Source organism: Pseudomonas sp. X10, assembly GCF_054889225.1.
In genome coordinates this window covers 4823130-4937637 of the sequence record NZ_CM142677.1, presented here as the reverse complement: position 1 = coordinate 4937637, position 114508 = coordinate 4823130, and the positions used below count along the sequence as shown (strand labels likewise).

Annotated in this window: 96 protein-coding genes, 1 tRNA gene and 1 pseudogene (1 of these 98 running past the window's edge); 62 read left to right on the top strand and 36 right to left on the bottom strand. The window is 63.5% G+C overall.

Annotated elements, in window-relative coordinates; translation table 11 throughout:
* On the bottom strand, nt 1-2262 hold the 5' portion of the coding sequence (locus ACYU03_RS22510; protein WP_461886818.1) for a sensor domain-containing protein. Its footprint begins 1569 nt before the window's first position; 2262 of the gene's 3831 nt are visible here — the first part of the coding sequence; its start codon is at nt 2260-2262; its stop codon lies off the left edge, out of view.
* 245 nt (nt 2263-2507) lie between these two features.
* Here ACYU03_RS22510 and ACYU03_RS22505 point away from each other — a divergent pair, with 245 nt between their 5' ends.
* The 3 genes from ACYU03_RS22505 to gdhA all read left to right on the top strand — a co-directional run bounded on the left by ACYU03_RS22505 (nt 2508) and on the right by gdhA (nt 6437).
* Nucleotides 2508-2897 (top strand): hypothetical protein, encoded by a 390-nt coding sequence (locus ACYU03_RS22505; RefSeq protein ID WP_461886817.1) that lies wholly within the window; start codon nt 2508-2510, stop codon nt 2895-2897.
* Between the two features lie 241 nt (nt 2898-3138).
* Nucleotides 3139-4806 carry an energy-dependent translational throttle protein EttA gene (gene ettA, locus ACYU03_RS22500; RefSeq protein WP_461886816.1) on the top strand — a complete coding sequence of 556 codons (1668 nt, stop codon included), beginning with the start codon at nt 3139-3141 and terminating at the stop codon, nt 4804-4806.
* A 290-nt stretch (nt 4807-5096) separates the two neighbouring features.
* The gene (gene gdhA / locus ACYU03_RS22495) at nt 5097-6437 is read left to right on the top strand and encodes an NADP-specific glutamate dehydrogenase (protein WP_461886815.1); all 1341 of its coding nucleotides are present in this window, start codon (nt 5097-5099) and stop codon (nt 6435-6437) included.
* On the opposite strand, the gene ACYU03_RS22490 is transcribed toward gdhA, so the two are convergent.
* The 3 genes from ACYU03_RS22490 to ACYU03_RS22480 form a co-directional block, all read right to left on the bottom strand.
* On the bottom strand, nt 6434-6931 hold the full coding sequence (locus ACYU03_RS22490; RefSeq protein ID WP_461886814.1) for a GreA/GreB family elongation factor: 498 nt from the start codon (nt 6929-6931) through the stop codon (nt 6434-6436). The two genes, gdhA and ACYU03_RS22490, sit on opposite strands and share 4 nt — an antisense overlap.
* Before the next feature lie 227 nt (nt 6932-7158).
* Nucleotides 7159-9012: an Lnb N-terminal periplasmic domain-containing protein gene (locus ACYU03_RS22485; protein ID WP_461886813.1), complete on the bottom strand. Its 1854-nt coding sequence runs from the start codon at nt 9010-9012 to the stop codon at nt 7159-7161.
* An 80-nt stretch (nt 9013-9092) separates the two neighbouring features.
* A complete protein-coding gene (locus tag ACYU03_RS22480; RefSeq protein WP_461886812.1) occupies nt 9093-9581 on the bottom strand; it encodes a DUF3015 domain-containing protein in 489 nt (162 codons plus the stop codon).
* A 258-nt stretch (nt 9582-9839) separates the two neighbouring features.
* Here ACYU03_RS22480 and ACYU03_RS22475 point away from each other — a divergent pair, with 258 nt between their 5' ends.
* The 5 genes from ACYU03_RS22475 (at nt 9840) to ACYU03_RS22455 (ending at nt 14521) form a co-directional block, all read left to right on the top strand.
* Nucleotides 9840-12278, top strand: a complete 2439-nt coding sequence (locus tag ACYU03_RS22475; protein WP_461886811.1) for a Lon protease family protein — start codon at nt 9840-9842, stop codon at nt 12276-12278.
* A 162-nt stretch (nt 12279-12440) separates the two neighbouring features.
* A complete protein-coding gene (locus ACYU03_RS22470) occupies nt 12441-12782 on the top strand; it encodes a PA4575 family protein (protein ID WP_461886810.1) in 342 nt (113 codons plus the stop codon).
* 103 nt (nt 12783-12885) lie between these two features.
* Nucleotides 12886-13374, top strand: coding sequence for a TIGR00645 family protein (locus ACYU03_RS22465; RefSeq protein ID WP_461886809.1), 489 nt, complete (start codon nt 12886-12888; stop codon nt 13372-13374).
* 137 nt (nt 13375-13511) lie between these two features.
* Entirely contained in the window at nt 13512-13817 is a 306-nt protein-coding gene (locus ACYU03_RS22460) for a DUF6482 family protein (protein WP_461886808.1), read from the top strand.
* A gap of 86 nt (nt 13818-13903) precedes the next feature.
* On the top strand, nt 13904-14521 hold the full coding sequence (locus ACYU03_RS22455; protein WP_461886807.1) for an FKBP-type peptidyl-prolyl cis-trans isomerase: 618 nt from the start codon (nt 13904-13906) through the stop codon (nt 14519-14521).
* Nucleotides 14522-14616: 95 nt separating this feature from the next.
* Here ACYU03_RS22455 and ACYU03_RS22450 read toward each other — a convergent pair whose 3' ends face one another.
* The 3 genes from ACYU03_RS22450 to ACYU03_RS22440 all read right to left on the bottom strand — a co-directional run bounded on the left by ACYU03_RS22450 (nt 14617) and on the right by ACYU03_RS22440 (nt 16418).
* Nucleotides 14617-14862, bottom strand: a complete 246-nt coding sequence (locus ACYU03_RS22450; RefSeq protein WP_461886806.1) for a PA4570 family protein — start codon at nt 14860-14862, stop codon at nt 14617-14619.
* Between the two features lie 147 nt (nt 14863-15009).
* Entirely contained in the window at nt 15010-15351 is a 342-nt protein-coding gene (locus ACYU03_RS22445; RefSeq protein WP_461886805.1) for a zinc ribbon domain-containing protein YjdM, read from the bottom strand.
* A 98-nt stretch (nt 15352-15449) separates the two neighbouring features.
* Nucleotides 15450-16418, bottom strand: a complete 969-nt coding sequence (locus tag ACYU03_RS22440) for a polyprenyl synthetase family protein (RefSeq protein WP_461886804.1) — start codon at nt 16416-16418, stop codon at nt 15450-15452.
* A 247-nt stretch (nt 16419-16665) separates the two neighbouring features.
* On the opposite strand from ACYU03_RS22440, the gene rplU reads away from it, so the two are divergent.
* The 5 genes from rplU (at nt 16666) to ACYU03_RS22415 (ending at nt 20351) form a co-directional block, all read left to right on the top strand.
* Nucleotides 16666-16977, top strand: coding sequence for a 50S ribosomal protein L21 (rplU, locus tag ACYU03_RS22435; RefSeq protein WP_461886803.1), 312 nt, complete (start codon nt 16666-16668; stop codon nt 16975-16977).
* Nucleotides 16978-17010: 33 nt separating this feature from the next.
* Nucleotides 17011-17268 (top strand): 50S ribosomal protein L27, encoded by a 258-nt coding sequence (gene rpmA, locus ACYU03_RS22430; protein WP_225790574.1) that lies wholly within the window; start codon nt 17011-17013, stop codon nt 17266-17268.
* Between the two features lie 193 nt (nt 17269-17461).
* Nucleotides 17462-18682, top strand: a complete 1221-nt coding sequence (gene cgtA, locus ACYU03_RS22425; protein ID WP_461886802.1) for an Obg family GTPase CgtA — start codon at nt 17462-17464, stop codon at nt 18680-18682.
* A gap of 84 nt (nt 18683-18766) precedes the next feature.
* Entirely contained in the window at nt 18767-19885 is a 1119-nt protein-coding gene (gene proB, locus ACYU03_RS22420; protein WP_461886801.1) for a glutamate 5-kinase, read from the top strand.
* A gap of 22 nt (nt 19886-19907) precedes the next feature.
* Entirely contained in the window at nt 19908-20351 is a 444-nt protein-coding gene (locus ACYU03_RS22415) for a CreA family protein (RefSeq protein ID WP_461891528.1), read from the top strand.
* A gap of 102 nt (nt 20352-20453) precedes the next feature.
* Here the strand turns inward: ACYU03_RS22415 and mksF are convergent, their stop codons facing one another.
* Genes mksF through mksB form a run of 3 tightly spaced genes read right to left on the bottom strand, consistent with a single transcriptional unit; the run spans nt 20454 to nt 25250 of the window.
* Nucleotides 20454-23285: an Mks condensin complex protein MksF gene (gene mksF, locus ACYU03_RS22410; RefSeq protein WP_461886800.1), complete on the bottom strand. Its 2832-nt coding sequence runs from the start codon at nt 23283-23285 to the stop codon at nt 20454-20456.
* Nucleotides 23282-23983: an Mks condensin complex protein MksE gene (gene mksE, locus ACYU03_RS22405; protein ID WP_461886799.1), complete on the bottom strand. Its 702-nt coding sequence runs from the start codon at nt 23981-23983 to the stop codon at nt 23282-23284. The genes mksF and mksE overlap by 4 nt, the downstream gene beginning before the upstream one ends.
* Nucleotides 23973-25250 (bottom strand): Mks condensin complex protein MksB, encoded by a 1278-nt coding sequence (mksB, locus tag ACYU03_RS22400; RefSeq protein WP_461886798.1) that lies wholly within the window; start codon nt 25248-25250, stop codon nt 23973-23975. The genes mksE and mksB overlap by 11 nt, the downstream gene beginning before the upstream one ends.
* Nucleotides 25251-25479: 229 nt before the next feature.
* Between mksB and ACYU03_RS22395 the strand changes: the two genes are divergently transcribed.
* From ACYU03_RS22395 to can, 3 genes are read left to right on the top strand one after another with little or no spacing between them, the layout of a single operon-like run.
* On the top strand, nt 25480-26268 hold the full coding sequence (locus ACYU03_RS22395) for an energy transducer TonB (protein ID WP_461886797.1): 789 nt from the start codon (nt 25480-25482) through the stop codon (nt 26266-26268).
* Entirely contained in the window at nt 26265-26717 is a 453-nt protein-coding gene (gene rimI / locus ACYU03_RS22390) for a ribosomal protein S18-alanine N-acetyltransferase (protein ID WP_461886796.1), read from the top strand. Before ACYU03_RS22395 ends, rimI begins: the two co-directional genes overlap by 4 nt.
* 60 nt (nt 26718-26777) lie before the next feature.
* Nucleotides 26778-27413 carry a carbonate dehydratase gene (can, locus tag ACYU03_RS22385; RefSeq protein ID WP_461886795.1) on the top strand — a complete coding sequence of 212 codons (636 nt, stop codon included), beginning with the start codon at nt 26778-26780 and terminating at the stop codon, nt 27411-27413.
* A 128-nt stretch (nt 27414-27541) separates the two neighbouring features.
* Here can and ACYU03_RS22380 read toward each other — a convergent pair whose 3' ends face one another.
* Nucleotides 27542-28687: a hypothetical protein gene (locus ACYU03_RS22380; RefSeq protein WP_461886794.1), complete on the bottom strand. Its 1146-nt coding sequence runs from the start codon at nt 28685-28687 to the stop codon at nt 27542-27544.
* A 90-nt stretch (nt 28688-28777) separates the two neighbouring features.
* Between ACYU03_RS22380 and ACYU03_RS22375 the strand changes: the two genes are divergently transcribed.
* On the top strand, nt 28778-29374 hold the full coding sequence (locus ACYU03_RS22375; protein ID WP_461886793.1) for a D-Ala-D-Ala carboxypeptidase family metallohydrolase: 597 nt from the start codon (nt 28778-28780) through the stop codon (nt 29372-29374).
* A 394-nt stretch (nt 29375-29768) separates the two neighbouring features.
* Here the strand turns inward: ACYU03_RS22375 and ACYU03_RS22370 are convergent.
* Both ACYU03_RS22370 and ACYU03_RS22365 read right to left on the bottom strand, forming a co-directional pair.
* A tRNA-Met gene (locus ACYU03_RS22370) sits at nt 29769-29845 on the bottom strand.
* A gap of 94 nt (nt 29846-29939) precedes the next feature.
* On the bottom strand, nt 29940-30872 hold the full coding sequence (locus ACYU03_RS22365) for a FecR family protein (protein WP_461886792.1): 933 nt from the start codon (nt 30870-30872) through the stop codon (nt 29940-29942).
* 187 nt (nt 30873-31059) lie between these two features.
* On the opposite strand from ACYU03_RS22365, the gene ACYU03_RS22360 reads away from it, so the two are divergent.
* Both ACYU03_RS22360 and ACYU03_RS22355 read left to right on the top strand, forming a co-directional pair.
* Nucleotides 31060-32280: an MFS transporter gene (locus ACYU03_RS22360; RefSeq protein WP_461886791.1), complete on the top strand. Its 1221-nt coding sequence runs from the start codon at nt 31060-31062 to the stop codon at nt 32278-32280.
* 333 nt (nt 32281-32613) lie between these two features.
* Nucleotides 32614-33774, top strand: coding sequence for an MFS transporter (locus ACYU03_RS22355; RefSeq protein WP_461886790.1), 1161 nt, complete (start codon nt 32614-32616; stop codon nt 33772-33774).
* A gap of 92 nt (nt 33775-33866) precedes the next feature.
* Here ACYU03_RS22355 and ACYU03_RS22350 read toward each other — a convergent pair whose 3' ends face one another.
* The 3 genes from ACYU03_RS22350 to ACYU03_RS22340 form a co-directional block, all read right to left on the bottom strand.
* Complete coding sequence (locus ACYU03_RS22350; RefSeq protein WP_461886789.1) at nt 33867-36341, bottom strand: TonB-dependent siderophore receptor; 2475 nt, start codon at nt 36339-36341, stop codon at nt 33867-33869.
* A gap of 96 nt (nt 36342-36437) precedes the next feature.
* Nucleotides 36438-37397, bottom strand: coding sequence for a DUF4880 domain-containing protein (locus tag ACYU03_RS22345; protein ID WP_461886788.1), 960 nt, complete (start codon nt 37395-37397; stop codon nt 36438-36440).
* Complete coding sequence (locus ACYU03_RS22340; RefSeq protein WP_461886787.1) at nt 37384-37899, bottom strand: sigma-70 family RNA polymerase sigma factor; 516 nt, start codon at nt 37897-37899, stop codon at nt 37384-37386. The genes ACYU03_RS22345 and ACYU03_RS22340 overlap by 14 nt, the downstream gene beginning before the upstream one ends.
* 168 nt (nt 37900-38067) lie before the next feature.
* Between ACYU03_RS22340 and ACYU03_RS22335 the strand changes: the two genes are divergently transcribed.
* The 3 genes from ACYU03_RS22335 (at nt 38068) to ACYU03_RS22325 (ending at nt 42328) form a co-directional block, all read left to right on the top strand.
* On the top strand, nt 38068-38694 hold the full coding sequence (locus ACYU03_RS22335) for a DNA-3-methyladenine glycosylase family protein (protein WP_461886786.1): 627 nt from the start codon (nt 38068-38070) through the stop codon (nt 38692-38694).
* 80 nt (nt 38695-38774) lie between these two features.
* A complete protein-coding gene (ada, locus tag ACYU03_RS22330; RefSeq protein WP_461886785.1) occupies nt 38775-39845 on the top strand; it encodes a bifunctional DNA-binding transcriptional regulator/O6-methylguanine-DNA methyltransferase Ada in 1071 nt (356 codons plus the stop codon).
* 80 nt (nt 39846-39925) lie between these two features.
* The gene (locus ACYU03_RS22325) at nt 39926-42328 is read left to right on the top strand and encodes a DUF3772 domain-containing protein (protein ID WP_461886784.1); all 2403 of its coding nucleotides are present in this window, start codon (nt 39926-39928) and stop codon (nt 42326-42328) included.
* An 8-nt stretch (nt 42329-42336) separates the two neighbouring features.
* On the opposite strand, the gene ACYU03_RS22320 is transcribed toward ACYU03_RS22325, so the two are convergent.
* From ACYU03_RS22320 to fepB, 7 genes are all read right to left on the bottom strand, one after another.
* Entirely contained in the window at nt 42337-42951 is a 615-nt protein-coding gene (locus tag ACYU03_RS22320) for an LbetaH domain-containing protein (RefSeq protein WP_461886783.1), read from the bottom strand.
* Between the two features lie 127 nt (nt 42952-43078).
* The gene (locus tag ACYU03_RS22315; protein WP_461886782.1) at nt 43079-44509 is read right to left on the bottom strand and encodes an aldehyde dehydrogenase family protein; all 1431 of its coding nucleotides are present in this window, start codon (nt 44507-44509) and stop codon (nt 43079-43081) included.
* A 20-nt stretch (nt 44510-44529) separates the two neighbouring features.
* A complete protein-coding gene (locus ACYU03_RS22310; protein ID WP_461886781.1) occupies nt 44530-46029 on the bottom strand; it encodes a purine-cytosine permease family protein in 1500 nt (499 codons plus the stop codon).
* Between the two features lie 154 nt (nt 46030-46183).
* Nucleotides 46184-46579 carry a YybH family protein gene (locus ACYU03_RS22305; protein ID WP_461886780.1) on the bottom strand — a complete coding sequence of 132 codons (396 nt, stop codon included), beginning with the start codon at nt 46577-46579 and terminating at the stop codon, nt 46184-46186.
* 222 nt (nt 46580-46801) lie between these two features.
* Entirely contained in the window at nt 46802-47833 is a 1032-nt protein-coding gene (locus tag ACYU03_RS22300) for a FecCD family ABC transporter permease (RefSeq protein WP_461886779.1), read from the bottom strand.
* Nucleotides 47830-48879, bottom strand: a complete 1050-nt coding sequence (locus ACYU03_RS22295) for a FecCD family ABC transporter permease (RefSeq protein ID WP_461886778.1) — start codon at nt 48877-48879, stop codon at nt 47830-47832. Before ACYU03_RS22295 ends, ACYU03_RS22300 begins: the two co-directional genes overlap by 4 nt.
* A 3-nt stretch (nt 48880-48882) precedes the next feature.
* Entirely contained in the window at nt 48883-49791 is a 909-nt protein-coding gene (gene fepB, locus ACYU03_RS22290; protein WP_461886777.1) for a Fe2+-enterobactin ABC transporter substrate-binding protein, read from the bottom strand.
* 169 nt (nt 49792-49960) lie between these two features.
* Here fepB and ACYU03_RS22285 point away from each other — a divergent pair, with 169 nt between their 5' ends.
* Nucleotides 49961-50761, top strand: a complete 801-nt coding sequence (locus tag ACYU03_RS22285; protein WP_461886776.1) for an ABC transporter ATP-binding protein — start codon at nt 49961-49963, stop codon at nt 50759-50761.
* 12 nt (nt 50762-50773) lie between these two features.
* Here ACYU03_RS22285 and ACYU03_RS22280 read toward each other — a convergent pair whose 3' ends face one another.
* Nucleotides 50774-51598, bottom strand: a complete 825-nt coding sequence (locus ACYU03_RS22280) for an IclR family transcriptional regulator (protein ID WP_461886775.1) — start codon at nt 51596-51598, stop codon at nt 50774-50776.
* A 228-nt stretch (nt 51599-51826) separates the two neighbouring features.
* On the opposite strand from ACYU03_RS22280, the gene ACYU03_RS22275 reads away from it, so the two are divergent.
* The 13 genes from ACYU03_RS22275 to ACYU03_RS22215 all read left to right on the top strand — a co-directional run bounded on the left by ACYU03_RS22275 (nt 51827) and on the right by ACYU03_RS22215 (nt 69623).
* The gene (locus tag ACYU03_RS22275) at nt 51827-53911 is read left to right on the top strand and encodes a TonB-dependent receptor (RefSeq protein WP_461886774.1); all 2085 of its coding nucleotides are present in this window, start codon (nt 51827-51829) and stop codon (nt 53909-53911) included.
* A 79-nt stretch (nt 53912-53990) separates the two neighbouring features.
* A complete protein-coding gene (locus ACYU03_RS22270) occupies nt 53991-55298 on the top strand; it encodes an NtaA/DmoA family FMN-dependent monooxygenase (protein ID WP_461886773.1) in 1308 nt (435 codons plus the stop codon).
* 174 nt (nt 55299-55472) lie between these two features.
* Nucleotides 55473-56237: an enoyl-CoA hydratase gene (locus ACYU03_RS22265; protein WP_461886772.1), complete on the top strand. Its 765-nt coding sequence runs from the start codon at nt 55473-55475 to the stop codon at nt 56235-56237.
* 76 nt (nt 56238-56313) lie between these two features.
* Nucleotides 56314-56958 (top strand): TetR family transcriptional regulator C-terminal domain-containing protein, encoded by a 645-nt coding sequence (locus ACYU03_RS22260; RefSeq protein ID WP_461886771.1) that lies wholly within the window; start codon nt 56314-56316, stop codon nt 56956-56958.
* Nucleotides 56959-57024: 66 nt separating this feature from the next.
* Nucleotides 57025-57738: a response regulator gene (locus ACYU03_RS22255; RefSeq protein WP_461886770.1), complete on the top strand. Its 714-nt coding sequence runs from the start codon at nt 57025-57027 to the stop codon at nt 57736-57738.
* 4 nt (nt 57739-57742) lie between these two features.
* Nucleotides 57743-58519, top strand: coding sequence for a substrate-binding periplasmic protein (locus ACYU03_RS22250; RefSeq protein ID WP_461886769.1), 777 nt, complete (start codon nt 57743-57745; stop codon nt 58517-58519).
* A complete protein-coding gene (locus tag ACYU03_RS22245) occupies nt 58516-60774 on the top strand; it encodes an ATP-binding protein (protein ID WP_461886768.1) in 2259 nt (752 codons plus the stop codon). The genes ACYU03_RS22250 and ACYU03_RS22245 overlap by 4 nt, the downstream gene beginning before the upstream one ends.
* A 202-nt stretch (nt 60775-60976) precedes the next feature.
* Nucleotides 60977-62398 (top strand): amino acid permease, encoded by a 1422-nt coding sequence (locus ACYU03_RS22240; protein ID WP_461886767.1) that lies wholly within the window; start codon nt 60977-60979, stop codon nt 62396-62398.
* Nucleotides 62399-62697: 299 nt separating this feature from the next.
* Entirely contained in the window at nt 62698-63489 is a 792-nt protein-coding gene (locus ACYU03_RS22235) for an enoyl-CoA hydratase/isomerase family protein (protein WP_461886766.1), read from the top strand.
* Between the two features lie 25 nt (nt 63490-63514).
* Nucleotides 63515-64675 (top strand): acyl-CoA dehydrogenase family protein, encoded by a 1161-nt coding sequence (locus ACYU03_RS22230; protein WP_461886765.1) that lies wholly within the window; start codon nt 63515-63517, stop codon nt 64673-64675.
* A 23-nt stretch (nt 64676-64698) separates the two neighbouring features.
* The gene (locus ACYU03_RS22225) at nt 64699-66810 is read left to right on the top strand and encodes an acetate--CoA ligase family protein (protein WP_461891527.1); all 2112 of its coding nucleotides are present in this window, start codon (nt 64699-64701) and stop codon (nt 66808-66810) included.
* Nucleotides 66794-68404, top strand: coding sequence for a 5-guanidino-2-oxopentanoate decarboxylase (locus ACYU03_RS22220; RefSeq protein WP_461886764.1), 1611 nt, complete (start codon nt 66794-66796; stop codon nt 68402-68404). Before ACYU03_RS22225 ends, ACYU03_RS22220 begins: the two co-directional genes overlap by 17 nt.
* Nucleotides 68405-68432: 28 nt before the next feature.
* Nucleotides 68433-69623 carry a pyridoxal phosphate-dependent aminotransferase gene (locus ACYU03_RS22215; RefSeq protein ID WP_461886763.1) on the top strand — a complete coding sequence of 397 codons (1191 nt, stop codon included), beginning with the start codon at nt 68433-68435 and terminating at the stop codon, nt 69621-69623.
* Between the two features lie 28 nt (nt 69624-69651).
* On the opposite strand, the gene ACYU03_RS22210 is transcribed toward ACYU03_RS22215, so the two are convergent.
* Nucleotides 69652-70092, bottom strand: coding sequence for an RrF2 family transcriptional regulator (locus ACYU03_RS22210; RefSeq protein ID WP_461886762.1), 441 nt, complete (start codon nt 70090-70092; stop codon nt 69652-69654).
* A 158-nt stretch (nt 70093-70250) separates the two neighbouring features.
* On the opposite strand from ACYU03_RS22210, the gene ACYU03_RS22205 reads away from it, so the two are divergent.
* From ACYU03_RS22205 to ACYU03_RS22145, 13 genes are all read left to right on the top strand, one after another.
* The gene (locus ACYU03_RS22205; RefSeq protein ID WP_461886761.1) at nt 70251-71852 is read left to right on the top strand and encodes an ABC transporter substrate-binding protein; all 1602 of its coding nucleotides are present in this window, start codon (nt 70251-70253) and stop codon (nt 71850-71852) included.
* A gap of 14 nt (nt 71853-71866) precedes the next feature.
* Nucleotides 71867-72826, top strand: coding sequence for an ABC transporter permease (locus ACYU03_RS22200; protein WP_461886760.1), 960 nt, complete (start codon nt 71867-71869; stop codon nt 72824-72826).
* A gap of 3 nt (nt 72827-72829) precedes the next feature.
* The gene (locus ACYU03_RS22195; protein WP_461886759.1) at nt 72830-73663 is read left to right on the top strand and encodes an ABC transporter permease; all 834 of its coding nucleotides are present in this window, start codon (nt 72830-72832) and stop codon (nt 73661-73663) included.
* Nucleotides 73660-75303 (top strand): ABC transporter ATP-binding protein, encoded by a 1644-nt coding sequence (locus tag ACYU03_RS22190; protein WP_461886758.1) that lies wholly within the window; start codon nt 73660-73662, stop codon nt 75301-75303. The genes ACYU03_RS22195 and ACYU03_RS22190 overlap by 4 nt, the downstream gene beginning before the upstream one ends.
* Nucleotides 75304-75313: 10 nt before the next feature.
* A complete protein-coding gene (locus ACYU03_RS22185; protein ID WP_461886757.1) occupies nt 75314-76012 on the top strand; it encodes an NAD(P)H-dependent oxidoreductase in 699 nt (232 codons plus the stop codon).
* Nucleotides 76013-76108: 96 nt separating this feature from the next.
* Nucleotides 76109-77212 carry a polyamine ABC transporter substrate-binding protein gene (locus ACYU03_RS22180; RefSeq protein ID WP_461886756.1) on the top strand — a complete coding sequence of 368 codons (1104 nt, stop codon included), beginning with the start codon at nt 76109-76111 and terminating at the stop codon, nt 77210-77212.
* Nucleotides 77213-77260: 48 nt separating this feature from the next.
* The gene (locus ACYU03_RS22175; RefSeq protein ID WP_461886755.1) at nt 77261-78679 is read left to right on the top strand and encodes an aminotransferase; all 1419 of its coding nucleotides are present in this window, start codon (nt 77261-77263) and stop codon (nt 78677-78679) included.
* 53 nt (nt 78680-78732) lie between these two features.
* On the top strand, nt 78733-79560 hold the full coding sequence (locus tag ACYU03_RS22170; protein ID WP_461886754.1) for a LuxR C-terminal-related transcriptional regulator: 828 nt from the start codon (nt 78733-78735) through the stop codon (nt 79558-79560).
* A gap of 134 nt (nt 79561-79694) precedes the next feature.
* The gene (locus tag ACYU03_RS22165; protein WP_461886753.1) at nt 79695-80717 is read left to right on the top strand and encodes a LacI family DNA-binding transcriptional regulator; all 1023 of its coding nucleotides are present in this window, start codon (nt 79695-79697) and stop codon (nt 80715-80717) included.
* Between the two features lie 66 nt (nt 80718-80783).
* Complete coding sequence (locus ACYU03_RS22160; protein WP_461886752.1) at nt 80784-81560, top strand: sugar phosphate isomerase/epimerase family protein; 777 nt, start codon at nt 80784-80786, stop codon at nt 81558-81560.
* Nucleotides 81553-82503, top strand: coding sequence for a sugar kinase (locus ACYU03_RS22155; RefSeq protein WP_461886751.1), 951 nt, complete (start codon nt 81553-81555; stop codon nt 82501-82503). The genes ACYU03_RS22160 and ACYU03_RS22155 overlap by 8 nt, the downstream gene beginning before the upstream one ends.
* Nucleotides 82504-82568: 65 nt before the next feature.
* Nucleotides 82569-83861, top strand: a complete 1293-nt coding sequence (locus ACYU03_RS22150; RefSeq protein ID WP_461886750.1) for an MFS transporter — start codon at nt 82569-82571, stop codon at nt 83859-83861.
* An 11-nt stretch (nt 83862-83872) separates the two neighbouring features.
* Nucleotides 83873-84856: a 2-hydroxyacid dehydrogenase gene (locus ACYU03_RS22145; RefSeq protein WP_461886749.1), complete on the top strand. Its 984-nt coding sequence runs from the start codon at nt 83873-83875 to the stop codon at nt 84854-84856.
* Nucleotides 84857-84902: 46 nt separating this feature from the next.
* On the opposite strand, the gene ACYU03_RS22140 is transcribed toward ACYU03_RS22145, so the two are convergent.
* The 3 genes from ACYU03_RS22140 to ACYU03_RS22130 form a co-directional block, all read right to left on the bottom strand.
* Nucleotides 84903-86882: an amidohydrolase gene (locus ACYU03_RS22140; RefSeq protein WP_461886748.1), complete on the bottom strand. Its 1980-nt coding sequence runs from the start codon at nt 86880-86882 to the stop codon at nt 84903-84905.
* Between the two features lie 140 nt (nt 86883-87022).
* Nucleotides 87023-87676 carry a hydrolase gene (locus ACYU03_RS22135; protein ID WP_461886747.1) on the bottom strand — a complete coding sequence of 218 codons (654 nt, stop codon included), beginning with the start codon at nt 87674-87676 and terminating at the stop codon, nt 87023-87025.
* Nucleotides 87677-87786: 110 nt separating this feature from the next.
* A complete protein-coding gene (locus tag ACYU03_RS22130) occupies nt 87787-88713 on the bottom strand; it encodes a LysR family transcriptional regulator (RefSeq protein WP_461886746.1) in 927 nt (308 codons plus the stop codon).
* A 191-nt stretch (nt 88714-88904) separates the two neighbouring features.
* On the opposite strand from ACYU03_RS22130, the gene ACYU03_RS22125 reads away from it, so the two are divergent.
* Entirely contained in the window at nt 88905-89789 is an 885-nt protein-coding gene (locus ACYU03_RS22125; RefSeq protein ID WP_461886745.1) for a helix-turn-helix domain-containing protein, read from the top strand.
* Between the two features lie 99 nt (nt 89790-89888).
* Nucleotides 89889-90452, top strand: coding sequence for an antibiotic biosynthesis monooxygenase (locus tag ACYU03_RS22120; RefSeq protein WP_461886744.1), 564 nt, complete (start codon nt 89889-89891; stop codon nt 90450-90452).
* A gap of 36 nt (nt 90453-90488) precedes the next feature.
* Here ACYU03_RS22120 and ACYU03_RS22115 read toward each other — a convergent pair whose 3' ends face one another.
* A complete protein-coding gene (locus tag ACYU03_RS22115) occupies nt 90489-91985 on the bottom strand; it encodes a methylenetetrahydrofolate reductase C-terminal domain-containing protein (protein WP_461886743.1) in 1497 nt (498 codons plus the stop codon).
* A gap of 352 nt (nt 91986-92337) precedes the next feature.
* Between ACYU03_RS22115 and metE the strand changes: the two genes are divergently transcribed.
* From metE to ACYU03_RS22090, 5 genes are all read left to right on the top strand, one after another.
* A complete protein-coding gene (metE, locus tag ACYU03_RS22110) occupies nt 92338-94641 on the top strand; it encodes a 5-methyltetrahydropteroyltriglutamate--homocysteine S-methyltransferase (protein ID WP_461886742.1) in 2304 nt (767 codons plus the stop codon).
* A gap of 452 nt (nt 94642-95093) precedes the next feature.
* Nucleotides 95094-96416, top strand: a complete 1323-nt coding sequence (locus ACYU03_RS22105; RefSeq protein WP_461886741.1) for an MFS transporter — start codon at nt 95094-95096, stop codon at nt 96414-96416.
* Nucleotides 96417-96447: 31 nt separating this feature from the next.
* Nucleotides 96448-97623: an L-rhamnonate dehydratase gene (locus ACYU03_RS22100; protein WP_461886740.1), complete on the top strand. Its 1176-nt coding sequence runs from the start codon at nt 96448-96450 to the stop codon at nt 97621-97623.
* A 54-nt stretch (nt 97624-97677) separates the two neighbouring features.
* Nucleotides 97678-98673 carry an AraD1 family protein gene (araD1, locus tag ACYU03_RS22095; protein WP_461886739.1) on the top strand — a complete coding sequence of 332 codons (996 nt, stop codon included), beginning with the start codon at nt 97678-97680 and terminating at the stop codon, nt 98671-98673.
* Nucleotides 98674-98812: 139 nt separating this feature from the next.
* On the top strand, nt 98813-100393 hold the full coding sequence (locus ACYU03_RS22090) for an aldehyde dehydrogenase (NADP(+)) (protein ID WP_461886738.1): 1581 nt from the start codon (nt 98813-98815) through the stop codon (nt 100391-100393).
* 118 nt (nt 100394-100511) lie between these two features.
* Here ACYU03_RS22090 and ACYU03_RS22085 read toward each other — a convergent pair whose 3' ends face one another.
* The 4 genes from ACYU03_RS22085 to ACYU03_RS22070 form a co-directional block, all read right to left on the bottom strand.
* Nucleotides 100512-101492, bottom strand: coding sequence for a LysR family transcriptional regulator (locus ACYU03_RS22085; RefSeq protein ID WP_461886737.1), 981 nt, complete (start codon nt 101490-101492; stop codon nt 100512-100514).
* Between the two features lie 97 nt (nt 101493-101589).
* Nucleotides 101590-103107, bottom strand: coding sequence for a tripartite tricarboxylate transporter permease (locus ACYU03_RS22080; RefSeq protein ID WP_461886736.1), 1518 nt, complete (start codon nt 103105-103107; stop codon nt 101590-101592).
* Complete coding sequence (locus tag ACYU03_RS22075) at nt 103104-103634, bottom strand: tripartite tricarboxylate transporter TctB family protein (RefSeq protein WP_461886735.1); 531 nt, start codon at nt 103632-103634, stop codon at nt 103104-103106. Before ACYU03_RS22075 ends, ACYU03_RS22080 begins: the two co-directional genes overlap by 4 nt.
* Nucleotides 103635-103697: 63 nt before the next feature.
* The gene (locus tag ACYU03_RS22070; RefSeq protein ID WP_461886734.1) at nt 103698-104711 is read right to left on the bottom strand and encodes a Bug family tripartite tricarboxylate transporter substrate binding protein; all 1014 of its coding nucleotides are present in this window, start codon (nt 104709-104711) and stop codon (nt 103698-103700) included.
* A gap of 246 nt (nt 104712-104957) precedes the next feature.
* On the opposite strand from ACYU03_RS22070, the gene ACYU03_RS22065 reads away from it, so the two are divergent.
* The 4 genes from ACYU03_RS22065 to ACYU03_RS22050 all read left to right on the top strand — a co-directional run bounded on the left by ACYU03_RS22065 (nt 104958) and on the right by ACYU03_RS22050 (nt 109769).
* Nucleotides 104958-106283: an MFS transporter gene (locus ACYU03_RS22065; protein WP_461886733.1), complete on the top strand. Its 1326-nt coding sequence runs from the start codon at nt 104958-104960 to the stop codon at nt 106281-106283.
* The gene (locus ACYU03_RS22060) at nt 106276-107235 is read left to right on the top strand and encodes an amidohydrolase family protein (RefSeq protein WP_461886732.1); all 960 of its coding nucleotides are present in this window, start codon (nt 106276-106278) and stop codon (nt 107233-107235) included. The genes ACYU03_RS22065 and ACYU03_RS22060 overlap by 8 nt, the downstream gene beginning before the upstream one ends.
* Nucleotides 107232-108245 (top strand): 4-hydroxythreonine-4-phosphate dehydrogenase PdxA, encoded by a 1014-nt coding sequence (locus ACYU03_RS22055; protein ID WP_461886731.1) that lies wholly within the window; start codon nt 107232-107234, stop codon nt 108243-108245. Before ACYU03_RS22060 ends, ACYU03_RS22055 begins: the two co-directional genes overlap by 4 nt.
* A gap of 261 nt (nt 108246-108506) precedes the next feature.
* Nucleotides 108507-109769 carry an OprD family porin gene (locus ACYU03_RS22050; RefSeq protein WP_461886730.1) on the top strand — a complete coding sequence of 421 codons (1263 nt, stop codon included), beginning with the start codon at nt 108507-108509 and terminating at the stop codon, nt 109767-109769.
* A 376-nt stretch (nt 109770-110145) separates the two neighbouring features.
* Here ACYU03_RS22050 and ACYU03_RS22045 read toward each other — a convergent pair whose 3' ends face one another.
* The 3 genes from ACYU03_RS22045 to ACYU03_RS22035 form a co-directional block, all read right to left on the bottom strand.
* Nucleotides 110146-111114: a DUF932 domain-containing protein gene (locus tag ACYU03_RS22045; protein WP_461886729.1), complete on the bottom strand. Its 969-nt coding sequence runs from the start codon at nt 111112-111114 to the stop codon at nt 110146-110148.
* A gap of 95 nt (nt 111115-111209) precedes the next feature.
* A complete protein-coding gene (locus tag ACYU03_RS22040) occupies nt 111210-111539 on the bottom strand; it encodes a hypothetical protein (RefSeq protein ID WP_461886728.1) in 330 nt (109 codons plus the stop codon).
* A gap of 75 nt (nt 111540-111614) precedes the next feature.
* Complete coding sequence (locus ACYU03_RS22035) at nt 111615-112286, bottom strand: hypothetical protein (protein ID WP_461886727.1); 672 nt, start codon at nt 112284-112286, stop codon at nt 111615-111617.
* Nucleotides 112287-112455: 169 nt separating this feature from the next.
* Between ACYU03_RS22035 and ACYU03_RS22030 the strand changes: the two genes are divergently transcribed.
* Together ACYU03_RS22030 and ACYU03_RS22025 are read left to right on the top strand one after the other, a co-directional pair.
* On the top strand, nt 112456-113925 hold the full coding sequence (locus tag ACYU03_RS22030; RefSeq protein ID WP_461886726.1) for a hypothetical protein: 1470 nt from the start codon (nt 112456-112458) through the stop codon (nt 113923-113925).
* Nucleotides 113926-113973: 48 nt separating this feature from the next.
* Nucleotides 113974-114205, top strand: a pseudogene (locus ACYU03_RS22025) (helix-turn-helix transcriptional regulator).
* The last annotated feature ends 303 nt before the right edge of the window (nt 114206-114508 follow it).

Sequence of the window (114508 nt, the reverse complement as noted above, 5' to 3'; positions counted from 1 at the left end):
GCTGACGGCATAGCCGCTGACCCGGCTGAAGGCCTCGTTGGCCTGGACGATATAGCCGGCCGGGTCGGTGATCAGGATCGCCGAGGTGGAGTGTTCGAACACTGTGGCGGCCATGCGCAGGTCTTTTTCCGCACGGCGTTGCTGGCTGATGTCGCGGCCGACGCCGAGAATGCCCTCGAAGCGCTCGTGCTCGTCCCAGACCAGCACCAGGCGCAGTTCGATGGGGATCTTGCGGCCGTCGGCGCGCAGGCAGTCGAACAGGAACAGTTGGGTCGGCAACTGAGTACGCAGTTGCGCGAGCTGCTCATTGTCGCCCAAGGCGTTGTTGACCCGCGCCATCAGCCTATAGATGTCGGTGAGTTGGGCGGGGTTGGCGATGGTCGACTGCCAGCCGTTCTCGAAGATCCACTCGGCCTGATAGCCCAGCACCGCCTGCACCGACGGGCTGACGTAGTTGAGCTGCAGTTGGTTGTCGGTAGAGAAGATCACGTCGCTGATACTTTCAGCCAGCATCCGGTAGCGCTGTTCGCTGTCGCGCAGCGACTCACTGGCCTCGATCTGCACTGTCACATCCTTGCCCACGCCGATGATACGGGTGACCGTGCCGTGGTTATCGCGCGTCAGGACTTGCTCGCGGATGTCGTAGCAACGCCAACTGCCGTCGCGATGGCGGAAGCGCAGTTGGCAATGCAGGGGCTGGCTGTGGCCGGTATTGCATTGTTGCTGGCGGAGCCGGTGGTAGCGTTCGGCATCCTCGGGGTGTAGCAGGAACTCCCAGAAACGGTCGCCCATCCGTGCCAGTTCGGTGCGGTCGTAGCCCAGGGTCTGGCCGAGGTGGCGGTTGCTGAAGATCATCCGCTGGCTTTGCACGTCCTGCACGTAGAGCTGATCGGGCACGGTGCGGACCACGTCCGACCAGAAGCTCTCGCGTTCGAGCAGCGACAGTTCGACTTGCTTGCGGCTGGTGATGTCGCTGATGCTGAGGATCACCGCCTGGTAGTCACGGCGCTGTTGCGGCAGGCGCACCATCAGCCACAGGTGCAGCTCGCCAGCCTGGGGCGCGGGCAGACGCACTTCCAACTCCAGTTGCGGGCGCTTTTCGATCAGTGCGTCGATCAGCTGCATGCCCACGCTGTCCCGGCCATGGCCGCTGCCTTCGATCAGGCGCTGCCAGGCGCTTTCGTTGCATTTGACATCCAGCAGTTGCCGGGCGACCTGGTTGATTTCGGTGATCTTCAGCTCATGCAGCAGCGAGCGGCGCAGGTTGGGATCCAGCGCCAGGCTCTGCTTGAGCGCGGCACGGTTGCGTATGTGGTAACGGTCGAGTTGGCCGGGCAGGCTGGACAGGTCGAGCACGCACAGGGCCACGCCGGTTCCTTCGAAGATTTCCTGGTAACGCCGGTGGTCCTCTTGCAGCGTGCGCTGGCGGCGGCGCATGTTGATCAGCGCCAGCATTGGCAGTAGGGCGCAGAACAGCACCAACATACATTTGCCGATCAGCGCCGGTAACAGCTTCTGCCGCACCAGGCCAGCATCGAACAGTCCGCGCAATTGCCAACTGCTGTTGTCCAGAGGGGCCAGCATCACGTTCTGCAGTGGCTCTGCACTGACGGCTACCGGCGCATGCTGGCTGATCACCTCGCCATTGCGGCTGCTCTCCAGACGCCACAGTGGCTGGCCGGGGCCGTCTAGCTGGTGGGTCAGGTCCCCGTAGTAGTCCGGGGAAAGGCGCAGCAGCCAATAGCCTCGACCCTGTCCGGCCGGTTGACGCAGTAGCAGGTAGATCCGGCGGTTGTCCATCGAATTGCCGTAATAGTAGTCACGGGTATGGTTCGACTGCAGGTAATCGTCGATCAACTGGCGATCCGTGCTGCCGGCCAGGCTATCGGCCAACACCTGGCCGCTGGCATCCAACCAGGCCAAGTGCTGCAGGGTGGGCATGCGCGTGCGTAAGGCTTCCAGCAGGGCTGGCAATGCGGCCTGCGTCGGCGGCTTGACGTAGGGTTGGACCAGGTTCAGCGCCAGTTGGGCGTTGAGCGCCATGTTCAGACTCAGGTGGTCGGCCAGTTGGATGCTGGCGGTCACATTGTGCTGGCGCTGCTCGGCCTGGGTATGGTGGAACTGGGCGAGCAGTTGCCACGACAACAAGCCCAGCAGCACCAGAGCCAGCAGGGCCAGCGCACTCTTGAGCGACCCGCGCAGGGGCGACGCAGGTACTGGAGGGGCGTAGCGCAGGGGTGGCGGTTGAGTGAGATTGGTCAAGCGTTGGTCCTGCGATAGGGCTGGCGATGGCAGGGTTGAAACAGAAAAGCATGGGTGTGCCGGCATCAGGGCAGGGCTGTGGCACGCCATAAGCCGGACGCACGAGTGCGGTTAGCATGCCTTCAATTATGGCAAAGTGCCAGTTCTCTTCGTCGCATCCTCCTCATCACGGCCGTTCGGCATGACCCGGCAACCTGTGCGAAAATGCCGCCGCTTCATTTACAACGCTTTGGAGATGTACGGTTTTGGTTACCCACTATTCCACCAATGGCAACGATTCCGCCTGCGGACGCAGCAGTCAGACCCTGGTCAGCACACAGGTGGCTGACGAGGTATCGTGCAAGTCCTGCCAGCGCTCCCTGGCCAAGCCGGATACCGCTGCCGCTGGCGTGCGCAAGAGCCCGTCCCTGGCCGAACTGCGCAAATCGGCCAAGGCGGCCGTAGCCGTAGAGGCGGTCGCCGCGCCAGTCGTCAAGCCTGCCGCAAACCCCACGGTCAAGCCGGCGTCCCAACCGGCTGCCAGGCCGGCCCGGCCCGGTGGTTTCAGCGTCAAGTCCGCCTGGGCTGCCCGGCTGGCCGAGCAATCCGACCGTTGCCGCCTGCCGCGTGGCAAGGCAAAACAGCAGCACGTCTGAGCAACGCCCTGGCGAGGATCCCGTCCTCGATCGCGACACAAGGCTGCCCCACAGGCTCCGCGCAGTATCATGCGCGGTACTTGCGGGAGCGGCAGTCGCTCCCTCCATCTGGCCATCTGCGTAACGCCGCGTCTTGGCGTAGAATGGTCGACTTTGTTCAATTTCACCCCGTAAACACATCCCCCTGGCGCCTGCCAGGGCGAACGTCGATGTCTTTACCTATCTGATAGAGGGCTTGGTTTTGGCTCAATACGTCTACACCATGCATCGGCTGAGCAAGGTCGTGCCGCCGAAGCGGGAAATCCTGAAGAACATCTCCCTGTCGTTCTTCCCCGGCGCGAAGATCGGCGTGCTCGGCCTCAACGGTGCCGGTAAGTCGACCCTGCTGCGGATCATGGCCGGGGTCGACAAGGAGTTCGACGGCGAAGCCCGTCCGATGCCGGAGCTGAATGTCGGCTACCTGCCACAGGAGCCGCAGTTGGACCCGAGCAAGACCGTGCGTGAAGTGGTCGAGGAAGCGGTGAGCGTGATCAAGGACGCCCAGGCGCGCCTGGATGAGGTCTATGCCGCCTACGCCGAGCCGGACGCCGACTTCGACAAGCTGGCCGCCGAGCAGGCCAAGCTCGAGGCCATCCTGCAAGCCGCCGACGGCCATAACCTGGAGCGCCAGCTGGAAGTCGCCGCCGACGCCCTGCGCCTGCCGCCTTGGGAGGCCAAGGTCGAACACCTGTCCGGCGGCGAGAAGCGCCGCGTGGCCTTGTGCCGCCTGCTGCTGTCGGCCCCGGACATGCTGCTGCTCGACGAACCGACCAACCACCTGGACGCCGATTCGGTAGCCTGGCTGGAGCACTTCCTGCACGATTTCCCGGGCACCGTGGTAGCGATTACCCACGACCGCTACTTCCTCGACAACGTCGCCGGCTGGATTCTTGAACTGGACCGTGGCGCTGGTATCCCGTACGAAGGCAACTACTCGGGCTGGCTGGAAGCCAAGTCGGCGCGTCTGGCGCAGGAATCCAAGCAGCAGAGCGCCCATGAGAAGGCCATGAAGGAAGAACTGGAGTGGGTGCGCAAAGGCGCCAAGGCCCGCCAGTCCAAGTCCAAGGCCCGTCTGGCACGCTTCGAGGAAATGCAGTCGCAGGAATTCCAGAAGCGCAGCGAGACCAACGAGATCTACATTCCGGCCGGTCCGCGCCTGGGTGACAAGGTCATCGAGTTCAAGAACGTCAGCAAGGGCTATGGCGATCGCGTGCTGATCGACAACCTGTCGTTCTCCATGCCCAAAGGCGCCATCGTCGGTGTGATCGGCGGTAACGGTGCCGGTAAATCGACCCTGTTCCGCATGTTGATGGGCAAGGAGCAACCGGACTCGGGCAGCATCGAGATCGGCGAGACCGTGCAACTGGCTTGCGTCGACCAGAGCCGTGAGGACCTGGACGGCAGCAAGACTGTGTTCCAGCAGATCTCCGACGGCTCCGACATGATCCGCATCGGTAACTACGAGATCCCGTCGCGCACCTACGTCGGCCGTTTCAACTTCAAGGGCGGCGATCAGCAGAAGTTCGTCAAGGACCTCTCCGGGGGTGAGCGTGGTCGCCTGCACCTGGCCTTGACCCTGAAGGAGGGCGGCAACGTCCTGCTGCTCGACGAACCGTCCAACGACCTCGACGTCGAGACCCTGCGTTCCCTGGAGGAAGCGCTGCTGGACTTCCCTGGCGCCGCCATCGTGATTTCCCACGACCGTTGGTTCCTGGACCGCGTAGCGACCCACATCCTGGCCTATGAGGATGACTCGAACGTAGTGTTCTTCGAGGGCAACTACACCGAGTACGAAGCCGACCGCAAGAAGCGCCTGGGCGATGCCGCCGCGCAACCGCACCGGGTACGGCACAAGAAGCTGGCGCAGTAATCCGTCAGTCGTTGCACAAGAATGGGGCCAATCGCGGCCCCATTTTTGTGCCTGCGAATTGAGCGCCTGTAGGAGCGGGCTTGCTTGCGATAACGTCCGCAGGAGCGCCGGTTGCGTTTGTTCAGGCGCTATCGAGGGCAAGCCGGTTCCTACAGGGAATGTGTATACACTTACAGAATTTGCACCAAATATTTTCATAAAAACGACATGGCGCACTGTCCTAGTGCGACTTCTTCTTGGTACAGTCCCGGAAAAAATTCCTATAAGTCCAACTCTTCTTGGTGAGCTCCATGATCGAATCCGTCGACGATTTCCTTGCCCGTCTAAAGCAACGCGACCCGGCCCAACCCGAATTCCACCAGGCGGTGGAAGAAGTGCTGCGCAGCCTGTGGCCCTTCCTGGAAGCCAACCCTCATTACCTGCAGGCCGGCATTCTCGATCGCATGGTGGAGCCTGAGCGTGCGGTGCTGTTTCGTGTGTCGTGGGTCGACGACCAGGGCAAGGTCCAGGTCAATCGCGGCTACCGCATCCAGATGAGCAGCGCGATCGGCCCCTACAAGGGCGGCCTGCGTTTCCACCCGTCGGTGAACCTGGGTGTCCTCAAGTTCCTGGCTTTCGAGCAGGTCTTCAAGAACTCCCTGACCTCACTGCCCATGGGCGGCGGCAAGGGCGGTTCGGACTTCGATCCGAAGGGCAAGAGCGATGCTGAAGTCATGCGCTTCTGCCAGGCCTTCATGAGCGAGCTATATCGCCACATCGGCGCTGACCTCGATGTGCCTGCCGGTGACATCGGCGTTGGCGCCCGTGAGATCGGCTTCATGTTTGGCCAGTACAAGCGCCTGGCCAATCAGTTCACCTCGGTGCTGACCGGCAAGGGCATGACCTACGGCGGCAGCCTGATCCGTCCGGAAGCCACCGGTTATGGCTGTGTGTATTTCGCCGAAGAGATGCTCAAGCGCCAGGGCCTACGCATTGATGGTCGCCGTGTGGCGATCTCCGGCTCTGGCAACGTGGCCCAGTACGCTGCGCGCAAGGTCATGGACCTGGGTGGCAAGGTGATCACATTGTCTGACTCCGAAGGTACGCTCTACTGTGAGGCTGGTCTTAACGACGAGCAGTGGGATGCGCTGATGGAACTGAAGAACGTCAAGCGCGGCCGCATCAGCGAGTTGGCGGGACGTTTCGGCCTGGAGTTCCGCAAGGGCCAGACGCCATGGAGCCTGCCGTGCGACATCGCCTTGCCGTGCGCGACCCAGAACGAACTGAACGGCGAGGATGCTCGCGCCTTGCTGCGCAGCGGCTGCATCTGCGTGGCCGAAGGCGCCAACATGCCGACCACCCTGGACGCTGTGGATATCTTCATCGAAGCGGGCATTCTGTTCGCCCCAGGCAAGGCGTCGAACGCTGGTGGCGTGGCGGTCAGTGGCCTGGAAATGTCGCAGAACGCCATGCGCCTGCTGTGGACCGCTGGTGAAGTGGACAGCAAGCTGCACAGCATCATGCAGTCGATCCACCATGCGTGCGTGCACTACGGTGAGGAAGCGGATGGCAAGATCAACTACGTCAAGGGCGCCAACATCGCCGGCTTCGTCAAGGTCGCGGATGCCATGTTGGCCCAGGGCGTGGTCTAGTCGCCAGGTTCTACAGCGACGACTTCGATCGTCTGATCGCCCGCCGGTCGTCGCCACAGCACCTCGTCACCCGGGGCAGCGCCGAGCAGCGCCCGCCCCAGCGGTGACCCCCAGTTGACCAGGCCCCGCACGGCATCGGCCTGGTCTTCTCCTACCAGTTGCACCACATGCTCCTGCCCGTCTTCATCGACAAAGCTCACCCGGCTGCCGATCAGCACCTTGTCCCGCGAGGTGGCGGGCGGCACCACCAGGGCGCTCTGTGCCCGTGCGCTGAAGTAGCGCAGGTCACGCTCGTTGTCCGCCAGGCGCTGCTTGTCGGCGCGCTCGCCTTGGGCAAGCAGTTCGTTGCGCAGGGCATTGAGGCTGGCAACCCGCTGTTGCAGCAGGGCCAGGCCACTGGGCGTGACATAGTTGGGTTGGTCGCTGACCCGGCGCTCCACCGGCTGGTCGGCCTGGGCTGCGGCCTGGTCCTCGTTGACGAATGCTCGACTCATGACAGTTACAAGCTCCAAGCTTCAAGCGGCAAGAAAACGGATCAGGTGTCCAAGGGATTTGCGTCAGCCGCTCGGTACGCATCGCTCTTGTAGCTTATGACTTGTCGCTTACCGCTGGTGTTCCGGTTACGACCCATTGGCGGCGATAAGCGCGCGCTGCACCACAGGCTCCGGTGCAACACCGGCCCTATCGCAGGCCGCAAAGCGGCCCCGCTTTCAGGCAATGGTCAGTAGTTGTACCACTTGAGCTCCAGCATCACCTCGTTCTGTGCGCTCGCCAGCTGGCTGAATTCTCGTTTGGCGCTCAGGCGTACCCCCAGGTTGCGCGACACTTCCCACTGCTGGTTAAGGCTGAGGCTGCGGCGTACTTCGCCATTGGTAAAGTAGTCGCCCTTGGCCTCCAGGCTGAGGTTGCCCAGCCCGTTGCGCCAGAGCAGACCGCCATTGAAGCCGCCGGCAGGCGCGATGAACTGGGCGAAGTCGTTGTGGTGCTCGACCCGCACCGTGCCCAAGGCGAAGCCGAGCAAGCCGTCGGCCAGTTGCCAGGTGGCTCCGGCGCCGCCATTGACATGGCTGACCAGCACTTCGTCGTCATGCTTGCCCGGCACCCGCTCCAGGCCACCAGCCACTTGCCAGGACCAGGGTTGCAGCAGGTCGTTGCGCGGAGTCAGTGAGCGGATAGTGGCCAGGTCCAGGCGCTGTACTTGCCAGTCGTTGCCCTCGTACTGGCGCAGTTTGAGCTGGAGAATCTCGATCTGCGCGCCCAGCGGGAAGCCGTAGGCGTTGTCGTTCAGGTCGTGATAGGCCATGCGCAGCCCATACTCGGCAAAGGCGCGGTCCTCGCGGGTGCCCACGCCTAATTGCCAGGTACGTGACTGGTGGCCGTTCTCCGGCAGGCCGGGGCGCTCGATTTCTAGGGGCGGTGGCGGGTTGCCGTTGATCGCCCGCAGCAGTTCGAAGCTGCGTTTGGCTTGCTGAGGGTCGCGCTCCTGGCCGGTTGCGCGGTAGCGTTCCAGACGGAACGCGGCATCCTGCACCAGGGCCTGGCGGTCGCGGGGCAATGTGGTGAATTCAGGACTTTGCAGACGCGTGGTGTCGGCGCTGATGGCCAGGACTTGTTGTTTTTCCTCATCGTTCAGGGGCTCGGCACGGGCCAGCAGTTCGCGCTCGCGTGAGGGGCGGTAGCGGGTGCTTTCGACCAGGCCGGCGTGTTTCACCGCTTTCACGGTGTCGGTGGGAATCGCCGTCAAGGGGAACTGCGAGGTCAGGTCCAGGCTGGGACGCGCCACCTGCAGCAACTCCAGCAGGCGGTAGGAGCAGTTTTCGTCGAAGAAGAAATAATCGAACTGGATCTGCTTGAGCTCCCAGACGTGCTCGACCATACGCCCGGTCTCCTGCGGCGTGAGGTTGAGCTGGTACTCCCAGAGGTCGCGGTTTTCCAGGCTGCGGTACTCGGACAGCTTTTCCTGATAGGGCACCAGGGCGAACAGCCCGGGGTAGCCGCCCATCAGTCCTTTCCAGGCATAGAGGATGCTGTTGTCGCTGCCTTCGATATAGGCGCCGAAGTTGATGGCATAGCTGAGCAGTGAGGTCTCGTCACGCTTCGCCTCGGCCTGATCGATGCGCAGCAGTGTGTGGCCGAACATCGATGAGGGACTGTTCAGGTAGGCGGCGGGGAATACCAGAACCGCGCTGTGGGGCGATACGTCGCTGTACCAGCGGTTGTATTCTTGGCAGTCCGGTTGCGGCAGGCCGGTCAGTTGCAGTTGTTCACGCAACCAACGGGTGCGTGCCGGAAACACGCACTGGGCATGCTTGTCGCCCAGGCTGGCCGGCGCATAAAGGGCATCGAGTGTGGCGCGCAATTCCCGGTCCGGATGGTGGGCGCCGTCCTGGGCGAGAAAGAAGCGTTCATCGTCGACGTAGCTGCGCCAGCCGCCGAGCTTGCCGGTCTCGTAGTGGCCCAAGGCGATCCAGTAGCGATCGGTGGCCAGTTGTTGCAGGCGCGCCTCGTCCAGCAATGGCGCGGCGTGAAGCGGTGCACAGGCGCAGAGCGCCAGGTAAGCGAAGCGTTTGAGCATATCGGGCAACTACGTCTGAATGATGCCGGGAGGAGGGCAGGCGACACCCTGCCCCAGTGATGGGGCAGGGGAGGCCGGACTCAAGCCTGGGTAGCGTACTTGGCCAGGCGAGGGTCGTTTTTCAGGACGGCGAGGGTATTGCTGTGGACGTCTTCGGCAGTGACATCGGCGCTGTTGAAGATGTCCTGGAAGTGCTGGTGGGTGACAGCGGCGAAATGCGCGCGGTCTTCAGGAGCTACACCCAGCACCACGGCATAGGTGGTCAGGGCTTCGCCCTGGCCCTTGGCCATGTCTTCGGAGAGCTCGTTCATCATGCCATTCATGGCGAACCAGGATTTGCCGCCATAGGTCAGGGCCGCGTTGGTCGAGCAGCCGTTGGTGCCGGAAGTCATGCCGAAGGTGGCGTTACCGGACGTACCGTTGGTGGTGGAAGCAAGGAAGTGGGCCGGGGTGCCGCGCTGGCCCTCGAACAGCATGTTGCCCCAGCCGCAGTCCGGGCCGCCAGGGGCCTGGGCCATGGCGTTGAGGGAGACCGCGGTGAAGAGAGTACCCAGAAGAATCCGTTTCATAGCTTTGTTCTCTTTCTCTGAATTACGTACCAAAGGTCAGGGTTTCTGGCAACGCAGTTGCCAGGTCGGGAAAGCAAATACACCCACCCGCGCAGTTTGGAGTTTAGGCACGATCTAAAGGTTGCGTTGTTGATTGCGAAAAATTGCTTGAAATCCTCTGGAGTGGAACCTGCGACATAAAGTCTCGGCGAGCCTTGCAAGGCGCGGGCAGGGGGCGCCAGAATGCCGTCATCTGCCCCGCCGAAGTAAGGAAGCCCAATGCCCGATCCTGTCGCTGCGAGCCTGCGTCTTGCGCCAGAAGCCCTGACCCGGCGTTTTTCCGCTGAACAGTTTGCCTTCACCAACACTGACGATCTGGAGCCGTTCCGTGGTGTGCTGGGCCAGGAGCGTGCCGTCGAGGCCCTGCAGTTCGGTGTGGCCATGCCACGCCCTGGTTACAACGTGTATGTGATGGGCGAGCCTGGCACGGGGCGCTTCTCGTTCGTCAAGCGCTACCTCAAGGCCGAAGGCAAGCGCCAGCAGACCCCGTCCGACTGGCTCTACGTCAACCATTTCGACGAGCCGCGCGAGCCACGCGCGCTGGAGCTGCCGGCTGGCAGCGCGGGTGATTTCATCGCCGACATGAACGGCTTGATAGACAATTTGCTGGCCACCTTCCCGGCTGTGTTCGAACACCCGTCCTACCAGCAGAAGAAAAGCGCCATCGACCGCGCCTTCAACCAGCGCTACGACCGCGCGCTCGATGTGATCGAGCGTGCATCGCTGGAGAAGGACGTGGCCCTGTACCGCGACAGCAGCAACGTCGCGTTCACGCCGATGAGCGACGGCAAGGCCCTGGATGAAGCCGAGTTCGCCCAACTGCCCGAAGAGGTGCGCGAGCGTTTTCATGACGACATCGCCGCCCTCGAAGAGCGCCTGAACGAGGAACTGGCCAGCCTGCCACAGTGGAAACGCGAGTCGAGTAACCAACTGCGCCAGCTCAACGAAGAAACCATCACCCTGGCCCTGCAGCCCCTGCTGGCACCGCTGTCGGAGAAGTACGCGGAGAATGCGGCGGTTTGCGCCTACCTGCAGTCCATGCAGCTCCACCTGTTGCGTACCGTGGTCGATCAACTGGTCGATGACAGCAAGCCCGATGCCGTGGCGCGCAAGCTGCTCGAGGAGCAGTACGCGCCGAGCCTGGTGGTCGGCCATCACCTCAATGGTGGCGCGCCAGTGGTGTTCGAGCCGCACCCGACCTACGACAATCTGTTCGGCCGCATCGAATACAGCACTGACCAGGGTGCGTTGTACACCTCCTACCGGCAATTGCGCCCAGGCGCGTTGCACCGGGCCAACGGCGGCTTCCTGGTCCTGGAAGCGGAGAAGATGCTGGGCGAGCCCTTCGTCTGGGATGCGCTCAAGCGTGCCTTGCAGTCGCGCAAGCTGAAGATGGAGTCGCCGCTGGGCGAACTGGGGCGCGTATCCACCATTACCCTGAACCCGCAGGTGATCCCGCTGAACATCAAGCTGGTGATCATCGGCTCGCGCCAGTTGTATTACGCGCTGCAGGACCATGATCCGGACTTCCAGGAGATGTTCCGGGTGCTGGTCGATTTCGATGAAGACATGCCCATGGTCGACGAGAACCTGGAGCAGTTCGCCCAGTTGCTCAAGACCCGCACCAGCGAAGAGGGCATGGCGCCGCTGACGTCCGACGCGGTAGCGCGCCTGGCCACTTACAGCGCGCGCCTGGCCGAACATCAGGGGCGCCTGTCGGCGCGCATCGGCGATCTGTTCCAACTGGTCAGCGAGGCGGACTTCATCCGTCAGTTGGCCAGTGACGAGATGACCGATGCCGGGCATATCGAGCGCGCGCTCAGGGCCAAGGCCACTCGTACCGGCCGGGTCTCGGCGCGGATCCTCGACGACATGCTCGCCGGGATCATCCTCATCGATACCGAAGGCGCGGCCATCGGCAAGTGCAACGGCCTGACCGTGCTCGAGGTCGGTGACTCGGCCTTCGGCGTGCCAGCGCGGATCTCCGCGACGGTCTACCCGGGCGGCAGCGGCATCGTCGATATCGAGCGGGAGGTCAACCTCGGCCAGCCGATCCACTCCAAGGGCGTGATGATCCTCACCGGCTACCTGGGCAGCCGCTATGCCCAGGAGTTCCCGCTGGCGATCTCGGCTAGCATCGCCCTGGAACAGTCCTACGGCTATGTGGACGGCGATAGCGCCTCCCTGGGCGAGGTCTGCACGCTGATCTCGGCGCTGTCGAAGACACCGCTTAAGCAATGCTTCGCCATCACTGGGTCCATCAACCAGTTCGGTGAAGTACAGGCAGTCGGCGGGGTCAACGAGAAGATCGAAGGCTTCTTCCGACTCTGCGAAGCCCGCGGCCTGACTGGCGAGCAGGGGGTGATCATCCCGCGTGCCAACGTCGCCACCCTGATGCTGGACGATCGTGTACTGCAGGCGGTCGAGGCCGGGCGTTTCCATGTCTATGCCGTCAGCCAGGCTGATGAGGCGCTCAGCCTGCTGGTCGGTGAAGCTGCTGGGGCGCCGGACGCCAATGGCCAGTTCCCCGAGGGCAGCGTTAACGCGCGGGTGGTCGAACGCTTGCGGGTGATCGCCGAAATGGTCAGCGAGGAAGAGATCAAGGAAGCCGAGAAGGAGCACCTCGAGCAGGTCATCGCCCAGGCCAAACCGGCCTGAGTCAATAAACCGGCGAACACGGGCGGCATGACCGTTCGGCGCCGGTTTTCCAGCTGCTACCGTCGGTCATCTATGCTGGAACTCATGGACAGTTTTTGGGTTCAGGATGGACAACAGCCCTCCCTCCGTGGGCTGGAACAAGGTTTACCGAGGGCCGCCGCTATGCCGCGTAACCTCTGCCTCACCCGTCAATGCTTGGGCCTGGTGACCCGCATTGAGTGCAGCATCCGTCCACTGGCCGGCGAAAACGGCATGTGGACCTTGCTCTTCGCCGCCGGCATGGCGGGCGAGCAACCTTCAGCCATCAAGGCCCAGGGACCCTTCCATGGCCCGTTGGTGGCTGAGTCGGTGCTCAACGCCATCGTCGACAGCCTGACCTTGCATGGTTATCAGGTCGCCGACGACCCGCAGATCTGGTGCCTGCACCTGCAGGCGCAATTGCGACGGATCAATGGCGAACGGCTGCACAACCTGGGCGACTATCAGTTCCATCCGGAGAGCTGAAACGCCGGGATTCCATGCTGAGGCAGCATGCCGCAGGCTTTTTCTGTCATCGGTGGCTGGCTATACTCGCGCCCGCTGTTTCGCCACCTGACGAGTTTTCCCCATGGAACGTTTCATCGAAAATGCGATGTATGCCTCGCGCTGGCTGCTCGCTCCGATCTATTTCGGCCTTTCGCTGGGCCTGCTGGCCCTGGCGCTGAAGTTCTTTCAAGAAGTCATCCACGTACTGCCCAATGTCTTCGCCCTGAGCGAAGCCGACCTGATCCTGGTGATCCTTTCGCTGATCGACATGGCCCTAGTTGGCGGCCTGCTGGTGATGGTCATGATCTCCGGCTACGAGAACTTCGTCTCGCAGTTGGACATCGACGAGGACAAGGAGAAGCTCAGTTGGTTGGGCAAGATGGACTCTTCTTCGCTGAAGATGAAGGTGGCCGCTTCGATCGTGGCGATCTCCTCGATTCATCTGCTGCGTGTGTTCATGGATGCGCAGAACATCTCGACCGACTATCTGCTGTGGTACGTGGTCATCCACATGACTTTTGTAGTCTCGGCCTTCGCCATGGGGTATCTGGACAAGGTCACCAAGCACTGACCCTGGTCTGCCTCGTGCCGCACACACCGCCCGCCCGTTGCAAAACGGACGGGCGGTTGCGTATTTGCCTTGTGCTTTTCCCAGGGCTGTACGAAAAATGAGCAGTCACGCGTGGTCCCCCATCGCGAGGTGCTCTCATGAATCTGCATGAACTCAATACCCAGGCCAGGGCTGGCCATGTCGAGGAACTCAACTTGATCGCCATCGAAGGTGGTGATTACCTGCTCGAAGCCCGTATCCAAGGGCATCCCCATCCGCTGGCTGACAGCCGCGGGCAACGTCTGCGCTTGCACTCGGTGGAGGATGCACGTCAATTGCTGCACGCGCTGCCGCTGTTATCGATGAATCTGGTGCACTGGTCGGTGCAGGATGAGATGTGCGGCATGGCTGCCCAGCCTGAAGAAGACCTGAAGGTGCCGATGTCCCAGCGTTCAGCCTGGTAGCTGATTCGCAGCATTGCAGTGTGCTAGGCTGCTCGCCCTTTTCATAAAGGGCGCGGCTGTCGTGCGCCCTGCAGCGGAGCAAGCTAATGTCCGAACTCAACCTGTCCACCGACGAAACCCGCGTCAGCTACGGCATTGGCCGTCAACTGGGCGGCCAGCTGCGTGACAACCCGCCACCAGGCGTGAACCTGGAAGCCATCCTGGCGGGTCTGACCGACGCCTTCAACGGCCAGGAAAGCCGTGTGAGCGAGGCAGACCTGTCGGCCAGCTTCAAGGTCATCCGTGAAGTCATGCAAGCCGAAGCTGCCGCCAAGGCTGAAGCCGCTGCTGCTGAAGGCAAGGCGTTCCTGGCTGAAAACGCCAAGCGCGAAGGCATCACCACCCTGGCTTCGGGCCTGCAGTTCGAGGTGCTGACCGCTGGTGAAGGCGCTAAGCCTGGTCGTGAAGACAACGTCCGCACCCATTACCACGGCACCCTGATCGACGGCACCGTGTTCGACAGCTCCTACGAGCGCGGTCAGCCAGCCGAGTTCCCGGTTGGCGGCGTGATTGCCGGTTGGACCGAAGCTCTGCAACTGATGAATGCTGGTAGCAAGTGGCGCCTGTATGTGCCGAGCGAACTGGCCTACGGTGCCCAGGGCGTTGGCAGCATCCCGCCGCACAGTGTGCTGGTGTTCGACGTCGAGCTGCTCGACGTTCTGTAAGAGACCTGCTTCAGGGCCGCTTTGCGGCCCATCGCCAGCTGCCGCTGGCCCCTACCTGGCACTGGCCCTGTAGGAGCCAGTGGTACCTGCCTTGTTCAATTCCAGTCCGTCCCACCAGGGCGCAACGCCCGGGCATAGCAGAACAGGAACAGGTTGCGTACCAGCTCCTTGAGCACGATCGGTTCGTTCGAATTCAAGCCATTGAGGTCCAGGTCACCTTGGTCGCGCAGTTCATCGAGAGCGTCTTCCTCGATCACGGCACAGACCTCGCCGGTTTCCCGGTGCAGAATGCGTAGATAGGGGTGGGGGCGATCAAGCCAGGCGTCGATCAGATAAGTCATGGCTATTCTCCATTGGAAAGCGTCCCGATGAGAATAATTCTTATTATCAGAATAGCAAGTGCCTATTGGCGGTTTTTTTCCTGGGCGGGCAGGGACTCTGTTGCAGAATCTGTCGGGGCTGCGGTGGCAGCCCCGGGCCGCAGGGCATCAGACCTTACGCACGAACTCCGACTTCAGCTTCATGGCGCCGATGCCATCGATCTTGCAGTCGATGTCGTGGTCGCCGTCGCACAGGCGGATGTTCTTGACCTTGGTACCGACCTTGACCACCAGGGACGAGCCCTTGACCTTCAGGTCCTTGATCACGGTCACGGTGTCGCCGTCCTGCAGGACATTGCCGACTGAATCCTTTTTCACCACTTCATCAGTGGCAGCCTCGGCTTCGCCGTTGGCCGACCACTCATGGGCGCACTCCGGGCAGACCAGCAGGGTGCCGTCTTCATAGGTGTATTCGGAGTTGCATTTAGGGCAGGGTGGCAAAGTGCTCACTAGGTTTCCTCAAGACAGACAGGGATAAAGCCCACATTATATGAGGTTTTGTCGGTCAATGGGGAAACTGGCCCGTCATGGCGACGGGCCGGGAGGCGTCAGTGGGTGCGGGCGACCGCGAACTCGCTGAGTTCGGCCAGGGCGTCGCGGTATTCGCTGGCGGGCAGGGCTTCCAGGCAGGCGATGGCGCGGGCGACGTAGTCGCGGGCCAACTGGGCGGTGTAGTCCAGCGCACCGGAGGCTTCGACGGCGGCACGAATGCTCTCGAGGTCTTCGATACCGCCCTTCTGGATCGCCTGGCGCACCAGCGCGGCCTGTTCGGCAGTGCCTTCGCGCATGGTGTAGATCAGCGGCAGGGTGGGCTTGCCTTCGGCCAGGTCGTCACCGACGTTCTTGCCCAGGGTCTGCGCGTCGCCCTTGTAGTCGAGCAGGTCGTCGACCAGTTGGAAGGCCACGCCCAGGTGGTCGCCGAAGGTACGCAGGGCTTCGCGTTGCTCGGTGCTGGCCTCGGCCAGGGCGGCGGCGCTATGGGTCGAGGCTTCGAACAGCATCGCGGTCTTGCCGCGGATGACATCCATGTACACCTCTTCGGTGGTGCTGGCGTCGCGCACCTTGGACAGCTGCAGAACCTCGCCTTCGGCGATGACGCGGGTAGCCTTGGAGAGGATCTGCATGACCGGCATGGAGCCGAGCTCGACCATCATCTCGAACGAACGCGAGTACAGGAAGTCGCCGACCAGTACGCTCGGGGCATTGCCCCACAGGGCGTTGGCGGTGGAGCGGCCACGGCGCATGCCGGACATGTCGACCACGTCGTCGTGCAGCAGGGTGGCGGTGTGCAGGAACTCGATGGTCGCGGCCAGCAGGCGCAGGTCGTCACCTTCGCGGCCCAGGGCCTTGCCGCACAGCAGCACCAGCAGGGGCCGCAGGCGTTTGCCGCCAGCGGAAGTGATATAGTCGCCGATCTTCGATACCAGCGGCACGCGCGAGGTCAGCTGCTTCTTGATGATCTCGTCAACGGCGCTGAAATCGTCAGCTACCGCGCGGTAGAAAGCTTGGGGTTGCATCGGCTGCTCCATTGAGGTTGCGCGGCATGCTAGGTCGCGGGTCCCGGTGTGTCAAGGCGCGGTGCCCGTGGGCCGGGGGCGGGACTTGCAAGGGCCGGTAGGCTTGCGTACAATCGCGCACCCTGAACTTCCCTGGGCAGCACCTGCCTTACGCAATTGCACCGGGCCGTTCCAGCCCTTTGCAGCCATGCCAGCCAATACTCTTCCTATAAAGTGCTGGGTGAGCAGGATTATTGGAGAAATACCCATGTACGCAGTAATTGTTACCGGTGGCAAGCAGTACAAAGTCGCCGAAGGTGAATACCTGAAGATCGAAAAACTGGAAGTCGCCACTGGCGAATCCGTGACTTTCGACCGCGTTCTGCTGGTCGCCAATGGCGACGACGTGAACATCGGCGCTCCAGTCGTCGCTGGTGCCAAGGTTGTGGCTGAAGTCGTTTCGCAAGGCCGTCACGACAAAGTGCGCATCATCAAGTTCCGTCGCCGTAAGCACCACATGAAGCGTATGGGCCACCGCCAGTGGTTCACCGAGATCAAAATCACCGGTATTCAGGCTTAATCGCCTTAATCCCAATTTTTGGAGAATTGAACCATGGCACACAAAAAAGCTGGTGGTAGTACCCGTAACGGTCGCGACTCAGAATCTAAACGCCTTGGCGTGAAGATGTATGGCGGCCAGGTCATCAAGGCCGGCAACATCATCGTTCGCCAGCGCGGCACCCAGTTCCACGCCGGCTACGGCGTTGGCATGGGCAAGGACCACACCCTGTTCGCCAAGATCGAGGGCGTGATCAAGTTCGAGAAGAAAGGCGAGTTCGGCCGTCGCTATGTGAGCGTTGTCGCGGCCTGATCGCGATGTCGCTGGAGAAGCCCCGTCTTGCGACGGGGCTTTTTCGTTTGTGGAGTGAGTCTCTTGCAAAACTGTTTGTATGGGCTGCCGGCGCTGGTATCTGCGATCGTTGACGGGGGTCGCCGCGCTCATTTTTGCAAGAGCCTTATGTCTTTGAGTCATTCAGCTCGTCACCTGACGAGAGGCGGTTTTTATGAAGTTTGTTGACGAAGTATCGATCCGGGTCAAGGCCGGTGACGGCGGTAACGGTTGCATGAGCTTCCGCCGCGAGAAGTTCATTGAGAACGGTGGCCCTAACGGCGGTGACGGTGGTGACGGCGGCTCGGTGTACATGGTTGCCGACGATAACCTCAACACCCTGGTCGATTATCGTTATACCCGGCATTTCGAGGCTCAGCGTGGCGCCAACGGTGGCAGCACCGACTGCACCGGCAAGAAGGGCGACGACCTGATCCTGCGCGTACCGGTCGGCACCACGGTGATCGACTCCAGCACCCAGGAAGTGATCGGCGATCTGGTCACTCCGGGCCAGAAGTTGCTGGTCGCCCAAGGCGGCTGGCACGGTCTGGGCAACACTCGGTTCAAGTCCAGCACCAACCGCGCGCCACGCCAGACCACCCCAGGCAAGCCGGGCGACCAGCGGGACCTGAAACTGGAGATGAAAGTCCTGGCCGACGTCGGCCTGCTCGGCCTGCCCAACGCCGGCAAGAGCACCTTCATCCGCTCGGTCTCGGCCGCCAAGCCGAAGGTCGCCGACTACCCGTTCACCACCCTGGTGCCGAACCTGGGCGTGGTCAGCGTCGACCGTTGGAAGAGCTTCGTCATCGCCGACATCCCTGGCCTGATCGAAGGTGCCTCCGACGGTGCCGGCCTGGGTATCCGCTTCCTCAAGCACCTGGCGCGTACCCGCCTGTTGCTGCACCTCGTCGACCTGGCACCACTGGACGAAAGCAGCGCCGCCGATGCCGCCGAGATCATCGTCAACGAGCTGACCCGCTTCAGTCCGTCGCTGGCCGAGCGTGATCGCTGGCTGGTGCTGAACAAGGCGGACATGGTCATGGACGATGAACGTGACGAGCGTGTCAAGGAAGTGGTCGAACGCCTGCAGTGGGAAGGTCCGGTCTATGTGATCTCGGCCATCTCCAAGCAGGGCACCGAGCAGATCAGCCATGACATCATGCGCTATCTGGAAGACCGCGCCGACCGGCTGGCCAACGACCCGGCCTACGCCGAAGAGCTGGCCGACCTCGACCAGCGTATCGAAGACGAGGCCCGTGCCCAGCTGCAGGCCCTGGACGACGCACGTGCCTTGCGCCGTAGCGGCGTGAAGAGCGTGCACGACATCGGTGACGATGACGATTGGGATGACGAGGACGACGACGACGGTCCGGAAATCATTTACGTGCGCGACTGACCGGTTGCAGTACACTAAACGCCGCTCTCTGGAGCGGCGTTTTGGTATCTACGGTATCTACAGATCGACATAGGTTGGAAGAAGATGCGGAGCAAGGTGACAGGTGCGCGGCGTTGGGTCGTCAAGATCGGCAGCGCCCTGCTGACGGCGGATGGCAAGGGCCTGGATCGTGCGGCCATGGCCGTTTGGGTCGAGCAGATGGTGGCGCTGCGAGAGGCGGGCGTCGAGTTGGTGCTGGTGTCCTCCGGGGCAGTGGCGGCCGGCATGAGCCAACTGGGCTGGGCCAAGCGACCGAGCGCGATGAGCGAACTGCAGGCTGCTGCGTCGATCGGCCAGATGCGCCTGGTGCAGGCCTGGGAGTCGAGCTTCGCCGAGCATGGCAAGCACACCGCGCAGATTCTCCTGACCCATGACGACCTGTCCGACCGCAAGCGTTACCTGAACGCCCGCAGCACCCTGCGCACCTTGGTCGAGCTCGGTGTGGTGCCGGTGATCAACGAGAACGATACCGTGGTCACCGACGAGATCCGCTTCGGCGACAACGACACCCTGGCGGCGCTGGTGGCCAACCTGGTCGAGGCCGACCTGCTGGTGATCCTTACCGACCGCGACGGCATGTTCGACGCTGACCCGCGCAGCAACCCCGATGCCCAGTTGATCAGCGAAGCCCGTGCCGACGACCCAGGCCTGGACGCGGTCGCTGGCGGTACTGGTGGTGCGCTGGGCCGTGGCGGCATGCAGACCAAGCTGCGCGCGGCGCGTCTGGCCGCTCGCTCGGGTGCGCACACCATCATCGTCGGCGGCCGCCTGGAGCGCGTGCTGGACCGTCTCAAGGCCGGCGAGCGTCTAGGCACCCTACTGTCGCCGGAGCGTGGCATGATCGCTGCGCGCAAGCAGTGGCTGGCTGGCCACTTGCAGACCCGTGGCACCCTGGTGCTTGACGCCGGTGCCGTGCGCGCCCTGCGTGAGGCCAACAAGAGCCTGCTGCCGGTTGGGGTCAAGACCGTACAGGGCAGCTTCCGCCGTGGCGAGATGGTGGTGTGCGTCGGGCCAGATGGCCAGGAAGTGGCTCGCGGCCTGGCCAACTACAGCGCCCTGGAGGCGCAGAAGATTATCGGCCAATCCTCCGAGGCCATCGAAGGCTTGCTCGGTTATGTTGCCGAGCCGGAGCTGGTGCATCGCGACAACCTGGTCTTGGTTTGAGGAAAATACCGTGCTGAAAAGGATGCTTGCTGTCGCCGCGTTGGCGTTGCCGATGCTGGCGGGGGCTGAGGAGATCGGTCAGGTGTCGACCGTGTTCAAGTTCGTCGGGCCGAACGACCGCATCGTGGTCGAGGCCTTCGATGATCCGAAAGTGGACGGGGTGACCTGCTACCTGTCGCGGGCCAAGACCGGTGGCCTGAAGGGCGGCCTGGGCCTGGCCGAGGATCGTGCCGAGTCGTCCATCGCCTGCCGTCAGGTCGGGCCTATTACTTTCAAGGGGCAGCTTAAGGACGGTGAGGAAGTGTTCAAGGAGCGCACCTCGCTGGTGTTCAAGACCATGCAGGTGGTGCGCTTTCTCGACAAGAAGCGCAATACCCTGGTCTACCTGGTGTACAGCGACCGGGTGATCGAAGGCAGCCCGCAAAATGCGGTGACGGCGATTCCGATTTTGCCGTGGGCCCAATAACACCGCGTTGGTTTCCGGGAGGGCCTTGCCCTCCAATCGCGGGCAAGCCCGCTCCTGCAAGCTTGTAGGAACGGGCTGCGAAGTGGCCCCAGTTGCAGCCAATCAGGCCAGTTCTTCGGTCTCATCCTCCCGCACGATCGCTTTCACCTCATCGCGACGACTGATGAACTTCCAGTCCGCCTCGTCGATGTAGATGCCATTCGGCCCACTTCCGCCTTCCAGGTCGATCGCCACCCTTGCCGAGACCTGTGGCTTGACGCTTGCCAGGATAGGTACGAAGCCCAGTTGCTGGCTGGTCTCCAGCAGCGCGGCCTGGTTGCGTTCGTCGATGTCGGCCGCTTCGTCCAGGTAGTAGGGCAGGCGCACGCGGCCGGCGAGGTCGCGGTCCATCAGGTGCAGCAACAGGTACATGTTGGTCAGCGCCTTGATGGTCATGGTGGTGCCGTTGGACGCTGCCCCGTCGATGTCAGTGTGGATCACCGGCTGGCCGCCGACCTTGGTGATTTCGAAGGCCAGTTCGAACAGGTCCTTCAGGCCCAGCTGGTTGTGGTTGGCCGCCACCAGCCGCGCCAGGTATTCCTTGGCCTCTTCGTTCTTGTTGTCCTGCTCGGCGCTCTGGCTCAGGTCGAACACCGACAGGGTCTCGCCTTCCTCGTACTGGCCGGCGCTGTGAATGATCTGGTCGATGTGCTTGAGCGCTTCCTTGTTCGGTGCCAGAACGATCCGGAAGCTCTCCAGGTTGGACACCTGGCGCTTGTTGATCTCGCGGTTGAACAGTGCCAATTGGTGCTCGAGGCTGTCGTAGTCGCTGCGGATGTTGCGCAGGGTCCGGGCGATGTCGGTGACCGCGGCACGGCGTGCCTTACCCAGGGTCAGGGCTTCGTCGGTGCGGTGTGCATAGGCGTTGATCAGCAACTGGAGACGGCGCTCCATGTCGTCTTCGCTGTCGAACTTGGCCACGCCCTTGAGGCGTACCTGGGCGTACAAGGCTTCGATCTGGCCGTCGACGCGCTGCAGACCTTGCCAACTGTCTTGGTAGTCGTTGAGCAGCGGCAGCAGGTTGTCCATGGAGTCGTCTACCGGCTCCATGAACGGCGTGCCGAACGGTAGGTCGGCCGGCAGCAGCTGGCGTCGGCGCAGGGCGTCCTCGAGGGTGCGTTGTTTGGCTTCCAGGTCGGCGATCTGGCGGCCTACCAATTGCAGCTTGGCCGACAGTTGTTGGACGCGCTCGGTGAACGCATCGCTGGAGCGCTTGAGTTCGTCCTGGGCGGCTTCCAACTGGGCCAGTTGCTCCAGTTTCTCCGGCTCTTCGGCGGCGAGGGTCTGGGTGCGGCGGAAGTCTTCCAGGGCTTTCTGCGCATCCAGCACCTGCTGGTACAGGGCTTCGGTCTGGGTCTTGCTCGCGGCACGGTCGGCGGCCACGGCTTGTTGGGTCTTGAGCTGCTTGAGCTCCTTCTCCAGGCGCTCCTTTTGGTCGCGCAGGGCGGCACGGTCGGCCAGTGCCTGCAGGGCAGGCGGGTCGATGTGCGACAGGTCGATGGACAGACCCGGAGCCTCGAAGCGCTCGCCCTTGAAGCCGTCGAGCACCGCTTCCAGGGATTTCACCCACAGGTCACTGTCGTCCAGTTCGATGCCGCGCTCACCTAGCGGCAGGCTGAACAGCGCGCCGTTGAACAGGCGCATCAGGCGCTCGACATCCTGCTGGGAGAACTCTTCACGCAGGCGCGCATAGCTGTTGTTGTCGGCGTGGTCGAGCTGCTGCTTGACCGACTTCAGGCGTTTCTCCAGATCGCGCAGGCGTTCGTCCAAGTCTTCGGCGCTGAACTGGCGCGACTGGGCCAGGGCGCCGGCCAGTTCGTCGTGGGCGTCCTTGGCGGCCAGCAGTTGCTGTTCCAGGACCTTGACGTCATCGACCAGGGCAAAGCGGTGCTTGAGCACCGACAGCTCGCCGAGCCAGCGCTGGATGCCGGTGATCTCGCGCTCCAGGCGCATCAGCTCCTGGGTGCCGCTACGCTGGGTGTTCTGCAGCCCGTCCTGCTCGTTCTGGTAGTGCTCGGCCTGGATGGTCAGCTCTTCCTTGCGCGCCATGGCGTAGTCCTGCCAGGTGCCGAGCAGGGTATCGAGCAGGGGTGACAGGCGGTGCAGCTTGCCGCGCAGGATGTCGCGCTGGGCCACGCCGTTGGCCAGGGCCTCGACCAGAGGGCCGGCGGCGACCAGGGCGTTGTAGTCCTGCTCCATGCGGCGCACGTCGCGGAAGGCTTCCTCACAGGCGGCGATGTAGTCGACGCTGCCCGAGCGCAGGCTGTGCTCGAAGGCATCGAGGAACAGCTGCTTGAGCTTGGCCGCGGTGATCTCGCGCATGTGCAGCAGGTTGATGAACAGGGCGCGGAAGGTCTTCAGGCTTTGTTCGCTGGTCGAGCGCAGCGGGATCAGGGTCAGGTCCAGCGGCACCGAGGTGTGGCCGCCGACCAGCAACCGGCGCAGCTCATCCGGCTTGAGCTCGTAGGCTTTCAGGCCGTTGCGCTCGAGGTTGGTGAACAGCTCCTTCTGGCGCAGGCAGGTGTCGTTCTTCTGGTAGTGGGACAAGTCCAGCTCGCCGGCATAGGCGAAGAACTGGTGGCCGAAGCCGCCGCCCGGGCCTCGGCCGACCACGCCGATCACGTGTGGGCCGTGGGGCAGGTTGACCTCGCAGAGGATGTAGCTGGTGTCGGTGGCGAAGTAGAAGCGCCGCGACTGTTCCAGGCTGTACTTGCCGAAGCTCATGTCGGACATGCGCGCCAGGATCGGGAACTGCAGGGCGTTGATCGAGGCGCTCTTGCCCAGGTTGTTGGCGCCGTAGACCGACAGTGGGTGTTCCAGGGGGAACAGGCCGAGGCTGTAGCCGGCGGTGTTGAGCAGTGCGAAGCGGCGGATGCCGTAGCGGTCCTGGCTCATGCGTCAATCTCCTGTTGCTCTTCGGCAATGGCCCGGGCCAGGGCCTCTTCTTCGCTTTCCTCGAACGGGCTCAGGTCGAGCGGGTCGTCGGTGCGGTTCAGTTCCTCGGTGCTCTCTTCCTCGACCAGTACCGGCGTCGGCAGCGGCAGGGCGCTGTGCAGGCTGGCGGCCAGGTCGCGGTCTTGCTGTACCGACAGGCAGACGTCGAGGAAGCGGTGCATCGGCGGCAGGAAGCGGTAGATGCCGTTCTCTTCATGGGCGAAGCCCAGCTGGGTCATGCGGCGCATGATTTTCTCTTCCAGCTCGTCCGAGGTCTGCACCTCGGCCTGGATGAACAGGTCGCGGTACTTCTCCAGCAGCGAAGGCAGCTCGTCACGGCCGAGGCTGCCGCCGTCGAGCACCGACATCGGGTCGCGGCCCTGATCGGCCAGGTGCTCGACCAGGATGAAGGTGAACAGCGACAGGCGCTGGGCGGTCTTGTTGACTTGCGCGGCGGCCTGTTCGGGCACGAAGTAGTAGAAGCCACGGGTGTCGCACACCAGTTCGAAACCCAGAGCCTTGAACAGACCACGGTACTGGTCCTGGAAGTTGGACAGCTGGGCGTACAGCTCGGGGTCACGGCGGCTGATGTGGAAGCCCTTGAACAGCTCGCGGAAGATCGGTGCGAGCTGGGACAGTTCGGAAAGATCAAGATGCATGGGCAGGGCTCGCGTTGGATTCTGGCGAAGGTTCGCGGCTGGATGTCAGGGCAAAGGAGCGCAGGCTGACCAGGTGTTCGCGGGTGGTGTATTCACGGCGCCCGAGACGCTCGCGGCTGAAGCGCTTTTCCCGCGAGAGGCGCGAGAACCAGTACAGCAGCTCGTCGGTGGCGCCTTCGGGCTCCTGCTCCAACAGCCAGACCATCAGGTCCGGCAGGGGCAGGGCGTCCTCGCAGCGTTCGAGCATTTCCTTGACCGTGCGCGGCGCGCGCGGTGGGGCGCCCTTGTGGTTCTTGTGCGCCTTGGGGAACTGCGCAGGCTTGGGTTCGAAACGGGCGAGGGCGTAGACATAGGCCTCGACCTGGCTGGCGCTGCCGAGAAAGGTGCTCTGCGGCCGGGTGAACATCGGCATGGCGGCTTGCGGTACGGCGTCCAGGCCCTTGCGCCGGATCACCGACAGGGCCAGCGCTGCGCCACGGGTCACGGCGTTGTGCCGTCGGGCTTCTTCACGCAACGGCAGCAGCAGTTCACGGGCGTGGCGCAAGGTGAGCTGGGCGCTGGTCTGCATCTCGAGGATGCGCGCGTGGGTGCGCAGCAGCATGTCGTCGTCGACCAGGTGACCCAGGCGCGCTTGCTCGCCCAGCAGGCGCAGCAGCACGGTCTCGACCTTGCGCACACCCTGCTCGAAGGCGCCGTCGGCGTTGACCAGTTGGATCATCGGCTCGACATACTCGTCCCAGGTCGCCAGGACCTCGGCATAACGCTGGCGCAGCGGGATCTGGCGGTCGCTGGTCTTGGCCCGCTCGGCTACGGCGACCAGCGCCTGCTCATCGTTGTCGAGCTTTTTCAGCACATCGCGCACGCGCATGTCGAGCAGGCGCAACTGACGCGCCAGGTCGTCGCTGTCGCGGTTGTCGAAGGCGTCCTGGATATGCCCGGCCAGGCGCTCGAGGTGGCGCAGGTAGGCTTCGATCTCCAGGCACAGGCCCAGGCGATGCTCACGGCGCAGGTAGGCGAGGAAGTCATGGATCTGGGCATTGAGCTCGAAACGGTTCGGGCTCTTGGCCACCGGCACCAGGATATCCAGGCGGATCCATACGTCGAGCAGCTGGGTGATGTCCTGGGGCGTGCTTTCCAGTTGCTGCTGGGCCAATTGCAGGCGCAGCTCGACCAGGCTCATGGTGCCCTGGTCGAAACGCTCGCACAGCGGCTCGAGCAGGGCCCAGTGTTCGGCTAGGGCGCGCAGGACGCGCTTGGGTTCGATCATTGGCGGGTCGACTCGTTGCCAAATAAAAGGGGCAATTGTACTGCATCCAGGGGGGAGGATTTCACCCCTTGGTCTGTAATGCGGATCACTCAGGTTTTGTCGGCGGGTTCAGCGGCCTGTTCGCGGGCAAGTCGGCACCAGCGACAAAATTTCCGCCGGCCAGTTGCGGCGCAATGCAGGCAACGGCGTTAGAATGGCCGACTGATTTCGTTCCCCGGATACCCGTGCCTTGCTGACCGAGTCCCGCCGTCGCGCCTACCTTTCCGCCATGCAAGTGGTGCATTGGCTGCCGCGTGCCGAACTGCCGTTCGCCGCACCGTCGCGGCCGGAGTTGCTGTTGCCGGTGGCGCCGGTCGAGGATGTCGAGATCGAGGTGCGGTCAACCGCGCCGGCCTCTGCCGAAGCGCCTGCGGCACCCCAAGTCCGCTCCGGCGAACGGCCGAAGATCGAGATCCCCCGGCCTGGCAGCACGCCCAAGCCTGCGAGCAAGCCGGTCGAGACCACGGAAGAAGCGCCGGCGCCCCGTCCGGCACCAGTGCCACCGCCGCGCTTCGCCCTCCAGTTGCTGCGCGCTGGCAGTTGCCTGCTGTTGGTGGAGTTGGCCACCGGCCAGCCGTTCCAGAGCCGCGACCCGTCCTACCTGCTGCTCAAAGACATGCTGCGCGCCGCCGGCCTGCCCGACAGCCCGCAGATCATCGGCGAGCCTGTGCGCTGGCCGCTGCTGACCCGGGGCAGCCTGGACCAGGGCCCGGAAGCGGCGCGCGACTTCGTCCAGGGTTTTGTCCAGGTGCAGATGGAGGTGGCGCCTTGCACCTGCCTGTGGCTGGTCGGTCTGCCTGCCGTGCGCTTTGCCGGCGAGGCGCAGGACGACGCCTATTACCGCGAACTGTCGGTCAAGGGCCTGGGCGACGCCTGGGCCTTGCCCGGCCTTGAACTGTTGATGGACGAGCCGCAGCGCAAGGCGGACGTCTGGCAAGCGATGCGCCGGCTGATGGCGCGCTGGAAACCCGTTGAATGAGTGACTCGATCAGTTTCCGCCGGATGACCGAGGCGGATCTGGATGCCGTGCTGAAGATCGAATACGCCGCTTTCAGCCACCCCTGGACGCGAGGCATCTTCCTCGATGGACTCAAGTCCTATGAAATCTGGCTGATGTTCGAGGGCGGGCAACAGGTGGGCCATGGGGTGATCAACGTGATCATCGACGAGGCGCACCTGCTCAATATCACCGTCAAACCGGAAAGCCAGGGCCGTGGGCTGGGCCTGCGCTTGCTCGAGCACCTGATGAGCCGCGCCTACGCGCTCAACGGTCGTGAGTGCTTCCTTGAGGTGCGTGCCAGCAATCAGTCGGCCTACCGTCTGTACGAGCGCTATGGTTTCAATGAGGTTGGTCGGCGCCGCGACTACTACCCGGTAGCCGGCGGTCGCGAAGACGCCCTGGTGATGGCCTGCACCTTGTTCGAATAGGGTGTGACCCTGGCGGCTGCAGGTCCAGTCATACAAGCGCACCCTTGATGAGGCACTGACATGCACGACCTGCAGGAACTGATCGACAACAACGCACGCTGGGCTGACGCGATCACCCAGCGCGATCCCGAATTCTTCGCCAAGCTGGCGCGCCAGCAGAGCCCCGAGTTCCTCTGGATCGGCTGCTCCGATGCCCGGGTGCCGGCCAACGAGATCGTCGGCATGTTGCCGGGCGACCTGTTCGTGCACCGCAACGTGGCCAACGTGGTGCTGCACACCGACCTCAACTGCCTGTCGGTGATCCAGTACGCGGTGGATGTGCTCAAGGTCAAACATATCCTGGTCACTGGCCATTATGGTTGCGGCGGCGTGCGTGCGGCGATGCAGAACAACCAGTTGGGGCTGATCGACGGTTGGTTGCGTTCGATCCGTGACCTTTACTATGAAAAACGCGACGAGCTGGCCGCCCTGGAAGGCGAGGCCAAGGTCGATCGCTTGTGCGAGCTCAACGTCATCCAGCAAGTGGCCAACGTCGGCCATACCAGCATCGTGCAGAACGCCTGGCACCGTGGGCAGAGCCTGTCGATCCACGGGTGCATCTATGGCATCAAGGATGGCCGTTGGAAGAGCCTGGACACCACCATCAGCGGCTTCGCGCAGTTGCCGCCGCAGTACCGATTGCGGCCGTTGGCTTGAGCGGGCGGCGTCCAGTCCTGCCCGCGATCGAGTGAGCGGCACCCGTCTTGACGAGGTGCCGCCTGCACTGACGTATCGCGGGCAAGCCCGTGTCTACGGCTAGCGGATCATTTCCCAAGACCGCTGGATCATTCGACCTCGAATGGTTTGTGCAAGGTTCTCAAACTCCGTGTAACAGCTCCCGTATTGCACTTGGCCCTGGCTTGCTCCGGGGTCATGTCGCGCAGGGTGCGGAAGAACAGTTCGCAGGTCTGCTTCTTCGCTGTCACCTGCCACTTCTGGGTGCAGGCCTGCAGCGTCAGCTGCGCGTCGGCCCGGGGGGTGCGGCCCATGCCGGCCTGCCAGCAGGCAGCGCTGAGGTCCTGGCCCATCATCTTCAGGCCTGCTTCGTCGGCTTTGTCCTGATCGCCACCGTTGTTGGCCGGGTCGGCCGCGTACCAGATCGCACTCGGGTGATTGCTGCCGAGCACCGATACCTCGCTGCCGGGGGCCGGGCTGATGGTCGCCAGCCCCAGTACATCAAGCTTCGGCCCATACTGCTGCTGGATCCAGCTGCGCACCGGGGCGCCGAAGGCGACCATGGGTAGGGCCTGGCCGCTGTGGCTCAGGGTCATCTCCTTGACCATGCGCAACTGATAGTCGCGGAAGTAATCGTACACACCCTCCAGGTCCTTGCCGGCGCTGGCCGGGGCGGCGATCGGGGCGATGTCGACGATGGTCTGGTAGGCCGAGGTCTGCGCCGCGTCGACGCCATTGAAGGTCAGCAGTTCGGCCCAGCGGTCGGTGGTGTTGGAGCGTAGGTAGTCCTGGGCTTGGGTCAGCGAATAGTCAGGTGGAAAGTGCAGCAGCTCGATGCTGCGGCGGTTTTCCAGGGCCATGCCCAGTGGCAGGAACAGGTACCAGTCATAGGCCCACTTGCCTTCCTGATTGAGTCGGTTGGCGCCTTGATAGGCCAGTTCGCCGCTGTCGAGCAGGGCACGCAGGGGCTCGGCATAGTTGGCCGGGACGTCGCTGATGCTGGCATGCAGCTTGTCGTTGTCGCGGGTCACGCGGACTTGGGCGTTGGCATAGCCATCGCGCCGCACGCTCTGGGTCAGGTAGTGCTCGACGGTCTGTTCCAGGCTCCAGTCGCGGTAACAAATGACACTGCAGTTGTTGGGGTAGGCGAACAGGCGGGTGACGCGTTGCGTATCGCCGAGCTCGAATTGGGCGTCGGCCAGGGCCAGGCCGCTGAACGCCAGGGCGGCCAGGCCTGAAAAAGCAATCTTTTGCATGCTTAACTCCTTGTTGGTTGCCGCAGTGGTGGTTGGCAGGCGGACCCATACTGGATGAATTGCCCGGACCGGGGGAAGAGGAGGGGGAGCATGAAGCACTGGGGCAATCGCCTGCTGCTGGTCGTGGGGTGTCTGGGGACGGCGGTTGGGCAGGCTGACGAGCGCGACCTGTGGATGTTCGCGCAGTGGGCCGGTGACCACGAGAACCGGCGTTTTCGCGAGATGCTGGTGGATGCGCGGTTGTACGGGGTAGTGCCGATCCACCAGTTGTTGCGTTCGGCGTCGGACTGGCGCCTGTGCCGGGCCTCGCCCTTTGCCATACCGCCTGCCAGCCAATGGCCGGCCGTGCGCTCCACCCTCCAATTGCTCAAGACCCTGGTCGATCAAGGCCAGTTGCGTCAGTTCGAGGTGGTCTCTGCCTACCGCGATCCACGGCTCAATGCTTGCGCCGGCGGAGCTGTCGGCAGCGCCCACACCCGTGCTTTCGCAGTCGACCTGCTGCTGCCGGACTGGGCTGATCCCAATCCGCTCTGCCGCTTCTGGCAGCAACATGGGCAAGCCTGGAACATGGGGCTGGGACGCTACCCATCCGGACGTATCCATATCGACACGGCGGGCTACCGCACCTGGGGTGGCGACGGCAGTGCCGGGTCGTCGTTCTGTCCGAGGCTTGCGCCGAAGCCGTAGGCGCGAGATGGGCTCGGGTAGAGATGCTCGAAAAGGTTCTTCGCGGATTGCTGGGGGAATCAGTGGTGGTCACCAGGCGCATGCCTTAAGTCTTTTCGCGCCCTTACGATCCCGCGCGGCGCATCGCGACACAAGGCCGCTCCCACAGTAGCCTTGGTGCTGGGCGAAGTATTGCGTGGGGACTGTTGCGGCCACCGCGATATCTTTTTCGTACAAACAAGGGCTAAAACTTCGGTCTATCAGGCCATGGCACGTTGCAATCGATGTGGGAGAGGCCTTGTGTCGCGATGCGCCGCGCGGGCGGCGCGGGATCTCAAGAGCACCATGAGACCCAAGGCATGCACCCGCTAGCCATAAAAAAAGGGCTTACCTTTCGGTAAGCCCTTTTCGTATTTGGTGGCTACACAGGGACTTGAACCCCGGACCCCAGCATTATGAATGCTATGCTCTAACCAACTGAGCTATGTAGCCAAGTGGCGCGCATTATTCGCCTGAAACGCCTCCCTGTCAACACCCCTCCCAAAAAAAATTTACGCACGATCAACCGCTTAGCCGGAATAGCCGCTCAACGCACGATCAATGCCTGGCCGAGCACATCATTCACCTTCAGGTTCTGCTCGCGGGCCAGGGTCTCGAGGCTGATGGCGGCGTTGTCCAGGTTGAAGTCGCCGCTGACACGCCGATGGGAGGCTTGTTCATCCAGCAGCCAGGCGCGCTTGCCCTGATAACCCGCCAGTTGCTCGATCACCTGGGATAAGGGCATGTCCCGCGCTTGCAGGTGCCCGCTGCGCCAGGCGGTGCGGGCGGTGGTATCGGTTTTTTCCACCGAGTCCATGCGCAGGTCGTTGAAGGTGATCCGTTCGCCAGCGGAGAGCAAGCGTTCGTTGCCAGCGCTGTTGACCCCCGACTTGCCGCTGAGCACGACCAGTTCGTTGCGCCCGGCGCTGCGGGCCAGCATGAGGCGGGTGCCGTACACCTGGATGCGGGCATCGTCGACCTGCACTTCGAAAGGCCGGCCATCGAGCATGACCTCCAGGTACACCTGTCCTTGCACCAGTTGCAGGGTGCGGGTACGGCCGCGTAGGTCGATATTCACCGCGCTGGCGCTGTCCAGGTGCAGGGTCGAGCCGTCGGGCAGGCGTACCGAGCGGCGTTCGCCTGCGTCGGTGTAAAGCTCGCAGGCCAGCCGCTGCAGCACTGGCCAATAGAAGGCCAGCAAGCCCGCGAGCAGTAGTAGGAAGATCGCCGCCAAGCCTTTGCCGGTGTGGCTGCGTACGGCCTTGAGGGGTCTGGGCCGTGGCCGCGCGGGAGGTGGGCGCAGTTGTTCCCAGTACGCTTCGAGCTCGGCATAGGCGCGGGCATTGTCCGGGTCCTGCCGCCAAGCCTCGAAGGCCCTGAGCAGGGCTTCGCCGCACGCCGGATTGCGCAGGCGCGAAAACCACTCAAGCGCCTCTTTTTCAGGGTCGGCAGGGGTTTGCAAGGCGGGCATCGGGCTCATGAGGATCAGTCAACTCGCAGTTGGGGCGGGTGGTTTCGCCCAATGATCACGGGGGTATTGGTCCATGGATGCTAAATATATTGAGAACCATTTACAAGTACGTGAATGATAAGCGGTAAAAACAATGGCATTGTGTCTAGTTGTTTCCTGATAATTGGATCCCGACAACGCGGACGGATGTTTTTCCATGGCCATCAGCAGCACCCAGACCACCCCCCCGGCGAGTGCCACGACCACGGCCCAGGGCAGCCCACTGGTGATGCGCATCATCACCTTCTGCGCCCTGGCGCACCTGATCAACGACCTGATCCAGTCGGTGCTGCCGGCTATCTACCCGATGCTCAAGGCCAACTATGACCTCAGCTTCGCGCAGATCGGCATGATCACCCTGACCTTCCAGATCACGGCATCGCTGCTGCAGCCTTGGGTGGGCTTCTACACCGACCGCCGGCCGACGCCTAACCTGCTGCCGCTCGGTACCCTGTGCACCCTGGTGGGTATCGTCATGCTGGCGTTCGTCGGTAGTTTCCCGATGATCCTGTTGGCCTCGGCCCTCGTGGGGATCGGCTCCTCGACCTTCCACCCGGAGACCTCGCGGATTGCCCGCCTGGCCTCGGGTGGGCGTTTCGGTCTGGCCCAGTCCACGTTCCAGGTCGGCGGCAACGCCGGGTCTGCTTTCGGTCCGTTGCTGGCGGCGGCCATCGTGATTCCCTTTGGCCAAGGCAACGTCGCCTGGTTCGGCCTGGCCGGGCTGTTCTTCTTTGGCGTGACCTTGCTGCTGCGCCGCTGGTACAAGGGCCACCTCAACCAGTTCAAGGCCCGCGCTGGGCTGCAGGCAACCCATGGTCTGTCCCGTCAGCGGGTGATCGCGGCGTTGGTCGTGCTGGGCCTGCTGGTGTTCTCCAAGTACTTCTACATGGCCAGCTTCACCAGCTACTTCACCTTCTACCTGATCGAGAAGTTCGGCCTGTCGGTCGCCAGTTCGCAACTGCACCTGTTTCTCTTCCTCGGTGCGGTGGCGGCCGGCACGTTCTTTGGCGGGCCGATCGGCGACCGTATCGGGCGCAAGGCGGTGATCTGGTTCTCGATCCTGGGCGTGGCGCCTTTCACCCTGGCGCTGCCTTATGCCGACCTGTTCTGGACCACCGTGCTCAGCGTGGTCATCGGCTTCATCCTGGCATCGGCCTTCTCGGCCATCGTCGTTTATGCCCAGGAGTTGGTACCAGGCAATGTCGGCATGATCGCCGGGATCTTCTTCGGCCTGATGTTCGGCTTTGGCGGCATTGGCGCGGCGCTGCTGGGCTATCTGGCCGACCTACGCGGCATCGAGTACGTCTACAGCCTGTGCTCCTACCTGCCGCTGTTCGGCTTGCTGGTGGTGTTCCTGCCGTCCACTGGCAAGCGCTGAGCGTTCCATTGACGAGGCGGCCGGCCTTGGCCTAGAGTGCCGCCTCTTTTTCCCTGCATAGTCGATGTATGCGCCGTTCCCCACGCCCCAGCCGCCATTGCCAGCCCCCTGTTCGGGCCATGCGCAAGGCGTGGCCGAGCGATACGGTGCTCAAGCGTCGGCGCAGTGTCCTGTTCGCCTTCACTTTTTCCCCTCCCGCCGCCTGAACTGATCCGCGCCGCGTATCGGGCCTGCGTATTTGCGTGTCCGCAGGCGCCTGCATTCGAGCATCTTTCAGTGATTGTGTAGCCGTCCGGGGCCCAGCCGCCCTGGGCCGGTGTGTCGGGAGTGGTAATGAACAAGCGTTTGCTGGCGGGCCTTCTGTTCGCCGTGTCGGTGGTGGGTTTCAGCCTGGGGGCGAGCCTGCCGTTGGTGTCCCTGCGTCTGCTCGACAGCGGGGCCAGTACCCTGCAGATCGGGCTCATTTCGGCCATCCCGGCGGCCGGGATGATGTTGTCGGCATTCATGGTCGATGCCTGCTGCCGATACCTGACCCGGCGCACTATCTACCTGCTGTGTTTTGGCCTGTGCACCTTGAGCATTGCCCTGCTCGAGTGGGCGTTCTCCTCTATCTATCTATTGGCCTCGTTGCGCCTGACGTTGGGCATCGGCATGGGCATCGCCATCATCCTTGGCGAGTCCTGGGTCAACGAACTGTGCCCGGAGCACAACCGTGGCAAGATCATGGCCCTGTACGCCACCAGCTTTACCGGCTTCCAAGTGCTCGGCCCGGCAATGCTGGCGCTGATCGGTGCGCACAGCCCGTGGGTCACCGGCGTCGTGACCGCTTGCTACGGCTTGGCTCTGCTGTGCATTGTGCTGAGCGTGCCCAACGACCACGTAGAGCATGGCGAGGAAGGCGGGAAAAGTTTCTCCCTGGCCGGGTTCTTCCGTGTGGCGCCTTCGCTGTGCGTGGCCGTGCTGTTCTTCTCGTTCTTCGATGCGGTGGTGCTGTCATTGCTGCCGGTGTATGCCACCAGCCATGGTTTTGCCGTGGGCGTGGCAGCATTGATGGTGACCGTGGTGTTCGCTGGCGACATGATCTTCCAACTGCCGCTGGGCTGGCTGGCCGACCGCTGCGAGCGCACCTGGCTGCATTTGATGTGCGGCTTGGTGGCGATGGCGATCGGCATTGGCCTGCCGTGGCTGTTGCAGATGACTTGGTTGCTCTGGCCGCTGCTGGTGCTGTTGGGCGCGGTGGCGGGGGGCATCTACACCCTGGCGCTGGTACTGATCGGGCAGCGCTTCAAAGGACAGGACCTGGTCACCGCCAATGCCAGCGTTGGCCTGCTCTGGGGTGTAGGCAGCCTGGTCGGCCCCCTGGTCAGTGGTGCGGCGATGGACGTGGCGCCCCATGGCCTACCGATGGCCTTGGCGCTGATGGCGGGGCTGTTCGTGTGCTTTGCCCGGCATTCGTACCGGCGGGTGGGGCGGATGAATGCGCTGGCGGAGTGACGCTCATGCCTCACCGCAGGCCGGGCCGCTGGGCGGCCCATCGCCAGCTGACGCTGGCTCCTACCTGTGTGAGTCGATAGGCCGGCCTCGTATCAGAAGGCACCGCGCAGGGTCACCGAGACGTTGCGCGGGTCACCCCAGTAGTAGCCCGTAGCCGTCGGCGCCACCTGGCGGTAATACTTCTTGTCGAAGATGTTGTTGGCATTGAACTGCAGGGAGTAGTGGTCATTGAAGCGGTAGTTGACCATGGCGTTGTAGACCGCGTAGCCCGACTGCGAGGCCTCGGCAGTGCCGCTGCGGTTGTAGATGTCGCTCTGGGCCTGCACGCCGCCACCGATGGTCCAGGCCTCCAGTTCGCCAGGCAGGCGATAGCTGGTGAACAGCCGGAGCATGCGCTTGGGATCGGTGGTGCGGATCGCGTTGCCCGCATTGCCCGGGGTGTCTTTGAGGTACTCGGTGGAGTTGTAGGTGTAGCCGCCGCTGACCTGCCAGCCTGGCAGCACCTCGCCGGAAATCTCCAGCTCGAAGCCCTGGCTGCGGTTCTTGCCGGCCGCGATCTTGCAGTAACCGCTGGTGTAGTTCGGCAGGCAGGGATTGGGGCTGCTGACATCATCCAGCGGGTTGCCGACCTGGTAGATGCGGAAGAATGCCAGGGAGGTGTTCAGGCGGCCATCGTAGAACTCACCCTTGATACCCGTTTCGTAGGCTTCACCCTTGATCGGTTCGAGTACCGAGCCGCTGGCATCGGTCGCGGTCTGTGGATTGAAGATCTCGGTGTAGCTGGCGTAGGTGCTGAAGTTTTCGTTGAGGTCATAGATCAGCGCCGCGTAGGGCACGATCTCGTTGTCGACACTGAACTTGCCGTTCGATCTGGTGTTGTTCTCCTGCTCGTAGTCGTACCAGTTGGCGCGTGCGCCGATGATCGCGGTCAGTGGCTCGGCCAGCGAGATGCGCCAGGTGGCGTAGGCCGCTTCTTGGGTGGTGCGGGTCCTGACCGGATGCGCGGTGATGTTGATGTTCGGTTCAGGCAGGCTGGTCTTGGGGTCCCATTCGCGGATATCGAACTGGCCCGAGGTGACGAAGTTGGTGGCGGAAGCATAGGAGTCGTTACGGATGCGCTCCACGCCCAGCATCAGCTCGTGGGTCCTGCCGAACAGCTCGAACGGGCCATTGAGGGTAGCGCTCAGGTTGTTCTGCAAGCTCTCGCCGCCATCCCCTTCGGTTACCTGGTAGTTCATCAGGTAGGGGTTGTTGGTCGGGTTGTCCTCGCCTGTGGCGCGGGTGAAGTAGGTCTGCTTGAAACCATGGTCATCGAGCTCGAAGTGCGTGCGCATGGCCATCAGCTTGAGCGTCCAGTCATTGTCGAAGACATGCTCGAGTTCGGCGAAGGTCTGCAGGTTGCTGCGGTCCCAGCGGTTCCAGTCGGCACCCAGGTAGGTGCTGCGGCCCAAGGGTAGGGGCGAGCCGTCGTAGTCGGCGGGCAGGTTGCCCCAGGCGCCGGTGGCATCGAGTTTGGTCCACTCGAGGCCCGTGGTCAGGGTGGTGCTGTCAGTGAGATCGAAGGCCAGGACACCATAGAACATCTCCTTGCGCTCCATGCGCGAGTCTTGGAAGTGGTCCTTGTCGTCATGCACGGCGATCACCCGGCCCCGCACGTTACCCGTCTCGGTCAGCGGGCCGGACAAGTCGGCGACATAGCGTTGGGCATCCCATGACCCTAGGGTGACACTGCCTTCGCCCTGGAATTCACGGGTGGGGCGCTTGCGCACCAGGTTGACGGTGCCCGACGGGTTGCCCGCGCCCCGCAGCATGCCGGTGGCGCCGCGCAAGATCTCGGCGCGGTCGAGGATCGCCGAGTCGCTCTGGATGAACGAGCCGCCGCCGCTGCTCTGCACCACGGTGGCACCGTCGTATTGGATGGCGTCGATCGAGTAGCCGCGCGAGAAGTACTGCACCCGCTCGCTGTCGGTGAGGTTCACCACCACGCCTGGAGTCTGCTCCAGCAGGTTGGTGAGGTTGGTGATGTTCTGGTCGTCCAAGCGCTGGCGGGTGACCACGGTGACCGACTGTGGAGTATGGCGCAGGGTTTGCGGTGCCTTGCCGATGGTCACTGCGCCAGTGGTGTAGGAGCCGCTGTGCTCGGTGGTTTCTCCCAGGCGGTTGCTGGAAATGCTGGTAGCGCCCAGTTCCATTGCGCCCTGGATGTCCATGGCGGGGATCAGCAGGAAGCTGTTGTCACCCTGCTGCTGCACTTGTACGTCGCTGCCTTGGAGCAGGATGGACAGGGCCTGGGTACTGTCGTACCGGCCTTGCACACCTTGGGTGGTCTTGCCTTGCAGGCTGTTCGCATCGAACGACAGGTTCAGGCCGCCCTGGCGCGCCAACTGGTCCAGTGCCGTGGCCAGTGGGCCGGCTGGGACATTCCAGTCGATCTGCTGGCTCTGGCTGGCCGGCGCCGCCTGGACCAGAGCTGGCAGAGCGCAGCCGCCGGCCAGGCTCAGGCCGAACAGTGCGGCACGAACGGCATTGCGCAGGCTGTCGTTACGGGGAGAACTGGGGTGAATCATTGACCGCTCCTGAAGGTTTTGAAGACCACTTTTCGGGCTTTGTTCCTTCAGGCCGGACGAGAATGAGATTCCACCTCATTATTTTTCAACTATTTTTCAGGCGGCGCTGATGCTCACCCAATAACGCGTGCGGTAGTCGATGCGCACCGGCAGTGAGTGGGCGATCAGTTGCAGGATCTGGTCGGTATCCGCCAGTTGATAGGTGCCGGATACCTTCAGGCCGGCGACTTCTGGCGCACAGCGCAGCAGGCCCGGGCGGTAGCGCGACAGCTCGTCGACGAACTCACCGAGCGGCATCTGCTGCACGCTGAGCACGCCATCGGTCCAGCCCCACGGGTCGCTGTGCAGCTTGACCGCCTGGAACTGCCCGAGGCTGTCCAGTTGCAGGGTTTCACCTGGGTGCACCAGGTGCGGGGTGGTGGACGAGGAGGGGAACAGCGCGACTTCACCGCGTTTCACTGCAAGCAGAAGGCCTTGGCTGTTCTCCCGCAATAGCAATTGGCCGTTGCTCGTTTGCAGGTCACCCACGCGGGTGTTGATGTGGAACGGTCGGCGATCGTTGGCGTTGCTGTCCAAGCTGACCTCGCCCCGCACTAGGGTCATCAGGCGTTGCTCCGCGCTATAGCGCAGGTCGATGGCGCTGGCGCTGTTGAGCTGGATGCGGCTGCCGTCGATCCCCTTCAGGCTGCGGCGTTCCCCTGTGGCGGTGTGGTTGTCGGCAAGCATCGCTGGCAGGCCGAGGGGCTCGCGTGCCAACCAGCCAAGGCTGCCGCCGACACCCAGGACCGCCAGCAGCTTCAGATTGTCTCGACGGGAGATGAGCTGGCGCCGGGTACCTTCCAGAGTGCGGCGGCTCAGTCCACTGGGCAGGCAGGCCAGTTCGTCGCCCATGCGGCTGACCCGCTGCCAGGCGTGGGCATTCTGTGGATGGCTGGCCAGCCATTGCTGGAACTGTTGCTCGGTCTTCGGGCTGGGCTTGTCGAAGCGTAGTTTGACCAGCCATTCGATGGCCTGGTCGACCTGGGCTTGCCCAGGGGCGTGTTCAGGCGTCTGCATAGCGCAGCCGGTAGCAGACCGCCAGGGCTTTGGCCAGATCCCGCTCGATGGTGGCGCGGGAAACCTCCAACTGTCGGGCCACCTGTGGGATGCTCATGCCATCGAGCTGGGCGAGCAGGAAGGCCTGGCGTGCCCGTGGCTTGAGTTGATGGAGCATCTGGTCGAGGCGTTCGAGGGTGTCGAGGATGATCAGACGCTGCTCTTCGCTGGGGACTTCCCCGTCAGGTAGGTGAGCCAGGCTTTCCTGGTAGGCGCGCTCCAGTGCGCGACGGCGGAACTGATCGATCATCAGGCCACGGGCGATGCTGCTCAGGTAGGCTCGGGGTTCTTTCAGCGGTGAGGCCTGGCGCGCGTGCAGCAGGCGGACGAACGTGTCTTGGGCCAGGTCGGCGGCATTCTCCTGGCAGCCGACCCGCGCTCGCAGCCAGCCGCGCAACCAGGTGTGGTGGGCTTGATAGAGCAGATCGACCTCGGCCGGTTTCAGCGTGTCATTCATCTGCATCGTCTGGGAAGCCCTGAGCCTTGGCGTGATTGTTAATCGTTCTCATTTTATTCTCGGCGCGCGACAAAGAGCAACGGCCTATCTGGAAATTGCAGCGCAAGAATCGACGTTTCCCCGAGGGACGCCTGGGCTACCATGGACCCTTGTCGATCTCACAGGTACCGCGCCATGGTTCATGCCGATCTGTCACCCGAGGGCTACCGCAACGCCACGCGTTTTCTCGCTGGGCTGGACCCCGACTGGGCGCGGCACATCGAGGCCACAGGGCCTTGCCTGCACCAGGCCACGCCAGGACGCGAGCCCTATGAGGCGCTGGCGCGCGCCATTGCCTACCAGCAACTGCACGCCCGTGCCGGTGATGCCATCCTCGGACGTTTGCTGGCGTTGTACCCGGGCGCAGCCTTTCCGTCCCCAGGGCAACTGTTGGACAGCGACCCACAGGCCCTGCGCGCCTGTGGTTTTTCCGCCACCAAGCTGGCAACTCTCCGGGCCATCGCCCAGGCGCGCTTGGATGGCCTGATTCCCTGCCGTGACGAAGCCTTGGCACTGAGCGACGAGGCCCTGATCGAGCGGCTGGTCACCCTGCCGGGCGTAGGACGCTGGACCGTGGAAATGCTGCTGATCTACAGCTTGGGGCGCTCGGACGTGCTACCGGTGGATGATTTTGGCGTCCGCGAGGGCTATCGGCGCCTCAAGGGTTTGGACAAGGCTCCCACCCCCGCACAGATGCGTTCGCTGGGCGGTGCCTGGAGCCCGTTCCGCACGGTCGCCTCCTGGTACCTCTGGCGGGCCTGAACATACCGCGCAAGAATCGGAGTGATCGGTCTTGGGCGGCTCGTTAGGCTGGGCCTCATGAATCGAAAAGGGAGACTGACATGACCCCCGGCATATCCTCTTTCCGCACCGATGAGCAACGCTGGTGCGCCGTGCAGGCAAATGATCCCAGCGCCGACGGGCAGTTCGTCTATGCCGTGCGCACCACGGGCATCTATTGCCGGCCCAGTTGCCGCGCGCGCTTGCCAAGGCGCGAGAACGTCGAGTACTTCAGCGACGCCGAGGCGGCCGAAGCGGCGGGCTACCGTGCTTGTCGGCGTTGTTCGGCCGACAAGGCCCAGGCCAATGCGCGCCGAACCGAACTGGTGGCCCGGGCCTGTCGTTTGATCGAGGCCAGCGACACGCCACCCAACCTGGAGCAACTGGGCGAGCAGCTTGGCCTTAGTCCGTTTCACCTGCACCGGTTGTTCAAGGCCGAGACTGGCCTGACGCCAAAGGCCTATGCCTCGGCCTTCCGTGCCCGACGTTTGCGCGAGGAACTGGGCGATGCGTCTACCTCGGTAACCGATGCCATCTATGGCGCCGGCTTCAACTCCAACAGTCGCTTCTACGAGAGCGCCGGACAGCGCCTGGGCATGCGCCCCCGCGAGTACCGGGCCGGAGGCGCAGGGGCGACGATCCGCTTCGCCATCGGCGAGTGTTCACTGGGAGCGATTTTGGTAGCGCAGAGCCAGCACGGCATTTGCGCCATCCTCCTGGGGGATGATCCCGAGTTGTTGCTGCGTGACTTGCAAGACCAGTTCCCCAAGGCACAACTGCTGGGAGGCGATGCCGGTTTCGAGCGCCTGGTCGCTGAGGTGGTCGGTTTCGTCGAAATGCCTGCGCTGGGCCTGAACCTGCCGCTGGACGTGCAAGGCACGGCCTTCCAGGAGCGGGTGTGGCAGGTGTTGCGCGAGGTGCCGGTCGGTAGCCGGGTCAGCTATACCGAGATCGCCGAGCGTATTGGCGCGCCGCGGGCCGTACGCGCCGTAGCCATGGCTTGCGCGGCGAACAAGATCGCCGTGGCGATTCCCTGTCACCGCGTGGTGCGCCGTGACGGTGACATCAGTGGCTACCGCTGGGGTGTGGAGCGCAAGCGGCAGTTGCTCGAACGCGAAACATCTCACCCTTGACGCTTGGCGGCAGCGTAGAATTTCCAGCGGTCTGTGGCGGTCTATGATCGATAGGCCGGAAAGTGAACGAGGGGAATTCGATGCGGCGAGCCAGCCTGAACACTGTTTGCCTGGGGCTTCTGGCCCTGTTGTTGTGGGTGGCCATGCCGGCTTGGTCGGCTTCTGCCGGGCCGGTGGCACGCATGGCGCCCGGCGAACTGCCGGTGTTGGGCGAGGAGGCGAGCCTGGAGCAACTGGACGATCGGCTCGACCTGATCCGCCAGGGGGTGACCAGCAACGCCAACGACGACCTGCTGGCCCAGTTGCGCCAGGCGACCTTGCAGGTCCAGCGTCAGGCGGATGCCCTGGCGGCAATGCGTACGGCGGATGTGGCGCGCCTGGATGACCAGCTCAACGTCCTCGGCCCGGCTCAGGCCGATGAAGCCGAGAGCCTGACCCGCCAACGCCAAGAGCTGAGCGCGCAGAAGAAGTCCCTGCTCGCGCAACAGCAGCAGGCCGCCCAATTGGCCCAGTCAGCCCGTGACTTGTCCGCGCAGATCATCAACCTACGTCGCAGCCTGTTCAACTCGCAAGTCACCAGCCGTACGGCCAGCCCGCTGAGTCCGGCCTTCTGGTCCAGCCTGATCCGCCCCACCGACGACGACCTGGGCCGTCTGCGCGATCTGCGGGACGAGACGCTGGCAGCGCTGGGCACTGCATTGAGTGCTGGGCAGCGTGGTTTGTTCATTGCCAGCCTGGTGGCCGCGATCCTGCTCTGGACCTTGGGCCGACGGCTGCTCGAACGCATGCTGACGCAGGTGATGATCCGTTGGTTGCCGGAAGGCCGGCTACGCCGCAGCGCTCTGGCGCTGGGCGTCGGCCTGGCCACCCTGACCACCATCGGTGGAGCGGTATCGCTGTTGCGCTGGGGCTTGGAAAGCAGTACCGAACTGGGCACGGACATCGCCAGCCTGACCAACCACATCCTCACATTGGTGGTGTTCTGTGCCTTTATCGCTGGCCTGGGTCGCGCGATGCTCATGCTGTCACGTCCGTCCTGGCGCTTGCCGCCGATTCCGGACGAGGTCGCCAGCGCGTTGAGTTGGTTCCCACCGGTGCTGGCCTTGGCGTTGATGCTGCTGTTGACCCAAGAGCGGATCAACAGCGTGATCGCCAGCAGCCTGGCCCTGACCGTGGCCACCAATGGCCTGACCGCCCTGGTGGTATCGCTGATCTTCGCCACGGCCCTGGTGCTCTATCGGCGCACCAGCCGACAACATCAACTGGAGCGTCCCGCAGGCATCGCCGGGCTGATTCCCTTCGTGGTCACGGTTTGGGTGGGCGTGATCCTGCTGACGTTGCTCACGGGCTACCTGACCCTGGCCTATTTCCTGACGGCCAAGCTGCTGTGGATCAGTGTGGTGGCGACCTGCGCCTACCTGTTGATCGCGGTGTTCGGCGACCTTTGCGAAACCTTGCTTTCTCCCCGTCAACCCGGTGGCCTGGCGCTGGCTTCGGCGTTAGGCCTGGCCCCGCGTCACCAGGCCCAGGTCAGTACCGTGCTGGCCGGGATCGGCCGCACTCTGCTGGTGTTCACCGCAGTGCTGTTCGCGTTCCTGCCGTCGGGCACCGGCCCTGGCGAGTTGTTGCTCAGCCTCGCCCAGTGGGACGGCAGCGGCAAAACACTGGGCAACCTGAACATCGTGCCCCAGGACATCCTCCTGGCCGTGGGCCTGTTCCTCGGCGGGCTGTTCGGTATCCGTGTACTCAAGCGCTGGCTGAGCGAGCGCCTGCTGCCGGAAACCGACATGGACGCCGGCATGCGCGCTTCGCTGGTGACCCTGGTCGGTTACCTGGGTTTCGTGTTCCTGGCGATGTTGGTCATGTCGACCTTGCACATCAACCTGACCAACCTGACCTGGGTGGTCAGCGCCCTGTCGGTGGGGATCGGCTTCGGCCTGCAGGCCATCGTGCAGAACTTCATTTCCGGCCTGATCCTGCTCACCGAGCGGCCAGTGAAGGTTGGCGACTGGGTCAGCCTCGGCGGGGTGGAGGGCGATATCCGTCGGATCAACGTGCGCGCCACCGAGATCCAGATGGCCGACCGCTCAACGGTGATCGTGCCCAACTCCCAGTTCATCTCGCAGAACGTGCGCAACGTGACCATGGGCAATGCCCTGGGGGTGGTCGGTGTCACCCTGACCCTGCCGCTGGACACAGATGTATCGCAGGTACGTGAGTTGTTGTTGCAGGCTTATCGTGAGCACGAGTCGATCCTCGATGCGCCGGCACCGTCGGTGACCTTCAAGGACCTCACCAACAATGGCCTGGTGCTCAGCGCCAGTGGTTACGTCAGCGGACCACGGGCGGTGTCTGGTGCGCGCAGCGACCTGTTGTTCACCATCCTCGGCCGCCTGCGCGACGAGGGCATCGCCCTGTCGTCGCCGCAGAGCATGGTGCTGGTGCAGGAGAACCCGCAGCGCCCGGTGGATGACAACGCCTGACCGGCCAGCTACTCGACTTCCTGGTCCAGGAGGCTGGCGCGGCGGACGATGCTGCCCGGTGCAAGCAAGGCGCCGGGCGCAACAACGGCATTGGCGCCGATTCGGCTGCCGTCGCCCAGTAGCGCGCCGAACTTCAGCGTGCCTGTCTTGTGCAGTCCGCCGTCCAGACGTACTTGAATCTCCTTGTCCGCGCGCTCGTTGCGATAGTTGCAGACGATGCTGCCAGCCTCCAGATTGACGTCGCGTCCGATGATCGAGTCTCCGACAAAGTTGAAGTGGGCCAGCTTGCTGCCAGCGAACATCAGGCTGGTCTTGAGCTCCGCGCCGGGGCCGAGGATGCAGTTGTTTTCAAGCCAGCAGCCACCGCGCAGGTAGGCGCCTGCGGCAATGAAGCACTGGGCGCCGATGATGGCGGGGCCCTTGATCACTGCGCCAGGCTCGACAATGGCATCGCGATGGATCGCCGTCCGTTCGACGATCCGGAACTGCTCCGCTGGCAACAGGGGGAGCAGGCCGTCGATCATGCCTTCTATCTCGGTAATGAGCTGCCAGGGGCGGGTGGGTGTTGCGGTGCTGAACGGGCTGTGGGCGAAACCCTGGATGAACTCATTGATCGACATCATGCGAGGCGTTCCTTTGCAGGTTCTGGTGCGTTTCGACGATGTCTATCCTGACGGCAAAATGGCGGAGCGCCTAGCGTTGGCGCGGATCTTCGCGCCAACGCTAGGCGTACATGAAGAGCATTCGCTATCAGCCGAGGCAGCGGGTCACATGCTTCACCGACTGATAGGCAGACAATCCCCAAGGCCCTAGCTCGCGCCCGATGCCACTGCCCTTGGTACCGCCCCAGGAGGTTTCGACGAACACCGCCTGGATCGAGTTGATCCAGACGTGGCCGACTTCCAGCACATCGGCAACCCGCTCGGCGCGCTGCAGGTCGGCCGTAGCGACGGTGGCGACCAGGCCGAAGCGGCTGTCGTTGGCCAGGGCAATGGCTTCTTCCTCGGTGCTGAAGCGCCGGGCGCAGAGGACTGGGCCGAAGATTTCTTCCGTCCACAGACGGCTGTCGGCAGGCACGTCGGCATAGAGGGTCGGGCTGACGAACCAGCCCGGAGACTCCAGGCAGGTGCCGCCGGCAAGGCACTGCAGGCCTTCTTCCCGGGCGATGGCGAAATAGGCTGCGACCTTGAGCCACTGCCCTTGGCTGGTCAGTGGGCCCATGTCGACCTCTTCGCGCAACGGGTTGCCGACACGCAGCCGCTCGAAGGCGGCCTGCAAGCGTGGTAGTAGCGCATCGGCGATGCCGTCCTGGACCAACAGGCGCGAGGTTGCCGAGCACATCTGCCCGGCGTTCCAGCAGATGCCCGCGACGATCCATTCCACCGCCTGGTCAAGGTCACAGTCGTCGAACACCAGGATGGCGGACTTGCCACCCAGCTCCAGGGTGACAGGCCGGCACTGGGCTGCCGCGCTGCGCATCACCTGGCTGCCGACGCTGTTGCTGCCGGTGAAGGAAAGTTTGTCCAGGCCGTTGTGGGTGCTCAGCGCGGCGCCCGTGTCGGCCTTGCCGTTGACGATATTCAGCACGCCAGCCGGCAGGCCCAGGGAGTCGGCGATCTGGCCGTAGGCCTGCTCGACCAGCGGCGTGACCTCGGACGGCTTGAGCACCACGGTGCAGCCGGCGGCGAGGGCAGGTGCGAGCTTCCAGGCGCTGGTCACCAGTGGGAAGTTCCAAGGCACGATCAGGCCAACGACACCCACCGGTTCCAGGCGCGTGCGAGCTGTGAAGGCAGGGGCGGCCAGGGGGACGTCGCGGTTCTTTTCCGGCAGTTGTTCGGCCAGGTTGGCGTAATAGTTGAAGGTCGCTACCGCGTCGTCGAGGTCCACTTCGGCTTCATGGCGCGGTTTGCCGTTGTTCTGCATTTGCAGGCTGACCAGCGCTTCGCGGCGCAGGTCGAGCTGTTCGGCGAAGCCACGCAGATAGCGGGCGCGTTCCGAGGGACTGACGGCTTTCCAGTGGGGCAGTGCGCGGCGGGCGGCGCTCACGGCCTGGTCGACCTGTTCGGCACTGGCGGCCATGAGTTCGGCAAAGGGCTGCCCCAGGGAAGGATCGTGGACGGTGATGCAGTCAGTGCCAGCGCCAGCCACCCAGCGGCCGTCGATGTAGTGAGGTGATGTCATGGTCGGGTTCCAGTCAGTGATCAGGCGGTTTCGGTGTTGTCCAGCGGGGGCGTGGCCAGGATTTTCCGGCGCACCCAGCGCGGGCCCATGGGGCCATACACCGAGTCGGGTTCAGGGAAGAGGTTGAGCAAGGCCAGGTAGAGCATGCCGGCCAGGCCCAGGGTGATCGGCAGGCTGATGTCGATGCCGCCGGCCAGCTCACCCAGCGGACCGACGAACTGCCCAGGTAGGTTGACGAAGCTCAGGCCTACCGCCGCACTAGGGATCCAGGCGCCCATTCCACGCCAGTTCCAACCATGCTGGAACCAGTAGCGCCCACCGCGCTCACCACGGGTGAAGACCTGTAGGTCGTCGGCGTGGTAGAAGCCGCGACGGGTGATCAGGCCGAGGATCATGATCACCATCCAGGGGCTGGTGCAGGTAATGATCAGTACGGCGAAGGTGGACACGCTTTGCACCAGGTTGAAGGTGAAGCGGCCGATGAAGATGAAGGCGATGGCGGCGACACCGATCAGCAGAGTGGCGCCGGCGCGGCTGAGCAGGCGCGGGAACACGCTGGACATGTCCAGGCCGGTGCCGTACAGCGCCGTGGTGCCGGTGGACATGCCGCCGATCACGGCGATCAGGCATACCGGCAGGAAGAACCAGGTCGGCGAGATGGCTAGCAGGCCACCGACATAATTGTTGGCCTCGATGTACTCGGGGGCTTGGGTCGCTACCAGGGTTGCGGTGCACAGGCCGAAGAGGAAGGGAATCAAGGTGCCGGCCTGGGCCGCGATCACGGCCAGCATGATGCGCGACTTCGGTGTTTCCCGTGGGATGTAGCGCGACCAGTCGCCGAGGAAGGCGCCGAACGACACGGGGTTGCTCATGGCCAGGATCGCCGAGCCTATAAAGGCCGCCCAGAAGCCCGGTTGTTCGAGGCTGACACTGCCGGCGAAGCCGCTATCGAAAGGCCCGGCAAAGGCGAAGATGCCCAGCAGGAACAGCAGGCTGGAGGCCCACACCGCGATCTTGTTGACCCACAGCATGAAGCGGAAACCGTGGATGCAGACGATCAGCACCAGTACCGCGAACAGGCCGTAGGCCAGGCCCAGGGTCAGGTCCGTCTCCGGCAACCCGGCCAGGCGCTTGGCGCCGCCGACCAGGGCATCCCCGGAGCTCCACACCGACAGCGAGAAGAAGGCCACGGCTGTCAGCAGCGACAGGAACGAGCCGACGATGCGCCCATGGACGCCGAAGTGCGCGCCGGACGAGACCGCGTTGTTGGTGCCATTGAGGGCACCGAACAGGCCCATGGGTGCCAGGATCAGGGCGCCGATGCCAACGCCGAGAAGAATCGACCAGACGCCGGCCTGGAAGGACAGGCCGAACAGCACCGGGAAGCTGCCCAGCACAGCGGTGGCGAAGGTGTTGGCGCCGCCGAAGATCAGGCGGAACAGGTCGGTCGGGGTGGCGTCGCGTTGGCTGTCGGGAATCTGCTCGACACCAAAGGTCTCGATACGCGTCGATTGGCTCATTGTGTAGCTCCAGCGCCTGTCACGGTTGTTGTTTTAAGCACCGCCTGGATAAGCCGGGCGGTGTGTGCATTGGCAGTGGCGGCAGGGCCGCCGGAAACGGGGTGCAACGGTTGTGGGCGGCAGGCTTCGCTTGGCCTGCTCGCGCCACGGCATGTCAGGAGGCGGCCGCCACCGACAGGTGCTCATGGCAGGCCAGCCAGCGTCCGCCATGTTGGCGGAAGACGATGGTTTCACGTTCTTCGAGGTGATGCTCTTCGCCGGCCAGGCGGATATGGGTGGTAACGTCGTGCATGAAGATAGCCACCTCGCCTTGCAGGCTGACGCTGGCGTTGCTCGAACGGCAGCCCAGCACCGCGAACCCCTCGGCCTGCCATTGCTGCCAGAGCGCTTGGTATTCGGCACGTGAGTGCAGTGGTTGCGGCAAGGTGTGGAATAGGAAGGTGGCGTCTTCGCTGAAACAGGCGAAGTAGCGTGCGCTGTCGTTGCTGGCGAAGGCGTCTACGAGCTCGGCGGCGGCTTGCCGGACCTGGGGCTGCGGGGTCTGGTCCACGGGAGTGGCCTCACGGTTTTTTGTGATTGTCGTGAGACGATTCTGGTGAGCGTGGTTTGTGGGAAAAATCCCTGTGAGCAAATAATCAGTTCAGGAATTTCTGAACAAAAGACAGGGGCAGTGCAAGTAATACATCCGCTAGGCGAGGGTTTTGCCCTCGATTCGCGGGCGAGCCCGCTCCTACAGACTCGGCGGCGCCGTGGAAATCGAGACCTCCAGGGCTCAGATCCGTTTACTACTCACCAGCAGCCACAACAGGTAGAAACCGCCGAGCAGTCCGGTCATCAGGCCGATCGGCAGGTTGACGCTGGAGGCCAGGCGCTGACTGAGCAGGTCGGCCGCCATCAGCAGGACCGCGCCCATCAGCGCCCCCGAGACCAGTGGCACATCGGGCGACAAAGTCAGGCGCCTGGCGATCTGCGGGCCGGCCAGGGCGATGAAGGCGATTGGGCCAGCCGACGCGGTGGCGATCGCGGTCAGGGCGACAGCGGCCAGCACCATGACCAGTCGGGTATGTTCCGTTGGTACGCCGAGCTGGCTGGCCGTCTCGTCACCCATCTCCAGCAGATTGATGCGCCGGGCGTGGTAGAGCGCCAAGGGCACGATGCCCAGCAGGCCGAGCGCGGCTGGCAGCACATGCGACCAGGTGCGGGTGTTCAGCGAGCCGGCGAGCCAGAGCTGGGCGAACAGGGCCTGGTCCAGGTTGCCAGTCACCAGCAGCATGTTGTTCAGGCCCGACAGGCTGGCGCCAACGCCAATGCCGATCAGCACGAGGCGGTAGCCGCCGCTCGTACGGCCCTTCCTCGCCAGCAGCACGACCAGCAGCGCAGTGCCGAGCCCGGCCAGTACGGCGGCCAGCGCGGTGGCCAGCGGCCCGGCGTCGAACAGGATGATCTGTACGATCGCCCCACTGGCGGCGCCGGTGGTGAAGCCGATGACGTCCGGTGAGCCCAGCGCGTTGCGCGAGATCGATTGGAAGATCGCCCCCGCCATGCCCAGGGCCGCGCCGACCAGGCTCGCTGTGAGCAGGCGGGGCAGACGTACGCGGTGGATGACGTGCTGAGCCGTGGGGTCTTGGCCGTAGCCCAGGAGGCTGGCGAGCACATCCGCTGGTTGCAGCGCCAAGGACCCGGTACCGAGCAGAACCGTGCCCAGGGCCAGGCCGGCCAGGACCAACAGGGCGCACACCAGCGCTGGCCGTGGTCGGTAGCGCAGCGACAGCCGACCGACCCGCAGGGCGCGGATACCGGTCATAGCCGGCTCAGGCGCAGGCGCCTGACCAGGACGATGAAGCAGGGGCCGCCGAGGAGCAGGGCAATGATGCCAGCGGCGATTTCCGCCGGTGTGGCGATCAGCCTGCCAAGCACGTCGGCACTCAGCAGCAGGGCTGCCGCGATGGGAGCGGAGTAGAGCAGGATCCAGCGGTAGTCCGGGCCGACCAGCAGGCGGGCGAGGTGTGGTGCGACCAGGCCGACGAAACCGATCGGTCCGGTCATGGCGGTCGCCGCGCCAGCCAGCAGCATGACCGAGCAACAGGCCAGCAGCCAGGTCAGGCGCAGGTTCATGCCCAGTGCCTGGCCGAGGTCCTTGCCCAGGGCCAGGGCATTGAGGTTGGCGGCGATGGACAGGGCCGCGAGCAGGCCGGCGCCGATGGCCAGGGCCGGCAACCCGAGCAGAGCGAAGCCGCTGCCGGCCAGGGACCCTGCCGCCCAGTGGCGGAACCTGTCGAACACCTCGGGTGGGGCATTGAGCACGATGATGCCCGTCAGCGAGGCCAGCATGACCGACAAGCCGGCACCGGCGAGCACCAGGCGTACCGGGTTGGTGCCGGTTTCGTGGGCCTGGCCGAGCAGGAAGACGGCGATGCCGGCCAGCCCCGCACCGAGAAAGGCGCCCCCGAGGTATTGGGACATGCTGGTCAGGTCGAACACTACGACGCCGACGATCACCGCCAGCGCCGCACCGGCATTGATGCCTAGCAGGCCCGGCTCGGCCAGTGGGTTGCGGGTGACCGCTTGCATGACGCTGCCGGACACACCGAGGGCCAGCCCGGCCAGCAAGGCCACGAGGGTGCGTGGAACGCGAAGCTCACGGACGATCAGGTGCTGGTCGGTGTGCTCGCCCACGCCCAGCAGGGCTTCAAAGGTAATGGTCAGCGGAACGGGGCTGGAGCCGACCGCCAGGCTGAGCAGGGCAAGCAGACAGAGCAGCGTTGCGGCGACGAGCAGCCCCTTGGCGCGGGCCTGGCGCCGGCGCAAAGGCGAGGGTGTTGCCCAGAAGGGCCGAGCGAGCACGCGCATGGTTCAGCGAAAGTACCCGGCGACGGTGTCGACCATCTGCCGCCCCGAGTAGTAGTCGATGCGGAACGAGCTCGGCCCCAGCGGGTAGACCCGCCCGTTACGCACCGCCGGCAGGTTGGCCAGCACCGGGTCGGCGAGGAACGCCTGTACGTCACTGTCGCTGGCACCCATCAGGAACACGCTTTCACCATTGATGGCGGCGGGCAGGTTCTCCCTGGAAATGAACTGGAAATCCGATGCCCTCGTCACTTTTGCCGCCAGCGCTTGTGGCAGCTCCGCCACCGTGAAGCCCAGGGCCGTGAGCAGGCGGGCCTGCGGGCTGCTGCCCCGGCCGACTGAGAAGCTGCCGGCGATGTTGTAGCCGATCACATTGACCGGGCCCGCCGGTGGCGTGATGTGGGCGGCTGTCTCGGCTGCATAGGCGTCGAAGCGCTCGATGGCGGCCTGTGCCTGGCGCTGCAGGCCGGTACGCTTGCCCAGCTCGGTGGCGATCTCCTGCCAGCTCTGGTTCGAATAGTTGACCACCATCACCGGTACGCCCTGCGCCTCGATCTCCGAGCGGTATGGCGCGACGCTATCGGCACCGGTCGCAGAGGCAACCAGCAGGTCGGTATCGCTGGCGACCACCGCTTCGATGTCGAACTGCAGGTTGCGGTACAGCACCTGGACACCACGTTCGTCTGCCACCTGAGCCCATTGCGAGAAGAAACCCTTGTCGTCGGTCAGGCGGCTGGGGGTGGTGGCGGCGCTGGCGATCAGGGGGGCGTCCATGGCCAGCAGGATGCCGGTTACGCTGGGTGTGGTCGAGATGATGCGCTCGGGCTGTGGATCGCCTGCGGCCATGGTGAGGTTGCCGAGCAAGGCTAGGGTGACGGTGATCATCGGCAGGGAGAGGCGGCGGGGTGCGGTCATGGCGGCGGCTTTCACGGTGAAGGGCTGGAAAACGGATAACGCGGCTGGGGACGTGGAGCCCCGATGCCTCGAACTCAATGATAATGCTTCTCGTATATGCTATTCCAGAATGTAGAATAGATTCCACATTTGATTTCCCCTGACCTACTGCTACTAGGAACCCATCCCCATGACCCACCGCTTGCACGCGGATGCCGTGACCTTGCGCCGTGACGCACGCACCGTGTCGGAGAACCTTTCCATCGGCATTCCGGACGGCTCGTTCACTGTCATCGTCGGCCCCAACGCCTGTGGCAAGTCGACTCTGCTCGCGGCCTTGGCGCGTCTGCTGGTGCCGACGCATGGGCATGTGCTGCTCGATGGCAAGGACATCCGCCAGTTGCCGGCCCGGGAGGTCGCCCGCCGGCTGGGCTTGTTGCCGCAAAGCGCGCAGGCACCAGATGGCATCTCTGTTGCCGAGCTGGTGGCGCGCGGCCGTTATCCGCATCAGTCCTTCCTGCAGCAATGGTCCAAGGCGGATGAAGAGGCGGTGCAACGGGCGATGGAGGCGACCGGTGTGGCGGCGCTTGCCGAGCGGATGACCGATGAACTTTCCGGCGGCCAGCGGCAGCGGGTCTGGATCGCCATGGTGCTGGCGCAGGACACCCCGCTGTTGCTGCTCGACGAGCCGACCACTTACCTAGACATCGCCCATCAGATCGAACTGCTGGAGCTGTTGGCCGCGCTCAACCAGCAGGGACGAACCATCGTTGCGGTCCTGCATGACCTCAACCAGGCCTGTCGTTACGCCACCCACCTGATCGCCATGCGTGACGGTGCGATCGTCGCCGAGGGGGAGCCTGGCACGATCTTCACCGAGCAATTGGTCGAACAGGTCTTTTCCCTGTCGTCGATGATCATCACCGACCCGGTCAGCGGCACGCCGATGGTCGTGCCACGCACGTTGAAGCGCACGCAGCCTTTGGCCTGAGCGCTGGGGGCTTCAGCGTCGTGGTGGGTCGCTGTCGGCACCGGGGGCGGATCCGCCGGTGGCCTGGTTGACTAGGACGGACTCATGAAACAGCGCGTCGCGATCTTGTGGTGAGCGCAACTGCCCCAAGTCGCTGACGGTGGTCATGGCACAGACGATTTCCTGCTGCGCATCGAACACCGGCGCCGCCTGGCCGGTGACATTCGACAGCAGGTGACTGGTCATCTCGGCCCAGCAGCGCTGGCGGACTTCGTCGAGTACTGCTTCGCTCGGCCGGCTGCCGCGGAAGTGGGCCGGCTGCTGCTTGCGCGCATCGTCGATCACCGCCTTGGGCAGGAACGCCTGGAACACCAGGCCGCAGGCCGTGTTGTCGATGGGCAGGATGTCGCCCAGGGCCAGCGGGTTGATCGAGAAGTAGGCGCTGCGGTACCAGCGCACCAGAGTCGGACCGCGTGGGGTCCAGATGGCCACGCCACCGCTGGCGGCATGCTGGAGCGTCAGGGCCTTCATGCGCTGGGCGGCAATCTCCACCGCGTCGACCCGCTTCAGGGCGGCGATGCCGATGTTCAGGGCCGCCGGGCCAAGGTCATACAGGCCGGTCAGCGGGTCCTGCTTGGCCAGGCCTTCCTTCACCAGGCTCTGCAGGTAGCGGTGCGCCGTCGAGCCACCGGTGCCCGTGCGCCGGGCGACCTCGCCCAGGGCCAGTTCACTTTCGGCATTGGCCAGGGTGTTGAGGAAGCGTGTCGCGATCGCTACCGACTGGATGGTGCCAGAGCGCTTCTCGCTCGATGTGTCTGCCGCTTCATCCGACGGGTTCTGCGAAGTGTTCAACGGCATCCTCTCCTCACTTGGGGTTGGTCACGGTGGCTTTCAGGCGCTGGCCTGCGCTGTGTTGGCGTAGGGCTCGCCCAATCATACCGGTTCCGCTGGTCGTCCGGCTCTCCCTAGACGGCAAAGGAGTTGCTCTTTTATTTCACTTTGAGGAATGCATTCTTTATTGAGGAATATAATGGCATCGTGATAGCCTAATTGCTAAACGGGATCATTCTCATTTGGAGAGCAGCTTTGAAGGTCTACATCCATCGTTCAATCGGTCAAGGCATCGGTGTCGCCAGCTTGTCATCGTTGCTGTCGGCATTCCCGGCAATTGCCCAGGAGGTCCCGGCCGCGGGCAAGTCCGTGCTGACATTGGAGTCGCTCGTGGTCACGGGTGAGAAGCTGGAACGCGAGCTGAAGGAAACGGCATCGTCGGTCTCGGTCGTCACCGACCGCGACATCGCTCTGAGGGAAACCGGGAACGCGTCGGTGTCGGAGGTGATCAACGACATTCCGAACGTGGTCTACACCGACTCGGTGGGAGCGCCGATCATCCGTGGCCAAGACACCCAGGGGCCGAACAATGGACAGAACGTGTTCTGGGGCGGCACGGTGCCACGGGCCACGATCAACCTCGATGGCCATTACCTGAACTACAACGAGTTCTTCTATGGGGCGACCTCGGTCTGGGATGTCGACAGCATCGAAGTCTTCCGTGGGCCGCAAACCACTTCGCAAGGCGCCAACGCCATTGCCGGCGCGATCATCGTCAACACCAAGGACCCGACCTTCACCCCGGAGGCGGCCTACCAGGCGGAAATCGGCAACTACAACGCGCGGCGCACCTCCATCGCTGTCTCTGGTCCCTTGTCCCAAGACTTCGCTGGGCGCCTGGCGCTGGACTATTCCGGGCGCGACACCTTCATCGACTACAAGAGTCCGAATTTCCAGGGCAGCGGCACCGACCAGGATTTCAGCGCCCTGAATGCACGGGCCAAGCTGCTCTGGTTGCCCAGCTCGATTCCAGGCCTGGAGAGCAAGTTCACCTTCTCCCATAACGACACCAACCGTCCCAGCCAAGAGGCCGCCTCGCGGCCGTTCCACAAGCTTGACCACACCACGACCACTATGCCGAGCTGGGAGCAGGACACCAACACCAGCATCCTCGATGTGTCCTATGACCTGGGCAACGGCATCCGCCTGTTCAACCAGGCGCAGTACTCGTTGTCCTCCGTGCACCGGGTCACGGGAGCGGCGGGAGAGGGGGACGCGGACATCCGCCAGAAGAATGCTTCCAACGAATCACGGATCATCTTCGGTGACGGGCAGGAGGTGCTCAGCGGCATGGCCGGTGTGTTCTACGCTCGCACCACCAGCGACGAAACCTTGAACCTGCGCGGCCTGTCGGCCTTCGACGACACCAAGAAAAACCTCGGGGTCTTCGGTGAGCTGAACTACCGCCTGACCGAGCGCTGGACCTTGAACACCGGCCTGCGCTACCAGGAAGACAGGATCGAACGGCTCGGCAACTCCGTACTGGCCCCGACCGCGCTGGATTACCAGCAGACCTTCCGGGCTTTGCTGCCGAAGGTCTCCCTGGCCTTTGCCGCCACCCCGCAGTGGACCGTCGGTGGCATGGTCAGCCGTGGCTACAACCCGGGCGGCGTGTCGCTCAACCTGACCACTCGGCAATGGGCCCGCTTCGATGACGAATCGGTCTGGAACTACGAGTTGTTCAGCCGCGCTAGCCTGCTGGACGATCGCCTGCACCTGAACACCAACCTGTTCTACATGGACTTCAAGGACGCGCAGTACAACATCCCGGTGGTGATTTCACCGGGCGTCTCCCAGTCGTACACCATCAATGCGGAAAAGGCCCACGCCTATGGCCTGGAACTGGACGCCGACTACCAACTGCTGGACAACCTGCGCCTGAAGGCCAGCGCGGGCGTGCTGCGCACCCGTATCGACAAGATCTCCAGCAATGCCGACTACGAGCACAACGAGTTCGCCCGCTCACCGGGCTACACCCTGACCTTCGGCCCAAGTTGGGATATCACGGACCGGCTCAACCTGAACGCCCAGGTGCGCTACCTCGATGGCTATTACTCCGACACCGCGAATACCTCGTCGTACTCGGTCAAGCCCTACACCTTGACCGATGCACGGATGAGCTACCGCTTCAACGATCAGGTCCAGCTCTACGGGTACGTGAAGAACGTCTTCGACGACCGTTCGCCGACCTACATGCAAGAGAACCGTGGCATCGGTGGCACCGAGGCGAGCATGACCCAGCCACGGACCTTCGGTGTCGGCATCAAGGGCGCTTTCTGACAGACGCTCGGCTTCACCGAGACACCGGCCCTGAGAGGGGCCGGTGCGTTTTTTATCCGGATAAGGAGATAGCGAAAAGATGACCACCCCTAGACGCTTGCATATCGGCATGTCGCTCGCGCCCACCTGGCTCAGTGGCGATGCCTGGCGCCGGGCGGACAGCAATATCGAGGGCATTTACACTGCTGATTTCGCCATCGACATCGCCAAGCGTTCCGAGGCCGTCCACCTCGATTTCGTCTTTCGCCCGGACGTGAGTTGCCTGCCCATGGACGTACTGGAAACCGGCTCCGGATTCGCCAGCCTCGACCCCACCGTGCTGTTGGCCGCCGTTGCCCGTGAAACCTCGCGCATTGGCTTGGTCTCGACTGTGTCGACCACCTTCTTCCCGCCCTATGCGGTCGCGCGGCAATTGCAGTCGTTGCATTGGCTGAGCAATGGCCGTGCGGGCTGGAACATCGTCACGGCCCTGCAGGGGCACGAGAACTTCGGCCTCGATGCGATGCCCTGCGCCGAAGCGCGCTATGAACGGGCGGCCGAGTTCACCCAAGTGGTTCGCAAACTGTGGGACAGCTTCCCGCATGAGGCCTTGCTGGTGGACCGTGAGCAAGGGTGTTACGCCGATGCGTCCAAGGTGCGTCCCATCGACCATGATGGCCGTCACCTACGGGTGAAAGGGCCGCTCAACCTGCCTGCGTTCGCCAACGCCCGCATCCCGCTGGTACAGGCAGGCGCGTCGGACAGTGGCCGTGACTTCGCGGCCTCAGTGGCTGACCTGGTGTTTGCCCCGACCCCGGACATCGACGCCGCCTTGGAACTGCGGCGCGACCTGTCCCGGCGGGCCGAGCGGCATGGGCGCATGGCCTGCGATGTACGCTTGTTGCCTGGGCTGAGCCTGTACCTGGCCCCGACCCGTGAGCAAGCCCGCGAGATGTTCCTGCAGACCCACGCGCGGATGGACAGGGCCAGGAAGTTTGCCTCGATCAAGCAGATGATCGGCCTGGACCTGGCGGACTGGCCGCTGGACCGTGAGATCAACGCGGCCGACCTGCCCGCGCCGGTGCAGAACCCTGGCAGCCGTACCCATACCAATCTGCTGCGCCGTTTGATCGAGCGCGAGTCATTGCGCCTGGACGAGCTGTTGTTGCGGCCAGAAGTCATATCCGCGGCCCACTGGCAGGTTATCGGCACCGTCGACGATGCCGTGGAGCAGATCGCCGCCTGGGCTGGCGCAGGTGCGATCGATGGGTTCATCGCCGCCCCTGGCGGCTCGGTGGGGTCGATGCACCTGTTCCTGGAACAGGTCGTGCCACGCCTGGTCGAGGCCGGGCTGTTTCGCGAACGCTATCAGGGCACGACCTTCATGGAGCACCTCGAAGCGCCTTGAGCGGCGCCCGGAGAGCGGCAGGTACGGTGCGCGGCAGGTCGCCTGTGGTATCGGCCTGGCCTTGTAGCGTTTTGTGCGGATTTGTAATTCGGACGATAACCCGCACGGGCGGGCTGCTTATACTCGGCCTTCGCCTGCCCCAACCGTATGTGCCGACAAGAATAAGGATGTGCCATGAACGACCTTGCCATCAGCACCGACAACGGTGTGCTGACCATTGCTTTCAATCGTCCGCAAAAGAAGAACGCCCTCACCGCCGCGATGTACCAGGTACTGGCCTCGCACCTACAGGCGGCGGCCGAGGATCGGCAAGTGCGGGTGGTGCTGGTGCACGGAGACCCCGATGCATTCTGCGCCGGCAACGACCTGGGTGATTTTCTCGACAATCCACCGCAGGCGTTCGATGCTCCGGTATGGGCGTTTTTGCGGGTGCTCAGCGCCTTCCCCAAACCAGTTGTCGCAGCTGTCAGCGGCGTAGCGGTAGGTGTCGGCACGACCATGCTGCTGCATTGCGACCTGGTCTACGCGGCTGACAACGCCCGCTTCAGCCTGCCTTTCGTCAATCTCGGGCTATGTCCAGAGGCGGCCTCAAGCCTGTTGCTGCCACGGGTGATGGGTTATCCGGCGGCAGCGGAGGCGCTGTTGACGGGCGAAGCCTTCGACGCCGACGTGGCTTTGCAGGCGAACCTGGTCAGCCGGGTACTGCCGGTCGAACAACTGCTGGATTTCGCCCGCCTGCAGGCGGGCAAGATTGCCGACAAGCCGGCCGCCGCTGTTGGCCAGGCCAAACGCCTGCTCAAGATGGGGGCTGCTGCCGAGGTCCGCGAGCGTATCGACGAGGAGGCGCGGGTGTTCGGGCAGATGGTCGCTGGCCCTGAGGCCCGCGAGGCCTTCAGCGCCTTCACCGAGAAGCGCAAGCCGGATTTCAGCCGCCTCTGAGCGAGCGCACATCGCGGTTCTATTGATCCCGGCTGTTGTTGTACAGTCGTTCAGCCCCCATCGCGCGAGTACCTTCATGAGCCAGGAAGTCCGTTACAGCCGCATGTTGCCCGACGCACGCAAGGCCAACCTGGTCGAGGCGACGCTGGTCTGCCTCAAACGCCATGGTTTCCAGGGGGCTTCGATCCGCAAGATCTGCGCCGAGGCCGGGGTTTCGGTGGGCTTGATCAGCCATCACTATTCAGGGAAGGACGAGTTGGTGGCCGAAGCCTACATGGCGGTCACCGGGCAGGTCATGGCGGTGCTGCGCGAGGCCATGTCCCAGGCGGCCCCCAATGCCCGTGAACGCCTCTCGGCATTCTTTCGTGGTTCATTCAGCGCTGAACTGCTCAACCCACAGCTGCTCGATGCCTGGCTGGCGTTCTGGGGGGCGGTGAAAACCGCCGACGCAATCAACCAGGTGCATGACCACTCCTACGGTGAATACCGCAATGAGCTAGCGCGGCTGCTGGCGGAGCTGGCCGTGGAGGAGGGCTGGCAAGCCTTCGACGCGGACCTTGCCGCGATCAGCTTGAGTGCCCTGCTCGATGGCTTGTGGCTGGAGTCGGGGCTCAACCCGGGCACCTTCAGCCCCGAGCAGGGGATTCAGATCTGCGAGGCCTGGGTCGATGGCCTGCTGGCTGGCGGGCGGCGGCGTTTTACCTTGGTGGGGGGCTGTTGATCGATCGTTCAGTAAAGGCTACTCTGCTGGCGGCTCACAACATCAATAAGAAAGAGACGACACGCCATGATGCCTCGGGTACTGATCGTCGACGACGATCCGCTCATCCGCGAGCTGCTCCAGAGCTACTTGGGGCAGGAATGCTACGACGTGCACTGCGCGGCCACTGCCGAGCAGGCCGAAGTCGTGCTGGCCGAGCACGACATTGACCTGGTACTGCTGGATATCCGCCTGCCGGGCAAGGATGGCTTGACCCTGACCCGCGAGCTGCGGGTGCGTTCCGAGGTTGGCATCATCCTCATCACCGGGCGCAACGACGATATTGACCGCATCGTCGGCTTGGAATGCGGTGCCGATGACTATGTCATCAAACCCCTCAATCCCCGTGAACTGGTGTCGCGTGCCAAGAACCTGGTACGTCGTGTGCAGCATGCCCGGCAGGCGGCGCCGGTGGCGATCAAGCGCTCGCTCAAACAGTTCGCTGACTGGGCCCTGGACATCGACCGTCGGCGCCTGATCGATCCGCGTGGCGGCGAGACCCTGCTGACCCAGGGCGAATTCCAGTTGCTCAGCGTGTTCCTGCGCAACAGTGGCCATACCCTGACCCGTGACCAACTGATGGATCAGATCCGCAACCGCGAATGGGTGCCCAACGACCGTTCCATCGATGTGCTGGTCGGGCGCCTGCGGCGCAAGCTGCACGACGACCCGGCCGAGCCACAATTGATCATCACTATCCACGGCGCCGGCTACCTGTTCACCGCTGGCGTCGCGGCCTGAACCCGTGCGACTGACCTGGCTGGCGTTGTTCTGGCTGCTGGGCGCTACCGTGGCGCAGGCGGCCGACACGGTGCGCTACTGCGATTACCCGGTCTATCCGCCGGTATCCTGGAGCGATGGCCGCCAGGTCCGTGGCCTGGCGCCGACCGTGGTGCGTCAGGTGTTCGCCCGCCTGGGGTACGAGGTCGAGACCGTCGTGCTGGGCAACTGGAAGCGTTGCCTGCTCGATGCCGCTGAAGGACGCGTCGACGTGGTGCTGGCCTACCGCTCGAGCCAGCGCGCCCAAGGCATGTCGTTTTCCCGGGTACCGGTGCTGCGCGAGGAGGTGGCGGTGTTCGTCGACCGCCGCCGTCCGCTGCATGTCGAACGTCTGGAAGACCTGGCCGGGCACCGTGGCGGCCTGTTGTTCGGCGAGAGCTATGGTCCGGCTTTCGACCGCTTCGTGGCCCGTGAACAGAACATCGAGTGGGTCGCCAGCAGCGCGCAGAATTTCGGCAAGCTGCTGCGCGGACGCATCGATTTTGTGATCCAGGAGCGGCGCACTGGACGGTTGTTCATCGAGCACCTGCAAGGTGGCGAGCACATCCAGGAACTGCCCGTCGCTTTGAGCCGGGACTACCTGCGTCTGGCAGTCTCGCGGCGCTCGCCACTGAGCACGCAGATGGCCCGGATCGATGCCGAGCTGAAGCAGATGAGCGACAGTGGCGAGATCGAACGCTGGCTGGATGAAAGCGAGGTGACCTACCGCGACATGGCCAGCCTGCCAGCAGGTGCCCGATGATGCGTCTGCGTCCCAGCGCCTTGCTGCGCCGGCTGCTGCGTTTCATCCTGCTGTTCAGCCTGTGTTTCACCGTACTGGCCAGCAGTGTCCAGCTGTATTTCGAATACCGCCGGGAAATGCGCGACATCGACTCGCGCATGGCCCTGATCCGTGATGGCTACCTGGCTAGCCTGGAGCGCAGCCTGTGGGACCTCAACCAAGAGCAGCTCACCATGCAGTTGCGTGGCTTAGTGGACTTCTCCGACGTGGCCCAGGTGCGCCTGAACAGCGCCGACTTCCAGTTGCAGCAAGGTGAGGCGGCGCCGAGCGGGCCGTTGCGCACCGAGCGTTTTTCCCTCGACTACCAGCCGCCCTCCGGGGCGCTGCGCCACCTCGGCGAGCTGGAAGTGAGCATCGACCTCGGTGCGGTTAAGCAGCGCCTGTTCGCCACGGGGCTGGCCAGCTTGCTGTGGATGAGCCTGTTCCTCTGTGGCCTGGCCTTGGCCCTGTCCTGGTTGTTCCATCGCCTGGTGACCCGCCACCTATTGGTGATGGCCGATTTCGCCCGGCGCATCGGCGCAGGCCAGTGGCACGAAGCGTTGCGCCTGGACCGGTGCAGCACCGCCACGGACGATGAGATCGACAGCGTTGCCCACGCCTTGGACGACATGCGCCGGGCTATCCTCAGTGACATCGAGCGCCGTGAGCAGGATCGCCTGGCCCTGCAGGACAAGCGCGACGAATTGCAGAAGCAGGTCGAGCGGCGTACCGCCAGCCTGCGCCGAGCCAAGGAGGAGGCCGAGGCCGCCAACCGGGCCAAGTCGCGTTTCCTGGCGACCATGAGCCACGAGTTGCGCACCCCGCTCAATGGCATTCTCGGCATGGCCGAGCTGTTGCGCGGCGCCGAACTCGACGCGCTGGCGCGCAAGCGCCTGGAAGCCCTGTACAAGGCCGCCGACGGGCTGCTTGGCATCCTCAACGAAGTGCTGTACTTCGCCCGCCTGGAGGAGGGCGAGAGTCATCCTGAGCCGGTCGACTTCTCCTTGCGTCAGCTGTGCGACGAAGTGCTGACCCTGCTCGAGCCCCGGGCCTTGGCCAATGACAGTGTGCTCGAGTGCCGCATCGACCCGCGCCTGGCCCCGGCCCAGCGTGGTGTCGAACAGTACCTGCGCCAGGTGCTGAGCAACCTCTTGGCCAATGCGATCAAGTTCACCGAGGGTGGCCAGGTGGTGCTCGAGGTGCAGGTGTTGGGAGCGGCTGACGGTCAGCAGTTGCTGCGCCTGAGTGTCACCGACAACGGTATCGGCATCGCCGAAGCAGCGCAGGCCCGGATCTTCGAGCGCTTCAGTCAGGCCAGCGAAGCGGTGGCCCGTCGCTATGGCGGCACCGGCCTGGGGTTGGCGATCAGCAAGCACCTGGTCGAGCAATTGGGTGGGCGCATCGGTGTACGCAGCCACGAGGGGGAGGGCAGCTGTTTCTGGCTGGAGCTGGCCTTGGCGCAGGCCGACGACCGAGCGCTCCAGGCCCAGTCGCAACCGTTGGCCGCTATCGCGCCCCTCGAGGTCCTGGTGGTGGAGGACGTGGCGCTGAACCGGGAGGTAGCGTGCGGACTGCTTGAGCGCGAAGGGCACCGGGTATGGTTGGCGGAGGACGCTGACGCGGCATTGGTATTGTGCGCGCAACGGCGTTTCGACCTGTTGTTGCTGGATGTGCACCTGCCAGGGCTGAGCGGGATCGAGCTGTGCCGGCAGATACGCACCAGTGCTGGACCGAACCGCGCCACGCGCGCCCTCGCACTGACCGCCAGCGTACAGCCGGGGCTGCTAGGCAGCTACCTGGATTCGGGCATGCAAGGCGTGTTGGGCAAGCCACTGAAACTGGCCGAATTACGTCGTGCCCTGGCCGACGAGGCCTGCCCAGGGCCGGTAGCACCGGATGGGCTGCTGGACCAAGCCCTGTTGCAGACCCATCGCAGCCTGCTTGGCGAGCAGAAGCTGCACAGCCTACTGCAGAGCCTGCAGCGGACCCTGGACGACTACCGCCAGGCGTTGCTCGAGGCCATCGAGGCGGGAGACTGTAACGTCGCCGGTGAATTGGCCCATCGCCTGGCCGGCAGCAGCGCTTCGCTCGGCCTCAGCGGCCTGGCGGCAGCCTTGCGCCAGCTCGAGGACATCGCCCTGGAGCGTGATGGCTCAGCGTTGCAGGCGCTGTTGGTGCCGGTGCGTGAAGACTTGTTGCAGGCCCGGCGCACCCTGGATGCTCTGCTTGGCGGTTGAGTAACAGAAAACTTACGACTTTTTACATCTTCGATCCTGTCGATCAACGTGGCCTTACATCCCTTTCCAATAATCGAGGCAACCGCGCCTGCCGCGGCTCCTTCGAAGCTTATTGGAGAGAATAATAATGAACGACCGTAAAGCTTTCCCCGCGCCACGCCTGTCCCTGTCCACCTCCCAAGCCTTCAGCTGAGGTGCCGACATGAGCGACCCTACCGAACGCAAAGGCATCTACCTGACCCGTGCCCTGAAAAGCCGGCACATCTTCATGCTCTCGCTGGGCGGAGTGATCGGCACCGGCCTGTTCATGGGCTCGGGGGTGACCATCAACCAGGGCGGCCCGCTGGGCGCTGTGCTGGCCTACCTGGTAGCGGGATTTTTGATGTACCTGGTGATGGTGTGCCTGGGCGAGCTGTCGGTACAGATGCCCGTGTCCGGCTCGTTCCAGGCTCACGCCACCCAATACATCGGCCCGGCCACCGGCTTCATGATCGGCTGGGTCTACTGGATGAGCTGGGCCACCACCGTGGGCTTGGAGTTCACCGCCGCCGGCATGTTGATGCTGCGCTGGTTTCCCGAAGTGCCGGTGTGGTACTGGTCTGCGCTGTTCGTTGTCGTGCTGTTCGGCATCAACGCGATGGCCACCCGGGCTTTCGGCGAGGCCGAGTACTGGTTCGCGGGGATCAAGGTGCTGGCGATTCTGGCCTTCATCGTCATTGGCGTGTTGGTGATCTTCGGTGGCGTGCCGCTGGCCAGCGGCGAACCGGCACCGATGATGAGCAACCTGATCGGCGATTCGGCCTTCCCCAACGGCCTGCCGGCGGTGTTCGCGGTGATGATGACCGTGGTCTACGCCTTCCAGGGCTGCGAGATCATGGGCGTGGCCGCTGGCGAGACCGACCGGCCGGAAAAGAGCATCCCGCGTGCCGTACGCAACGTGGTGTTCCGTGTGCTGATCTTCTATGTATTGGCGATCGTGGTGCTGTCGGCCATCGTGCCATGGGAAAAGGCTGGGTTGGTGGAAAGTCCGTTCGTGCAGGTGTTCGACATGGTCGGCATTCCCTACGCGGCAGACTTGATGAACTTCGTCATCCTCACGGCCATCCTCTCGGTCGGCAACTCCGGGCTGTATGCCTCCACGCGTATCCTGTGGGCCATGTCCAAGACCAGCATGGCGCCGCGCAGCCTGTCTGTCTTGAGCTCGCGTGGGGTTCCGCTGCGGGCGCTGTCGATCACCCTGTGCTTCGCCTTGCTCTCGCTGCTGACCAGTTTTATTGCTGCCGACACTCTGTTCATGGTGCTGATGGCCGTCAGCGGCATGTCCGGCACCGTGACCTGGATCGTCATCGCCCTAGCCCAGTACCGTTTCCGCCGGGCCTTCCTGCGTGATGGCGGCAAGCTCGAGGACCTCAAGTACAAGGCGCCGCTGTACCCGTGGCTGCCGCTGCTGTGCATTGCCTTGTGCGCCTCGCTGTTCGTCTTTCTGGCTCTCGACGAAACCCAGCGGCTGTCACTGTACTGGGGCTTTGGCTTCATTGCCTTGTGCTATGGGGCGTACTTCGTGATCCAGCGTCGGCGCCAGGGCGCGATGACGCCGAACCTGCCGGCGCACGAGTTGCCCTGATGCCGGTCAGTTGCGGGACGTCAATTTGTGAGTGAAAAGAGGCCCGATGCTTTCGGGCCTCTTGCTTGCTACCGCGCGTGCCGGCCAGCGTGCTTGATCCGCGGCAGGTTGTGCGAAGTTGTAACAGCGGTCTTTCGTGATGTCTGACAACTCTTAATTTCTCTTTTAAAAACAAATAGATATTAATTTATTGCCACTGTTACATGGACGTGCAGCGGTGATTGCTCTCTTATTGAACACTTGTTTAGTATCGCCTCAGGTCCTACTCCTCACACCAACCACAATAATTCGAGGCCTGCATGACTACTCCATCGCCCCTGCTTTGCCAGGTTGAGGCCGGTGTCGCCCGGATCACCTTGAATCGTCCCGAACAGCGCAATGCGCTGGACATCCCCACCCTCAAGCAACTGCATGCGCTACTGGAGCAGTACAACAGCGATCCAGCCGTGCGGGTACTGGTGCTGACCGGCAGCGGCCGCAGTTTCTGCGCGGGCGCCGACCTGGCCGAATGGGCCGAGGCCGAGGCCCGTGGCGCTCTGGAAAGCTACGGCTGGACCGAGACGGCCCATGCCCTCATGCAGCGCCTGTACAGCATGGACAAGCCAACCATCGCCGCGATCAACGGCACCGCCGTGGGGGCTGGCATGGACCTGGCGCTGTGCTGCGACCTGCGCCTGGCCGCGCAGTCGGCGCGTTTCAAGGCTGGCTACACCAGCATGGCCTATTCGCCGGATGCTGGTGCCAGCTGGCACTTGCCACGGTTGATCGGCAGCGAGCAAGCCAAGCGCTTGTTGTTCCTCGATGAGCTGTGGGGCGCCGAACGGGCGTTGGCGGCAGGGCTGGTAGGGGAAGTCTGCGCCGATGAGCAACTGGCCTCCGCCAGCGCTGAATTGGCCGCGCGGCTGGCCCAGGGCCCGACCTTTGCCTATGCCCAGACCAAGCGCCTGCTGCGCGATAGCGCCCAGCGCAGCCTGGTTGAGCAACTGCAGGCCGAGTTGGCTGCTGGCCTGCTCTGTGGGCGCAGCGAGGACGGCGCCGAGGCCTTGCGCGCAGCCACGGAAAAACGTGCTCCCCGTTTTGTTGGCAAATGACCCTTCGACCTTCAGGAACAGCCCAATGAATTTCCAACTGAGCCAAGAACAAGAAATGTTGGTTGAGGCGGTACGCAGCTTCGTCGCCAAAGAGCTGCTGCCTTACGAAGAGGAAGTGGACCGGGCCGATGCAGTGTCCCCTGAGCTGGCCGCGCAGATCCGTGGCAAGGCCATCGCCGCAGGCTTCTATGCCTTCAACATGCCCGAGGAAGTCGGTGGCGGCGGGCTCGACTATGTGTCCCAGGCACTGATCGAGCGGGAGCTGTCGAAAGTCTCCTGGGCCTTGCATGTGTTCGTCGCCCGCCCATCGAAGATCCTCATGGCCTGCAAGGACGAACAGGTCAACGACTACCTTCTGCCGTGCATCCAGGGCGAGAAGATCGACTGTTTCGCCCTCACCGAACCGGGCGCCGGCTCCGATGCCAATGCCATCAAGACCCGCGCGGTGCGCGATGGCGATGACTTCGTCATCAACGGCAGCAAGCATTTCATCAGCCATGCCGGGTATGCCGATTTCGCCATCGTCTTCGCGGTCACTGACAGCTACGAGCACAACGGCCGCAAGCGCAACGCGGTCACCGCCTTGCTCGTCGACCGGGGGACACCGGGGCTGACCATCCGCCGCGGGCCCAAGTGCGTGAGCAACCGTGGCTACCACACCTATGAGCTGTTCTTCGACGATTGCCGGGTGCCGGCGAGCAAGGTGCTAGGCGAAGTCGGCAAGGGCTGGGAGGTGGCCAACGCCTGGCTCACCGCCGGCCGGGTGATGGTCGCCGCCAACTGCGTCGGCCAGGCCCAGCGAGCCCTTGACCTGTCGCTGCAATGGGCGGCCGACCGCAAGCAGTTCGGCCAGCCGATAGGCAGCTACCAAGGGGTGTCGTTCAAGCTGGCCGACATGGCCACGCAAATCCGCGCCGCCGAGCTGCTGACCCTGCACACCGCGTGGAAGATGGACCAGGGCAGCATGACCGATGGCGAGGCCGGCATGGCCAAGCTGTTTGCCAGCGAAGTGCTGGGCCGTTGTGCCGACGAGGCCGTGCAGATCTTCGGCGGCATGGGCCTGATGGACGAGGGACCGGTGGAACGGATCTGGCGCAACGCGCGGATCGAACGGGTCTGGGAAGGCACCTCGGAGATCCAGCGGCACATCATTTCCCGCGAGTTGCTGCGGCCACTGTTGCGCTGAAGGAGGGGAGAGCGATGTCGCAGATGCAGCGTGACAACCTCAAGCGGATGCTCGCACCGCGCCACCTGGCTTTTGTCGGTGGGCGCAGCATGGCCCGGGCGCTCAAGCGCTGCGCCGAAGGTGGCTACCAAGGGCCCATGTGGCTGGTCAACCCACAGCACGACAGCCTGGAGGGTATCCCCTGCGTGCGCAGCGTGGCCGAGTTGCCCTGCGCGCCGGACGCGGTGTTCATCGCCACCAACCGCGAGCTGACCTTGGCCTGCGTCGCCGAACTTGCCGCCAAGGGCGCCGGCGGGGCGATCTGCTACGCCTCTGGCTTCGCCGAAAGCGGCAGCGAGGGCCGAGTTTTACAAGAGCAACTGCTGGCGGCGGCCGGTGACATGGCGTTGCTTGGGCCCAACTGCTATGGTCTGCTCGACTACCTGCACAGCGCGGCCCTGTGGCCGGTGGCCCATGGCGGCAAGGCGGTGGATAAGGGCGTGGCGGTACTGACCCAGAGCGGCAACTTCGCCTACAACCTGTCGATGAGTGATCGCTCGCTGCCGGTGGCCTACATGGCCTCGGTGGGCAACCAGGCGCAATTGGGCATTGCTGAACTGATGGATGCGCTGCTCGATGAGCCCCGGGTCACAGCCATCGGCTTGCACCTGGAGGGCTTGAAGAATGTGCCGGGGTTCGCCCGCGCGGCCTACAAGGCGCTGGAGAAGGGCATTCCGATCATCGCTCTGAAAACGGGGGTTTCGCAGATCGGCGCCGAACTGGCGCTCAGCCACACCAGCTCCCTTTCGGGCTCCGATGCGTTGTACGACGCCCTGTTCGAACGCCTTGGAGTGATCCGCGTCAGTGGCCCGGTCAGTTTCGCCGAGACGCTCAAGGCCGCGGCGTGCGGCAACCTGCCCAAGGGCGAGCGGTTGATCGCCCTGGCGTGCTCCGGAGGCGATGCCGGCTTGATCGCCGACTATGCCGAAAGCAACGGCTTGGGCCTGCCTGCGCTGGATCAGGGGCAGGTGGCAGCGCTCAGCGAGGTGCTGCCGGCTTATGCCAACCTGGTCAATCCTCTGGACTTCACCACTGCGATCTGGGGCGATGGCCCGGCGCTGCAACGCATGCTCGACAGCGCGCTGCACAGCGAGGCCGATGCGGCGATGCTGGTGCTCGATTACCCGGCCGAGTTCACTGGCGAGCGCCAGGAGTGCGACCTGCTGCTCGAGCTGTTTTGCGCCGCGCTTTCCCGTCAGGGCAAGGTCGGTTTCGTTACGTCGGCCTTCCCAGAGCTGTTGCCGGCCAGTGCCCGCCAACGCCTGCATGCTCAAGGCGTGCCGGCGCTGCAGGGGGTGGAGGATGGCCTGGCTGCCTGGGGCCGCATCGCCGGCTACCAGCGTAACCGTCAACGCTTGCTCGAACGCGGCGAAGCCGCGCTGGTGCCTGTGTGCCCAGCAGCGCTGCAGGATGATGGCCAGTTGCTGGACGAGTGGGCGTCGAAGCAGGCCCTGCGTGCCTTCGGCCTACCCACGCCGAACGGCGTGTTGAGCACTGCGCAACACGCCCACGTGGATGCCGAAGCCCTGGGCTACCCGCTGGTCTTGAAGGCGGTCAGCGCGCAACTGCCGCACAAGACCGAAGCCGGTGCGGTGGCGTTGAACCTGGTCGATGGCGCGGCCCTGGCGGCGGCACTCACTCAGATGCGCAGCCGCATCGCCGTCCATGCACCGCAGGTGGCGTTTGACCGGGTGTTGCTCGAACCTATGGCCAGTGTGCCACTGGCCGAGCTGATCGTCGGCATCAAGCGTGAGAACGATTTCGGACTGGCCCTGGTGATCGGGGCGGGCGGTGTGTTGGTCGAGTTGCTCAAGGACAGCAAGAGCCTGCTGCTGCCGACCACCGACGCGGCGATCCGCAACGCCGTGCTTGGCCTGCGCAGCGCCGCGCTGCTGCAGGGTTTTCGCGGCCGTCCGGCAGCGGACCTGGACGCCGTGGTGGCGGCCATCCGCGCCGTCGCCGACTACGCCTGCGAGCATGCCGCCCAGTTACTTGAACTGGATGTGAACCCCTTGTTGGTCGGAGCCGATGGCGTGACTGCCGTCGACGCTTTGATCCGCCTCGCCCAGGAGCAGAAACATGAGCGACAACACTGAACTGACCGCTGGCCAGGCCCTGGTCCGGCTGCTGGCCAACTACGGCGTCGACACAGTCTTCGGCATCCCCGGGGTCCATACCCTGGAGCTGTACCGTGGTTTGCCTGGCAGTGGCATTCGCCATGTCCTGACCCGTCATGAGCAAGGTGCTGGCTTCATGGCCGACGGCTATGCGCGGGTCAGCGGCAAGCCGGGCGTGTGCTTCGTCATCACCGGGCCGGGGGTGACCAATGTCGCCACCGCGATCGGCCAGGCCCATGCCGACTCGATTCCCATGCTGGTGATTTCCAGCGTCAACCACAGCGCCAGCCTGGGCAAAGGCTGGGGTTGTTTGCATGAGACCCAGGACCAGCGCGCCATGACCGCGCCGATCACCGCCTTCTCGGCCCTGGCCCTGAGCCCCGAGGACCTGCCCGAGCTGATCGCCCGGGCCTGGGCGGTGTTCGACAGCGAGCGGCCCAGGCCGGTGCATATCTCCGTGCCACTGGACGTGCTAGGCGCGCCAGTGGCGCATGACTGGAGCGGTGACGTGCGCCACCGCCCCGGCCGTGGCCTGCCGGACAGTGCCAGCTTGGAGCAGGCCGCAGCACGCCTGGCGGCGGCACGTAGTCCGATGATCATCGCCGGGGGCGGGGCCGTGGAGGCGGCTGCACAGTTGCAGGCGTTGGCCACGCGCCTGGGCGCGGTGTGCTTCAGCAGTGTCGCTGGCAAAGGCCTGTTCCCTGTCGATTCGCCGCTCAATGCTGGCGCCACTCTGTGTGTCGAGCCCGGTTGGGAACTGATCGCCCAGGCTGATGTGGTGCTGGCCGTGGGCACCGAGATGGCCGATACGGATTTCTGGCGTGAACGCTTGCCGCTGACCGGCGAGTTGTTGCGGGTGGACATCGACCCACGCAAGTTCAACGACTTCTACCCCTGCAGCCTGGCGCTGCAGGGCGATGCCCGGCAGACCCTCGGCGCGTTGCTCGAGCACCTGCCAGACATCCCACGCGACAGCAGCGCTGCCTGCGCTGCAGTGGCGCGCTTGCGCAGCGCGGTGCGGGCCGCCCATGGGCCGCTGCAGGCGACTCACCAGGCTATCCTCGACCGGGTTGCCGCGGTGCTGCCAGACAATGCCTTCATCAGCAGCGACATGACCCAGTTGGCCTATACCGGCAACTATGTGTTCAACAGTCGTGCTCCCCGCAGCTGGTTGCACCCGACCGGCTACGGCACCCTAGGCTACGGGCTGCCAGCCGGCATCGGCGGCATGTTCGCCAGCGGCGACCGCCCAGGCCTGGTGCTGGTGGGCGATGGTGGTTTCCTCTACACCGCCCAGGAGCTGGCCACCGCCGTCGAGGAACTGGACCGCCCGTTGGTGGTGCTGCTGTGGAACAACGATGCCTTGGGGCAGATCCGCGATGACATGCTGGGCCTGGACATCGAGCCTATCGGCGTGCTGCCGCGCAACCCCGATTTCGCCGCCCTCGGCAGCGCCTTTGGCTGCCATGTGGCCCAGCCCCAGGACCTCGACGCGCTGCAGCGCGAGCTGCGCGCAGGCTTTGCCCGCAACGGCGTGACCTTGATCGAGATCAAGCATGCTTGCGCCCGCTGACCCATCACTTCGCGACAGGAAGACTGCCATGCGCTTTTCTACTTTGACCCAGCGTATCGCCGGCGACGGTACCGCGGCCTGGAATATCCACTACCGTGCCCTGGAGCTCCGGGCCCAGGGGCAGGACGTCCTGCTGTTGTCGGTCGGCGATCCGGACTTCGACACTCCGGTGCCTATCGTCCAGGCTGCCATCGACAGCCTGCAGGCCGGCAACACGCATTATTCCGACGTGCGTGGCAAGCGCGCCCTGCGCGAAAGTATCGCCCGCCGCCATCAGCAGCGCAGCGGCCAGCAGGTGGACGCCGACCAGGTGACGGTGCTGGCCGGGGCCCAGTGTGCGTTGTTCTGTGCGGCCCAGTGCCTCTTCGACCCGGGCGACGAGGTGATCGTCGCCGAGCCGATGTACGTGACCTACGAGGCGGTGTTCGGCGCCTGTGGCGCGGTGGTGGTGCCGGTCCCGGTGCGCCCGGAGCACGGCTTCCGCGTACAGGCCGAGGATGTTGCCGCGCGCATCACCCCACGCACCCGCGCCCTGGCCCTGAACAGCCCCCACAACCCTTCAGGGGCTAGCCTGCCGCGTGCTACCTGGCAGGCCCTGGCTGAACTGTGCATTGCCCACGACCTGTGGCTGATCAGCGATGAGGTGTACAGCGAGCTGCTGTTCGAGGGCGAGCACATCAGCCCGGCCAGCCTGCCGGGCATGGCTGAACGCACCGCGACCCTGAACAGCTTGTCCAAGTCCCATGCCATGACCGGCTGGCGCATTGGCTGGGTGGTGGGCTCCACAGCCCTGGCCACGCATTTGGAGAACCTGGCCTTGTGCATGCTCTATGGTTCGCCGGACTTCATCCAGGATGCCGCCGTGGCCGCGCTGGAGCAGGACCTGCCGGAGCTGGAGGCGATGCGTGAGGCCTACCGGCAACGGCGTGACTTGGTGTGCCAGCGCCTGGCGGGTTGCCCTGGCGTACGGGCCCTGAAACCCGATGGCGGCATGTTCGTGATGGTCGATATCCGCGAGACCGGCCACAGCGCCCAGGCCTTCTCCGAGCACCTGCTTACCCACTACGGCGTCTCGGTGCTGGCGGGGGAAGCCTTTGGCCCGAGTGCCGCCGGGCATATCCGTCTGGGCCTGGTGCTGGGGGCCGAGGCGCTGGGCGAGGCCTGCCAGCGCATCGCCCGTTGTGCCGCCGAGTTGCTGGAAGGCGCGGCCGCTAGGTGACGTCTGCCGGCTGTCCAGAAGCCTGCCTTCAAGCCAGCTCGGCGTTGTCCTGTGGCTTGTCGAAGGCGACGAACAACTGGTCGGCAGTGATCGTGCCCAGGTCCAGGCGCATGTTGTGCTCGAGCATGGCGAACAGACGAGTGAACACCTCGTAGACCTTGCAATGGTCCTCCATGCCCGAGAACGGGTTGTCGATCTTCTCGGCGATCAGTGAGCTTTCCTGCACGGCGTCGTACACCTCGCGCAGGGTGATCTGGTTGGCCGGACGGGCCAGGGTCAGGCCGCCGTGGGCGCCCCGCCAGGATTTGAGGATATTGGCCTTGACCATCTGCGATGCCAGGTTACGCACCCGCGCGGGGTGGACCTTGACCCATTTGGCGATGGTATCGGTGCGCAGCTTCTGCGGTGCATTGGCCGCCACGAAGGAGAGGATGTAGGAGGCGGTGATCAGGCGGGTCGACTGGCTCATGGGCAAATGGAGTCCCTGGCAAAAAGCGATTATTGCATCCTTCGCAATCCCCTGGTCAGCGCCTGGAATTGTCATTGTGCAGTGGCTAATGTATTTGTTACGGTGACAATTGCAATTGTAGCACTTCATTCTCTCTGCGGTTCAACAGGGGCAATGCCATGAGCGATAACAACAACAAAAGTCCTCACCTGATACCCGGCTGCGGCTTTCCGCGCCGTGACTTCCTGCGCTACAGCGCTGCTGCCGCAGCCATGGCCGGGGCGGCGAGCTTCGGTTTGCCATTGGCCGTGCGGGCCGCCGATGCCACGCCCAAGCCAAGCGGCACCTTGCGCCTTGGGCTGGCAGGCGGCAGCACCACCGATTCCAAGGACCCGGGCTCCTGGACCGACACGTTCACCTTCGTCGGCTTTTCGGCGGTGTACAACACCCTGAGCGAGATCGACGTGGACGGCAGCGCCATTCCCGAACTGGCCGAGCATTGGGAGTCCAGCCCGGACGCGCGGGTCTGGACCTTCCGCTTGCGCAAGGGCGTGAACTTCCACGATGGCAAGCCGTTGACCGCCGAGGACGTGGTGCTATCGATCCAGCACCACCTGGGGGAGCGTTCCACGTCGGCGGCCAAGACCGTGCTCGGCGATGTCGCCGAGGTGCGTGCCCAGGGCGATGACACGGTGGTGTTCGAGTTGCATTCGGGCAATGCCGATTTCGCCTATGTAGTCGCCGACTACCACTTGGTGATCCTGCCCACCAGGGACGGCAAGGCTGACTGGCAAGCGGGCGTGGGAACCGGTGGCTACCACCTGAAGTCGTTCGAGCCGGGCGTGCGCATGGAGCTGGAGCGCAACCCCGATTACTGGAAAGAGGGCCGGGCGCATTTCGCCGCTGCCGAACTGCTGGCCATCGCTGACGGCACCGCGCGGGTCAATGCCCTGGTTACCGGACAGGTGGATGTGATCAACAAGGTCGATCTCAAGACCGTGGCGCTGCTCAAGCGCAACCCCAAGCTGGTCATCGAGGAAACCAAGGGCGCCCAGCACTACACCTTCCCCATGCTCTGCGACAGCACGCAGTTCCAGGACAACAACGTGCGCATGGCGCTCAAGCATGCGATCGACCGCCAGGCTCTGCTGACCTCGGTGCTGCGCGGCTACGGGCAGATCGGCAATGACCATCCGATCCAGCCGGGCAGCCGTTTCATCAATAGTGAGCTGGAGCAGCGCAGCTACGATCCGGACAAGGCGCGCTTCTACCTGCGCCAGGCTGGGATGGACGCCCTCAAGGTGCGCTTGCAGGCGTCGGACGCGGCCTACACCGGCGCGGTGGATGCCTCGGTGCTGTTCAAGGAGCAGGCCCGCCAGGCCGGCATCGACATCGACGTGGTGCGCGAGCCGGTGGATGGCTACTTCGCCAACGTCTGGATGAAGCAGCCTTTCACCACCTCGTTCTGGTACAGCAGCCTGACCGCCGACCGCATGTTCAGCATCGGTTACGCCAAGGGCGCGGCCTGGAACGAAACACACTGGGACAACCTGCGTTTCAACCAGTTGCTCAACGCCGCTCGGGGTGAGCTCAACGAGCCGCTGCGCCGCGAGATGTACAACGAGATGCAGACGCTATGTCGCGACGACGGCGGGGCCATCGTGCCGCTGTTCGCCAGCTCCGTGGCGGCCCGTTCGACCCGTGTGGCCCACGGCGGCGTGACCGCTCCCTATGGTGAGCTGGACGGCCTGCGGGTCATCGAGCGTTGGTGGCAGGCCTGAGCAGGAGGCATCGCATGAACAGTCTTGCAAAACTCCTGCTTCAGCGCTTGCTGCTTGGCCTGGTGTCGCTGCTGGCGGTGGCGGTGGTGATCTTCCTGGCCGTGGGCCTGCTGCCGGGCGACATCGCCCAGGCGATGCTCGGCCAGTCGGCAACGCCGGAAACAGTGGCCGCGTTCCGGGCCCAACTGGGCCTGGATTTGTCGCCGCTGGAGCGCTTCACGCGCTGGGCCTGGCATCTGCTGCAAGGTGATCTGGGCGTGTCTCTGGCCAACCAGCGTCCAATCGCCGAACTGGTCGGCGCGCGCCTGGGCAACACCTTCAGCCTGGCCTTGCTGGCGGCATTGATTTCCGTGCCGGTGGCGCTGCTGCTCGGCATGCTCGCCGCGTTGTACCGCAATAGCTGGTTCGACCGTTTGCTCAACACCGGGGCGCTGAGCGCAGTGTCCTTCCCCGAGTTCTTCGTTGCCTACCTGCTGATCTTGGTCTTCGCGGTGAAGCTCGAGTGGCTGCCGAGCCTGTCCAGCCTGTCCCCGGGGGCTTCCCTGGGCGAGGTGCTAGAGCGCTCCCTGCTGCCGGTGCTGACCCTGAGCCTGGTGGTGGTGGCGCAGATGATGCGCATGACCCGCGCCGCCCTGATCAATCTGCTGGCGAGTCCCTACATCGAGATGGCCCGGCTCAAAGGCATCAGTCCGGCACGGATCATCGTCCGCCATGCCTTGCCCAATGCCCTGGCGCCGATCATCAACGTGGTGGCATTGAACCTGGCCTATCTGGTCGTCGGCGTGGTGGTGGTCGAGGTGGTGTTCGTCTATCCAGGCCTGGGGCAACTGCTGGTGGATTCGGTGAGCAAGCGCGACATCCCCGTGGTGCAGGCTTGCAGCCTGATCTTCGCCGCCACTTACATCCTGCTCAATACCAGCGCCGACGTGCTGTCCATCGCCAGCAACCCACGCCTGATGCATCCGAAGAGGTAGCCCATGAACCTGCTCAAACAGCTTTGGCGGGCGCCGCTGAGCGCCCGTTTCGGCCTGCTGGTGATCCTCGCCTATGTGCTGGTGGCGCTGTTCGCGCCGGTGCTGGCCCCCTATGGCGAGACCCAGGTGGTCGGTGATGGTTTCGAGCCCTGGAGCGCCGAGTTCCTGCTGGGGACCGACAACCTGGGCCGCGACATGTTCAGCCGCCTGGTCTACGGCGCGCGCAACACCCTGGGAATCGCCTTCCTCACCACCAGCCTGGCCTTCGCCGTAGGCGGCCTGTGCGGGCTGGTGGCGGCGATCAGGGGCGGCTGGATAGACCAGGGCCTGTCGCGCCTGGTGGACATCCTGATGGCTATCCCGCAGTTGATCTTTGCCTTGCTGATCCTAAGCGTGGTGGGCACCACAGCGACCTCGCTGGTGCTGGTGATCGCGTTGCTCGACGCCACCCGGGTGTTCCGCTTGGCGCGGGCGGTGGCCATGACCGTAGTGGTGCAGGACTTCGTCGAGGCGGCGCGGCTGCGCGGCGAGGGCCTGTGGTGGTTGGTCAGCCGCGAAGTGCTGCCCAATGCGGCGGCGCCACTGATCGCCGAGTTTGGCCTGCGTTTTTGCTTCGTCTTCCTGTTCATCAGTGCGCTGTCGTTCCTTGGCCTGGGTATCCAGCCGCCGACTGCCGACTGGGGCAGCATGGTGCGCGACAACGCTGTGTTGATCACCTTCGGTGACGTCAGTCCACTGCTGCCGGCGCTGGCGGTGGCGCTGCTCACCGTGAGCGTCAATTTCGTCGTCGACTGGGTGCTGCATGTCGCCAGCGGCCTGAAGGAGTGCGGAGCATGAACACCACTGACAGCAAGCCCTTGCTGGACATCCGCGGCCTGCGCATCGAGGGACATTACGAAGACGCCTGGCACCCGCTGGTCAAGGGCATCGACTTGCACTTACAGCGTGGCGAGGTGCTGGGCCTGATCGGTGAGTCCGGGGCCGGCAAGTCGACCTTGGGTCTGGCCGCCATGGGCCATGTGCGCGACGGTTGCCGGATCACCGGCGGCTCGGTGCACTTCGACGGTATCGACTTGCTCAAAGCCAGTCCCAAGGCCCTGCGCCAGCTGCGAGGGCTGCGCATCGCCTATGTGGCGCAGAGCGCGGCGGCAGCCTTCAACCCGGCGCACCGGCTGATCGACCAACATGTGGAAACCGCCGTGGTCAATGGCGGCGTCAGCCGCGCCCAGGCTGAGGCCGATGCCGTGGCGTTGTACCGCATCCTGCGCCTGCCGGACCCGGAGCACATCGGCCAACGCTACCCGCACCAGCTCTCTGGCGGCCAGTTGCAGCGGGTGATGACCGCCATGGCCATGGCCTGCCATCCGGACCTGATCATCTTCGACGAGCCGACCACGGCGCTGGATGTGACCACCCAGGTCGAGGTGCTGGCAGCCATCCGCGATGCAGTGAGGACTTTCGGCAGTGCGGCGATCTACATCAGCCACGACCTGGCGGTGGTGGCGCAGATGGCTGACCGGATCATGGTTCTGCGCCATGGCAACCTGGTCGAGGAGGGCGCCACCCAGCAGATGCTCAGCGCCCCGCAGCAGGACTACACCCGTTCGTTGTGGGCCGTACGCAATTTTCACGCTCCGGCCAAGCCCGTTCCGCTCGAGCCGACGCCACTGCTGGAAGTACGCCAGGCATCGGCCAGCTATGGCGCCCAGCCAGTGCTGCATGACGTGTCCCTGCGCCTGCACCGTGGCCGGACCCTGGCGGTGATTGGCGAGTCCGGCAGTGGCAAGAGCTCGACTGCACGCCTGATCACTGGCTTGCTGCCAGCTACCGCTGGCCAGGTGCTGTACGAGGGGGAGCCCTTGGCCATGGATTTTCGCCGGCGCAGCAAGGAGCAACTGCGGCGTATCCAGATGATCTACCAGAGCCCTGACACTGCACTCAACCCGCGCCAGCGCATCGTCGACATCATCGGTCGGCCCCTGGCGTTCTACCTCGGGCTCAAGGGCCAGGCCCTGCGCCAGCGCGTGGCCGAGCTGCTGGAGATGATCGAACTGGAGCCGGCGCGCTTCATGGAGCGCCAGCCCCGCGAGCTGTCCGGAGGGCAGAAGCAACGGGTTTGCATTGCCCGGGCCTTGGCTGCCGAGCCGCAACTGATCATCTGCGATGAAGTGACTTCGGCCCTCGACCAACTGGTGGCCGAAGGTGTGCTCAAGCTGCTCGACCGCATCCAGCGCCAGCTTGGCGTGGCCTATTTGTTCATCACCCACGATGTGGCCACGGTACGCGCCATTGCCGATGAGGTGCTGGTGATGCAGCGAGGACGGGTGGTCGATCAGGGTTGCCGCGAGGCGATCTTCACCCCACCCCATCGCGACTACACCGGCCAACTGCTGGCCTGCGAGCCGGCGATGGACCCCGGCTGGCTGGATCAACTGCTGGCCAGCCGGCAACCGACTTCTCCATTGGCAACCGCCTGAGGATTCTTGAATGAACGTCCTGATCGTCCACGCTCATCCCGAGCCGAATTCCTTCACCGCCGCGCTGCGCGACCAGGCCGCGGCGAGCTTCCAGGCCCAGGGCCACTCAGTGCAGGTCAGTGACCTGTACGCCATGGGCTGGAACCCGGTGGCCAGTGCCGCCGACTTCTCCGAACGGGAGAACCCCGATTACCTGGTCTACGCCCTGGAGCAGCGTACGGGCGTCAAGCGCGGTGTCATCGCCCCGGACATCCAGGCCGAGCTGGACAAGCTGCTGTGGGCTGACCTGCTGGTGCTGAACTTCCCGATCTTCTGGTTCTCGGCGCCAGCCATGCTCAAGGGGTGGATCGACCGGGTGCTGGTGTCCGGGGTCTGCTATGGCGGTAAGCGCTTCTACGACCAGGGCGGCCTGGCGGGCAAGAAGGCGCTGGTCACCGTGACCTTGGGCGGGCGCGAGCACATGTTCGGCGAGGGGGCGATCCACGGCCCGCTCAACGACATGCTGCGGCCGATCCTGCGTGGCACCCTGGCCTATGTCGGCTTCGAGGTGCTCGAACCTTTCGTGGCTTGGCACGTGCCTTACATCAGCGACGAGGCACGCCAGGGCTTCCTGGACAGTTACCGCCAGCGCCTGGAGCACCTGAGTGACGACCTGCCGCTGCAGTTCCCACGGCTGTCCCAGTTCGACGAGGCGCTGTACCCGCTTTGAGCCTGTACCTACCCGTTCGGGGTATGGTCCGGGTAGATGAACCGTTCGATAGTGGCTCCGTCAGCTCATCCGCATAACAAGAACGACGGAGGTGCCATGCGCAACGCATTGTTGGCGGTATCCACCCTGTTGCTGGCGTCCTCGGCCCTGGCCGACGGCGCTGGCACAGCGGACGCAAGCAACACGCTCAGGCTGTACAACTGGACCGACTACATCGGCGAGACGACGCTGGCGGACTTCGAAAAGGCCACTGGCATCAAGGTCATCTACGACACCTTCGACGGCTATGAAACCGTCCAGACTAAGTTGCTCACTGGCCGTTCCGGCTACGACTTGGTGATGCTCAACGCATCGCTGGTGCCACCGCTGATCAAGGCCGGGGTATTCCAGGCGCTGGACAAGTCGAAGTTGCCGAGCTGGAGCAACCTCGACCCGCAGGTGCTGCAGGACCTGCAAGCGTACGACCCGGGCGTCGCCTATTCGGCGCCCTATACCTGGGGCAGTTCCGGGATCACCTACAACGTCGACAAGATCAAGGCGCGCATGCCCGATGCGCCTATCGGTTCGCTGGCCATGCTGTTCGACCCCAAGGTGGTGTCGCGCTTCGCCGATTGCGGCGTGACCCTGATGGACGCACCCACCGAAGTGATTCCGCTGGCCCTCAAGTATCTGGGCAAGGACCCGCGTAGCGCCGAGCCGGCCGACCTCAAGGCCGCCGAGCAACTGCTGCTGGGGATCCGCCCGTACGTGCGCAAGTTCGACTCGGTGAACTACCTCACCAGCCTGCCCAATGGCGACGTGTGCCTGGCCCTGACCTGGTCGGGTGACTACGCCACCGCCCAGGCCCGCGCGGTCGAGGCGAAGAAGGACATCAACCTGGACTTCTTCATTCCACGCGAGGGGTCGCTGATCTGGTTCGACAGCTTCTACCTGCCGGCCGATGCCCCGCATGTGGCCAACGCCCACCGCTTCATCGAGTACCTACTGCAACCGCAGACCATGGCCCAGGTGACCGACCACATCCACTACGCCAATAGCAATGCCGCGGCCACGCCGCTGGTGGCGGCCAAGGTCCGTGACGACCGTTCGATCTACCCGGATGCCGAGACCCGCGAGCGCCTGTTCACCCAGAAGACCCACGCTGCCCGCGACATGCGCGTCATCACCCGGCTCTGGAGCACGGTCAAGACGGGGTTCTGAGCCAGCGGTCCGATTGCCAATCTCTTCTTATCACTCAAGGAAAACGCCATGGTCAGATCAAGCACAGCCTTTGTCGCCCCGGTGGCCCCGAACGAACTGGTCGCCGCCGACCAGGCCCATTACATGCACGGCTATCACATGTTCGACGAACACCGTGAACAGGGCGCGCTGAACATTGCCGCGGGCGAAGGCGCCTATATCTTCGACACCGAGGGCAACCGCTTCCTCGATGCGGTCGGCGGCATGTGGTGCACCAACATTGGCCTGGGCCGCGAGGAAATGGCCCTGGCTATCGCCGACCAAGTGCGTCAGCTGGCCTACTCCAACCCCTTTTCGGACATGGCCAACCCGGTGGCCATCCGCCTTTGCGAAAAGCTCGCCAGCCTGGCCCCGGGCGACCTCGACCATGTGTTCCTGACCACCGGTGGCTCCACGGCCGTGGACACGGCCTACCGGCTGGTGCAGTACTACCAGAACTGCCGCGGCAAGCCGCACAAGAAGCACATCATCGCCCGCGAGAACGCCTACCACGGCTCCACCACCCTGACCATGTCGATCGGCAACAAGGCCGCCGACCGGGTGCCGGAGTTCGACTACGCTCACGAGCTGATCCACCATGTGTCCAACCCCAATCCCTACCGGGCGCCGGATGGCATGGACGAGGCCGAGTTCCTCGATTTCCTGGTGGCCGAGTTCGAAGACAGGATCCTGTCCCTGGGTGCCGACAACGTGGCAGCCTTCTTCGCCGAACCCATCATGGGCTCGGGCGGGGTGATCATCCCGCCCAAGGGCTACTTCCAGCGCATGTGGCAGTTGTGCCAGACCTACGACATCCTCTTCGTCGCCGATGAGGTGGTGACCTCGTTCGGCCGCTTGGGCACCTTCTTCGCCAGCGAGGCGCTGTTCGGTGTCACCCCGGACATCATCACCACCGCCAAGGGCCTGACCTCGGCCTACCTGCCGTTGGGTGCGTGCATTTTTTCCGAGCGCATCTGGCAGGTCATCGCCGAGCCCGGCAAAGGGCGTTGCTTCACCCATGGCTTCACTTACAGCGGCCACCCGGTGTGCTGCACAGCGGCACTGAAGAACATCGAGATCATCGAGCGCGAGCAGTTGCTGGAGCATGTCAATGACGTCGGCGGCTACCTGGAGCAGCGTCTGCAGGAACTGCGCGATCTGCCGCTGGTGGGCGACGTGCGTTGCATGAAGCTGATGGCCTGCGTCGAGTTCGTCGCCGACAAAGCCAGTAAGGCGCTGTTCCCGGACGCGGTGAACATCGGTGAGCGCATCCACCTGCGTGCCCAGGCCAAGGGGCTGTTGGTGCGGCCGATCATGCACTTGAACGTGATGTCGCCGCCGTTGATCATCAGCCGTGGCCAGGTCGACCGCATCGTCGACACCTTGCGCGAGTGCATCCTCGATGCCGCCCGCGAACTGCAACAGCAGGGGCTCTACCACGGCGCATGAGCAGTCGGGTGGGGAGGGTGCGGGCGTGGAACGCAGTCGGTAGACTGCGGTCCATGCGCCCGAACAATGACACTACTCACATCAGCCTGCCGCTGGCCCGTCTGCATCAGTGGCATGCCAACCTGCAGCAGGCCTTCGCCCACAGCGACAGCGCCGATGCCCTGATTCACCTGGCGGGCGCCCTTGAGGGGTTGGTGGGCATGGAGTCCATGCTCATCAGCCGCGAGTGCAAGGGCCGTGCGCCGCAACTGCTGCACCAGCAGGGCATTCCCGAGCAGCACCACGAGGCGGTGCTGCAACGCTATTTCGCTGCCGGCTATCTTCTCGACCCGTTCTGCCTGGCCGTGCAGAAGGGCCTGGCCCAGGGCTTCTATCCGTTGGAAGAGATCGCCCCGGACCATTTCTTCGACAGCGATTACTACAGGACCTACTACCTGGGCACCGGGTGCAGCGAAGACAGCTACTACATCGTCGACCTGGACGACGGCAGCAAGATTTCCCTGAGCCTGTTCCAGGGCCGCAGCGGCCAACGCCTGGACAGCGAGCAGCTTGACCTGCTGCGCGCGGTGGAGCCCATGGTCCGCGAACTGCTCGCGCGCTACGCCCGCCATGGCCTGGCAGAAGGCGTGGAGCAGGGCGCGCGGCACAGCGTGGAGCAAGCCTTCGCCAGCTTTGGCCGTGATGTGCTGACGGTGCGTGAGCGCGAGGTGGCGCACCGGGTGCTGCAAGGCCATTCGGTCAAGTCCACGGCCCGGGAACTGGGCATTTCCCCGGAAACCGTGCGCATGCACCGCAAGAACCTCTATCTCAAACTGGGCATCAATTCGCAGTCGGAGTTGTTCGCTCAGTTCATCGGCTGGTTGCAGGGATCCACTGCCTGATGGCAGCAAGCTGTCCGGCGTTCGCGGCTGAGCGGATACGAGCATCCTGACGAACGGCACATTGACGACTAGGTTATGTTTTGCTTTATTGAAACCGGTTTCATCCACCCAGAATAACGACAAAGAGACTTCCGATGACCGATATGCTTCCCGCTTCCCGCGAGCGGGTCACTATCAGCGAAGTGGCGCGGGTTGCTGGCGTCTCCAAGGCCACGGTGTCCCGCTACATCGGTGGCGACCGCCAGTTGCTGGCCGAGGCCACCGCGCAGCGCATCGAAGAGGTCATCGCGCGCCTGGGCTACCGTCCGAACCAGATGGCCAGGGGCCTGAAGCGGGGCCAGACGCGGCTTATCGGCATGTTGGTGGCGGATATCCTCAACCCTTATTCGGTCGCGGTGATGCGTGGCGTGGAAACCGCCTGCCGCCAACACGGCTACAGCCTGGTGCTGTGCAACACCAACCGCGACGACGAGCAAGAGCGCCATCACCTGGTGGTGCTGCAGTCCTACAACGTCCAGGGGCTGATTGTGAATACCCTTGGCCACCATCCCGGCGAACTGCTCAACCTGCACCGCGATGTGCCCATGGTCCTGGTGGACCGCCAACTCCCCGAACTGAATGTCGACCTGGTCGGCCTGGACAACGCCGACGCCGTCGAGCAAGCCCTGGATCACCTGCAGGCTCGCGGCTACCGCGACATCCTGGCGGTCAGCGAACCCCTCGATGGCACCAGCTCCCGCCTGGAGCGCGTACAGGCGTTCGGCGACTCCATCCGCCGCCGCCCGGGCATGCGCCAGCAGATCCTCGAAGTCTCCGATGACCTGCAGGCGCGCCTGGGTGCTTTTCTCGGCAGCAAGGGCCATGGCCCGCAGGCGATCTTCACCTTCAACGGCGTGGCCACCTTGGCGGTCACCCGCGCCCTGCATGAGTCGAGGTGCAGGCTGTTCGAGGATGTCGGCTTGATCGCCCTCGACGAACTGGACTGGTACCCCCTGGTTGGCGGAGGCATCACCGCGCTGGCCCAGCCTACCGAGCGTATCGGGGAGGCGGCATTCGACTGTCTGCTGGACCGCCTGCGCGGCGAAGGCGGCGCGCCACGGCGTATCGATTTCAAGGCCGAGCTGATCATCCGAGGTTCCACCCACTCACGCGACTGAACAACGGGCAGCGATTGTGCCTTGCGTTCGGAAGAAAATGAAACCGGTTTCATAAGGATAAGAACGATGCGCTTGAACCCTGTTTCCATCAGCCTTTCCAGCTACGGGGCCACATGGGTCCGGCAATGCGGCCAGCAGAGCTTCCTGAGCTTGCTGGCCAATGCCGGGGTGGCCCGCGTCGAACTGCGCGAGGAGCTCTTCGACACGGCGCCGGACACGCCCGCACTGGCTGCCGCCATCGCTGAACTTGGCCTGGAATGCCTGTATTCCTCGCCCCTTGAGCTGTGGACAGCACAAGGCCAGCCAGATCCGCGCTTGGCGGACAAGCTGGAGCTGGCGCGGGCCTTCGGAGCCGTGGCGCTGAAGGTTTCCCTGGGCCACTACCATGCTGGCTGTGATGTCTCGGCCCTGGCACCTTTGCTGCGCCAGGACGGGCCCCTGTTGCTGGTGGAGAACGACCAGACCGCGCAAGGTGGACGCCTCGACCCTCTGCTGCGGTTCTTCCAACAGGTCGAGGCCCAAGGTCTGCCGCTGGGCATGACCTTCGACATCGGCAACTGGCAGTGGCAGGAGCAATCGGTGCGGCAAGCGGCCCGCCTGCTCGGTCGCTGGGTGCGTTATGTGCATTGCAAGGCTGTACGCCGCCAGGACGGTCGCCTGGTCGCGGTGCCACCGGAGGCTGCCGACTTGGACGAATGGGCGGCACTGATGAGCGAGTTCGCGCCTGGCCTGACCCGTGCCGTGGAGTATCCGCTGGTCGGGGACGACCTGCTGACGCTGACCCGCGCCCAGGTCGCTTGCCTGTCCCGGCTTGGCCACGCCAAGGAGGTGAGCCATGCCTGAGCATGACGTGCTCTGCTTCGGCGAGACCATGGCGATGTTCGTTGCCGAGCAGACCGGCGACCTGGCGGACGTCGGCCTGTTCGGCAAGCGCATCGCCGGTGCCGACAGCAACGTGGCTATCGGCCTTGCGCGGCTCGGTTTCCAGGTGCGCTGGCTGAGCCGGGTGGGGGATGACTCGCTTGGGCGCTTCGTCCTGGCCAGCCTGCGCCAGGAAGGGCTGGACTGCTCCTGTGTCGAGGTCGATCCGCAGCAGCCGACCGGCTTCCAGCTCAAGGGCCGTTGCGATGATGGTAGCGACCCGGCGGTGGAGTACTTTCGCAGCCATTCGGCGGCCAGCCGGATGTCGCCAGCGCTGCTGCGCCCGCAGTTGCTGCAGGCCCGCCATCTGCACGCCACCGGCATCCCCCTGGCGCTGTCGCCGGATTGCCGGGCGCTATCCCATGCGCTGGTAGACGCCATGCGTGCCGAGGAGCGCAGCGTCTCCTTCGACCCCAACCTGCGCCCTTCGCTGTGGCCTGACCGCGCCAGCATGATCCGCGAGATAAACGCGCTGGCGGTCAAGGCGGACTGGGTGCTGCCGGGCCTGGAGGAAGGCCGCCTGCTCAGCGGTCAGCAAACGCCAGCGGACATCGCCGCTTTCTACCTCGACCAGGGGGTAGGCCTGGTGGTGATCAAGTTGGGCGCGGAGGGGGCCTACTTCCGCAGCGCCCAAGGCGAAGGCTGGGTGGCCGCAGTCCCGGTGACGAAGGTGGTGGACACCGTGGGTGCCGGCGATGCCTTCGCCGTCGGCGTGGTCAGCGCGTTGCTGGAAGGGCGTGCCTTGCCTCAAGCCGTGGCGCGCGGCAACTGGTGCGGCAGCCTCGCCGTGCAGTCGCGGGGTGACATGGAAGGCCTGCCCCGGCGTCACGAACTCCAGGAGCACGACCGGCGCAGGAGCGCCTGAACCTTTTGACCGCCGGCCCGACCGGCACCTGTTGCAACAAAAACAACAAGCTCAGGAGACAAACCATGCAAACGACTAGCCTCGCTCCGCGCCGCTGGTGGTACATCATGCCGATCGTGTTCATCACGTACAGCCTGGCGTATCTCGACCGTACCAACTACGGCTTCGCCGTCGCCTCCGGCATGGGCGATGACCTGAAAATCACTCCGGCGCTGTCCTCCCTGCTTGGCGCCTTGTTCTTCCTGGGTTACTTCTTCTTCCAGGTGCCCGGCGCCATCTACGCTGAAAAGCGCAGTGTGAAGAAACTGATCTTCGTCAGCCTGATCCTCTGGGGCGGCTTGGCGACCCTGACCGGTATGGTCAGCGACGTCTATCTGCTGGTGGTCATCCGCTTCCTGCTCGGGGTGGTGGAGGCCGCGGTGATGCCGGCGATGCTGATCTACCTCTGCCACTGGTTCACCCGTGCCGAACGTTCGCGGGCCAACACCTTCCTGATCCTGGGCAACCCGGTGACCATCCTCTGGATGTCGGTGGTATCCGGCTATCTAGTCCAGCAGTTCGACTGGCGCTGGATGTTCATCATCGAAGGCTTGCCCGCCGTGATCTGGGCGTTCTTCTGGTGGCGGCTGGTGGACGATCGTCCTTCCCAGGCCACTTGGTTGAGCGAACAGGAGAAGTCTCGCCTGGAGGAGACCCTGGCCGCTGAACAGAAGGGCATCAAGCCGGTGAAGAACTACCGCGAAGCGTTCCGCTCGCCCAGGGTGATCATTCTCTCGCTGCAATACTTCTGCTGGAGCATCGGCGTGTATGGCTTCGTGCTCTGGTTGCCGTCGATCCTCAAGCAGGCGGCCAACCTGGATATCGTCCAGGCCGGCTGGCTGTCGGCGGTGCCCTACCTGGCCGCGGTGATCGCCATGCTTGGGGTGTCCTGGGCCTCGGACCGCCTGCAGAAACGCAAGTGCTTCGTCTGGCCGCCGCTGCTGGTGGCGGCGCTGGCCTTCTATGGCTCCTATGCCTTGGGCAGCGATCACTTCTGGTTGTCTTATGCGCTGCTGGTGGTCGCCGGCGCGTGCATGTACGCGCCCTATGGTCCTTTCTTCGCCATCGTGCCGGAAGTGCTGCCGAGCAATGTCGCCGGTGGCGCCATGGCACTGATCAACAGTATGGGCGCCTTGGGTTCGTTCGCCGGCTCATGGTTGGTGGGCTATCTCAACGGCGCGACCGGCAGCCCGGGCGCCTCTTACCTGTTCATGTGCGGCGCGCTGCTGGTGGCCGTAGCGCTCACCGCTGCCCTCAATCCTTCGCAGACATCCGGGCGGGCCAAGGGCCGTGGTTCCCGGCTGGCGATGAACCAATAGGAAATCCTGGCATGAAAAAACGTATCGTCCTCTACAAGTACCTTCCCGACGACCTGATGGCACGCCTGGAACGGCACGCCGACGTGACCTGGGTGGATACCTCCCAAAACGGTGGTTTGGCCCGTTTGCGCGACGCCTTGCCGGGCGTCCATGGCCTGCTCGGTGCCAGCTTGCGAATCGACGCCGGGCTGCTCGAACTGGCGCCGCAGTTGGAAGTGGTGTCCAGTGTCTCGGTGGGGGTGGATAACTACGACATCCCCGAGCTGACCCGTCGTGGCGTGCTGCTGACCAATACCCCGGACGTGCTCACCGAAACCACCGCCGATACCGGTTTCGCACTGATCCTCGCCACTGCGCGGAGGGTTGTCGAGCTGGCGGACTGGGTGCGTGCCGGTCATTGGCAGGCGAGCCTGGGACCGACCCATTTCGGCAGCGATGTGCATGGCAAGACCTTGGGTATCGTCGGCATGGGCCGCATTGGCGAAGCCTTGGCGCGACGTGGTGCGGCGGGCTTTGGCATGCGCGTGCTGTATCACAGCCAGCGGCCCAAGCCGGAGGTGGAGGCGCGTTATGCTGCCCGCCGGCTTAGTCTGGACGAACTGCTGGCGCAGTCCGACTTCGTGTGCCTGACCGTGCCGCTGAACGCCAGTACCGAAGGCCTGATCGGGGCCCGTGAGCTTGCCTTGATGAAGCCTGATGGCATCCTCATCAACATTGCCCGTGGCCGGGTGGTGGACGAGCTGGCGCTGATCGAGGCGCTCGGCCAACGACGCATCCGTGGCGCGGGCCTGGACGTTTTCGTCCAGGAGCCTCTGTCGGCGGACTCGCCCTTGCTGCAGTTAGACAACCTGGTGGCGACCCCGCATATCGGCTCGGCGACCCACGAGACCCGCCAGGCCATGGCGCGCTGTGCAGTGGAGAACCTGCTCAGAGCCCTGGCCGGCGAGCGCCCGGCGAACCTGGTGAACGAGGCGGCCTGGGCTACCCGGCGCTGAGGCCCGTGCTGGCCCTGTCGCTCAGGGCCCCGGCCTGCGCAGGAGCTCAAAACGCAAAGCAAGAGCAACCGAAGGCGCCCCAGAAGCCTTGGAAATCGCTGACCGGCACGTTGGAGCGGCGTGCCCGGTCATGCTGGTGTGCATGCACGGCGCAGGCTCCGACACACTGGTGGACTTGGGCAACCAGCGGCGCGGCGGGTTTCCAGTGGCCGGGCACTTTATTCACCGGCGACCAGTCCGGCAGCACCGGCAGTGCCGGTGGGGCGAGCTTATCGAACTCGGCGGCAGCGTACACCACCTTGCCATCGACCACGGTGAGCACCGATTCGAGCCACTTGATCGACTCTTCATCGATGCTGAAGTAGTCCGCGGAGAGCGCGATCAGGTCAGCGAACTGGCCGACCTTGATCTGCCCCTTCTTGCCTTGTTCGCTGGAGAACCAGGCGCTGCCCTGGGTGAACAGTTGCAAGGCGGTGCTGCGTTCGAGCCCTTGCGGGTACAGCGCCAGGCCGCCCACGGTGCGTCCACTGACCAGCCAGTACAGGGCGGTCCAAGGGTTGTAGCTGGCCACCCGCGTGGCATCGGTCCCGGCGCCCACGGGCACGCCCTCGGCGAGCATGCGCTGGATCGGTGGCGTCGCCTCGGCCGCCTTGGCGCCATACCGGTCGACGAAATATTCGCCTTGGAACGCCATGCGGTGCTGGATGGCGATACCGCCGCCCAAGGCCCTGATGCGTTCGATGTTCCGGGGGCTGACGGTCTCGGCATGGTCGAAGAACCAGGGCAGGCCATTGAAGGGGATATCCCGGTCGACCTTCTCGAACACGTCGAGCATCCGCGAGATCGACTCATCGTAGGTGGCATGCAGGCGGAATGGCCAGCGGTGTTCCACCAGGTGGCGCACCACCGGTTCCAGCTCTTGCTCCATGCTTTGCGGCAGGTCCGGGCGTGGTTCGAGGAAGTCTTCGAAGTCGGCGGCGGAGAACACCAGCATTTCCCCGGCACCGTTGTGCCGGAAGAAGTCATCGCCATCGCCGGGCTTGACCAGCGTGCTCCAGTGTTTGAAGTCGGCCAGTTCTTCCTTGGGCTTCTGGGTGAACAGGTTGTAGGCGATGCGAACGGTCAGCTGGCCCTGGTTGGCCAGTTGGCGAATCACCGCATAGTCGTCCGGGTAGTTCTGGAAGCCACCGCCGGCGTCGATGGCGCTGGTGACTCCGAGGCGGTTGAGCTCGCGCATGAACTGGCGGGTGGAGTTGACTTGGTATTCCAGCGGTAGCTGCGGCCCCTTGGCCAGGGTGGCATAGAGGATCATCGCGTTGGGGAGGGCGATCAGCATGCCGGTCGGTTCGCCGCTGGCATCGCGCTGGATCTCGCCGCCAGGGGGATTGGGCGTGTTGCGATCATAGCCGACCACCCTGAGGGCGGCGCGGTTGAGCAGGGCACGGTCATACAGGTGCAGGACGAACACTGGGGTGTCTGGCGCCGCCTTGTTCAACTCGTCCAGCGTAGGCATGCGTTTTTCGGCGAACTGGAATTCGGTCCAGCCACCGACCACCCGGACCCACTGCGGTGTCGGGGTGCGCTCGGCCTGTTCCTTGAGCATGCGCAAGGCGTCGGCCAGCGACGGCACGCCTTCCCAACGTAGCTCCAGGTTGTAGTTGAGGCCACCGCGGATCAGGTGCAGGTGGGAGTCGTTCAGCCCGGGAACGACCGTCCGCTTGTTCAGATCGAGGGTGTGCGTGGCGTCGCTGCGATAGGCCATGACGTCGGCGTCGCTGCCAACGGCAAGGAAACGTCCATCTTTGACGGCTACGGCGCTGGCGGTGGGTTTTTCTGGGTCGACGGTGTGGAAGCGGCCGTTGAATAGAATCAGATCGGCGGTCATGGGGCCCCCTGAATGGTTGATGTGGGCAGGGGCGCTGGCACTGGCGAACGGCAGTGAGGACCAGAGTGCGCCCGCCGCACCGAGTACGGTACTGGTGGCAAGGAACTGACGGCGGCTGTTGCTGGGTGGGTCCTGGCTCATGGCGTTATTCCTCGGTAGGCCGGCATTCCTGCGCGGCCTTCACACCAATGCCCGGCTGCTCGATGGCACGGGCATCGGTTCCGGTCCGGCTCGCCGGTCTCATGCAGCATAGGTGGCTGCCGCCAAAGGGCGGATCGGGATCAATGACCTTCGGAGGCGTTGAACATGGTCTTGGCGTAGATCAGCCCCAAGCCATAGGCGCCGCCATGGGCGATGGAAGTCTGTACCGTCTCGTCGTAGGTCTCGCCACGGGCCCAGTCGCGTTGCAGTTCGAGTAGGTATTGCAGGGCGGTCATAGGGCGCGCACCCAGTTGGATCATGCGTTGCATGGCGTGCTCGTGGGCCTCGTTGGAGACGTCGCCACAGGCATCGGCGATGACATAGACCTCGAAGCCCTGATCCAGCGCTGACAAGGCGGGGCCAACGATGCAGACGGATGTCCAGAGGCCGGCGAGGACGATCTTGTTCTTGCCGAAGGCGTTGACCTCGACGGCGATGCGCTCGTCTTCCCAGGTGTTCATCGTGGTGCGGTCGATCACGTTGTGATCGGGAAATACCGAGCGGATTTCATCGAAGATCGGGCCGGAGAAGCTCTTTTCCGCCACGGTGGTGAGAATGGTCGAGACCTTGAATTCCCTGGCCGCTTTGGACACCAGGGCGGCGTTGTTGCGCAGCGTTACCGCATCGATCGACTTGGTGGCAAAGGACATCTGCGATTGATGGTCGATCATGATCAGGGTGTGGTCGGCCGGGTTGAGCAGGGTCCGACCGGGTGCAGCTTTCGCGATAGCCATGAGAAACAGCCTCTGGTTGAGAGTGATGAAGCTGAACTGTGTGGCATGCGCGAATTCTGGTCTTGCATGAATGGGCTCGATTTGTACGTTTGTGCCCTGCCTGCTGGTGTCTAGGGTGAGCGTGTGTCCTGGGCCCAGGGGGCGCTGGCCAAGCGTGCGCCGAGAAAGTCCAACAAGGCCGTCACCCGAGCCGGTCGCAAGATGCCGGGAGGGGTGACCAGGTTGATGTTGATGCCGGCGAACCGCCAGTCGTCCAGCACCGACTCCAGCGTACCCTTCTGCAGGGCATCCCAGACAATGAACTCGGGCTGCAGTGCCAGGCCCAGGCCCGCCAGCAACGCGGGCTCGATGAGGTCGGCATTGTTGCTGTGGACTCTCCCTTGCACCGGCACGGTGTACTCTCCCTGTGCCGGATGGGTGAATTTCCACCGTTTGGGTGTCGGCAGGTTGGTATAGATCAGGCACTGGTGTTGTTCAAGGTCGCGCGGATGCCGTGGCCGGCCGTGGCGCTCCAGGTATTCCCTGCTGGCCACGAGCAGGCGGCGCACAGCGCATAGTCTGCGGGCCCGGAGGGAGGAGTCGCGCAACTCGGCGATGCGCAAGGCCACATCGTAGCGCTCGGCGACGACGTCGACGATGCGGTCATCCAGGGAAAGGTCCAGCTCGATCTGTGGATAACGTTCCAGAAACTCGGGCAGCAATGGGGCGAGGTACTTCAGGCCGAATGACATGGGTGCGGTCAGGCGCACCTGGCCGCTGGGTATGCTCGCCTGGAGGGAGGCTTCCGCTTCGGCGGCCCGCCCCTCCTCGAGAATGCGCAGAGCACGTTCCCAGGCCTGGTTGCCGGTGCTGGTGAGTTCGAGGCGGCGCGAGGTGCGGTGCAGCAACGTGGCTCCCAGGCGCTGTTCGAGCCGGCTGATGGCTTTGGAGACGGTGGGCTGCGAGATGCCCAGCGCTTGCGCCGCACCAGCGAAGGAACCGCTGTTGGCTACCTCGGCGAAGATCGCCCAGGCTTGCAGATCGGGAAGTGTCTTCATGAAAGAAACGGAATGGATAAGATTCCATTGGTTCTATTTATGTAACCGGTAGTCCTCAATATCATCTTTTTAATCCTTGCGGTTCATTGTGAGGATTCTGTACGGGTCGATGTTCTACTTAGGTGCCCCAGAGGTCCCACGCATCCTGGGAGTGTAGATCCGCAACTGCCAGGAAGGGACAGGTGGTGATCATGCGTCTTACGTCACAGGATTCGGCGGTCATGGAGAAAACCCAGAAACCAGCGACCCCAGGTAGCTACTCGATTCTTCACCGCCGAGAGGAGAATCCGGACCCGGAGCATGTGCTGGCCATTCCTTGCGCCGATGCTTTTTCGGTCATCGTCCAGCTCAGGGACTTTGCCGCGCACAAGCTCTGGCGCGGCCGGGAACTGGTGTTCGCCGGTGGGCATGCGTGCCAGAGCCTGTCGATCGCCTACCTGGGCGATGAGCTGCACTGCCAGCACCAGGCCGGCTATGACAATCTCAGGTTCACTTTTCCGTCGGCGCCGATACAGGCGTTGCTCTATGAGTCAGGTGGTGCCGGGGGGCCAGGCTTCAAGCGGGTCCTGGGGCAGGTCGATCCGGTCGTTTACTGTCTGTCCCAGGCTTTGTTGCCGACGCTGACCACGCCTGGGCAAACCAACCAGTTATTCGTCGACCAAGTGATGCTTGCGATGCTGACCCACCTGGATCAGCACTATGGTGCTGTGGTGCTGGCCCGTGAAGGGGGCAAGGGGCTGGCCAACTGGCAACTGCGCCGGGCCAAGGAACTGATCGCCAGCCATCTGGCCGAGGGGCTCTCGGTCGCGCGCCTGGCTGAAGAGTGCTCGCTGTCACGTAGCTACTTCACCCGCGCTTTCAAGCGCAGCACCGGGTTGTCTCCCCATGATTGGCTGTTGAAGATGCGCGTCGAGAAGGCCAAGACGCTGATGCGCGATTCCAGCCTTTGCCTGTCGCAGATTGGCTTGGAATGCGGCTTTTCCGACCAGTCGCATTTTTCCCGAGTGTTCCTCAAGCTGACAGGTAGCGCACCAGCCAACTGGCGGCGTTTGCAGCGCACCGGTGGCTCCTGGTGAGCAAGGCACAAGCGTCCCAAAGTGTCACATTCCTCCAAGATGTCGGGACAAGGAGTCGCTACTGTCATCAACGACGGCACTGGAAAGAGGGGCAGGGCGATGCCGAATGATATGTCCAACGATATTGCGACCCTGCTGGTACGCCATTGCGTCAAGTCGGGTGGAGAAGTGGCGTATGAGCAGTGGCTGCGCAGAACGGTGAGCGCAGCCAAGGGATACCCCGGTCATCTGGGCGTGGATGTCATGCGCAACCGCGATGGCAACCAGCATCAGTTCACCTCGGTCATCCGTTTTGCCAGCGTCGAGCAACTGCAGGCATGGCTCGAATCGGACGAACGACGCGCCGTGGTCGAAGAAGTGGCTCCCTTGCTGGTCGATGGCGACCGCACAGAGGCCAACGCCAGTCGCGAGTTCTGGTTCAACCCCACTGAGGAGGGAGCTGCGCCGATCCGCTGGAAACAGGCCTGTGTCACCTTCCTGGTGATCCTGCCACTGAGCCTGGTGGTGCCGCTGCTCTGGCAACCGGTCTTCACTCGGCTACCCTGGCTGGGTGGCTATGTGCAGAGCAATGTAGTCATCACTCTCAGCATTGTCCTGTTGGTGGTCTACCTGTTCATGCCAAGGGTGACGCGTTGGTTTGCCAGCTGGCTTGAGGCTCGGTGACAAGAGCGGTCGCTATTGTGGTGACGGGTTCGCCGTTCACTTGATGCCCGCAACTGGCGCGCTGACGGCCTTGTCTGTCCCACTCGTTACTGCTGGTGAGGCCGCGTCGAACCAGCCTGGCCAAGAGCTGCGATGCCGGCTGTCGGCATCGACGCAGGGTATCAAGCGTTCGCTCAACACCGACGTCTGCCGGACGGCCTTGGCCGTTCGGTACTTGACGCTGTGCACGCATTCACGATCTCCGAACTCGCAGCGGTTGAGCCGGGTGCCGCCGCATGGTCCGTTGGCCAGGCCCTTGGGGCACGTCTCGGGACAGATATACAGGGTGTCTTCCAGGCGGCATTGGCCGCAGGTGTCGCACCCTACCAGAGGCCTTTTCAGGCCGCGCTCGATGCGGTGGAGCCAGCGTGCGCCCCCTGGCGTCGACCAGAGTGGACGCTTTACGGCCCAAGCGAATGCCTGGCTTAGCCATGTCGTGCGGCTGAACAGTTGTGAATGGAAACCCGACAGCAGCTGATAGCGTACTTTCTCCCTGCACGAGGCGCGGACCTGAGTGTCGCCCAACTGCCAGTTCGTCCCTGGCGGATGAAACGTCACCGAGGGCAGGCCTGGCATCCGCCAGGCGGCTTCCCAGGCCAAGGTCCATTGTTGCAGCGAGTGAATGTCCGCTTTCCAGCCGGTGATTGCCTGTTCCAGTGCGTGCAACTGCTCCACATCATGAATGCCCGACAGGTGAATCCCCGCGTAGCCCATCAGTTGCAGGCCAACGATCTGCAGGCCCAGGCGGCTGACGCTGCAGGCTTGGGCGTGGGCTTTGGAAACACCTTCTTCCGCAGCCAGGAGCTCGCGCATGGATGGGGTGACGACTACGCCAGCCACATGCTCGAGCATCACCGCGCGGGCGTGGGTCAGGCCCATTACGCACGCCAGCAGGGGCTTGGGCGCGGCCTGTTGGCGCATCCATGCCAAGGCTTCGTGGTGCTTGCGGGCATCGAAGCCCAACTGCAGTGTCAGGAAGTCCGCCCCAGCGGCCAGTTTCTTCTCGGCTTTGAAGTATTGTGCGGCGCCTTCTTCCTCGTGGTACTTGAAGGGATTGAGGGCAGCGCCGAGCAGCCAGCCCGGGCGTGCCTGCCGGACGATTTGCAGGGCAGGCACCGACTCCAGGTAGCGCACCGGCCGTTGGCCCGGTTCGTGGCCGGGCAGCCGATCGCCGCTGAGCACCAGCAATTGTTCCAGGCCGGCGCTGTCCATGCGTTCCAGCTGCGTCAGCAAGTCATGGCGCTCCCTGTCCTTGCCAGAAAAGTGAACCAGTGCCGGAACGGGATGCTTGAACGTGGCGACGGCGTCCAATGGCGCCAGGTCGAAGTTGCCAGCGACGCGGTCAGCGACCGCCGCGATCATCGGCCAGCCGCACAGCGGCGAGCGCTGCATGAGTTGTTCGAATGACTCGAAGCGCTGCGCGGAAGGCTTGGGAACGAACTCCATCATGCAGATGAAGGTGTGCTCGTGGAGCGCTTTTCTCAACACACTCATAGATCGTCAGTACCTGGCCGGATCATATCTTCAGGTTGCAACGGGTCGATAGCGCCGATTGAACAGCAGCGTCCCGCAAGCATTCTGGGGCATTCGGACATCTACCCATGTCCGGGACCGAATGAAATTGCTTCAAAAAAGACATGCAGGCGTGTCGGGCACTCCTGCATGTCGCTGGGAACCGCCGGATGGAGCCAGGCGGGCAATCCGTTCCAGCGGGGCGGGGAGGTGCGCAGGTGTTCCAGGTTAATCATGAGCAGAACTTTAGTTCATCACAAATAAAATGAGTTTGTCTCATGGCGTAGCGATGCTGACAATCCCCTCATTCATTTTTCCATTGGAGGGGTTGGACATGGCATTGGCGCATAACCTGGGTTTTCCGCGCATCGGACGCGATCGTGAGCTGAAGAAAGCCCAGGAATCCTTCTGGAAGGGCGAACTGGACGAAGCTGGCCTGCGCGCAGTCGGCCGCGAACTGCGTGCCGCGCACTGGCAGGTGCAGAAGGATGGGGGTATCGACCTGCTGCCTGTCGGTGACTTCGCCTGGTACGACCAGGTCCTGACCCACTCGCTGACCTTCGGCGTCATTCCCGAGCGTTTCCGTGGCCATGAGGGTGCCAAGCCAACCCTGCAGACGCTGTTCGCCATGGCCCGTGGCGCCGTGGCGACGGACCACAGCGCCAGTTGCTGTGGCGGTGCCCACGCCCAAGAGATGACCAAGTGGTTCGACACCAACTACCACTACCTGGTCCCTGAGTTCACCGCTGACCAGCAGTTCGAACTGAGTTGGGAGCAGCTGTTCGAGGAAGTGGAAGAGGCCAAGGCCCTGGGCCATGCGGTCAAGCCCGTGGTGATCGGTCCTCTGACCTACCTGTGGCTGGGCAAGACCAAAGGCGCCGACTTCGACAAGCTCGAACTGGTAGACCGCCTGCTGCCACTGTACGACCAGATTTTCAACCGCCTGGCGGAGCAGGGCGTGGAATGGGTGCAGATCGACGAGCCGATCCTAGTCCTTGACTTGCCCCAGGACTGGAAGAACGCCTATGAGCGTGTCTACAACATCCTCCAGCGCGCGCCGCTGAAGAAACTGGTCGCCACCTACTTCGGCGGCCTGGGAGATAACCTGGGCCTGGCAGCCAACCTGCCGGTCGACGGCCTGCACATCGACCTGGTGCGCGCGCCTGAACAATACCCAACCATCCTCGACCGCTTGCCGGCCTACAAGGTGCTGTCGTTGGGCCTGGTCAATGGCCGCAATGTCTGGCGCTGCGACCTGGAGAAAGCCCTAGCAGTGCTGCGGCACGCCCATGAGCGCCTGGGTGACCGCCTGTGGGTGGCGCCTTCCTGCTCGCTGCTGCACAGCCCGGTCGACCTGGACCGCGAAGACAAGCTGGATGCCGAACTGAAGAGCTGGCTGGCCTTCGCCGTACAGAAATGCCAGGAAGTGGCTGTGCTGGCCAAGGCCATCAACGAACCTGCCGCCGCCGATGTGGCCGCTGCCCTGGAGCAGAGCCGCGCCGTGCAGGCCAGCCGCGCTGCCTCGCCACGCATTCACAAGCCGGCTGTGCAGGCTCGTCTGGCGGCAATCAAGCCCGCCGACAGCCAGCGTCAATCGGCCTTCGAGCAGCGTATCGCCAAGCAACGTGCGGGCCTCGACCTGCCGGCCTTCCCGACCACCACCATTGGTTCGTTCCCACAAACTTCGGCGATCCGTCTGGCGCGCCAGTCGTTCAAGCAGGGCAAGCTGACCGAGTCCGACTACGTCGAAGCCATGCAGAGCGAAATCCGCCATGCGGTGCAGGTCCAGGAGAATCTTGGCCTGGATGTGCTGGTACACGGCGAGGCCGAGCGCAACGACATGGTCGAATACTTCGCCGAGCAACTCGACGGTTATGTCTTCACCCGCTTCGGCTGGGTGCAGAGCTACGGCTCGCGTTGCGTGAAGCCAGCGGTGATCTTTGGTGACCTGAGCCGTCCGAAGGCCATGACCGTGGAGTGGATCAAGTATGCCCAAGGCCTGACCAGCAAAGTGATGAAGGGCATGCTGACCGGCCCGGTGACCATGCTGATGTGGTCCTTCCCGCGTGAAGACGTGAGCCGCGAGGTGCAGGCGCGTCAATTGGCACTGGCCATCCGCGACGAAGTGGTGGACCTGGAAGCAGCGGGTATCAAGATCGTCCAGATCGACGAAGCGGCCTTCCGCGAAGGCCTACCGCTGCGCAAGAGCGCCTGGGCGCACTACCTGGACTGGGCCACCGAAGCCTTCCGTCTGTGTGCTTCGGGCGTGCGTGACGAAACCCAGATCCACACCCATATGTGCTACAGCGAGTTCAACGATGTGATCGAGTCGATCGCCGCCATGGACGCCGACGTGATCACCATCGAGACCTCGCGTTCGGACATGGAACTGTTGGAGGCCTTCGAGAAGTTCGACTACCCGAACGAGATCGGCCCGGGCGTCTACGACATCCACTCGCCGCGCGTGCCGAGCACGGACGAGATCGTCAAACTGCTGCGCAAGGCTGCCCAGCGCATTCCCGCCGAGCGCCTGTGGGTCAACCCGGACTGCGGCCTGAAGACCCGCGCCTGGCCGGAGACTGAAGCGGCACTGGTGAACATGGTCGCCGCCGCCCGCGAGCTGCGCGCCACGGCCTGATCATCCAGGTGAGTTGCACCGACGGGACGCTCTGCGTCCCGTTTTGCGTTTGTGAGGAAACCACACATGGGCATCATCGATCGGCCGAAATTGACCCTGCCAGACGGTGGCGACTGCCTACAGCTTCCGAGTCGTTCACAGCTCCTGGGGTCAGCAGGCGCCCTGCATAGGTGCTGCGTGATGAATGAGAAGAGAGGTGATTTTAGACCGTTAAGTTGAACCGAAGCCCCGCGTAATGACTGACGTTGTGCGGGCGATAACCGTGCCAGGGTGTATTCAGGCGATGGTATTTCCTCAGGTTATCGAAGGATGTGCAGAAGTGATTATCGGCAAGGAGGGGGCGTGGATACAGTTGCCCCGTCACCCGCGACGGCAAGACGCGCCGGTGGCCTCCAACAAAAAGCCTGTCCTGATGCTTCGCAGGACGATCACCGGCAAGAAAGGAAGACTTCATGAGCTCCATGAGCGATCAAGCCAGGGCCCTGGCCTCGGCGATTACCACCAGCCGTATGCGGCTTCTGCCATTTCTCATTCTGATGTACGTGCTGGCCTTCATCGACCGGGCCAACGTCGGTTACGCGCGGGCCTTCCTGCAGGCCGACACCGGGCTGGGCGATGCTGCCTTCGCCTTTGGCGCGAGCATCTTCTTCATCGGCTATGCCTGCTTCGAGGTCCCCAGCAACCTTATGCTGCACCGCCTCGGCGCCAAGGTCTGGCTTTGCCGGATCATGGTCACCTGGGGCTTGGTGTCGGCAGCGATGATGTTTGCCGACACCGCCGCCACTTTTTATGTGCTGCGCTTCCTGCTGGGTATCGCCGAAGCAGGCTTCTTTCCCGGCATCATCCTTTACCTGACCTACTGGTTCCCGGCGCAAAGCCGCGCCCAGGCGCTGGGCTTGTTCTATTTCGGCCTGCCGCTGGCGCTGGTCCTGGGTGGCCCGTTGTCGGGCTGGCTGCTGGAGTTCCACGGAGTGTTTGGGCTGCGCAACTGGCAGTGGTTGTTTGTCGCCGAAGGGCTACTGGCCTCGGTAGTTGGTGTGGCGGCCTATTTCTACCTGGTCAACCGGCCGCGTGACGCCCGCTGGTTGAGCGAGGCGCAGAAGCAGGCGCTGGAGGCCAAGCTGGCTGAAGAGGATGCGCAGAAGCAGGCCAACAGCCCGCACGGTTTTCTCAGTGCCTTGCGCAATGGGCAGGTGATGAAGTTCTGCCTGGTCTACTTCACCATCCAGATGAGCGTGTATGGCGTGGTGTTCTACCTGCCGACCCGCATCGCCAGTTTCCTCGATGGCCAGGTCGGCCTCAACGTTGGGCTGGTCACCGCGATCCCATGGCTCTGTGCCCTGGTGGTGACACGCCTGGTGACGCGTTACGCCGACCGTAGCGGCCTGCACCGGCAACTCGCTGTGGCCATGCTGGGCATGGCGGCGGCTGGCATCGCCGCTTCTGCGCTGGCCGGCAGCTTGCCGTTGGCTGTGCTTGCCTTCTGTTTCGCCGCCGCCGGTTTCGTCGCCGTGCAGCCGCTGTTCTGGACCATCCCTACCGGTTATCTGAGTGGGGCGGCAGCTGCCAGCGGTATTGCCCTGATCAACTCCCTTGGCAACCTCGGCGGGTTCGTTGCGCCGAACCTCAAGACGCTGATGGAAAACCTCTTCGCCGACCCCCGTGCCGGCATGTTCGCCCTGGCTTTGGTGGGCGTGCTGGGGGCTTGCCTGTTGTCCCGACTCAAGTCTTCCCGACCCTCGTCCACCCCGCTGAAACCTGCTCGGGCTGGCTGACCAACCTTATGCAGCGATAGGAGCTGTGATCATGAAAATCAAATCTATCCGTACCCGTGTTTTCGAGTGGAAAGGCAAGGTCGTGCCACCTCAGGCGCACTTCTGCACCAACGCCAGCGACATCCTGTTCGAGAAGGGCGATGCCATGGGCTCGTTCCGCTTCCACGGTTGGCTGGTCGTGGAAGTCGAAACCGACAATGGCATCGTCGGTATCGGTAACTGCGCGCTGGCGCCTCGCGTGGCCAAGGAAATCATCGATACTTACCTGGCGCCGATCGCCATCGGCGAAGACCCCTTCGACAACGAATACATCTGGCAGAAGATGTACCGCCAGAGTCACGCCTGGGGCCGCAAGGGTATCGGCATGGCGGCGATCTCGGCGATCGACATCGCCATCTGGGACATCATGGGCAAGGCGGTGAACAAGCCGGTGTTCAAGCTGTTGGGTGGGCGCACCAAGGAAAAGATCTGGACCTACGCCTCCAAGCTGTACGCCAACGACAACCTCGACCTGTTCCTCGAAGAGGCCCAAGGCTATCTGAACCAGGGTTTCACCGCGTTGAAGATGCGCTTCGGCTACGGCCCCAAGGACGGTCCGGCAGGCATGCGCCGCAACATCGAACAGGTACGTGCCCTGCGTGAGTTGGCCGGCCCGGATGTCGACATCATGCTCGAGTGCTACATGGGCTGGACCCTGGAATACGCCCGCCGGATGCTGCCCAAGCTGGCCGAGTTCGAGCCGCGCTGGCTGGAAGAGCCGGTGATCGCCGACGACATCGAAGGTTATATCGAGCTGAAGAAGATGGGCATCATGCCTATCTCTGGTGGTGAGCACGAGTTCACCTCCTATGGCTTCAAGGACCTGCTGGAGCGCCGCGCGGTGGACGTGATCCAGTACGACACCAACCGTGTCGGCGGTATCACCGCCGCCCGCAAGATCAACGCCATGGCCGAGGCCTGGTCGGTGCCGGTGATTCCTCATGCCGGACAGATGCACAACTATCACCTGACCATGGCCAGCACCGCGTCGCCGATGGCTGAGTTCTTCCCCGTGTTCGACGTCGAGGTTGGCAACGAGCTGTTCTACTACGTCTTCAAGGGCGAGCCGCAACCGGTCAACGGCTACATCCAGTTGGATGACAACAAGCCGGGCCTGGGCCTGGAGATTTCCGACGAATACCTCAACGACTTCAACATCATCGAGTGATCGCAGGGCGCCTGCGCAAGGGGGCGCCATTCGCATCAGGCAGGAGGGCAGGACATGCGGCTGATTCAATTCGAAGATCAAGCAGGGCAGCGCCACGTCGGTGTTGTCGAGGGCGCGCAAGTACAAGTGGTTCGCGGTGCGCGCACGACCCGTGAGCTGGGGCTGGCGGCCATCCGTGCTGCGCACGGCCTGGCCGAGGAGGTGCAGGCACGTGGCACCGACGCAGGGCCGGACTATTCCGGATTGCTGGCAGATGGACTGGTCTTGCCGCCGTTGGACCATGAGGACCCGGCGCACTGCCTGGTCAGCGGTACTGGCCTGACCCATCTGGGCAGTGCCGCCACGCGTGACAAGATGCACCAGCAGAACCAGCAGGATGAGGCCACGCTGACCGACACCATGCGTATCTTCAAATGGGGTCTGGAAGGCGGCAAGCCCGCCAAGGGCGAGGCGGGTGCGCAGCCTGAGTGGTTCTACAAGGGGGATGGCAGCATCGTCGTACGCCCCGGGCAGGACTTCCCGCTACCGTCTTTCGCCGAGGATGCGGGCGAGGAGCCGGAACTGGTCGGCCTCTACCTGATTGGCGAGGATGGTTTGCCGTACCGCCTGGGCTATGCGCTGGGCAACGAGTTCTCCGATCACGTCATGGAGCGGCGCAACTACTTGTATCTGGCCCATTCCAAGCTGCGTTTCTGCGCCTATGGCCCGGAGCTGCGGGTGGGGGAGCTGCCGCGTCACCTGCAGGGCAATAGTCGGATCCTGCGCGATGGCGAGGTGCTCTGGGAGCGGCCGTTCCTTTCCGGTGAGGACAACATGTGCCACAGCCTGGAGAATCTGGAGTACCACCACTTCAAGTACGCCCAGTTCTTGCGGCCGGGGGATGTGCATGTGCACTACTTCGGCACGGCGACCTTGTCCTTCGCTGATGGCATCAGGGTACAGCCGGGCGATACCTTCGAGATCGGTATCGCCGATTTTGGCGCGCCGCTGCGCAATGGTGTCGTTCGCAACGAGACGTCGTTGGCGCCGGGCCGAGTCGCGGCACTCTGACCCACCGCGTGCATACGCGCACCACGGCGTCTGCCAGATGCCCGTGGTGCGTGGCCCCGCTCATTTCCCCTCGTTTTCCAGCCCTGCCGGCCCGCCGTAGCAGGGCCTCACGACCCTCAGAGGTCTAGGAGATTCATGCATGGCTACCATTCTCGGTCACAACTACATCGGTGGCGCCCGCAGCGCGGCAGGCGATGTTTCCCTGCAGAGCTACGACGCCACTACCGGTGAGGCGTTGCCCTATCTTTTCATGCAGGCCACCGCCGAGCAGGTTGATGCTGCGGCCGAAGCTGCGGCACAAGCCTATGCCGCCTACCGCGTGTTGCCGTCCAGCCGGCGTGCTGACTTCCTGGAGGCCATCGCCGACGAAATCGATGCGTTGGGCGATGACTTTGTCGCGATCGTCTGTCGTGAAACTGCCTTGCCTGCGGCACGTATTCAGGGTGAACGAGGCCGCACCAGTGGGCAGATGCGGCTGTTCGCCAATGTGTTGCGCCGGGGCGACTTCCAGGGCGCACGCATCGACCGCGCATTACCTGACCGTACGCCGCTGCCGCGCCCGGATCTGCGCCAGTGCCAGATCGGCGTGGGGCCGGTAGCCGTGTTCGGTGCCAGCAATTTCCCCCTGGCCTTTTCCACGGCCGGTGGTGATACCGCCGCCGCCTTGGCTGCCGGTTGCCCAGTGGTGTTCAAGGCGCACAGCGGCCATATGGCCACCGCCGAGCTGGTCGCCGATGCGATCTTGCGGGCAGCGCAGCGTACCGATATGCCCAAGGGTGTGTTCAACATGATCTACGGCGGGGGTGTCGGTGAGAGGTTGGTCAAGCACCCGGCGATTCAAGCGGTGGGTTTCACTGGTTCGCTGAAGGGCGGGCGAGCCCTGTGTGACATGGCCGCCGCGCGCCCGCAGCCTATCCCTGTGTTCGCCGAGATGAGCAGCATCAACCCGGTGATCCTGCTGCCCGAGGCACTTGAATTGCGGGGGGCGGCGATTGCGGGTGAGTTGGCCGCTTCGGTGGTACTGGGGTGCGGTCAGTTCTGTACCAACCCCGGCCTGGTCATGGGTATCCGCTCGCCCGCATTTTCGGCGTTTCTGGACAACCTGAGCGCACACATGGCCGACCAGGCGCCGCAGACCATGCTCAATGCCGGTACGCTGGCTAGCTACACCCAGGGCCTGGCAGCTTTGCACGCCCATCCGGGTATCCGTCACTTGGCTGGGCAAGGGCAAGAAGGGCGGCAGGCGAAGCCACAGCTGTTCCACGCGGATGTGAGCTTGCTGTTGGAGCACGATGAGCTGCTGCAGGAAGAAGTCTTCGGCCCGACCACCATCGTCATCGAAGTGGCTGATCAGGCCGAATTGCTGCGTGCCGTGGCAGGCTTGCGCGGCCAGCTCACCGCTACCCTGATCGCCGAGCCGACGGAGCTGCAGCATTTTGCAGCGCTGGTGCCTGTGCTGGAGCAAAAGGCTGGCCGCCTGCTGCTCAATGGGTATCCGACCGGTGTCGAGGTGTGCGATGCCATGGTCCACGGCGGCCCCTATCCAGCTACCTCCGATGTTCGCGGCACCTCGGTGGGGTCGCTGGCCATCGCACGCTTCCTGCGTCCAGTGTGCTACCAGAACTACCCGGACGCGCTACTGCCCGAAGCCCTGCAGAACGCCAACCCGTTGGGTATCAACCGCCTGGTGGACGGTGTCATGACCCGGGAAGCACTGTGACCGGCAGTTTTGGCCAAGCATCTGGCTGACGAGGTACAGGAGCGCTAAGCGCCCTTTGAAGCGAGTGCCTTCAAGGGGCGTTCGTCGTTGTGCTGTCCTGAGCAGTTGCTCGCGATCATCAAGACAATTTGGTCTGTGATGCAACAGGCGCGTTGCCAAGGCCTTGCTTGGCTTGTTCGGTATGGACCGTCGCCATGAAGGCCTGCATGGCGGAGGAGTGCACGCGGTGGCGGCGGGTGATCAGGCCGTAGGGCGGCAGTTTCGGTTCGATCTGCACGGGCAGTACGGCCAGCAGGTGCCGTCCCGGGTAGTCCTCGATCACCGAGCGTGGAGTGATGCCGATCATATCGGTCTGCTGCAGCAGGGAGAGCAGGGTCATGATCGAGGTGGTTTCGACGATGCTGCTCGGCAGGTCGAGGCGGACATTGTGGAAAGCCTGGTTGACGATGGTGCGCATTGGGCTCGGGTGTTGTTGCAGCACCCACGTCATTTCCTGCAGGCCGTTCCAGTCCAGCGTTGTGGCCTGGGCCAGCGGGTTCTGGGCGCCGGCGACCACGCACAGGTCTTCTTCGCCAAGGCTGTCGAACAGCAGGTCGTCAGTCCGTGCACCACTGGGGATGCGCCCCAGCACCACATCGAGTTGGTCCTGTTGCAGCGCTTGCACCAGCACATCGCTGGTGTCCACCTGGATGCTCATCGACAGACGTGGATGGCTTTGCTTGAGCGTAGCGATGGTACGTGTCAGCAGGCCCGAGGCCAGGGCTGGGATGGCGCCCACGGTGACTCGGCCCAGGTTGCCGGACTCCAATGCCACCAGCTCTTCGCGCATGCCGGAGAGTTCGGCGAAGATCATCTTCGCGTAGTAGATCAGCGTTTCCCCGAAGGGCGTGGCGCGCATGCCGCGGGGCATGCGCTCGAACAGTTCGACACCCAGCAGGTCTTCGGCTTCGTGGAGCATCTTGGTGGCGGCTGGCTGGGTCATGCCGATTTCCTCGGCAGCGCGTCTGAGCGAGCCCAGCTCCTCCAGCGCCATCATCAAGCGGAGTTGGCGCAGGCGCAGGCGACTATGGATGATGCTGGCATTGGGAATACGGGACATGGTTTCGCTCATGGTCAGGAGGCCCGGCAATGGTGGCAAGAAATCAGAGGGGCCGCCAGTCGCCGGACTCTCCATGGGAGGAGCCCGGCGCTGAGCATCATGCGGTCGAGGCGTGTTTGCAGGAGCGGCGTGTCAGCAACCGGACTGCGCGAGCGAGCAGTGGCCAGAACAACATCAGCAGTGCGGCGGTGGTCAGGCTGCCGACCAGCGGGTTGGACCAGAAGATCGCCAGTTGCCCATCGGAAAACAACATCGACTGGCGGAAGGCATCCTCGGCCTTGTCACCGAGCACGGCAGCCAGAACCAGCGGCGCAATCGGATAGCCGAGCTTCTTGAACAGGTAGCCGAGCGCGCCGAAGAGCAGCATCAGCCAGACGTCGGACATCGAGTTGTGTACCGAGTAGGCGCCGATGGCGCAGATCATGATGATGATCGGTGCGATGATCGAGAACGGGATACGCAGGATCGAGGCGAACAGCGGCACCGTGGCGAGTACCACGATCAGGCTGACGACGTTACCTAGGTACATGCTGGCGATCAGCCCCCAGACGAAGTCATGTTGCTCGACGAACAGTGTCGGCCCAGGGTGCAGGCCCCAGATCATCAGCCCGCCAAGCATCACCGCGGCGGTCGCCGAGCCGGGGATGCCGAGGGTCAGCATCGGCAGCAGGGCACTGGTGCCGGCGCTGTGGTCGGCGGTTTCCGGGGCGATCACGCCTTCCATTTCACCTTTGCCGAAGTTGTCGCGTTGCTTGGAGAAGCGCCGCGCCAGGCTGTAGCTCATGAACGAGGCGGCGGTCGGGCCTCCCGGGGTGACGCCCATCCAGCACCCGACCAGGGCGCTGCGCAGCCAGGTCAGCCAGTAGCGGGGCAGTTTGGCCCAGGTGCGCAGGATCACCATGGGCGTGATTCGCGCCCGTTCGCCACGAAACACCAGGCCTTCCTCGACGGTGCAAAGGATTTCACCGATGCCGAACAGGCCGATCACGGCGACCTCGAAGCTCAACCCTGAGAGCATCCAGGGCTGGTCGAACGTCAGGCGCAGGTCGCCCGACACCGTATCCATGCCTACTGCAGCCATGGCGAAGCCGATCATCATCGCCACCACGGTTTTCAGCGGCGGGTTCTTGCTCATGCCGATGAACGTGCAAAACGCCAGCAGGTATACAGCGAAGAACTCCGGCGAGCTGAATGCCATGGCGAATTCGGCGATGCGGGTGGACAGGAAGGTGAGCAGCAGCACCCCGACCAGCGCGCCCAGCAGGGCGGAGGTGAAGGCGGCGGTCAGCGCTTCGCCGGCCTGGCCGTTGCGCGCCATGGGATAGCCGTCGAAAGTGGTGGCCACCGAGGAGGGTTCGCCGGGAATGTTGAACAGGATTGAGGTGATCGAGCCACCGAACAGCGCACCCCAGTACATGCACGACAGCAGGATGATGGCCGACACCGGCGACATGGTGAAGGTCAGTGGCAGCAGCAGGGCTACGCCGTTGGGGGCGCCGAGGCCGGGCAACACGCCGACCAGGATGCCCAGTAGCACGCCAATCACCATCAGGCCCAGGTGGTGGGCGCTAAAGATCAGGCTCATGCCCTGCATCAGGGAATCGAGTTCGCTCATGGCAGGATCCTCTGTAGGACGGCCGGCAGCTCGGCCAGGACGCCAGCATCGAGCGGCACCTTGAACCAGACGGCAAAGATCAGGTAGCTGGCCAGGGGCGCGCCGATGGCAATCGCCAGGATGATCGGCAGCCCATGACGCCGCTCACCCTGGCAGTTACGCCACATGAACCAGGCGATGAACAGTGCCGAGGCCAGGTAGATGCCGAGCAGCGACTGCAGTATCACGTAGGCGGTGATCGGCAGGAACACCGCCAGCACCTGGGCGAATGCCTTGCGAGCAACGAACGCGCTTGCCAATGCCTTCCAGCGCAGCAGCACCATGAGCAGATTGCCAAGGCTGGCACTGCTCAGCAGCAGGCCGATGTAGAACGGGAAGTATCCGGCCTCTGGACCGCTGTCGCTCCAGCCGATGCCGATCTCCAGGCTGCCATACATGACGATGCCGCCCAAGGCGGCGGTGAACAGCGCCAGCGCGATTTCCACCCAGCGGGTGGATACCAGCGGCGCATTCTTGGATATGGACATGCAAGTCTCCTAGGCGTGAGTGCCTGTGCCCTTGGTTTATGAAGCTCAAGGGCGCTGGGGGATTCACTGGCGCAGCCAGCCGGCTTCCTGGAACAGCGGGATAACGCGCTGACGGTCTTTCTCGATGTAGGTGATCAGGTCCTGGCCTTCGAGGAAGGTCGGCGCCAGCGCCGAGCGCTCGACATAGGCCTTGAACTCGGGGGCCTGGCTGACTTTGCGCATCAGCTCGACATAGAAGGCACGTTGCTCGTCGCTGATGCCGCCCGGCAGGAACACCGTACGTGGAAAGCGATACTGGTCGATCCCCAGTCCTTGTTCATGGCAGGTCGGAATATCAGCCCAGGACTGTTCCGCGGTCACCTTCTGGCGATAGATCATGCGCTCGTGGCTGAACACGCACAGCGGCTTGACCTGGCCGCCGCGCCATTGGCTGAGGCTTTCGGCCGGGTTGTTGAGGTTGGCGGCGATGTGCTTGCCCGCCAACTGGATGGACGCTTCACTGCCGCTCTTGAAGGGGATATAGGTGAGCTTGCTGCCGGCCTGTTTGGCGAGCATCAGGGTTAGGGTCTGGTCGACGTCCTTGGACTGGCTGCCACCGATGCGCAGTTTCTCCGGGTTCTTCGACAGTTCGGCATTGAAGGCCGTGGCGTCTGCCCAAGGGGCGTCCTGGTAGGTCCAGAGGATGAAGTCGTCCTCGGCGACCGCCGCCACTGGGGTCAGGTCGGTCCACTGGTAGCCGAGTTTGGCGACTAGGGGCAGCAAGTAGACGTTGTTGGTGCCGATTACCAGCTTGTGGGCATCGCCGTTGGCAAGCTTCATGTCGAGGAAGGCTTCGGCGCCATTACCGCCGCCTTTGTTCAGCACCACGGTGTTGACCTCCAGCAAATGGTGCTGGCTGATGGCCGACTGGATCAGGCGGGCCAACTGGTCGGTGCCGCCACCGGGACCGCCGGCCACGACGATTTCTACGTTCTTCTCGGGCTGCCAGCTATCCGCCAGGGCGGGCATGGTGCTGGCACAGAACAAAGAGCAGGCGGCGAGAAAACGGACGGCTCGACGCGCAGGGGCGAAGGGCATGGTGGACCTCTCTTGTCATTGTTATGGAGGCCCGAGTGTGGGAAGCCCGCCGATAAGCGTCTACTCAAAAGAACCTATACATTGATAACCCCCGGCTATAGGTCGGGCGCTGGTGAGCTATAACCAGAGGCGATGGGGTGATGAGCAGGTTTGATTAGACGGTTATCGATACCAGGCCGATAGTTCGATCTGTCGGGCATGTACTGTCACCCGATCTACAAAAACAACAAAACAGAGGAACTACCCATGGCTCAGCCACCATCAGCTGTGCTGCAGACCGTTCACCCGCGTGACGAGACGGTCGTGGCGAAGGCGAGCAATGTGCGCTGGCGTATCTTCGCCATCATCTTCGCGCTCACCGTCATCAACTTGGTCGACCGTGTTTCCCTGTCTATAGCCATGCCGACCATCGCCGCTGAGTTCGAGCTGACGCCGAGCATGCAGGGGCTGATCCTCAGCAGTTTCTTCTGGGCCTACGCCTTGTTGCAGATTCCGGGCGGCTGGCTGATCGACCGCTATGGCCCACGCCGCGTGATTGGTTGGTCCACTGGCCTGTGGGGCGCCTTCCAGACCTTGGCTGCCTTCGCCACCGGCGGTATTTCGCTAATGTTCGCCAGGGTCGCCCTGGGGGCTGCGGAAGCGCCTTTGTTCCCCTCCGGCGGCAAGCTCAATTCGCTCTGGCTGGGTGCCAACGAGCGCAGTCGCGGTGCTGTGCTGATGGACTGCGGCGGCCCACTGGGCGCTGCCCTCGGCGGCCTGATCATTGCTTACCTGATCGCCGTGTTCGGCTCCTGGCGTACCGCCTTCTTCATCGCGGGCATCGCCACCCTGGCCATGGCTTGGGTGGCCTGGCGCTATCTGCGTGACAACCCTGCCGACCATCCAGGCGTCAACGCGGCCGAGCTGGACAAGATCAACGGTACGCGTGCCGTACCGGTGGCCGAAGCGGCGCGGCAAACCATGCGTGGGTTGGGCATCGCCAGGCGTTCGTTGGTCGGCATCCTGATCGGCCGCGCCAGTTGGGCGATGGTGTTCTTCGGCCTGCTGACCTGGGGCCCGAGCTACCTGTCCCAGGCACGTGGTTTTGACATCAAAGGTATCGGTGCTGCCACCTTCATCATTTTCCTCTGCGGTGCCATCGGTTCGTTGTGTGGCGGCTTCCTCTGCGACTTGCTGATCCGCAAGGGCGTGCGCCGCGGCCTGGCGGCGAAGGGCCTGCTGACAGTGTCCGGGCTGGTGGCCTTGATGGCCTTCCTGTTGCTGCCGGGGCTGAGCAATGCCTACGCCGCCGTGGCCATGCTATCGCTGACCGCCTTCTTCCTGATGTGGGGCAGCCTGTACTGGAGCTTCCCGGCGCTGCTCGCGGCCCCTGCGCGGGTCGGCCTGATCGGTGGCGTGATGAACATGGCTGGCAGCCTGGGCGGTATTGCCGTGCCGATCCTGGTCGGCCTGCTGCTGCAGCACCTGGGCGGTTATTCGGCGGTGCTCGCCTTCTTCGCCGCGTGCTCGGCACTATTCATCGCCGGCACCTTGTTGATCGCTCTGGACAAAACCGAGGTAAACCATGGCTGAGTTGTATGACGGGCCGATCGTCGATGCCCACCACCATTTCTGGGACCCGCAGCAGAATTACCACCCGTGGTTGTCGGGCAGTGAAACGATCCCGTTCCGTTACGGTGACTACAGCGCGATCAAGCGCCGCTACTTTCCTGAGGATTACTTCGCCGATGCCGGTGAGCACCAAGTGATCGAGACGGTGTATGTGGAGACTGAATGGGACCCGCTCGACCCGGTGGGCGAAACCCGTTTCATCCATGAGGTAGCGGCCCGTTACGGCGCACCCCATGCCGTGGTCGCGCAAGCCTGGCTGGACGCGCCCGACGCTGCCGAGGTGCTGGCAGCCCAGGCCGCTTTCGCCCGAGTGCGCAGCGTACGGCACAAACCCGGCGGCCCCAGCAAGCCGGAAGAGGTGGGGCACACGCAGAGCCTGATGAGTGATGAGTGCTGGCGCCGTGGCTTTGCCGAGCTGGCCCGCCACGAATTGCATTTCGACCTGCAGACGCCCTGGTGGAACCTCGTCGAAGCCGAGCGGCTAGCGCGTGATTTTCCCCAGACTTTGCTGATTCTCAACCATGCCGGTTTGCCTTCGGACCGCAGCGAGCAGGGCCTGGCTGCCTGGCACAAAGCCATGGCGCGTTTCGCCGAGTGTCCGAACGTAGCGGTGAAGATTTCCGGTATCGGCCAGGCTGGCAAACGCTGGAGCGCGGACGACAATGCCTGGATTGTCCGCGAGATCATCGCCATGTTTGGCGCCGAGCGGGCGATGTTCGCCAGCAACTTTCCTGTCGACGGCCTGTGTGGATCGTTCGACGACATTTACCGCGGTTTCAAGCGCATCGTCATCGACCTGCCGCGTGAATCGCAGGAACAGCTTTTCTACCGCAATGCCCGGCGCATCTATCGCACCGTGCCCGACGCCGTGCGCTTGGCGCAGGCGTCCAACGATATGAGGACCACCGCATGAGCAGCACTAATCTTCCACGCCTGGCCATGGTGCTTGGCGATCCGGCCGGCATTGGCCCGGAACTGATTGCCCGTCTGCTGGCCGAGCCCGAGGTGCGTGGCAAGGCGCATGTTGTTTTGATCGCCGACGAAGCCGAGGCGCGCAAGGGCATGCAGATTGCTGGATGCGAGTTCCCTTACCGTCGTATCGAGTCGCTGGAGTCATTGGACTTTATCGATGACGTACCGCTGCTCTACCCGTTTCGCGGGCAGGCCCAAGGCGAGTTTCCCCGCAGTGAGGCAAGTGTGGTCGGTGGCCGTTACAGCCTCGACACCCTGGAGGTGGCGGTGCGCTTGACCGAATCGGGGAGCACCGATGCGGTGCTGTTCGGGCCTCTGAACAAGACCTCACTGCACATGGCCGGCATGGCCCACAGCGATGAGCTGCATTGGTTTGCTGAGCTGCTGGACTTCCACGGGCCGTTCTGTGAGTTCAATGTACTCGACAACCTCTGGACGTCGCGGGTGACCTCCCACGTGGCCTTGGCCGAAGTACCGGGGATGCTCAGCCAGGCACGGGTGGTCGAGGCCATCCGCCTGATCGATACCGCGCTCAAGCGCAGCGGCATGGAAAAACCGCGCATCGGGGTGTGTGGCCTGAACCCGCACAACGGCGACAACGGCAGCTTCGGTCGTGAAGAGTTGGATATCATCGGCCCGGCGGTGCAGAGCGCCCGGGAGCAGGGTATCGACGCTATCGGGCCGTACCCGGGCGACACCATCTTCCTCAAGGTGCAGGGTGACAGCCAGGCCTTCGACGCCGTGGTGACCATGTATCACGACCAAGGCCAGATCGCGATCAAGCTGATGGGCTTCTCCCGTGGCGTCACGGTCCAAGGCGGTCTGCCAATCCCTATCACCACCCCGGCCCACGGCACAGCCTTCGACATCGCCGGGCAGGGCAAGGCCAACGTCGGTGCTACCCGGCAGGCGTTCGAGATTGCTTGTCGCATGGGGCGTCACACCCGTTAAACCCCAGCCTCACGCATAACAACACTAAGGACCGTGCCATCATGCTCCCCAGCCTCCATCCTCCTCTGTTTCTTCCCGGTAAGGGCAGGGCGTGCGGCCGTGGGGCTGGCTACCGCTTTCCTCTGGCGTAGCGCGCATAGCGTCCATCGCAACGACCTGAAGGCCAACTGACTACCAGGGCCTTCGCTGAACTGTACAAAACCTCTGCCCAGGGCATTTTGCCCTGCGGCGTTTTGCTGTCCGGAAAAAAGGAAAATAACAATGATCCGACGCCACTCTGTCACTGTTCCGCCCTCGCTGAAGGCTGCGGCGATAGCCCCGCTAGTGCTGGCCGGCTTGCCGCTGACGGCCTGGGCCGAAGGCTTCATCGAGGATGCCAGCGTGACCTTGGGGATGCGCAACCTGTACTTCAACCGCGATTTCCGCCAACCCGATGCTGCCCAGTCGAAACAGGAAGAATGGGCCCAGGGCCTGCTGTTGCAGGCCAAGTCCGGCTATACCGCCGGTACGTTGGGTGTGGGTGTCGATGTGATCGGCCAATTGGGTTTGAAGCTGGACAGCAGCCCGGCGCGCAGCGGTTCTGGCTTGTTGCCCAAGGGCGATGATGGACGTGCCGCCGATAGCTATTCGCGGCTTGGCTCCGCGGTCAAGTTGAAACTGTCTAGTACCGAACTGAAGGTCGGCGAGTTGATGCCGGAGTTACCGATCCTGTTGCGTAACGATGGCCGCCTGCTGCCGCAGACCTTCCAAGGGGCCATGCTTACCTCCCGGGAAGTTGCTGGCCTGACCTTGCATGGTGGGCAGATGCGTTCGCTGAGTCAGCGCAACTCCAGCAACCATGAGGACCTATCGGTGGATGGGCGCCCTGCGATCCTCTCCGACCGCTTCAACTATATGGGGGCGGAGTACCGTTTCAATGCAGAGCGCAGCCAGGTCGGCGTCTGGCAGGCAGCGCTCGAAGATGTCTACCGGCAACGCTTCTACAACCTGAGTCATCAGCAGAAGATCGGCGACTGGGCCCTGGCCGGCAACATTGGCCTGTTCACTACCAGTGAAGAGGGCAGGGCGGACCTGGGGGATCTGGATAACCGTGCGTTCACCAGTTTCATCTCCGCCAGTTGGCGCGGGCACACCTTCGCTGGCGGTTATCAGCGCATGTATGGCGACGACGGAATGATCTATATCGCCGGGACCAGCACACCGCTGGTCAACGACATCCAGGTACGCAACTTCACCACGGCCGGCGAACGCTCCTGGCAACTTCGCTATGACTATAACTTCGCGGCGTTGGGGATCCCTGGCCTGACGGCGCTGACTCGCTATGTGCGGGGTGATCATGCTGAGGTCGGAGGAGCTGACGATGGTCGCGCCTGGGAGCGCGATATCGACATCAGTTATGTCATCCAGGGCGGGCCGTTGAAGAACCTCGGCCTGCGCTGGCGCAATGCTATGGTGCGCTCCAATTACGCCGCCGATGTCGATGAGAACCGTTTGATCCTTTCCTACTCCCTGCCTCTGTACTGACTACCAATTGCTGGTGGCGGACTGGGGGATGACCGGTAAAACCCTAGGTCTCATACGCTTCCAGGGATCTCGGTGGAAAAGAAAAACCCCTTGAAGCGTTTATCTTCAAGGGGTTTCCCGAGGGCCAGGTTTTGGCTAGACGTTAGGCGGTAAGTGTTGGGTTCCAAGCCAAGCTCTGTAGGCTCTAAGGCGAATTGCGAAGTTAGGTGTACCCGATTTTATACCCGGTTTTGAATTTGTAGGTGGTTTGTGTCGCACACCTCGCAGTGCGGTAAGGACTGCGAATGGTGCTGCTCGGTGGAGGGCCTAGTTCGGCTATCACCAGACAGAAATAAACGCTCGGTTTGCGCGAGGCTGACCGAGCGTAAGCAAGTGGTCAAGCGACCAATTGCAGGGCGGTATCCAGGGCGCGCTGCTTGATCTGCGCTCCCTGTCCGAACCAGGCCGAGTCTAGCCGGTACTCATTGCTGCGCGCACGACGTTCGTGGTCGACATATTCGGTCACCGCATTGAGCAGGCCCCAAGCGGTGCCGCGAGCTGAGTCCAACTGGCTACCTCGTCCACGGCCTTCGTACAGTTCCTGTACCTTGCGCAAGGCACGCTCATTCGGCAGAACCTCGGGCAGTGTGCCAGTCGGTGAGGTTTCGCACATCACGTTCATGAAGAACCCCAAGGCCTCATGCCACTGGACTTTGCGTTCGGCCAGCGCGCGCATGCGGTACATGAAGTCGTCCCATTGCGAGACGGCGATGCCGAGTTGTTTCTTCACCGCTTTCGGATCGAATCGGGTGTTGTGCGGCACCTTGATCGCGCGAGTAGTACCATCCAGGGCGACGGTCAGCGTGTTGTTGCACACCACGCGCACGGTGCTCGGCGTAGCGGTGGTGGCCAGTGTGCCGTCGCAGGACGTGGCCAGCAGCAGATAGCCGTTGACCTGGTCGTTGCCCTTGAGGGCAGACCCTTGCCCAGTACGCGCCAGCGCCCAGAACTTGCGTCCGCCCTTCAGCACGCCAGCGGTTTCCAGTTCGTAACCGGAGACCTCGGTGAGGTCTCGGTAAAATTCCAGCACTTCACGCGGCTGTACGGTGTGGTAGCGCTGGGAGACCACCGACAGCGGAGCTTTGGTGTCTGAGCGGTAGAGCACTTTCTGTTCTGGGTAGGAATGGATAGCGCCCAGGTGGCCCGTGACCTCTGACTTGAAATGCACCGGGCTTTCGAGGATCTGCCAGTCCATACCGGCTTCCCGCTGCCAGACTTCGATGGATTGTTTGCGCGGCAGATTGTTGCCCAGGCCGTGCCAGGGGGTAGTTCCAACATAAGCCATTTGTTCGATTTGATGAGCCATGGGAGAAATTCCTTTGAGCAATAGCCGGCATAAAGCGCTGCGCAGAAGCGCAACACGAACCGGTAGTGGCGAAAGAGAGGGGGGGATGAGTCGGATCAGGCCGGCAGGTTGAAGCGGTGTCCGCAAATCAGGCAGAGGTTGTTGGCCAGCACGTGACGATCCAGCTTTTCACCGAGCTGGGCGCCAAGGGCGCAGCCGCCGACACTGCCAACGAGGCCTCCGAGAATAGCGCCTGATACTGATCCGAGGGTGATGCCCACCGGACCCGCAATGGCACCAATTGCTGTGCCTGCCTGACCACCGGCCAGAGCAGTACTGGCGCCACGAGCGGCACCACCTATAGCACCGACTGCAGCGGCGATCTTCATCGCACGGTGGAATGAAGCGACTTTGGGGGAGTGACAGCGGGGGCACTGCAATGACATGGGTTGAGACTCCATGGTAGGTATGTCATTGCTGTGATGTATGGCTGAGATTTTTTCGAGTCGAGTGACGTGTTGTTATACCCTCGCCTGGAGGAAGTCCCACTTAGTCACGGCTGTTTTGATCGCCTTCTTGACGACCTTCGTCTTTTCCTTCGCTGTCTCGGCCAGCATGGTCTGATCGACGCTGATGTCGGGATGCTCCGCCCCAAGAGCCAGTTCCCAGATGGAGAGGCGTGTCGCGAGCATCTGGATTTGTCTCATCGCTTCGTGGTGTTTGACCCTGAGTAGCTCGATGCGCTGCTTCGCTCGTTTGCGTTCAAGTTCGCGAACTTTCTCAAGCCGTTGTTCCCGCTGCCGGTGTTCCTCAATCAGCTTTTCGGACTGATTGAGGGCTTCGTCCACGAGGTCGCTCTCGCTCTTGCTCAGCTTCTCTGCATTTAGGCGCAGGGCCTTCTTGGTTTTAGTTGGCAAGGCAAAGGTGCAGATTATTTTGCCGTTCTCAGATGAACGATACCTGTGCTGGCGCAGGGCATTTCTGAGGCGCTTTATAAAGTCACGACCGCGCTCAGTCCTCGTGAGGTGTCGAATGATCTCCTCGATGATCTCATGGCTGGGTTCCCTGTCCCTGAGGATGCACTTGATGTCCTCGGCAATCGCCTCGCTGGCGTTATCGTCCATGTAATCGCATACCCACTGCCATTCGGCGTTCTCTTTTTTCAGCCAGCGAATCTTGTCTGCTGTACGCACCGTAGCTCTCCATTTCCCCTTGAAGGCGCCGCCTAGATGTGGGGCAGCGTTCGGACTGTTCTATTTTTCTGAAAAGTGTTACGCGTGTATGTTATCAGTAACACTAAATAAAAACTGCTATAAGAGTTACAGGGTGTAAAATATCTGCTTTTTTGATTGTGAACGCGACATGTCTCTGTATTTTGAGCGCTTTCTAAAGGTGGTTTCCGCGTGTGGCCCGGACGCCCGCTTTCTGCTGGAGGCCATCATTGCTGGGCCGGAGCAAAGGCATGAGCCATGGCAAGACCTCAGCGTAAAGTCGCTTGCGAAGCACCTTCGTTTGGATGAAGCAGTCGTTTCCGCTGCGTTGAGCGAGTTAGTCGATGCGGGTGTGCTGGAGCGATGTGTCGCCCCTCGGAATGGACTCAGAGGGCGGGGGAAGGTTACCTACGCACTGTGCCTGGGTAATGAGCCCGACCTTGCAGATCGCACGTATCCACAGCACGCCGAGCTATTGCAGGCTTCGTTCTCCGGAGCGGATCTGGTCTTTGCTGTTCTCGGAACCGAACTGGACAAGGCAGGAGAACTGGGCAAGTCTAGGAAGTCCAGAGAGTTCGGCGAGGAGGCAGCCATTGCACGGCCTGCGAAGGGAAAGCGCCAGCTTCTCGGAGGCCGTGGGCGATTGAGTATCCGCAATCGCCTGCTCTTCGCGGTGCTGCTCTCACGCTCAGATCAGTTCGGTGAAGCGCAGGTAGGGCTTCCAGAACTGGCGAAGCTCACGGGCATGCATCCTGAGCAAGTGAAAACTCGCCTTGCTCGCCTAATGATGCTGGGGCTGATTCGGCGCCATATCCCTGGCCTGTCGAGCAAGGTTTTTGCCGCAGGCAGGATCGAGAGCACTTACTTTCTGAATATCGATGCTGTCGCACCACAGGGGGCCATTGCCGTTCATATAACCCATGACTGGGATGGCAAGGCGTACACCCATGCGGATGTGCTGCGCGGTGATTGTAAAATTGCAAGGGAAGGGCCGCTACATGGGATTGAAACGCCAGCCAGTCTTCTTTGCCTCTTGATGGGGCAGCCGGGGAAAGTCTTTTTCCTGTTTCAGCACCTGCTCTGTCGGTATGCCTCACATCTGCTCTCGCGACATTGGCAGAAATTGGCTTCGGATAAGCCGATTGAGGACGCTGAGTTGAGGGCGTGGATTGAGAGGGATTTTATCAAGGCGCCAAAACCTGCGCTGGCAAGCGAAATCGATCCCGAACTGAAAGCGGGAAGAGGTGGCGAAGCGGCCAGTGATCTGAAGGATGGCGCGGGCGGCGAGGCAAGGCAAACCTGTGCGTGCATCTACGCATTGGCAATGGAGATTGCGCGCGAGTATCGAGCGCGATTCGGCCAGGCGGACTGGGTAGATTTCGAGGCAGCGGATATTCGCATTCTTCCGAACATGAGCGATTTCGGTGACCGCGCGATCACGATCCTGTTTCAGCCCATGCTCGTGGGGCTTGGGCGTTTTTCGGTGCTTCGTGAGGTTGGGCGGGGAGTGGTGAATATCGGATCGGAAGCCAGTGAAACGGAGTTCGACTTGCAGCTCCGCTTGGATTTCGGTTTGGTCTGTTTGCCGCGCAAGGTAAGAAAGGCGTTGGGGCTGCAGTAAAAAAAACCTCTGCATGCAGATCCTCTGAGCTAACAGAGGAGCTTGCTCATGAGGATCATTCGCCTGAAAGAAGTCATCGATTCGACCGGCCTGGCCCGGTCGACCATCTACAAGTACATCTCGGAAGGTACCTTTTCCGAATTCTGTGCCGCTGGGCGATCGTTGCGTTGGCTGGGTCGAGAGCGAAGTACACGACTGGATTCTGACAAGGATCGAGGAGCGTGACTTGGCAGATGGTGTAGCGGTACGCCCCAAAAGCCACTTGAGTATGGCCAGCTAGAAAACGATCATTTGCGCCATGACTGGCTGAGGCTGGTCATGGCGCTTATGCGGTCTGGGAGGCGGCATTCTCAGCTAACTCACCTAGGCTGTAATTTAGTGAATCCTTCGGCTGGCTCGGTAATGTTGCCCCTCATTGCCTGGCCAGCCTGGGGTGATCACTGGATCTTGGAGCGGAATCTAGTTATATAGCTCTAGACTATCAGCCAATAACTACTCGATAGACTGATTTCTAGTAACCACACAGGCACTATCACCCTGCCTCCGGGCTATGTCATCGGTTAATAAATACACATCCCGTACC

Bases quoted from the DNA above. Each gene is read 5' to 3' on its own strand.
- gdhA (WP_461886815.1), top strand. From the start codon at position 5,097: ATGATCGAATCCGTCGACGATTTCCTTGCCCGTCTAAAGCAACGCGAC.
- ACYU03_RS22490 (WP_461886814.1), bottom strand. From the start codon at position 6,931: ATGAGTCGAGCATTCGTCAACGAGGACCAGGCCGCAGCCCAGGCCGAC.
- ACYU03_RS22485 (WP_461886813.1), bottom strand. From the start codon at position 9,012: ATGCTCAAACGCTTCGCTTACCTGGCGCTCTGCGCCTGTGCACCGCTT.
- ACYU03_RS22480 (WP_461886812.1), bottom strand. From the start codon at position 9,581: ATGAAACGGATTCTTCTGGGTACTCTCTTCACCGCGGTCTCCCTCAAC.
- ACYU03_RS22475 (WP_461886811.1), top strand. From the start codon at position 9,840: ATGCCCGATCCTGTCGCTGCGAGCCTGCGTCTTGCGCCAGAAGCCCTG.
- ACYU03_RS22470 (WP_461886810.1), top strand. From the start codon at position 12,441: ATGCCGCGTAACCTCTGCCTCACCCGTCAATGCTTGGGCCTGGTGACC.
- ACYU03_RS22465 (WP_461886809.1), top strand. From the start codon at position 12,886: ATGGAACGTTTCATCGAAAATGCGATGTATGCCTCGCGCTGGCTGCTC.
- ACYU03_RS22460 (WP_461886808.1), top strand. From the start codon at position 13,512: ATGAATCTGCATGAACTCAATACCCAGGCCAGGGCTGGCCATGTCGAG.
- ACYU03_RS22455 (WP_461886807.1), top strand. From the start codon at position 13,904: ATGTCCGAACTCAACCTGTCCACCGACGAAACCCGCGTCAGCTACGGC.
- ACYU03_RS22450 (WP_461886806.1), bottom strand. From the start codon at position 14,862: ATGACTTATCTGATCGACGCCTGGCTTGATCGCCCCCACCCCTATCTA.
- ACYU03_RS22440 (WP_461886804.1), bottom strand. From the start codon at position 16,418: ATGCAACCCCAAGCTTTCTACCGCGCGGTAGCTGACGATTTCAGCGCC.
- rplU (WP_461886803.1), top strand. From the start codon at position 16,666: ATGTACGCAGTAATTGTTACCGGTGGCAAGCAGTACAAAGTCGCCGAA.
- rpmA (WP_225790574.1), top strand. From the start codon at position 17,011: ATGGCACACAAAAAAGCTGGTGGTAGTACCCGTAACGGTCGCGACTCA.
- cgtA (WP_461886802.1), top strand. From the start codon at position 17,462: ATGAAGTTTGTTGACGAAGTATCGATCCGGGTCAAGGCCGGTGACGGC.
- proB (WP_461886801.1), top strand. From the start codon at position 18,767: ATGCGGAGCAAGGTGACAGGTGCGCGGCGTTGGGTCGTCAAGATCGGC.
- ACYU03_RS22415 (WP_461891528.1), top strand. From the start codon at position 19,908: ATGCTTGCTGTCGCCGCGTTGGCGTTGCCGATGCTGGCGGGGGCTGAG.
- mksF (WP_461886800.1), bottom strand. From the start codon at position 23,285: ATGAGCCAGGACCGCTACGGCATCCGCCGCTTCGCACTGCTCAACACC.
- mksE (WP_461886799.1), bottom strand. From the start codon at position 23,983: ATGCATCTTGATCTTTCCGAACTGTCCCAGCTCGCACCGATCTTCCGC.
- mksB (WP_461886798.1), bottom strand. From the start codon at position 25,250: ATGATCGAACCCAAGCGCGTCCTGCGCGCCCTAGCCGAACACTGGGCC.
- rimI (WP_461886796.1), top strand. From the start codon at position 26,265: ATGAGTGACTCGATCAGTTTCCGCCGGATGACCGAGGCGGATCTGGAT.
- can (WP_461886795.1), top strand. From the start codon at position 26,778: ATGCACGACCTGCAGGAACTGATCGACAACAACGCACGCTGGGCTGAC.
- ACYU03_RS22380 (WP_461886794.1), bottom strand. From the start codon at position 28,687: ATGCAAAAGATTGCTTTTTCAGGCCTGGCCGCCCTGGCGTTCAGCGGC.
- ACYU03_RS22375 (WP_461886793.1), top strand. From the start codon at position 28,778: ATGAAGCACTGGGGCAATCGCCTGCTGCTGGTCGTGGGGTGTCTGGGG.
- ACYU03_RS22365 (WP_461886792.1), bottom strand. From the start codon at position 30,872: ATGAGCCCGATGCCCGCCTTGCAAACCCCTGCCGACCCTGAAAAAGAG.
- ACYU03_RS22360 (WP_461886791.1), top strand. From the start codon at position 31,060: ATGGCCATCAGCAGCACCCAGACCACCCCCCCGGCGAGTGCCACGACC.
- ACYU03_RS22355 (WP_461886790.1), top strand. From the start codon at position 32,614: ATGAACAAGCGTTTGCTGGCGGGCCTTCTGTTCGCCGTGTCGGTGGTG.
- ACYU03_RS22350 (WP_461886789.1), bottom strand. From the start codon at position 36,341: ATGATTCACCCCAGTTCTCCCCGTAACGACAGCCTGCGCAATGCCGTT.
- ACYU03_RS22345 (WP_461886788.1), bottom strand. From the start codon at position 37,397: ATGCAGACGCCTGAACACGCCCCTGGGCAAGCCCAGGTCGACCAGGCC.
- ACYU03_RS22340 (WP_461886787.1), bottom strand. From the start codon at position 37,899: ATGCAGATGAATGACACGCTGAAACCGGCCGAGGTCGATCTGCTCTAT.
- ACYU03_RS22335 (WP_461886786.1), top strand. From the start codon at position 38,068: ATGGTTCATGCCGATCTGTCACCCGAGGGCTACCGCAACGCCACGCGT.
- ada (WP_461886785.1), top strand. From the start codon at position 38,775: ATGACCCCCGGCATATCCTCTTTCCGCACCGATGAGCAACGCTGGTGC.
- ACYU03_RS22325 (WP_461886784.1), top strand. From the start codon at position 39,926: ATGCGGCGAGCCAGCCTGAACACTGTTTGCCTGGGGCTTCTGGCCCTG.
- ACYU03_RS22320 (WP_461886783.1), bottom strand. From the start codon at position 42,951: ATGATGTCGATCAATGAGTTCATCCAGGGTTTCGCCCACAGCCCGTTC.
- ACYU03_RS22315 (WP_461886782.1), bottom strand. From the start codon at position 44,509: ATGACATCACCTCACTACATCGACGGCCGCTGGGTGGCTGGCGCTGGC.
- ACYU03_RS22310 (WP_461886781.1), bottom strand. From the start codon at position 46,029: ATGAGCCAATCGACGCGTATCGAGACCTTTGGTGTCGAGCAGATTCCC.
- ACYU03_RS22300 (WP_461886779.1), bottom strand. From the start codon at position 47,833: ATGACCGGTATCCGCGCCCTGCGGGTCGGTCGGCTGTCGCTGCGCTAC.
- ACYU03_RS22295 (WP_461886778.1), bottom strand. From the start codon at position 48,879: ATGCGCGTGCTCGCTCGGCCCTTCTGGGCAACACCCTCGCCTTTGCGC.
- fepB (WP_461886777.1), bottom strand. From the start codon at position 49,791: ATGACCGCACCCCGCCGCCTCTCCCTGCCGATGATCACCGTCACCCTA.
- ACYU03_RS22285 (WP_461886776.1), top strand. From the start codon at position 49,961: ATGACCCACCGCTTGCACGCGGATGCCGTGACCTTGCGCCGTGACGCA.
- ACYU03_RS22280 (WP_461886775.1), bottom strand. From the start codon at position 51,598: ATGCCGTTGAACACTTCGCAGAACCCGTCGGATGAAGCGGCAGACACA.
- ACYU03_RS22270 (WP_461886773.1), top strand. From the start codon at position 53,991: ATGACCACCCCTAGACGCTTGCATATCGGCATGTCGCTCGCGCCCACC.
- ACYU03_RS22265 (WP_461886772.1), top strand. From the start codon at position 55,473: ATGAACGACCTTGCCATCAGCACCGACAACGGTGTGCTGACCATTGCT.
- ACYU03_RS22260 (WP_461886771.1), top strand. From the start codon at position 56,314: ATGAGCCAGGAAGTCCGTTACAGCCGCATGTTGCCCGACGCACGCAAG.
- ACYU03_RS22255 (WP_461886770.1), top strand. From the start codon at position 57,025: ATGATGCCTCGGGTACTGATCGTCGACGACGATCCGCTCATCCGCGAG.
- ACYU03_RS22245 (WP_461886768.1), top strand. From the start codon at position 58,516: ATGATGCGTCTGCGTCCCAGCGCCTTGCTGCGCCGGCTGCTGCGTTTC.
- ACYU03_RS22240 (WP_461886767.1), top strand. From the start codon at position 60,977: ATGAGCGACCCTACCGAACGCAAAGGCATCTACCTGACCCGTGCCCTG.
- ACYU03_RS22235 (WP_461886766.1), top strand. From the start codon at position 62,698: ATGACTACTCCATCGCCCCTGCTTTGCCAGGTTGAGGCCGGTGTCGCC.
- ACYU03_RS22230 (WP_461886765.1), top strand. From the start codon at position 63,515: ATGAATTTCCAACTGAGCCAAGAACAAGAAATGTTGGTTGAGGCGGTA.
- ACYU03_RS22225 (WP_461891527.1), top strand. From the start codon at position 64,699: ATGCAGCGTGACAACCTCAAGCGGATGCTCGCACCGCGCCACCTGGCT.
- ACYU03_RS22220 (WP_461886764.1), top strand. From the start codon at position 66,794: ATGAGCGACAACACTGAACTGACCGCTGGCCAGGCCCTGGTCCGGCTG.
- ACYU03_RS22215 (WP_461886763.1), top strand. From the start codon at position 68,433: ATGCGCTTTTCTACTTTGACCCAGCGTATCGCCGGCGACGGTACCGCG.
- ACYU03_RS22210 (WP_461886762.1), bottom strand. From the start codon at position 70,092: ATGAGCCAGTCGACCCGCCTGATCACCGCCTCCTACATCCTCTCCTTC.
- ACYU03_RS22205 (WP_461886761.1), top strand. From the start codon at position 70,251: ATGAGCGATAACAACAACAAAAGTCCTCACCTGATACCCGGCTGCGGC.
- ACYU03_RS22200 (WP_461886760.1), top strand. From the start codon at position 71,867: ATGAACAGTCTTGCAAAACTCCTGCTTCAGCGCTTGCTGCTTGGCCTG.
- ACYU03_RS22195 (WP_461886759.1), top strand. From the start codon at position 72,830: ATGAACCTGCTCAAACAGCTTTGGCGGGCGCCGCTGAGCGCCCGTTTC.
- ACYU03_RS22190 (WP_461886758.1), top strand. From the start codon at position 73,660: ATGAACACCACTGACAGCAAGCCCTTGCTGGACATCCGCGGCCTGCGC.
- ACYU03_RS22185 (WP_461886757.1), top strand. From the start codon at position 75,314: ATGAACGTCCTGATCGTCCACGCTCATCCCGAGCCGAATTCCTTCACC.
- ACYU03_RS22180 (WP_461886756.1), top strand. From the start codon at position 76,109: ATGCGCAACGCATTGTTGGCGGTATCCACCCTGTTGCTGGCGTCCTCG.
- ACYU03_RS22175 (WP_461886755.1), top strand. From the start codon at position 77,261: ATGGTCAGATCAAGCACAGCCTTTGTCGCCCCGGTGGCCCCGAACGAA.
- ACYU03_RS22170 (WP_461886754.1), top strand. From the start codon at position 78,733: ATGCGCCCGAACAATGACACTACTCACATCAGCCTGCCGCTGGCCCGT.
- ACYU03_RS22165 (WP_461886753.1), top strand. From the start codon at position 79,695: ATGACCGATATGCTTCCCGCTTCCCGCGAGCGGGTCACTATCAGCGAA.
- ACYU03_RS22160 (WP_461886752.1), top strand. From the start codon at position 80,784: ATGCGCTTGAACCCTGTTTCCATCAGCCTTTCCAGCTACGGGGCCACA.
- ACYU03_RS22155 (WP_461886751.1), top strand. From the start codon at position 81,553: ATGCCTGAGCATGACGTGCTCTGCTTCGGCGAGACCATGGCGATGTTC.
- ACYU03_RS22150 (WP_461886750.1), top strand. From the start codon at position 82,569: ATGCAAACGACTAGCCTCGCTCCGCGCCGCTGGTGGTACATCATGCCG.
- ACYU03_RS22145 (WP_461886749.1), top strand. From the start codon at position 83,873: ATGAAAAAACGTATCGTCCTCTACAAGTACCTTCCCGACGACCTGATG.
- ACYU03_RS22140 (WP_461886748.1), bottom strand. From the start codon at position 86,882: ATGAGCCAGGACCCACCCAGCAACAGCCGCCGTCAGTTCCTTGCCACC.
- ACYU03_RS22135 (WP_461886747.1), bottom strand. From the start codon at position 87,676: ATGGCTATCGCGAAAGCTGCACCCGGTCGGACCCTGCTCAACCCGGCC.
- ACYU03_RS22130 (WP_461886746.1), bottom strand. From the start codon at position 88,713: ATGAAGACACTTCCCGATCTGCAAGCCTGGGCGATCTTCGCCGAGGTA.
- ACYU03_RS22125 (WP_461886745.1), top strand. From the start codon at position 88,905: ATGCGTCTTACGTCACAGGATTCGGCGGTCATGGAGAAAACCCAGAAA.
- ACYU03_RS22120 (WP_461886744.1), top strand. From the start codon at position 89,889: ATGCCGAATGATATGTCCAACGATATTGCGACCCTGCTGGTACGCCAT.
- ACYU03_RS22115 (WP_461886743.1), bottom strand. From the start codon at position 91,985: ATGAGTGTGTTGAGAAAAGCGCTCCACGAGCACACCTTCATCTGCATG.
- metE (WP_461886742.1), top strand. From the start codon at position 92,338: ATGGCATTGGCGCATAACCTGGGTTTTCCGCGCATCGGACGCGATCGT.
- ACYU03_RS22105 (WP_461886741.1), top strand. From the start codon at position 95,094: ATGAGCTCCATGAGCGATCAAGCCAGGGCCCTGGCCTCGGCGATTACC.
- ACYU03_RS22100 (WP_461886740.1), top strand. From the start codon at position 96,448: ATGAAAATCAAATCTATCCGTACCCGTGTTTTCGAGTGGAAAGGCAAG.
- araD1 (WP_461886739.1), top strand. From the start codon at position 97,678: ATGCGGCTGATTCAATTCGAAGATCAAGCAGGGCAGCGCCACGTCGGT.
- ACYU03_RS22090 (WP_461886738.1), top strand. From the start codon at position 98,813: ATGGCTACCATTCTCGGTCACAACTACATCGGTGGCGCCCGCAGCGCG.
- ACYU03_RS22085 (WP_461886737.1), bottom strand. From the start codon at position 101,492: ATGTCCCGTATTCCCAATGCCAGCATCATCCATAGTCGCCTGCGCCTG.
- ACYU03_RS22080 (WP_461886736.1), bottom strand. From the start codon at position 103,107: ATGAGCGAACTCGATTCCCTGATGCAGGGCATGAGCCTGATCTTTAGC.
- ACYU03_RS22075 (WP_461886735.1), bottom strand. From the start codon at position 103,634: ATGTCCATATCCAAGAATGCGCCGCTGGTATCCACCCGCTGGGTGGAA.
- ACYU03_RS22070 (WP_461886734.1), bottom strand. From the start codon at position 104,711: ATGCCCTTCGCCCCTGCGCGTCGAGCCGTCCGTTTTCTCGCCGCCTGC.
- ACYU03_RS22065 (WP_461886733.1), top strand. From the start codon at position 104,958: ATGGCTCAGCCACCATCAGCTGTGCTGCAGACCGTTCACCCGCGTGAC.
- ACYU03_RS22060 (WP_461886732.1), top strand. From the start codon at position 106,276: ATGGCTGAGTTGTATGACGGGCCGATCGTCGATGCCCACCACCATTTC.
- ACYU03_RS22055 (WP_461886731.1), top strand. From the start codon at position 107,232: ATGAGCAGCACTAATCTTCCACGCCTGGCCATGGTGCTTGGCGATCCG.
- ACYU03_RS22050 (WP_461886730.1), top strand. From the start codon at position 108,507: ATGATCCGACGCCACTCTGTCACTGTTCCGCCCTCGCTGAAGGCTGCG.
- ACYU03_RS22045 (WP_461886729.1), bottom strand. From the start codon at position 111,114: ATGGCTCATCAAATCGAACAAATGGCTTATGTTGGAACTACCCCCTGG.
- ACYU03_RS22040 (WP_461886728.1), bottom strand. From the start codon at position 111,539: ATGTCATTGCAGTGCCCCCGCTGTCACTCCCCCAAAGTCGCTTCATTC.
- ACYU03_RS22030 (WP_461886726.1), top strand. From the start codon at position 112,456: ATGTCTCTGTATTTTGAGCGCTTTCTAAAGGTGGTTTCCGCGTGTGGC.